Annotated in this window: 106 protein-coding genes (2 of these 106 only partly in view); 53 read left to right on the top strand and 53 right to left on the bottom strand. The window is 65.9% G+C overall.

What is annotated here, in order from left to right:
* The 6 genes from FSZ31_RS02860 to FSZ31_RS02835 form a co-directional block, all read right to left on the bottom strand.
* Positions 1 to 246 carry the beginning of a class I SAM-dependent methyltransferase gene (locus FSZ31_RS02860; protein WP_147121529.1) on the bottom strand. Its footprint begins 486 nt before the window's first position, so 246 of the gene's 732 nt are visible here — the first part of the coding sequence; its start codon is at positions 244 to 246; the stop codon falls past the left edge of the window.
* On the bottom strand, positions 246 to 1,373 hold the full coding sequence (gene prfB, locus FSZ31_RS02855) for a peptide chain release factor 2 (RefSeq protein ID WP_147121528.1): 1,128 nt from the start codon (positions 1,371 to 1,373) through the stop codon (positions 246 to 248). The genes FSZ31_RS02860 and prfB overlap by 1 nt, the downstream gene beginning before the upstream one ends.
* A 260-nt stretch (positions 1,374 to 1,633) precedes the next feature.
* Positions 1,634 to 3,190 (bottom strand): alanine/glycine:cation symporter family protein, encoded by a 1,557-nt coding sequence (locus tag FSZ31_RS02850; RefSeq protein ID WP_147121527.1) that lies wholly within the window; start codon positions 3,188 to 3,190, stop codon positions 1,634 to 1,636.
* A gap of 98 nt (positions 3,191 to 3,288) precedes the next feature.
* Positions 3,289 to 3,858, bottom strand: a complete 570-nt coding sequence (locus tag FSZ31_RS02845) for a peroxiredoxin (RefSeq protein ID WP_147121526.1) — start codon at positions 3,856 to 3,858, stop codon at positions 3,289 to 3,291.
* 64 nt (positions 3,859 to 3,922) lie between these two features.
* Entirely contained in the window at positions 3,923 to 6,463 is a 2,541-nt protein-coding gene (locus tag FSZ31_RS02840) for a penicillin-binding protein 1A (protein WP_147121525.1), read from the bottom strand.
* 81 nt (positions 6,464 to 6,544) lie between these two features.
* Positions 6,545 to 7,480: an N-acetylmuramoyl-L-alanine amidase family protein gene (locus tag FSZ31_RS02835; protein ID WP_408021638.1), complete on the bottom strand. Its 936-nt coding sequence runs from the start codon at positions 7,478 to 7,480 to the stop codon at positions 6,545 to 6,547.
* Between the two features lie 466 nt (positions 7,481 to 7,946).
* On the opposite strand from FSZ31_RS02835, the gene FSZ31_RS02830 reads away from it, so the two are divergent.
* The 3 genes from FSZ31_RS02830 (at position 7,947) to FSZ31_RS02820 (ending at position 14,129) form a co-directional block, all read left to right on the top strand.
* Positions 7,947 to 10,802 (top strand): Rne/Rng family ribonuclease, encoded by a 2,856-nt coding sequence (locus tag FSZ31_RS02830; protein WP_201739107.1) that lies wholly within the window; start codon positions 7,947 to 7,949, stop codon positions 10,800 to 10,802.
* A 165-nt stretch (positions 10,803 to 10,967) separates the two neighbouring features.
* A complete protein-coding gene (locus FSZ31_RS02825; protein ID WP_408021637.1) occupies positions 10,968 to 12,368 on the top strand; it encodes a M48 family metalloprotease in 1,401 nt (466 codons plus the stop codon).
* A 33-nt stretch (positions 12,369 to 12,401) separates the two neighbouring features.
* Positions 12,402 to 14,129 carry a DsbA family protein gene (locus FSZ31_RS02820; protein ID WP_147121523.1) on the top strand — a complete coding sequence of 576 codons (1,728 nt, stop codon included), beginning with the start codon at positions 12,402 to 12,404 and terminating at the stop codon, positions 14,127 to 14,129.
* Positions 14,130 to 14,132: 3 nt separating this feature from the next.
* On the opposite strand, the gene FSZ31_RS02815 is transcribed toward FSZ31_RS02820, so the two are convergent.
* Genes FSZ31_RS02815 through FSZ31_RS02805 form a run of 3 tightly spaced genes read right to left on the bottom strand, consistent with a single transcriptional unit; the run spans position 14,133 to position 16,521 of the window.
* The gene (locus FSZ31_RS02815) at positions 14,133 to 14,783 is read right to left on the bottom strand and encodes a histidine phosphatase family protein (protein WP_236643632.1); all 651 of its coding nucleotides are present in this window, start codon (positions 14,781 to 14,783) and stop codon (positions 14,133 to 14,135) included.
* Positions 14,780 to 15,439: an RlmE family RNA methyltransferase gene (locus FSZ31_RS02810; protein ID WP_147121521.1), complete on the bottom strand. Its 660-nt coding sequence runs from the start codon at positions 15,437 to 15,439 to the stop codon at positions 14,780 to 14,782. Before FSZ31_RS02810 ends, FSZ31_RS02815 begins: the two co-directional genes overlap by 4 nt.
* The gene (locus FSZ31_RS02805; RefSeq protein WP_147121520.1) at positions 15,436 to 16,521 is read right to left on the bottom strand and encodes a Ppx/GppA phosphatase family protein; all 1,086 of its coding nucleotides are present in this window, start codon (positions 16,519 to 16,521) and stop codon (positions 15,436 to 15,438) included. The genes FSZ31_RS02810 and FSZ31_RS02805 overlap by 4 nt, the downstream gene beginning before the upstream one ends.
* Before the next feature lie 421 nt (positions 16,522 to 16,942).
* Between FSZ31_RS02805 and FSZ31_RS02800 the strand changes: the two genes are divergently transcribed.
* A complete protein-coding gene (locus FSZ31_RS02800; RefSeq protein WP_161595927.1) occupies positions 16,943 to 17,950 on the top strand; it encodes an esterase-like activity of phytase family protein in 1,008 nt (335 codons plus the stop codon).
* Between the two features lie 33 nt (positions 17,951 to 17,983).
* Here the strand turns inward: FSZ31_RS02800 and rpmB are convergent, their stop codons facing one another.
* Positions 17,984 to 18,277 carry a 50S ribosomal protein L28 gene (gene rpmB, locus FSZ31_RS02795; protein WP_147121518.1) on the bottom strand — a complete coding sequence of 98 codons (294 nt, stop codon included), beginning with the start codon at positions 18,275 to 18,277 and terminating at the stop codon, positions 17,984 to 17,986.
* A 146-nt stretch (positions 18,278 to 18,423) separates the two neighbouring features.
* Between rpmB and tadA the strand changes: the two genes are divergently transcribed.
* The 3 genes from tadA (at position 18,424) to FSZ31_RS02780 (ending at position 20,280) form a co-directional block, all read left to right on the top strand.
* Entirely contained in the window at positions 18,424 to 18,909 is a 486-nt protein-coding gene (tadA, locus tag FSZ31_RS02790) for a tRNA adenosine(34) deaminase TadA (RefSeq protein WP_408021636.1), read from the top strand.
* A 63-nt stretch (positions 18,910 to 18,972) separates the two neighbouring features.
* Positions 18,973 to 19,710, top strand: a complete 738-nt coding sequence (locus tag FSZ31_RS02785; protein WP_147121517.1) for a TonB family protein — start codon at positions 18,973 to 18,975, stop codon at positions 19,708 to 19,710.
* Positions 19,711 to 19,773: 63 nt separating this feature from the next.
* A complete protein-coding gene (locus FSZ31_RS02780) occupies positions 19,774 to 20,280 on the top strand; it encodes an energy transducer TonB (protein ID WP_147121516.1) in 507 nt (168 codons plus the stop codon).
* A 280-nt stretch (positions 20,281 to 20,560) separates the two neighbouring features.
* Here the strand turns inward: FSZ31_RS02780 and FSZ31_RS02775 are convergent, their stop codons facing one another.
* The 4 genes from FSZ31_RS02775 to FSZ31_RS02760 all read right to left on the bottom strand — a co-directional run bounded on the left by FSZ31_RS02775 (position 20,561) and on the right by FSZ31_RS02760 (position 24,740).
* Positions 20,561 to 21,865 (bottom strand): acetyl-CoA hydrolase/transferase family protein, encoded by a 1,305-nt coding sequence (locus FSZ31_RS02775; RefSeq protein ID WP_147121515.1) that lies wholly within the window; start codon positions 21,863 to 21,865, stop codon positions 20,561 to 20,563.
* Between the two features lie 324 nt (positions 21,866 to 22,189).
* Entirely contained in the window at positions 22,190 to 22,990 is an 801-nt protein-coding gene (locus FSZ31_RS02770; RefSeq protein ID WP_147121514.1) for a LytR/AlgR family response regulator transcription factor, read from the bottom strand.
* Positions 22,987 to 24,117, bottom strand: a complete 1,131-nt coding sequence (locus FSZ31_RS02765) for a sensor histidine kinase (RefSeq protein WP_147122514.1) — start codon at positions 24,115 to 24,117, stop codon at positions 22,987 to 22,989. The genes FSZ31_RS02770 and FSZ31_RS02765 overlap by 4 nt, the downstream gene beginning before the upstream one ends.
* Positions 24,118 to 24,254: 137 nt before the next feature.
* Positions 24,255 to 24,740: a winged helix-turn-helix transcriptional regulator gene (locus tag FSZ31_RS02760; RefSeq protein WP_147121513.1), complete on the bottom strand. Its 486-nt coding sequence runs from the start codon at positions 24,738 to 24,740 to the stop codon at positions 24,255 to 24,257.
* 135 nt (positions 24,741 to 24,875) lie between these two features.
* Between FSZ31_RS02760 and FSZ31_RS02755 the strand changes: the two genes are divergently transcribed.
* The 6 genes from FSZ31_RS02755 (at position 24,876) to FSZ31_RS02730 (ending at position 30,492) form a co-directional block, all read left to right on the top strand.
* Positions 24,876 to 25,187, top strand: a complete 312-nt coding sequence (locus tag FSZ31_RS02755; protein WP_147121512.1) for a CC_3452 family protein — start codon at positions 24,876 to 24,878, stop codon at positions 25,185 to 25,187.
* A 136-nt stretch (positions 25,188 to 25,323) separates the two neighbouring features.
* Complete coding sequence (recQ, locus tag FSZ31_RS02750) at positions 25,324 to 27,099, top strand: DNA helicase RecQ (protein ID WP_147121511.1); 1,776 nt, start codon at positions 25,324 to 25,326, stop codon at positions 27,097 to 27,099.
* Between the two features lie 62 nt (positions 27,100 to 27,161).
* The gene (locus FSZ31_RS02745) at positions 27,162 to 27,593 is read left to right on the top strand and encodes a TIGR01244 family sulfur transferase (protein ID WP_147121510.1); all 432 of its coding nucleotides are present in this window, start codon (positions 27,162 to 27,164) and stop codon (positions 27,591 to 27,593) included.
* Between the two features lie 12 nt (positions 27,594 to 27,605).
* Positions 27,606 to 28,004: a hypothetical protein gene (locus FSZ31_RS02740; RefSeq protein ID WP_147121509.1), complete on the top strand. Its 399-nt coding sequence runs from the start codon at positions 27,606 to 27,608 to the stop codon at positions 28,002 to 28,004.
* On the top strand, positions 28,001 to 28,903 hold the full coding sequence (locus FSZ31_RS02735; RefSeq protein ID WP_147121508.1) for a sterol desaturase family protein: 903 nt from the start codon (positions 28,001 to 28,003) through the stop codon (positions 28,901 to 28,903). The genes FSZ31_RS02740 and FSZ31_RS02735 overlap by 4 nt, the downstream gene beginning before the upstream one ends.
* A complete protein-coding gene (locus FSZ31_RS02730; protein ID WP_147121507.1) occupies positions 28,900 to 30,492 on the top strand; it encodes a GMC family oxidoreductase in 1,593 nt (530 codons plus the stop codon). Before FSZ31_RS02735 ends, FSZ31_RS02730 begins: the two co-directional genes overlap by 4 nt.
* Here the strand turns inward: FSZ31_RS02730 and FSZ31_RS02725 are convergent.
* The 8 genes from FSZ31_RS02725 to FSZ31_RS02690 all read right to left on the bottom strand — a co-directional run bounded on the left by FSZ31_RS02725 (position 30,489) and on the right by FSZ31_RS02690 (position 36,193).
* Positions 30,489 to 31,790: an ammonium transporter gene (locus tag FSZ31_RS02725; protein ID WP_147121506.1), complete on the bottom strand. Its 1,302-nt coding sequence runs from the start codon at positions 31,788 to 31,790 to the stop codon at positions 30,489 to 30,491. The genes FSZ31_RS02730 and FSZ31_RS02725 overlap by 4 nt on opposite strands.
* Before the next feature lie 88 nt (positions 31,791 to 31,878).
* Positions 31,879 to 32,616, bottom strand: a complete 738-nt coding sequence (locus FSZ31_RS02720) for an endonuclease/exonuclease/phosphatase family protein (protein WP_147121505.1) — start codon at positions 32,614 to 32,616, stop codon at positions 31,879 to 31,881.
* Entirely contained in the window at positions 32,613 to 32,846 is a 234-nt protein-coding gene (locus FSZ31_RS02715) for a putative signal transducing protein (protein WP_147121504.1), read from the bottom strand. Before FSZ31_RS02715 ends, FSZ31_RS02720 begins: the two co-directional genes overlap by 4 nt.
* A gap of 10 nt (positions 32,847 to 32,856) precedes the next feature.
* The gene (locus tag FSZ31_RS02710; protein WP_147121503.1) at positions 32,857 to 33,420 is read right to left on the bottom strand and encodes a pyridoxamine 5'-phosphate oxidase family protein; all 564 of its coding nucleotides are present in this window, start codon (positions 33,418 to 33,420) and stop codon (positions 32,857 to 32,859) included.
* Positions 33,421 to 33,432: 12 nt separating this feature from the next.
* The gene (locus FSZ31_RS02705; RefSeq protein ID WP_147121502.1) at positions 33,433 to 33,960 is read right to left on the bottom strand and encodes a CPBP family glutamic-type intramembrane protease; all 528 of its coding nucleotides are present in this window, start codon (positions 33,958 to 33,960) and stop codon (positions 33,433 to 33,435) included.
* Positions 33,957 to 34,499: a DUF924 family protein gene (locus FSZ31_RS02700; RefSeq protein WP_147121501.1), complete on the bottom strand. Its 543-nt coding sequence runs from the start codon at positions 34,497 to 34,499 to the stop codon at positions 33,957 to 33,959. Before FSZ31_RS02700 ends, FSZ31_RS02705 begins: the two co-directional genes overlap by 4 nt.
* The gene (gene tldD, locus FSZ31_RS02695; RefSeq protein WP_147121500.1) at positions 34,496 to 35,926 is read right to left on the bottom strand and encodes a metalloprotease TldD; all 1,431 of its coding nucleotides are present in this window, start codon (positions 35,924 to 35,926) and stop codon (positions 34,496 to 34,498) included. The genes FSZ31_RS02700 and tldD overlap by 4 nt, the downstream gene beginning before the upstream one ends.
* An 18-nt stretch (positions 35,927 to 35,944) precedes the next feature.
* Positions 35,945 to 36,193 (bottom strand): zinc-finger domain-containing protein, encoded by a 249-nt coding sequence (locus FSZ31_RS02690; RefSeq protein WP_147121499.1) that lies wholly within the window; start codon positions 36,191 to 36,193, stop codon positions 35,945 to 35,947.
* A gap of 97 nt (positions 36,194 to 36,290) precedes the next feature.
* Between FSZ31_RS02690 and FSZ31_RS02685 the strand changes: the two genes are divergently transcribed.
* The 3 genes from FSZ31_RS02685 to FSZ31_RS02675 all read left to right on the top strand — a co-directional run bounded on the left by FSZ31_RS02685 (position 36,291) and on the right by FSZ31_RS02675 (position 39,644).
* Entirely contained in the window at positions 36,291 to 37,277 is a 987-nt protein-coding gene (locus FSZ31_RS02685) for an ABC transporter ATP-binding protein (RefSeq protein ID WP_147121498.1), read from the top strand.
* Positions 37,278 to 37,405: 128 nt separating this feature from the next.
* Positions 37,406 to 39,007, top strand: coding sequence for an L-aspartate oxidase (gene nadB / locus FSZ31_RS02680; RefSeq protein WP_147121497.1), 1,602 nt, complete (start codon positions 37,406 to 37,408; stop codon positions 39,005 to 39,007).
* Positions 38,997 to 39,644, top strand: coding sequence for a phosphatase PAP2 family protein (locus tag FSZ31_RS02675; RefSeq protein WP_147121496.1), 648 nt, complete (start codon positions 38,997 to 38,999; stop codon positions 39,642 to 39,644). Before nadB ends, FSZ31_RS02675 begins: the two co-directional genes overlap by 11 nt.
* Here FSZ31_RS02675 and FSZ31_RS02670 read toward each other — a convergent pair.
* Entirely contained in the window at positions 39,613 to 40,845 is a 1,233-nt protein-coding gene (locus tag FSZ31_RS02670) for a cation:proton antiporter (RefSeq protein ID WP_236643630.1), read from the bottom strand. The two genes, FSZ31_RS02675 and FSZ31_RS02670, sit on opposite strands and share 32 nt — an antisense overlap.
* 165 nt (positions 40,846 to 41,010) lie before the next feature.
* Between FSZ31_RS02670 and FSZ31_RS02665 the strand changes: the two genes are divergently transcribed.
* From FSZ31_RS02665 to FSZ31_RS02655, 3 genes are all read left to right on the top strand, one after another.
* On the top strand, positions 41,011 to 42,129 hold the full coding sequence (locus tag FSZ31_RS02665; protein ID WP_147121495.1) for a serine hydrolase: 1,119 nt from the start codon (positions 41,011 to 41,013) through the stop codon (positions 42,127 to 42,129).
* Positions 42,130 to 42,256: 127 nt separating this feature from the next.
* Positions 42,257 to 45,088, top strand: a complete 2,832-nt coding sequence (gene polA / locus FSZ31_RS02660) for a DNA polymerase I (protein ID WP_147121494.1) — start codon at positions 42,257 to 42,259, stop codon at positions 45,086 to 45,088.
* Between the two features lie 134 nt (positions 45,089 to 45,222).
* Positions 45,223 to 45,897 (top strand): c-type cytochrome, encoded by a 675-nt coding sequence (locus tag FSZ31_RS02655; RefSeq protein WP_147121493.1) that lies wholly within the window; start codon positions 45,223 to 45,225, stop codon positions 45,895 to 45,897.
* Between the two features lie 73 nt (positions 45,898 to 45,970).
* Here FSZ31_RS02655 and FSZ31_RS02650 read toward each other — a convergent pair whose 3' ends face one another.
* A complete protein-coding gene (locus tag FSZ31_RS02650; protein WP_147121492.1) occupies positions 45,971 to 46,852 on the bottom strand; it encodes an LOG family protein in 882 nt (293 codons plus the stop codon).
* Positions 46,853 to 46,910: 58 nt separating this feature from the next.
* Positions 46,911 to 47,603 carry an extensin-like domain-containing protein gene (locus FSZ31_RS02645; RefSeq protein ID WP_147121491.1) on the bottom strand — a complete coding sequence of 231 codons (693 nt, stop codon included), beginning with the start codon at positions 47,601 to 47,603 and terminating at the stop codon, positions 46,911 to 46,913.
* Positions 47,604 to 47,915: 312 nt separating this feature from the next.
* Here FSZ31_RS02645 and FSZ31_RS02640 point away from each other — a divergent pair, with 312 nt between their 5' ends.
* The 4 genes from FSZ31_RS02640 to FSZ31_RS02625 all read left to right on the top strand — a co-directional run bounded on the left by FSZ31_RS02640 (position 47,916) and on the right by FSZ31_RS02625 (position 53,920).
* Positions 47,916 to 49,055 carry a phosphoserine transaminase gene (locus tag FSZ31_RS02640; protein WP_236643629.1) on the top strand — a complete coding sequence of 380 codons (1,140 nt, stop codon included), beginning with the start codon at positions 47,916 to 47,918 and terminating at the stop codon, positions 49,053 to 49,055.
* Between the two features lie 38 nt (positions 49,056 to 49,093).
* On the top strand, positions 49,094 to 50,683 hold the full coding sequence (gene serA, locus FSZ31_RS02635; protein ID WP_147121489.1) for a phosphoglycerate dehydrogenase: 1,590 nt from the start codon (positions 49,094 to 49,096) through the stop codon (positions 50,681 to 50,683).
* A gap of 59 nt (positions 50,684 to 50,742) precedes the next feature.
* Positions 50,743 to 52,032 (top strand): adenylosuccinate synthase, encoded by a 1,290-nt coding sequence (locus FSZ31_RS02630; RefSeq protein WP_147121488.1) that lies wholly within the window; start codon positions 50,743 to 50,745, stop codon positions 52,030 to 52,032.
* A 229-nt stretch (positions 52,033 to 52,261) separates the two neighbouring features.
* Positions 52,262 to 53,920 carry an amidase gene (locus FSZ31_RS02625; RefSeq protein ID WP_147121487.1) on the top strand — a complete coding sequence of 553 codons (1,659 nt, stop codon included), beginning with the start codon at positions 52,262 to 52,264 and terminating at the stop codon, positions 53,918 to 53,920.
* On the opposite strand, the gene FSZ31_RS02620 is transcribed toward FSZ31_RS02625, so the two are convergent.
* The 4 genes from FSZ31_RS02620 to FSZ31_RS02605 are packed head-to-tail and all read right to left on the bottom strand — an operon-like array spanning position 53,907 to position 56,803.
* A complete protein-coding gene (locus FSZ31_RS02620) occupies positions 53,907 to 54,359 on the bottom strand; it encodes a DUF4345 domain-containing protein (RefSeq protein WP_147121486.1) in 453 nt (150 codons plus the stop codon). The two genes, FSZ31_RS02625 and FSZ31_RS02620, sit on opposite strands and share 14 nt — an antisense overlap.
* Positions 54,356 to 55,120: a class I SAM-dependent methyltransferase gene (locus FSZ31_RS02615; RefSeq protein WP_161595926.1), complete on the bottom strand. Its 765-nt coding sequence runs from the start codon at positions 55,118 to 55,120 to the stop codon at positions 54,356 to 54,358. Before FSZ31_RS02615 ends, FSZ31_RS02620 begins: the two co-directional genes overlap by 4 nt.
* 49 nt (positions 55,121 to 55,169) lie before the next feature.
* Complete coding sequence (locus FSZ31_RS02610) at positions 55,170 to 55,598, bottom strand: DUF2721 domain-containing protein (RefSeq protein WP_147121484.1); 429 nt, start codon at positions 55,596 to 55,598, stop codon at positions 55,170 to 55,172.
* Positions 55,595 to 56,803 carry an LL-diaminopimelate aminotransferase gene (locus tag FSZ31_RS02605; RefSeq protein WP_147121483.1) on the bottom strand — a complete coding sequence of 403 codons (1,209 nt, stop codon included), beginning with the start codon at positions 56,801 to 56,803 and terminating at the stop codon, positions 55,595 to 55,597. Before FSZ31_RS02605 ends, FSZ31_RS02610 begins: the two co-directional genes overlap by 4 nt.
* 138 nt (positions 56,804 to 56,941) lie before the next feature.
* Between FSZ31_RS02605 and FSZ31_RS02600 the strand changes: the two genes are divergently transcribed.
* The 3 genes from FSZ31_RS02600 (at position 56,942) to clpS (ending at position 60,319) form a co-directional block, all read left to right on the top strand.
* Positions 56,942 to 58,756, top strand: coding sequence for a PHA/PHB synthase family protein (locus FSZ31_RS02600; RefSeq protein ID WP_147122512.1), 1,815 nt, complete (start codon positions 56,942 to 56,944; stop codon positions 58,754 to 58,756).
* A 278-nt stretch (positions 58,757 to 59,034) separates the two neighbouring features.
* Positions 59,035 to 59,775, top strand: coding sequence for a phasin family protein (locus FSZ31_RS02595; RefSeq protein ID WP_147121482.1), 741 nt, complete (start codon positions 59,035 to 59,037; stop codon positions 59,773 to 59,775).
* 175 nt (positions 59,776 to 59,950) lie between these two features.
* Positions 59,951 to 60,319 carry an ATP-dependent Clp protease adapter ClpS gene (clpS, locus tag FSZ31_RS02590; protein ID WP_236643628.1) on the top strand — a complete coding sequence of 123 codons (369 nt, stop codon included), beginning with the start codon at positions 59,951 to 59,953 and terminating at the stop codon, positions 60,317 to 60,319.
* A gap of 75 nt (positions 60,320 to 60,394) precedes the next feature.
* Here the strand turns inward: clpS and FSZ31_RS02585 are convergent, their stop codons facing one another.
* Positions 60,395 to 61,132, bottom strand: a complete 738-nt coding sequence (locus tag FSZ31_RS02585) for a Crp/Fnr family transcriptional regulator (RefSeq protein WP_147121480.1) — start codon at positions 61,130 to 61,132, stop codon at positions 60,395 to 60,397.
* 158 nt (positions 61,133 to 61,290) lie between these two features.
* Here FSZ31_RS02585 and murA point away from each other — a divergent pair, with 158 nt between their 5' ends.
* Entirely contained in the window at positions 61,291 to 62,574 is a 1,284-nt protein-coding gene (gene murA / locus FSZ31_RS02580; RefSeq protein WP_147121479.1) for a UDP-N-acetylglucosamine 1-carboxyvinyltransferase, read from the top strand.
* A 40-nt stretch (positions 62,575 to 62,614) separates the two neighbouring features.
* Here murA and FSZ31_RS02575 read toward each other — a convergent pair whose 3' ends face one another.
* From FSZ31_RS02575 to FSZ31_RS02560, 4 genes are all read right to left on the bottom strand, one after another.
* Positions 62,615 to 63,613, bottom strand: coding sequence for a DMT family transporter (locus FSZ31_RS02575; RefSeq protein ID WP_236643627.1), 999 nt, complete (start codon positions 63,611 to 63,613; stop codon positions 62,615 to 62,617).
* Positions 63,610 to 64,620, bottom strand: coding sequence for a threonine aldolase family protein (locus FSZ31_RS02570; RefSeq protein ID WP_147121478.1), 1,011 nt, complete (start codon positions 64,618 to 64,620; stop codon positions 63,610 to 63,612). The genes FSZ31_RS02575 and FSZ31_RS02570 overlap by 4 nt, the downstream gene beginning before the upstream one ends.
* A 32-nt stretch (positions 64,621 to 64,652) precedes the next feature.
* The gene (locus FSZ31_RS02565; protein ID WP_236643697.1) at positions 64,653 to 65,243 is read right to left on the bottom strand and encodes a DUF1345 domain-containing protein; all 591 of its coding nucleotides are present in this window, start codon (positions 65,241 to 65,243) and stop codon (positions 64,653 to 64,655) included.
* Positions 65,244 to 65,377: 134 nt separating this feature from the next.
* Positions 65,378 to 66,652 carry an argininosuccinate synthase gene (locus FSZ31_RS02560; RefSeq protein WP_147121476.1) on the bottom strand — a complete coding sequence of 425 codons (1,275 nt, stop codon included), beginning with the start codon at positions 66,650 to 66,652 and terminating at the stop codon, positions 65,378 to 65,380.
* A 110-nt stretch (positions 66,653 to 66,762) separates the two neighbouring features.
* Here FSZ31_RS02560 and FSZ31_RS02555 point away from each other — a divergent pair, with 110 nt between their 5' ends.
* Entirely contained in the window at positions 66,763 to 66,957 is a 195-nt protein-coding gene (locus FSZ31_RS02555; protein WP_268934261.1) for a S46 family peptidase, read from the top strand.
* Positions 66,958 to 67,017: 60 nt separating this feature from the next.
* Here the strand turns inward: FSZ31_RS02555 and FSZ31_RS02550 are convergent, their stop codons facing one another.
* From FSZ31_RS02550 to FSZ31_RS02540, 3 genes are all read right to left on the bottom strand, one after another.
* A complete protein-coding gene (locus FSZ31_RS02550) occupies positions 67,018 to 68,244 on the bottom strand; it encodes an SAM-dependent methyltransferase (protein WP_147122510.1) in 1,227 nt (408 codons plus the stop codon).
* 133 nt (positions 68,245 to 68,377) lie between these two features.
* Entirely contained in the window at positions 68,378 to 69,250 is an 873-nt protein-coding gene (locus FSZ31_RS02545; protein ID WP_147121475.1) for a cytochrome b/b6 domain-containing protein, read from the bottom strand.
* Positions 69,251 to 69,312: 62 nt separating this feature from the next.
* Positions 69,313 to 70,998, bottom strand: coding sequence for a class I adenylate-forming enzyme family protein (locus tag FSZ31_RS02540; protein ID WP_147121474.1), 1,686 nt, complete (start codon positions 70,996 to 70,998; stop codon positions 69,313 to 69,315).
* A 64-nt stretch (positions 70,999 to 71,062) separates the two neighbouring features.
* On the opposite strand from FSZ31_RS02540, the gene lgt reads away from it, so the two are divergent.
* The 9 genes from lgt (at position 71,063) to FSZ31_RS02495 (ending at position 80,189) form a co-directional block, all read left to right on the top strand.
* Positions 71,063 to 71,926: a prolipoprotein diacylglyceryl transferase gene (lgt, locus tag FSZ31_RS02535; RefSeq protein WP_147121473.1), complete on the top strand. Its 864-nt coding sequence runs from the start codon at positions 71,063 to 71,065 to the stop codon at positions 71,924 to 71,926.
* On the top strand, positions 71,919 to 72,986 hold the full coding sequence (locus tag FSZ31_RS02530) for a class I SAM-dependent methyltransferase (RefSeq protein ID WP_236643626.1): 1,068 nt from the start codon (positions 71,919 to 71,921) through the stop codon (positions 72,984 to 72,986). The genes lgt and FSZ31_RS02530 overlap by 8 nt, the downstream gene beginning before the upstream one ends.
* A complete protein-coding gene (pgeF, locus tag FSZ31_RS02525) occupies positions 72,983 to 73,747 on the top strand; it encodes a peptidoglycan editing factor PgeF (protein ID WP_147121472.1) in 765 nt (254 codons plus the stop codon). Before FSZ31_RS02530 ends, pgeF begins: the two co-directional genes overlap by 4 nt.
* Complete coding sequence (locus FSZ31_RS02520) at positions 73,744 to 75,186, top strand: SLC13 family permease (protein ID WP_147121471.1); 1,443 nt, start codon at positions 73,744 to 73,746, stop codon at positions 75,184 to 75,186. The genes pgeF and FSZ31_RS02520 overlap by 4 nt, the downstream gene beginning before the upstream one ends.
* A gap of 83 nt (positions 75,187 to 75,269) precedes the next feature.
* A complete protein-coding gene (locus FSZ31_RS02515; protein WP_147121470.1) occupies positions 75,270 to 76,577 on the top strand; it encodes a cystathionine gamma-synthase family protein in 1,308 nt (435 codons plus the stop codon).
* Between the two features lie 82 nt (positions 76,578 to 76,659).
* Complete coding sequence (locus FSZ31_RS02510) at positions 76,660 to 77,811, top strand: MlaE family ABC transporter permease (RefSeq protein ID WP_147121469.1); 1,152 nt, start codon at positions 76,660 to 76,662, stop codon at positions 77,809 to 77,811.
* Entirely contained in the window at positions 77,808 to 78,614 is an 807-nt protein-coding gene (locus tag FSZ31_RS02505; RefSeq protein ID WP_147121468.1) for an ABC transporter ATP-binding protein, read from the top strand. Before FSZ31_RS02510 ends, FSZ31_RS02505 begins: the two co-directional genes overlap by 4 nt.
* A gap of 10 nt (positions 78,615 to 78,624) precedes the next feature.
* The gene (locus FSZ31_RS02500) at positions 78,625 to 79,572 is read left to right on the top strand and encodes an MlaD family protein (protein WP_147121467.1); all 948 of its coding nucleotides are present in this window, start codon (positions 78,625 to 78,627) and stop codon (positions 79,570 to 79,572) included.
* A gap of 11 nt (positions 79,573 to 79,583) precedes the next feature.
* Entirely contained in the window at positions 79,584 to 80,189 is a 606-nt protein-coding gene (locus FSZ31_RS02495) for an ABC-type transport auxiliary lipoprotein family protein (RefSeq protein WP_147121466.1), read from the top strand.
* A 5-nt stretch (positions 80,190 to 80,194) separates the two neighbouring features.
* Here the strand turns inward: FSZ31_RS02495 and pepN are convergent, their stop codons facing one another.
* Complete coding sequence (gene pepN / locus FSZ31_RS02490; RefSeq protein WP_147121465.1) at positions 80,195 to 82,816, bottom strand: aminopeptidase N; 2,622 nt, start codon at positions 82,814 to 82,816, stop codon at positions 80,195 to 80,197.
* Positions 82,817 to 82,893: 77 nt separating this feature from the next.
* Between pepN and FSZ31_RS02485 the strand changes: the two genes are divergently transcribed.
* Together FSZ31_RS02485 and FSZ31_RS02480 are read left to right on the top strand one after the other, a co-directional pair.
* Entirely contained in the window at positions 82,894 to 84,195 is a 1,302-nt protein-coding gene (locus FSZ31_RS02485) for a M48 family metallopeptidase (protein WP_147121464.1), read from the top strand.
* Positions 84,192 to 85,019: a Rossmann-fold NAD(P)-binding domain-containing protein gene (locus FSZ31_RS02480; RefSeq protein WP_147121463.1), complete on the top strand. Its 828-nt coding sequence runs from the start codon at positions 84,192 to 84,194 to the stop codon at positions 85,017 to 85,019. Before FSZ31_RS02485 ends, FSZ31_RS02480 begins: the two co-directional genes overlap by 4 nt.
* A gap of 59 nt (positions 85,020 to 85,078) precedes the next feature.
* On the opposite strand, the gene FSZ31_RS02475 is transcribed toward FSZ31_RS02480, so the two are convergent.
* The 6 genes from FSZ31_RS02475 to FSZ31_RS02450 form a co-directional block, all read right to left on the bottom strand.
* A complete protein-coding gene (locus FSZ31_RS02475) occupies positions 85,079 to 86,266 on the bottom strand; it encodes a DUF445 domain-containing protein (protein WP_147122508.1) in 1,188 nt (395 codons plus the stop codon).
* A 145-nt stretch (positions 86,267 to 86,411) separates the two neighbouring features.
* Complete coding sequence (locus tag FSZ31_RS02470) at positions 86,412 to 89,552, bottom strand: efflux RND transporter permease subunit (RefSeq protein ID WP_147121462.1); 3,141 nt, start codon at positions 89,550 to 89,552, stop codon at positions 86,412 to 86,414.
* A 27-nt stretch (positions 89,553 to 89,579) separates the two neighbouring features.
* Positions 89,580 to 90,803 (bottom strand): efflux RND transporter periplasmic adaptor subunit, encoded by a 1,224-nt coding sequence (locus FSZ31_RS02465; protein ID WP_147121461.1) that lies wholly within the window; start codon positions 90,801 to 90,803, stop codon positions 89,580 to 89,582.
* Positions 90,804 to 91,016: 213 nt separating this feature from the next.
* Positions 91,017 to 91,280: a GlsB/YeaQ/YmgE family stress response membrane protein gene (locus FSZ31_RS02460; RefSeq protein ID WP_147121460.1), complete on the bottom strand. Its 264-nt coding sequence runs from the start codon at positions 91,278 to 91,280 to the stop codon at positions 91,017 to 91,019.
* Between the two features lie 218 nt (positions 91,281 to 91,498).
* The gene (gene sciP, locus FSZ31_RS02455; protein WP_147121459.1) at positions 91,499 to 91,798 is read right to left on the bottom strand and encodes a CtrA inhibitor SciP; all 300 of its coding nucleotides are present in this window, start codon (positions 91,796 to 91,798) and stop codon (positions 91,499 to 91,501) included.
* Positions 91,795 to 92,169 carry a hypothetical protein gene (locus FSZ31_RS02450; RefSeq protein ID WP_147121458.1) on the bottom strand — a complete coding sequence of 125 codons (375 nt, stop codon included), beginning with the start codon at positions 92,167 to 92,169 and terminating at the stop codon, positions 91,795 to 91,797. The genes sciP and FSZ31_RS02450 overlap by 4 nt, the downstream gene beginning before the upstream one ends.
* 129 nt (positions 92,170 to 92,298) lie before the next feature.
* Here FSZ31_RS02450 and mnmA point away from each other — a divergent pair, with 129 nt between their 5' ends.
* Positions 92,299 to 93,408, top strand: a complete 1,110-nt coding sequence (gene mnmA / locus FSZ31_RS02445; RefSeq protein WP_147121457.1) for a tRNA 2-thiouridine(34) synthase MnmA — start codon at positions 92,299 to 92,301, stop codon at positions 93,406 to 93,408.
* Between the two features lie 15 nt (positions 93,409 to 93,423).
* On the opposite strand, the gene FSZ31_RS02440 is transcribed toward mnmA, so the two are convergent.
* Positions 93,424 to 93,777: a hypothetical protein gene (locus tag FSZ31_RS02440; RefSeq protein WP_236643625.1), complete on the bottom strand. Its 354-nt coding sequence runs from the start codon at positions 93,775 to 93,777 to the stop codon at positions 93,424 to 93,426.
* Between the two features lie 7 nt (positions 93,778 to 93,784).
* Between FSZ31_RS02440 and FSZ31_RS02435 the strand changes: the two genes are divergently transcribed.
* The 3 genes from FSZ31_RS02435 (at position 93,785) to FSZ31_RS02425 (ending at position 96,069) form a co-directional block, all read left to right on the top strand.
* Positions 93,785 to 94,936: a serine hydrolase domain-containing protein gene (locus FSZ31_RS02435; RefSeq protein ID WP_147121456.1), complete on the top strand. Its 1,152-nt coding sequence runs from the start codon at positions 93,785 to 93,787 to the stop codon at positions 94,934 to 94,936.
* A complete protein-coding gene (locus FSZ31_RS02430) occupies positions 94,933 to 95,238 on the top strand; it encodes a YdeI/OmpD-associated family protein (protein WP_147121455.1) in 306 nt (101 codons plus the stop codon). The genes FSZ31_RS02435 and FSZ31_RS02430 overlap by 4 nt, the downstream gene beginning before the upstream one ends.
* 156 nt (positions 95,239 to 95,394) lie before the next feature.
* Positions 95,395 to 96,069 carry a PilZ domain-containing protein gene (locus FSZ31_RS02425; RefSeq protein WP_161595925.1) on the top strand — a complete coding sequence of 225 codons (675 nt, stop codon included), beginning with the start codon at positions 95,395 to 95,397 and terminating at the stop codon, positions 96,067 to 96,069.
* Positions 96,070 to 96,293: 224 nt separating this feature from the next.
* Here the strand turns inward: FSZ31_RS02425 and FSZ31_RS02420 are convergent, their stop codons facing one another.
* The 4 genes from FSZ31_RS02420 to pdxH are packed head-to-tail and all read right to left on the bottom strand — an operon-like array spanning position 96,294 to position 99,251.
* The gene (locus FSZ31_RS02420; protein WP_147121453.1) at positions 96,294 to 96,875 is read right to left on the bottom strand and encodes a hypothetical protein; all 582 of its coding nucleotides are present in this window, start codon (positions 96,873 to 96,875) and stop codon (positions 96,294 to 96,296) included.
* A 26-nt stretch (positions 96,876 to 96,901) separates the two neighbouring features.
* On the bottom strand, positions 96,902 to 97,702 hold the full coding sequence (locus FSZ31_RS02415) for a PhzF family phenazine biosynthesis protein (RefSeq protein ID WP_147121452.1): 801 nt from the start codon (positions 97,700 to 97,702) through the stop codon (positions 96,902 to 96,904).
* Positions 97,699 to 98,664, bottom strand: a complete 966-nt coding sequence (locus FSZ31_RS02410; RefSeq protein ID WP_268934246.1) for a cation diffusion facilitator family transporter — start codon at positions 98,662 to 98,664, stop codon at positions 97,699 to 97,701. Before FSZ31_RS02410 ends, FSZ31_RS02415 begins: the two co-directional genes overlap by 4 nt.
* Positions 98,661 to 99,251, bottom strand: a complete 591-nt coding sequence (gene pdxH / locus FSZ31_RS02405) for a pyridoxamine 5'-phosphate oxidase (protein WP_147121451.1) — start codon at positions 99,249 to 99,251, stop codon at positions 98,661 to 98,663. The genes FSZ31_RS02410 and pdxH overlap by 4 nt, the downstream gene beginning before the upstream one ends.
* Before the next feature lie 163 nt (positions 99,252 to 99,414).
* On the opposite strand from pdxH, the gene FSZ31_RS02400 reads away from it, so the two are divergent.
* The 7 genes from FSZ31_RS02400 to FSZ31_RS02370 all read left to right on the top strand — a co-directional run bounded on the left by FSZ31_RS02400 (position 99,415) and on the right by FSZ31_RS02370 (position 107,063).
* Positions 99,415 to 100,359, top strand: a complete 945-nt coding sequence (locus tag FSZ31_RS02400; protein ID WP_147121450.1) for a DnaJ C-terminal domain-containing protein — start codon at positions 99,415 to 99,417, stop codon at positions 100,357 to 100,359.
* A gap of 178 nt (positions 100,360 to 100,537) precedes the next feature.
* Positions 100,538 to 101,461 carry a YihY/virulence factor BrkB family protein gene (locus FSZ31_RS02395; protein WP_147122505.1) on the top strand — a complete coding sequence of 308 codons (924 nt, stop codon included), beginning with the start codon at positions 100,538 to 100,540 and terminating at the stop codon, positions 101,459 to 101,461.
* On the top strand, positions 101,458 to 102,261 hold the full coding sequence (gene fabI / locus FSZ31_RS02390; protein WP_147121449.1) for an enoyl-ACP reductase FabI: 804 nt from the start codon (positions 101,458 to 101,460) through the stop codon (positions 102,259 to 102,261). Before FSZ31_RS02395 ends, fabI begins: the two co-directional genes overlap by 4 nt.
* A 13-nt stretch (positions 102,262 to 102,274) precedes the next feature.
* A complete protein-coding gene (gene aroC, locus FSZ31_RS02385; protein WP_147121448.1) occupies positions 102,275 to 103,342 on the top strand; it encodes a chorismate synthase in 1,068 nt (355 codons plus the stop codon).
* Positions 103,333 to 103,953 carry a hypothetical protein gene (locus FSZ31_RS02380; RefSeq protein WP_147121447.1) on the top strand — a complete coding sequence of 207 codons (621 nt, stop codon included), beginning with the start codon at positions 103,333 to 103,335 and terminating at the stop codon, positions 103,951 to 103,953. The genes aroC and FSZ31_RS02380 overlap by 10 nt, the downstream gene beginning before the upstream one ends.
* Positions 103,954 to 105,744: an SLC13 family permease gene (locus tag FSZ31_RS02375; protein ID WP_147121446.1), complete on the top strand. Its 1,791-nt coding sequence runs from the start codon at positions 103,954 to 103,956 to the stop codon at positions 105,742 to 105,744. It begins immediately after the preceding gene.
* An 80-nt stretch (positions 105,745 to 105,824) separates the two neighbouring features.
* Complete coding sequence (locus tag FSZ31_RS02370) at positions 105,825 to 107,063, top strand: dicarboxylate/amino acid:cation symporter (RefSeq protein WP_147122504.1); 1,239 nt, start codon at positions 105,825 to 105,827, stop codon at positions 107,061 to 107,063.
* Between the two features lie 41 nt (positions 107,064 to 107,104).
* Here the strand turns inward: FSZ31_RS02370 and FSZ31_RS02365 are convergent, their stop codons facing one another.
* On the bottom strand, positions 107,105 to 107,899 hold the full coding sequence (locus tag FSZ31_RS02365; RefSeq protein WP_147121445.1) for a hypothetical protein: 795 nt from the start codon (positions 107,897 to 107,899) through the stop codon (positions 107,105 to 107,107).
* Positions 107,900 to 108,093: 194 nt separating this feature from the next.
* Between FSZ31_RS02365 and FSZ31_RS02360 the strand changes: the two genes are divergently transcribed.
* The 3 genes from FSZ31_RS02360 to phhA all read left to right on the top strand — a co-directional run bounded on the left by FSZ31_RS02360 (position 108,094) and on the right by phhA (position 110,544).
* A complete protein-coding gene (locus FSZ31_RS02360) occupies positions 108,094 to 109,476 on the top strand; it encodes a cytochrome P450 (protein WP_147121444.1) in 1,383 nt (460 codons plus the stop codon).
* A 70-nt stretch (positions 109,477 to 109,546) separates the two neighbouring features.
* Positions 109,547 to 109,669: a hypothetical protein gene (locus FSZ31_RS13010; RefSeq protein ID WP_268934245.1), complete on the top strand. Its 123-nt coding sequence runs from the start codon at positions 109,547 to 109,549 to the stop codon at positions 109,667 to 109,669.
* An 86-nt stretch (positions 109,670 to 109,755) separates the two neighbouring features.
* A complete protein-coding gene (phhA, locus tag FSZ31_RS02355) occupies positions 109,756 to 110,544 on the top strand; it encodes a phenylalanine 4-monooxygenase (RefSeq protein ID WP_236643624.1) in 789 nt (262 codons plus the stop codon).
* On the opposite strand, the gene FSZ31_RS02350 is transcribed toward phhA, so the two are convergent.
* The 3 genes from FSZ31_RS02350 to FSZ31_RS02340 form a co-directional block, all read right to left on the bottom strand.
* Positions 110,541 to 110,915 carry a HesB/IscA family protein gene (locus FSZ31_RS02350; protein WP_147121443.1) on the bottom strand — a complete coding sequence of 125 codons (375 nt, stop codon included), beginning with the start codon at positions 110,913 to 110,915 and terminating at the stop codon, positions 110,541 to 110,543. The genes phhA and FSZ31_RS02350 overlap by 4 nt on opposite strands.
* Positions 110,916 to 111,026: 111 nt before the next feature.
* Positions 111,027 to 111,566, bottom strand: coding sequence for an SUF system Fe-S cluster assembly protein (locus FSZ31_RS02345; RefSeq protein ID WP_147121442.1), 540 nt, complete (start codon positions 111,564 to 111,566; stop codon positions 111,027 to 111,029).
* A protein-coding gene (locus FSZ31_RS02340) for an aminotransferase class V-fold PLP-dependent enzyme (protein ID WP_147121441.1) crosses the window boundary here: on the bottom strand, positions 111,563 to 112,612 show its 3' portion. It continues 288 nt past the right edge of the window; the window shows 1,050 of its 1,338 coding nt (coding positions 289-1,338); the start codon falls outside the window, past its right edge; it ends in the stop codon at positions 111,563 to 111,565. Before FSZ31_RS02340 ends, FSZ31_RS02345 begins: the two co-directional genes overlap by 4 nt.

The raw sequence follows: 112,612 nt of genomic DNA, 5'->3' as shown, positions 1-112,612 counted from the left end.
ATCGGCGACGGTCATCCCCGCGACGATGTTCGCCCGGTCCATCACCGCGACCGCCTCGCCGAGCCGGTCGCGATTGTTCTCGTCCGAATACTGGTTCGAGACGACGGGGGCGACGGGGCGGTCGGCGCGCGGAAATTCGCGCGCGGTTTCGGGCCGGTCGGCCTGCGGGTCGTGAATCCAGTCGCACCCCGGCAGCGCGAGCGCGAGCCCCGCCGCCGCGATCAGCAAGGCCCCCCGCCGGCGCATCAGTCGACGTCCTCGACTTCGACCTTTTCGCCGGTCACCTTCTGGCTCAATGCGGCGGCCATGAACGGATCGAGCGCGCCGTCGAGGACATCGTCGGGCGACGGCGAGGTAACGCCGGTGCGCAAATCCTTGACCATCTGGTAGGGCTGGAGGACGTAGCTGCGGATCTGGTGGCCCCAGCCGATTTCGGTCTTGGCCTGGTATTCGCCCGACGCCTCTGCCTCGCGCCGCGCCAGTTCGGCCTCGTACATCCGGGCTTTCAGCATGTTCATCGCGGTCGCGCGGTTCTTGTGCTGCGAGCGATCGTTCTGGCTGGCGACGATGATGCCGCTGGGGATGTGCGTGATGCGCACCGCGGAGTCGGTCGTGTTGACGTGCTGGCCGCCGGCACCCGAGGCGCGATAGGTATCGATCTTGAGGTCGCCCTCGTTGATCTCGATATCGATGTCGTCATCGATCACCGGATAGACCCAGACGCTCGAGAAGCTGGTGTGGCGTTTGGCCGCGCTGTCATAGGGCGAGATGCGCACGAGCCGGTGAACGCCGCTTTCGGTCTTGGCATAGCCATAAGCGTTCTCGCCCTTGACCTCGAGCGTGGCCGACTTGATCCCGGCCTGGTCGCCCGCCTGGTAATCTACCATGTCGACCTTGTAGCCGCGCTTGTCGGCCCAGCGCTGGTACATGCGCAGCAGCATCTCGGCCCAGTCCTGGCTCTCGGTCCCGCCGGCGCCGGCATGGATTTCGATATAGGTGTCGTAGCCGTCGGCCTCGCCCGCGAGCAGCGCCTTGATCTTGTCGGCATCGGCGCGTTCGGCGAGCTTGCCGAGCGCGGCGAGGCCTTCGTCGCCAAGGTCGGTGTCACCCTCGGCATCGGCCATCTCGATGAGTTCGGAAGTGTCGTCCATCTCTCGCTTGATCGCGGTGACCGCGTTGATCGCGTCGTCGAGCCGACCACGTTCGCGCATCACCTCCTGCGCGCCCTTGGGATTGTCCCACAAGGTCGGGTCCTCGACGCGCGCATTGAGCTCGTCGAGCCGCCGCTTTGCCTCGTCCCAGTTGAGGAAGCGACGGATGAGGTCGAGGGCGGCGGTAATACGGTCGATATGCGATTGCGCTTCGGCGCGCATGAACTATCTCCAACGGGGCGAGGGCAAGGAAAAGCGCCGACGCCAGCCTTGGCGTCAGCGCTTAGCGAATGCGAGGCGAAAACAAAAGCGGCGGTGCAAGAGTCATTTTCCGCCTTCCGGCGGGTACGGCACCGGCCCGCTCCCCCTCCCGACCACCCAACCAGTGTATCCTGTGGGAGGCCGCGAGGGGGAGCGGGCCGGTGCCGCGCGAGGGGCTGGATTTACTCCAGCCCCGATTCACGCATTCCTAAAGCCCGGGATCAATGCCCGGGGGCGCCGCCGATATCCTCGCTGAGTTCGGGCGGGGTTTCGCGCCCGTGATCGGTGCCCGCGGTGCGGTCGCCGCGCGACAGCGCGAAGATCACGCCCGACAGCGCAAGCAGCGCGATGACGTTGGGCACGAGCATCGTCGCATTGGCGATGTCGCCGAGCCGCCAGATCACCTCGAGCGGGACATCGGCGGCAACGAAGATGACGATGCACCACAGGACGCGCCACGACATGTGCAGCACCTTTTCGCCCTTCAGGCTCGACCCCGGGAACAGGTCGTAGAGCCAGGTGATCGCGCGTTCGCCGTAATAGCTCCACGTCAGCAGCGTCGTGAAGACGAACAGGATCAGCGCGACCGAGGCGATCAGCGTTCCGATCGGCACCCCGATGATCGGATAGGGGAAGGCCGCGCCGAACGCGCCCGAGGTCATGGCAAAGCCACTGAGATCGGACTGCCAGGCATGCTTCACCGCAACGCCGCCGGCCGAGAAGTCGCCCTCTACGGTGAGGATGACGAGCGCGGTCATCGTGCAGATGACGACGGTGTCGATAAAGGTGCCGAGCATCGCGAAGCGCCCTTGCGCGGCGGGATCGTTGGTCTGCGCAACGGCATGCGCGATCGGGGTCGAACCCTGGCCCGCCTCGTTCGAGAACAGGCCGCGCGCGACGCCGGCACGGATCGCGATGATGATCGCTGCACCGATAAAGCCGCCGCTGGCCGACTGGAAATTGAACGCGCCGTAGAAGATGCGTCCGAAGGTTTCGGGAATGTCGCGAATGTCGAGGATGATCGCGAGCAGCGCCATCGCGATATAGGCGATCGCCATGACGGGGACGATCTTTTCGGCGACGTTGCCGATCGACTTGATCCCGCCGATGATGACGATGAACACCGCAATCGCGGTGACGAGGCCGCCGACCCACGCTTCGACGCCGAAGATCTCGGTCATCGAATCGGCGATCGAATTGGCCTGGATGCCGTTGCCGGTGACGATCGCCGAGATCAGCGTGCCGATGCAGAACAGGATCGCGAGCCATTTCCATTTCGGCCCGAGGCCGATCATGATATAGCTCATCGGACCGCCGCGCCAGGTACCGTCCTCAGCGCGGTCGCGAAAGCGGATCGCAAGCGCGCCTTCACCGAATGCCAGCGCCATGCCGACCAAAGCGGTGATCCACATCCAGAAGATCGCGCCGGGTCCGCCAAGCGCGATCGCGGTCGCGACGCCGGCGAGGTTGCCGGTCCCGACCTGTCCCGAAAGCGCAGTCGACAGCGCAGCGAAGGGGGAGATTTCGCCCGCGCCCTGTTTGCCCGACTTGGTAAACAGCTTGCGAAAGGCGGGAATCAGGTTGGTCAGCGGGTAAAAGCGCAGGCCGACCATGATGTAGATGCCGGCACCAAGCAGCAGCACGACGAGCGGCGGGACGATCAGGACTTCCTGGCCGTTCCACGTCCCGCCCCAGAGCAGGTCGGAAAAGTTGGTGATCGGTTCGAGAAACCGTTCGAACGATTGCGAAAACGCGCTCTCGTGCGGTGCTGCAGACATGTTTTACCCCCAGAATTATCGACCAGCGGCATTTCGCCGTCTTGGTCTTGTACCGAGGGTTGTAACGCCGCGATGCGGCTTGGCAAGCCGACGGGGGGCTATCGCGCCTTCTTGAGCGCGCGGACTGCGGCGAGCGATTGCGTGACGTGATCCTTGTAATCCATGTCCGAATGGACGTGGACGATACGGCCATTGCGCGCGATGACGAAGCTGGTCCGCGTCGTCAGCCCGGTCGACACGCCGAGCTTCTTGAGGTCGACGCCATAGGCCTTGACGATCGCCGGCGTTGCGGTGGCGACCGCGAACTTGTCGCGGCACGCTTCGCGCGAGAATTTCTGGAGCGCCTCATAGCCGTCGGTCGACATGCCGATGACAGTCGCGCCGGCCTTTTTGAAATCGCCCGACGCCTCGGCAAAGGCGTGCGCTTCGAGCGTGCACCCCTCGGTGAACGCCTTGGGATAGAAATAGAGGACGACGGGGCCCTTTTTGAGTTGTTTGGCGAGGTCGAACGCGAACGGCTTGCCCGCCAGCGCGCCAGTCGTCCTGAACAGTGGCGCGCGCTTGCCCTCGGCGAGCTGGGCGCTGGTATCGATAGGCATGGCGAGCGCGGCGAGCGCGGCGATGACGGCGACGGCGATCACGGCGAAAACACTACGGCGACGGGTCATGGCAGGCTCCGATACGGCAAGGGGTTTACACTGTAGCACGGACCGCGCCGGGGGCAGCGCGGATTCAGTAGATGCCGCCCTGATCCTCGAGGAATTCCTGATCGTCGCGCTTCTGTTTCGGACGCGCGTCGGTCGTTACCGGCTTGACGGTTTCCTTCCTGGGCTCGGGAATCTCTTCCTTGCGGATCGTCCTTTTGGGTTCGGTCTCGGGCTTGAACGCCTCCCAGATCACCGCCGCCTTGGGATCGCCGTTCTCGCTGTCGGGAAAGACGCCATAGACGCGCTTGCCCGAATTGCGGTCGATGCGGACCATGCGGATGTCGGCCGGCGCGACGAACGGCACCTTGGGCGCGTCCTTGGGGATCACCTTCTGGAAGAAGTCGAGCGCGATCGGCGCCGAGATCCGGCCGCCCTGGGCCCAGCCACCGAGCGATTTGGGCGTGTCGTAGCCGACATAGACGCCGGTCACGAGATCGGGCGTGCCGCCGACGAACCAGACCTCTTTCGGACCGTTGGTCGTGCCGGTCTTGCCCATCATCGGCCGGTCGAGCACGCGCAGCCGCTGGGCGGTGCCGCGCGTCACGACGCCTTCGAGGATATGGACCATCTGATAGGCGGTCAGCGGGTCGAGCACCTGCCTGCCGGTCTGAACGAAGCGCGGCATCGGCTTGCCGTCCCAGTCGTCGGCGTTGCAGCCCTCGCACGCTTTCCACTTGGCCGGCCAGACGACCTTGCCGTGACGGTCCTGGACATAATCGATGACGCGCGGCTGCAGTTCGCGGCCCGCATTGGCGAGCATCGAAAAGGCGTTGGTCATCTTCATCACGGTGGTTTCGCCCGCGCCCAGCGCCATCGACAGATAGGGCTTGTAGTCGCCGATCCCCATCCGCTTGATCGTCGCCACGACCTTGTCCATGCCGGTCTGGTTCGCCGCCGCCACGGTCATCAGGTTGCGCGACTGTTCGATCGCCCAGCGCAGCGTCTTGGGTCCGGCATAGCCACCCGAATAGTTCTTGAAGCATTTTTCGCCGAGCCCGGCGCCCTGATAGACGCAGAACGGCTGATCGACGATGATCGTCGCGGGCGTCATGCCGTTGTCGAGCGCGGCCGAATAGACGAACGGCTTGATCGTCGAACCCGGCTGGCGTTCGGCCTGGGTGGCGCGGTTGAACGAGGAGATGCGGTTCGAAAAGCCGCCCTGCATCGCATAGATGCGGCCCGAATGCGGGTCTTCGACGACCATGCCGCCCGAAATCTTCGGGATGTTGCGCAACGCATATTCGTCGCCCGCCATCGGCTTGACCGCGATCAGGTCGCCGGGCTTGATCTGCCCCAGCACGCCGCGCGCATTGCCCGCGGTCATCCGCCCGGTCGTCCCGTTGGCGAAGCCGAGCCGCGCGACGCCGCCGTCATTGGCGAGCACCGCGGCGATCCGCCAGTCCTCGTAATCGATGCTGACATAGGAGGATTTGAGCCGGCTGAGCCACTGATCGTCGCGTTCGATCGTGCCGAGGTTGCCCGACCAGGCATGGCCTGAATCGAAGCGCAGCAGGCCGGCGCGCAAGGCGTTGGTCGTAGCCGCCTGCATCGCGGGATCGTAGGGCGTGCGCACCCACAGGCCGCCGGCGTAAACGCTCAAGGGGCCGTCCTCGGCATTCTCGCCGAACTTGTCGAGCAGCTCGCGGCGGACCTCTTCCATGTAATAGCCGCCGGCGTTCTTGAACGGCGAGCCGCGTTCGCTGACGAGGCCGAGCGGTTGCGATGCCGCCTGCGCGCGCTGGGCGGCGGTGATCCAGCCATTGTTTTCCATCTGGCCGAGGACGAAGTTGCGCCGGGCGAGCGCGGCGGCACGGTTTTGCGGGCGGCCGTATTTCTCGGGCGCCTTGGGCAGGATCGCAAGGAACGCGGCCTCGTTGAGGTCGAGATCGCCGACGTCCTTGTCGAAATAGGCGCGGCTTGCCGCCTGGACGCCGAACGACTGGCGCCCGAGCGGGATCTCGTTGAGATAGAGTTCGAGAATCTGCTGCTTGGTCAGCACGCCCTCGATGCGGCGCGCGAGGACCATTTCCTTCAGCTTGCGCGTGATCGAATAATCGTCGCCGATGAGGATGTTCTTGGCGACCTGCTGGGTGATCGTCGAGCCGCCCTTGGCGCGATCGCCCGAGCCGAGCTTCGAGACATAGTCGAACACCGCACCGGCAAAGCCGAGATAGTCGATCCCGCCATGGCTGAAGAAGGTCTTGTCCTCGGCCGCGAGATAGGCGTGGATCAGCTGCGGCGGAAATTCATTGTAGTCGAGCTGGACGCGCCGGTCGCGCGCGAAGCTGTGAACGGGTTCGCCGTTCGCGCCGCGCACCACGGTTGGCAGCGCGGGCTGATATTCGAGCAGCGTGCGCGCATCGGGCAGGCCGCGCGCGATCATCGTCCAGCCGATCATGAAGGCCAGCAGCCCGGTGACGACGGCATAGGTCAGCCAGCGGAAACGGCGGCGATGCCAGCGCGCGGCGAACCAGTCGCGCACGCCGCCCGCATCGCGGCGCAGCCGGTAGCGCGCATAGTCGCCGGTGCTCGTATTGGTGCCGGGGGAAGGGATGTCGTCGCTCATCGCCGCCATCCTCTAGGAAAAAGCCGCAGGCAAAGCCATACGCTTCCTGCAGTCATTCGTCGCGGAGTGCATCGGGCAGGCTCAGCGCCTGGCATTGAGGCGGGCGAAATGCACGACGACCGCCTTGCGCACGCCGCGGGCAAAGCGCCGCTGGCCCTCGCGCGAGGCGAGGAAACTGGCATCGCCCGCATTGCTGATATAGCCCGCCTCGATCAACGCCGAGGGCATGTCGGGCGCCTTCAGCACGATCAGCCCGGCGAGCCGGTGCGGGGTCGGGCGAAAGGCGAAATCGTCGTGCGCCTCGCGGACCAGCAGCCGCGCGAAATCGGCCGAGCTGCGCATCGCGTCGCGCTGGCTGAGATCGATCAGGATCGCGCCGACATCGCCGCCCTGCCGCCCGAGATCGACGCCGTTGATGATGTCGGAACGGTTTTCGCGCGCCGCCAGCCGCGCCGCCTCGCGGTCCGACGCGGTTTCGGACAAAGTGTAGATCGTCGCGCCCGACGCGGCCGGATTGCCCGCGGCATCGGCATGGATCGACAGGAACAGGTCGGCGCCGAGCCGCCGGGCGATGCCGAAGCGTTCCTCGAGAATCAGGAAGCGGTCGTCGCTGCGCGTCAGCGCGACGCGAACCCGCCCGCTGGCGAGCAGTTCGTCGCGCAGCGCCTTGGCGAGCGCGAGGGTGAGCGTCTTTTCCTCGACCTTGTCACCGAGCGCGCCGGGGTCATGGCCGCCATGGCCGGCGTCGATGACGACCAAAGGCAGCGTCTTGTCGTCGCCCTCGATCGGCGGCAGCGCAATTGCCGGGGCGGGTTTGCCGATATCGACCGAGACGCTGTAATGCTGTCGCGGCGGCTGCGCGAGCGCCAGCGCGGTGCCATGGGGAGAGCCTGTCGGCACACCCAGAAGGGCGACTGCGAGCGGCAGCAACGCGGGAACGAGGATCGCCATATACCCGCTATGCCGCCTCGATTCGGCGTCCGTCCAGTCCCAATCGGCCGCTGCGTGGTTGGCCAATCGGACTGTTGCCGTGGTGACACGGCGGTGCTAGCACGATCGACGGGTCCGTATCGCCCGAATGCCGCCACCCGACATGGGACGAACATTCTGTCAAAGCGGGCCTGCCCAACGGGGCTTGCCGCCTCGCCGTTCGATCGAACGGCGAATGTGACCGGCCTCCCCTTATCGAACCCAGGTTGACGCTGCATGAGGCAAGACTTCCCCCTCCGTAATCGTACCGCAGAGGCCCTCGCGGCCCCGCGCGCTGCGCATCGGAGCCGGACGTCGCTGAAGCCCCAGGCTACCGCGAGCGCGATTTGCGCCCGGCCTCGTGCCAGCAGACACAATATTTTTTCGTTTCACCGGATCACACCCGCCGCCGCGACATCGCGCCGAGGGCCTTCCACAATATACGGCGTCCCTTTGTTCATCCTGCCGGGGCTTGCCCCGCCCGGACCGCCGAGCGACGCCCGGAGTATAACACATGACCACGCGTATGCTGATCGACGCGCGGCACCGGGAAGAAACCCGGGTCGCCGTCCTCAATGGAAACCGCATCGAGGAATTTGACTTCGAGTCCGCCGAGCACAAGCAGCTTAAGGGCAATATCTATCTCGCCAAGGTTACCCGCGTTGAACCGTCGCTGCAGGCGGCGTTCATCGAATATGGCGGCAATCGCCACGGTTTCCTCGCGTTCAGCGAAATCCACCCCGATTACTACCAGATCCCGCAGGAAGACCGCGAGCAGCTGCTCCGCGAAGAAGCCGAGCACGCCGCCGAAGAAGCCGCGATGCGCGCCGAGGAAGACATCGACGAGCTCGAGGGCGAAGTCGAGGATGTCGTACCCCCTGCGCCGCTCGACGAAGACGGCAATGGCGATCACGACGACGACGACGATGCGCAGGACGACGACGCGCGCGACGAAGACGACGAGGACGACCAGCAGCGCGGCGGACGCCGTGCGCGCAACCGCGGTCGCGGCGGCAAGGGCAGCAAGCGCCGCCCGAGCGACGAGCTCAAGGACAAGCGGATGGCGTTGCGCCGCCGCTACAAGATCCAGGACGTCATCAAGCGTCGGCAGGTGATGCTGGTCCAGGTCGTCAAGGAAGAACGCGGCAACAAGGGCGCGGCGCTGACGACGTACCTGTCGCTCGCCGGGCGCTATTGCGTCCTGATGCCGAACACGTCGCATGGCGGCGGGATCAGCCGCAAGATTTCGAACAGCGGCGACCGCAAGCGGCTGAAGTCGATCATCGACGAGCTCAACCTGCCGCCGAGCGTCGGCTGCATCATCCGCACCGCCGGGCTGCAGCGGACCAAGCCCGAGATCAAGCGCGATTTCGACTATCTCGCCCGGCTGTGGGACGGGATTCGCGAGAACACGCTGGGGACCAGCGCGCCCGCGCTGATCCATTCGGACAGCGACCTGATCAAGCGTGCGATCCGCGACATCTATAACCGCGACATTTCCGAAGTGCTGGTCGAAGGCGAGGACGGCTATCGCGCCGCCAAGGACTTCATGAAGCTGCTGATGCCGAGCCACGCCAAGCGCGTGCAGCATTATGCCGACCCCGTGCCGTTGTTCCAGCGCTACGGCGCCGAGGACCAGCTGTCGGCGATGTACCAGCCCGTCGTGCAATTGAAATCGGGCGGTTACCTGGTGATCAACCCGACCGAGGCGCTCGTTTCGATCGACATCAACTCGGGCCGATCGACCAAGGAGCACGGCATCGAGGCGACCGCGGTCGGCACCAACATGGAAGCCGCGCGCGAGATCGCCCGCCAGCTGCGCCTGCGCGACATGGCCGGGCTCGTCGTGATCGATTTCATCGACATGGAATCGAACGGCAACGTCCGCAAGGTCGAGCGCGCAATGAAGGACGCGCTCAAGAACGACCGCGCACGCATCCAGGTCGGCCGCATTTCGGGCTTTGGCCTGATGGAAATGAGCCGCCAGCGCCTGCGCACCGGCGTGCTCGAAGCATCGACGCGCGAATGCCCGCATTGCGAAGGCACCGGCCTCGTCCGCACCGCCTCTTCGGCGGCATTGAGCGTGCTGCGCCTGCTCGAAGAGGAAGCCGCCAAGGGCAAGGGCACGCGCCTGTCGCTGCGCACCAGCCAGGAAGCGAGCTACTACGTCCTCAACACCAAGCGCGACGAGATCGCCGAGCTTGAGCATCGTTATGGCGTCAAGGTCGAGATCCTGCCCGACGGCGAAACCGAAGGCGCGCGGATGACGATCGACGTGTCGGGGCCGCGCCCCGAGCACATGCCGAGCTTTGAATCGCTGGTCGACGACGATGACGATGTGATCGAGGATGAGCCCGATTACGGCGACGACGAGGACGAGGACGGCGAGAGCGGTCGCAACGACTCCGATCGCGACTCGGGTGGACGCGATCGCGACCGTGACGAAGGTGGCCGCAACCGCAAGAGCCGCTCGCGGCGCGGTGGACGCAACCGCTCGCGCGGCGATCGCCCCGATGGCGACCGCGCCGAACGGCCCGAACGCATCGCCGAACCCTCGCCAGGCGAAGACGGCGAAGCGTCGGGTGACGACAATCGCGGTGAGCGCGCACCGCGCGCCGATCACGACGTCGACGGCGATGGCAACGCGCCCAAGAGGCGTCGTGGACGCCGCGGCGGACGTCGCCGGCGTGGCGGCGCACGTGACGAAGCGCGTGACGGTGGCAGCGAAAATGCGGGCGAAAATCGCGCTCCGCGCAGCGACGAAGCCGACGGCCATGCCTTCGGCAGCGACGCCAAGCCCGAGCGCAGCGATGCCAAGCCCGAGCGCAGCGAAGATAACCGCGCAGCCCCGGCCGCCAGCAATGACGACGCGGCAAGCAACGACGACGACAAGCCCAAGACGCGTCGTCGGCCCCGCGCCCGCAAGGCCGAGACGGCGGCGCCGGCAAAGGCCGCTGCCGCCACGGCTGATGCGCCCGCTGACGCCTCCGCCGAGGCACCCGCCGAGAAGCCGAAACGCGCACCGCGGACCCGCAAGCCCAAGGTCGCGGCCGAGACGGCGGGCGAAGGCGCAAGCGTCGCTGCCCAGCCGGTAGCCCCGGCCAAGGCGGAAACGCCTGCCAAGGCGACCAGGGCCAAGGCGCCCGCTGCCAAGGCCGCGGCCAAGTCAGCCGAACCGGCCAAGGCAGAGGCGACGACCGACGCCAAGGCAGACGCTCCGGCCAAGCCCGCGCGCAAGCCCGCGGCCAAGAGCAAGGCCAAGGCGCAGCCCGCAGCCAGCGCGAAGCCCGAGACCAAGACCGGTGACAGCGACGGCGGCGACGAGGACGGCAGCCGCCGCGGTTGGTGGCAGCGGACCTTCGGCACCTGATATGGCGTTCGCGTCGGACCTGTCGGTACTGCAGGCGTGTCGGACGCAGCCCTGGTTCAACGATCATGCGGGACGCTGCTTCGGCGGCGTCCCGTTTGCTTATGTGCGATCGGGCAATCGCGCCATTTCATCGCGGGTTCATGCACCGCGCGGCACATTCCCACGATGAGTTTTGCATCATCGATGAAGGTTCGCCGCGGCGGACCGTCGCTCGCCCGTCACCTCGCGCAATTGCTCGCGTTGCTCGCCTGCCTGTCGTTGATGGCGACTCCCGTCAGCGCCCAGTCGATCCTGCGCGACGCCGAGACCGAGGCGCTGCTCGCCGATATTTCCAAACCGCTGATCACCGCGGCGGGCCTCAGCCCGGCGAACGTCCAGATCATCCTGATCGACGATCCGTCGATCAACGCCTTCGTCGTGGCGGGGCAGAACGTCTATATCCATAGCGGACTGATCACCGCCGCCGACGACGTCAACGAGGTCCAGGGCGTCATCGCGCACGAGCTCGGCCATATCGCCGGCGGCCACGCGATCCGCTTCAACGAAGGCTATTCGCAGGCGACCAAGATCAGCCTGTTGTCGCTGCTCGCAGGAGTGGCACTTGCCGCCGCGGGCGCGGGCGAGGCCGCAGCGGGCGTCATGGCGATGGGCCAGCAGGCGGCGCTGGGTAATTTGCTCGCCTATTCGCGTGTCCAGGAATCATCCGCCGACCAGGCCGGGTCGAGCTATCTGCGCAATGCGGGAATCAGCGGCAAGGGGATGATCGATTTCTTCAAGACGCTGCAGAGCCAGGAGTTCCGCACCGGCGTCGACCGGACGATCGATTATGCCTACACCCACCCGCTGTCGGGCGACCGCATCTCGCGGTTGGAGACCGCGATCAAGGCCGACCCCGCCTATGACACGCCGATCGATTCCGCGCTCGAACAGCGTTTCGAACGGGTCAAGGCGAAGCTCGCGGGCTATGTCGAAGATCCGACGCGCACGCTCAAGAAATATCCCGAAAGCGATACCAGCGTTCCCGCGCGCTATGCCCGCGCGTTCGCCTGGCACAAGTCGAGCTATCCTGAAAAGGCGCTCGCCGAGACCAAGGCGCTGATCGCAGCGCAGCCCGACAATCCCTATTTCCTCGAGCTCGAGGGCCAGGTGCTGCTCGAATCGGGTCGCCCGGTCGAGGCGATCGCGCCGCTGCGCAAGGCGACCGCGCTGAGCGGATCGCAGCCGCTGATCGCATCGATGTTCGGCCATGCGCTGATCGAGACCGAAGATCCGCAATATTATGACGAGGCCGAACACGTCCTGCGCGCGGCGGTTTCGCGCGATCGCGAAAACCCGTTCGCCTGGTACCAGTTGGGCACGGTCTATGCGCGCGAAGGCGACGATTCGCGCGCCGCGCTCGCCAGCGCCGAACGCTTCGACCTGACGCAGCAGTGGCCGCTTGCGCTGCGCTATGCCGAAGTGGCAATGGCTGGTATCGATCCGAATGCGCCCGACTGGCTGCGCGCACAGGACATCGCCTATGTCGCGCGCGCCGCGATCGAGAAAACGGGCAAGAAACGCAGATAGGGCGGCAGCGTTGCCGCCGAGACGGGGGACCCGATGGCGGGCGGCAAAGACGATTATTACCGACCCTGGCTCGACGGGATCGACGACGAGCAGGGCGCAGGCCCCGCTCCCGGCAAGCCCGATGCGAGTCCCGCTGACGACAGCCCCGCGTCCGCGCGCGACGCAGACCGCAAAGCGTCTCCTTCATCGCGTTCGCACGGCGCAGCCGCGTCCGCCGCGCCACGCGCGCCCGTGGTCGCCCCGCTGGTTGCCAACGTCCTCGCCGGGCTGAAGCGCGGCTGGGCGGGCTTTGCCGCAACGACGATTCGCCTGGGCGAGCGCGCCGACATTCCCGCGCGCGTCGCGGCACTCGAGATCGGCGACAAGACGCGGACGCTGGCGGGCACGGTCTCGCGCGGAACACGCAAGGCCGGACAAAAGATCGCGCGGGCGAGCATCGCCACGGGCAAGGCGAGCGGCGCGGCGATCGGCAAGGCGGGATCGCAGGCTGGCGATGCCATCGGCAGCGCTGCGGCGCGAACGCGCGCGGCAACGCGCAAGGGCTTCGACAGCTCGGTCGCAGCGACGCGGACGCAGGGCGGCAAGATCGCCAGCGGGGCCAAGGACGCCGCGCGACCGATGATCGCGCGCGTCGCACCGCCCAAGCCCGCGGCGCCGGTCGTCGGCAGTGCGCTCGACCGGCTCGTCGCCGACGAAAATGCCAATAGCCCTGCCGGCGCGCCGAACCGCGCGGGCGACCTGCCGCTGTTCGGCGATTTCAGCGAGGCCGGCGCAGACGCGCCTGACGCACCGCGCGACGCCGAGCCCGCTGCGCCCTCACCCGTCGCAATGCCCGAGGCGAAGCCGCGCGGACGCAAACCGAAGAGCGCGGCAAGCGCAGCGGTGCCGCCGCCGAGCATCGACGAATCACCCGAGACGACGACAGCGGACGCGTCCGAGCTCGCCAGCGACGGCGCCGAACCGCCGACGCGGCGGATTGTGATCGGCCTGGCGATCATCGCGGTGCTGGTCGTCGCGATCCTCGCCGGTAGCGCTTTCTGGGGTCGCGACGGATCGAGCGGCAGCATCCTTGCGGGCACGCCCGGCGCCACGACCGCGCCCGACAGCGGCAGCCCGCTGGCGGCGATCGACGCGGGCCGCCGCGCCGAAATCGAGACCGTCGTCGAAGCGTATATCCTCGACCATCCAGAGATCATCCCGCAGGCGCTCGAACGCCTGCAGCAGCGCGAATCGGCGGCCGCGATCAGCAAGCTGCGCCCGGCGATCGAACAGCCGTTCGCCGGCGCCTGGGGCGGCAATCCCAAGGGCGACGTCGTCATCACCGAGTATAGCGATTTTGCCTGCACCTTCTGCCGCCGCAGCCTGCCCGATGTCGAACGGCTGCTCAAAGCCGATCCGGGGGTCAAGATCGTCTATCGCGAGCTGCCGATCCTGACCGCGCAGAGCGGGCCGGCGGCCAAGGTCGGCCTCGCCGCCGCGCGCAAGGGCCGCTATCGCGACTATCACCTCGCGCTGTTCGCGCTTGGCCAGCCGAGCGACGCCAATATCCTGACCGCCGCCGCCAAGGCGGGGATGACCCCCGAAGACGTAGCTGCGGCACGGTCCGATCCCGCGCTCGACCGCGAAATCGCATCGAACGTGTCGGTCGCGCAGCAATTGCGGTTCGAAGGCACGCCGAGCTTCGTCGTCGGCGACCAGATCCTGCACGGTGCGGTCGGTTACGATGCGCTCAAGGCCGCGGTCGCGACAGCGCGCAAATAGCCCCTAATGGGCGCGCGTCCCGCTGCCCGTATGGAGCACGGTCTCGCGGCCCTGCTCGACCAGCGACAGCGTCCCCTGCGGCAGCGATGGCGCGATCGGCACGCCATAGCCGTCAAGCGGGCCGAGACCCGTCAGCAGGCCCCTCAGCACCCGGCTCGACATGCCGTGCATGACGATCAGCCGGTCGCCGTCCTGCATCGCGGTATCGGCGAGCCAGTTCGCCAGCCGCGCCGCGACATCGGCATAATCCTCACCGCCGGGCGCGCCGCGCGCGAACAGGCCGGTGGCGGGATCGACGATCGCCCCGCCCTCGCGCGTGACATCGGCATAGGTGCGCCCGCCCCATTCACCGACATCGATCTCGTTGAGCCGCGCATCGACCTGCGCCTCATGCCAGTCGAGGCCGCACTGTTCGGCGATCACCGCGAGTGTCTGCAGCGCGCGGCTGGTATCCGACGACCATAAGGTGAGCGCAGGTGCCGCGCCGAGCCGGGCGGCGAGCGCGCTACCCATCGCGTCGGCCTGGGCAAAGCCAGTGCGCGTCAGCGGGGTGTGCGCCGCGTCGCCCTGCAGGCGCCGCGCGGCGTTGAACACGGTCTCGCCATGGCGACAGATATACCAGCGGCCACTGTGTCCCGCGTCGGCCAGGCTCAATCGCCGCGTCCCTTGAAGCCTTGTGCGACGACATACCATTCGGGCGAACCCTTGCGGCTGGCGGGGGGCTTGGCGTGTTTGACGGTGCGGAAGTTCGACTTGAGCAAAGCGAGCAGTTCGCGGTCGGTGCCGCCGGCGAACACCTTCGAGACAAAGGCGCCGCCCTCGACCAGCGTTTCGATCGCGAAATAGGCGCCCGCCTCGGCGAGGCCCATCGTGCGCAGATGGTCGGTCTGCTGGTGACCGACGGTGTTCGCCGCCATGTCCGATATGACGAGATCGGGTTCGCGGCCAAGCTCGGCGATCAGGCGTTCGGGCGCGTCATCGGCCATGAAGTCCATTTCGAGCAGCACCGCGCCCTCGATCGGGTCGGTCGGGAGGAGATCGATGCCGACGATGCTTGCGCGCGGCGCGAGCAAGCGTGCGACCTGCGTCCAGCCGCCCGGCGCAACGCCGAGATCGACGATTCCGCGCGCGCCCTTGAGCAGACCGAATTTCTCGTCGAGCTCGATCAGCTTGTACGCCGCACGGCTGCGATAGCCCTCGGCGCGGGCGCGCTTGACGTACGGGTCGTTGAGCTGGCGCTGGAGCCAGCGCGTCGAACTGGCGCGGCGGCCCTTGGCGGTCCGCAGGCGGGTTGAATCGGCTTTTTTCATGACGGGCGATGCCTTGAGTCGTTGGCCATCAGCGCGCGCAAGATGCCTTCACGGATGCCGCGATCGGCGACGCCGAGCCGTTCGGTCGGCCAGATGTCGAGGATCGATTCGAGGATCGCGCAGCCCGCAACGACAAGCTGGCCGCGCTCGCGCCCGATCGTCGGCAGTTCGGCGCGCTCGTCGGGCGACATATTGGCGAGCCGCGTGCTGATCGCCCGCATCGACGCCGACGGGACGATCAGCCCGTCGACCGCGCTGCGATCATAAGCGGGCAGTTCGAGGTGGAGGCTGGCGAGCGTGGTGACGGTGCCGCTGGTGCCGAGCAGGCGTGTTGTCGCCGGATCGACGCGCGGCAGGCGCTTGGCGAACGGCGCGAACGCCTCGCTGACGCGCGCGCGCATCTCGGCATAGCCTGCGGTCCGCGAGGCGGCATCGTCGGCGTCGATCGCGACCGTCTCGGTCAGCGAGACGACGCCCCAGGGGACGCTCATCCAGTCGAGGATCTCTGGCACCGGGCCGGTCGAATCGACGAGGACAAGCTCGGTCGAGCCGCCGCCGATATCGAACACCATCGCCGGGCCGTCGCCGGGTTCGAGCAGGATGTGACAGCCGAGCACGGCGAGCCGCGCCTCTTCCTCGGACGAGATGATCTCGAGCGCGATGCCGGTCTCGTTGTAGACGCGGTCGATGAACGCCTCGCCATTCTCGGCGCGGCGACAGGCCTCGGTCGCAACCGAGCGGGCGAGGGTGACGTGACGGCGGCGCAATTTGTCCGAACAGACCGACAGCGCGGCGATTGCGCGATCGATCGCGGCATCGGAAATGCGCCCGGTTGCGGCGAGGCCTTCGCCGAGCCGAACGATGCGCGAAAAGGCATCGATGACGATGAAGCCGTCGGCCGAGGGTCGCGCGATAAGGAGGCGGCAATTGTTGGTGCCGAGATCGATCGCGGCATAGCTCGACCGGCCGGGATAGCGTCCGCGCGCATGGGGAAGCGCACCACCGCGGGGGGGTCGCTTATCCGCCAACTTACCCGGACCCTGGCCCGGATGCCGCGGCGATGGTGCGGGATGATCCGCCATGCCAGCAACGCCTAACTTTTATATTCTCACCTCCGGGATGACCCCGGCGGCACTTGAGTGAGAACTTAGGGTTAGTGCGGCCTTATGGCAAGTTAAGGCGGCCAGAGCGCGCAAACGCAGACGGGCCGACGCGCCCGGGAAGCATTGGACGCGCCGACCCTATCAGCCCCCGACAGGGACCGAATCGGTGAGGTGTTTGCCATCGCGCGAACATTCGCAAAGGCGCGGCGCAGTCGTTGGCGTAAGACAGGGATTAGGCGGTGCGGGGTGATCCAATACTGAATGCGATTGTCGGCATTCGTTCAGTTATCCCCCGTTCATCAAGGCATTGCGATGCGCTGCACAGTCCCCGTCGTGGGAGCCGCGATGGCGCGCACGGTTGTCGCAGCGTGCGGCAATGCTATGCGCATACGACCAGCCCATGCGCATCCGATCGCTCCTTGCCGCCGCCGCGATCCTGATCGTCCTCGGCCCCCTGCCGCCGCGCGCGCTGCGCTTTCCCGTTGCCGATCACACGCTCGTGGCGACCGCGACGGCGATCCCGAACCATGCGGCGCAGCGGCGAATCGGTCGGCTCGAGGTGCTCGAGGCGTGGCGACTCACCAGCCCGCACAGCGGCTTCGGCGGCTGGTCGGCGCTCGCGCTGACCGCACCGCGCCGCTTCCTGCTGGTCAGCGACAGCGGCTGGACCGCGCGCTTCGCACTCGGCGCTACGGGGACGGTCGAGGCGCTGAGAATCGAACCGTTGCCGAGGACGCGCGGCATCACCAAGTCGCGGCGCGACGTCGAATCGGTCGCGATCGCACCCAATGGCGATGTCGTTGCGGGGTTCGAGAACACCAACAAGCTGCGCCGCTACGATGCCGCGCTGACCCGCGTCCTGGGCGCGGCCAAGCCAACCGCGATGGCGGACTGGCCGGGCAATGCCGGTCCCGAGGCGATGACGCGGCTGGCCGACGGGCGCTGGCTGGTAATCGCCGAGGGTCCGCGCTCGGGGAAAGGGCGCAGCCATGCGGTTGTGTTCGACCGCGTGCCGAGCGATCCCGCCGCGCACGAGACGCGCTTTGATTACGACAGCGAGGGCAAGGGCGCGGTGACCGACGTCGCGACGCTGCGCGACGGGCGCGTCGTCATCGTCCATCGCCGCTTTCGCCTGCCGTTCGGTTTTACCAGCACGATCGCGATCGCCGACCCGCGGCGCATTTCAACCCAACATGACTGGAGCTCGGAGACGATCGGGGTGATCGACCGGGCGCCGCTGTCGGACAATTTCGAAGGGATCGCGATCGACCCCGACCCGGCGTGCGGCTGCGTCTGGGTGATTTCGGACGATAACCAGTCGAGCTGGCAGAGCACGATCCTGCTCAAGCTGCGGCTGCCGCCGCTGAAGCCTGCCGGCGAATCGCAGGCACAAAAAAGGCGGCGCTGAACGCCGCCTCTTTTTTATCGCTGCGAAATCGAATCAGGCGGCTGCGGCGCCGTCCTTCTTCATGATTTCGCGCTTGAGCTTGCGGGCGCGATCGCTGAGCTTCGCGTCGCTGGTCTTGACGAGCCAGTTGTCGAGACCGCCATTATGTTCGACCGAGCGCAGGCCCGAGGTCGAAACGCGCAGTTTCACGCCGCGCTCGAGCTTGTCGCTGAGCAGCGTGACGTTCTGCAGATTGGGCAGGAACGTGCGCTTGGTCTTGTTGTTCGCGTGGCTGACATTGTTGCCGACCATGCGGCCCTTGCCGGTGAGTTCGCAGATGCGCGCCATCGTCTTGATAACCTTCTTGGGTGAATCGGGATTCCGGCACGCTGGACTCGCATGAGACCATGCCGGAAAGTCGGCGCACCTAACCAGCTCACACAGATTCGTCAAGCCAAGCTTGGCGCATAGGCCGCTGAGCGTTAGCAGGGGGGATGAACGACGATCGCTCCTCGCCCCTGCCATCAGCGCCCTTCCCCGCATCGCGCTTCATGGCGCGCGCGCTCGACCTGGCGCGGGCGGCGGGGCGTGCGGGCGAAGTGCCCGTCGGCGCGGTGGTCGTCAAGGAGGGCGCGATTATCGGCGAGGGCGCCAATGCACCGCGCGCGACGAACGATCCGACCGCGCACGCCGAGATCGTCGCACTACGCGCGGCGGCGCGGACGCTGGGCAATGACCGGCTCGAGGGCTGCGACCTGTGGGTCACGCTCGAACCGTGCGCGATGTGTGCCGGCGCCATTGCCCACGCGCGAATCGCACGCCTCTATTACGGGGCGAGCGATACCAAGGGCGGCGGCGTCGAGCATGGCGCCCGCGTCTTCGCCCACCCCACCTGCCACCACCGGCCCGAGGTTGCCGGCGGGATCGGCGCAGGCGAAGCGGGCGAGCTGTTGCGCGATTTCTTTGCCGCGCGGCGATAAACGCAGCGGGCTGGCGCAATCCCGTTCAGCAACCTTTAGCCGCGCGGTGAGTAATAGCGGGGTATGAGCTATCTCGACGCCAATCGTACGCCCGAGCGGATCAAGTCCGCGATCGGGGTCGCGCTGATCCTAGCAGTGGGCGGCTATGCCGCGCTGACGGTGCGCGGTTCGGAGGTGCTGTCGGCGGCTCAACAGACGCTCTCGACCTTCGACGTGCGGACCCCGCCGCCCCCGCCGCCGGCCCCCGAACCCAATCCGAGCAAGGCCAAGGAAGGCAAGGCAGCGCCCGAAAACGTCCGCGCCAAGCCGACGCAGGTCGTCGCGCGCAAACCGTTCACGCCGCCGATTCCCTTGCCGGTCAAGGCCGCCCCTGTCGCGGGCGAAGGCAATGCGTCGGCCGCGGGTGCGGGCGATCGGCCGGGACCCGGGACCGGCGCAGGCGGTGTCGGCGATGGCCTGGGCAGCGGGGGATCGGGCAACGGGACCGGTAGCGGCGGCATCGCGACCAACGCGCGCCGGATTCGCGGCGATATTTCGGATCGCGATTTTCGCAAGCTGCCCGCAAGCATCAAGATCGACGGGACGGTGACCGCGCTCGTCACCGTCGGGACCGACGGCAGGGCGAAGGCGTGCACGATCCAGCGATCATCGGGCAGCCCCGAGCTCGACGCGCGGACATGCGAGCTCATCAAGCAGCGCTTCGTCTACGAACCCGCGCGCGATGCCGCCGGCCGGGCGGTCGAATCGAAGATCTACCGGACGCAGCGTTACTGCCTCGTCGCCAGGGTGTGCACGATCTAGCGAACCGAATGCGGGTTCGTGCGTTGATGGGCGGGAAGCCGCGACCGAAAAGAGGATAGAGCAATGACAGGCACGACAGCTACGACACCGCGTGGATGGGCGCTGACAATCGCCGGCGCCGGGCTCGCGCTCGCCACCGCCGGGTGCATGACGACCGATCCCTATGGCAATGATCCGTACAATAACGACCCGTATAGCCAGGGGCCCTATGACCAGGGCGGCTACGACGCCAACCAGTATCCCGGTGCCGACGATTATTCGGGCGCCTACCAGGGCACCGCGTCGGTGGCCCCACGGCGGATCAGCGGGACGATCGAAACGCGCGATTTTCCCCGTAACGGCGCGCAGCAGCGCGACGGTCGCAGCGCGGTCTACCGGATCGATGTCGGTGCCAATGGCCGCGTCACCGGTTGCCGCGCGAGCGAGCCGAGCGGCATAGCCGAGCTCGACGCCTTCATGTGCCGGCTGATCAGCGACCGGTTCACCTACGAACCCGCGCGCGATGCCAGCGGACGGCCCGTCGCGAGCGTTGCCGGATGGCGCCAGAGCTGGAACCTGCCGGGTCGGTAAGGGACTAAGGCTGGATGATCACGTGGCCCCCGCCGCGAATGATCATCCAGCACATCGTCATTGTCCGGAATTGGGTGGGAAGCTGCCTGCCTGCTTTTGGAATGCCGATTGCCGGAATCACACCGTTTTAGACTTGGTCGATTACGGGAGGGACTCCGACGGATATCGGTGGATCGATGACTTCGACAGTTCACGCATTAAACGATAATTGCCTCACCGCGTAACTGCCCACTTGCGCGAGGCTGTGCTCCAGGCGTGGCACAGCGTGGATCGAATATATCTAGCGAAGGCCGTTGGCCAATTCGTCGCGGAACTTGGGGTGGGCCAAAGCTATCAGCGCATCGGCCCGCTCGTTCATCGACTTACCCCTCAGATCTGACCATCCAAATTCAGTGACCACGATTTGGGTGTCGTTGCGCGGGGTTGTGACGGGGCCGTCTAGGGTAGTAACAATTCGCGACACAGCGCCATCCCGCGCAGTGGACGGGCAGGCGATGATCGATTTACCGCCCTTCGATGCGGTCGCGCCCCTCACGAAGTCAAGCTGCCCTCCTGACCCGCTATATTGCCGGCCCATCAGGCTTTCGGAATTGCAGGCACCGCCGAGGTCGATCTGCAGAGTTCCGTTTACCGAAACGACATTGTCATTCTTGGAAATGTGCTGCGGATTGTTGACGATATGGACTGGCAGCGAATGAAATCCCGGATTGTCGTCAAGAAAATCGTAAAATGCCGCATCGCCCATCGCAAAGGTGAATACACTTCGCCACGGATAGGTCTCCTTCTCCTTGTTGGTGACCGCGCCGCACTGAATAAGCCGGACCAGAGCCGGCGTCAGTAACTCGGTATGTATGCCAAGATTCTTCCGATCCTCCAGAAGGGCACATACAGCGGCGGGAAGTGTGCCAATACCCATTTGCAGGCAGCTGCCATCATCGATCATAGTGGCGATTATGCGGGCGATTGCTTGCTCTTCCGCGCTTGGTGTACCGGACAAAACCTCCGGCAACGGGGCGCTGTGTTCTACAATCGCGTCCACTTCCGACACGTGAAGGAGAGAATCTCCGAATACACGGGGCATGGCCGGGTTAACTTCCACGATCAGCCTGCGGGCGCTTCGTGCCGCCGTTGATGTATAATCATTGCTGGTGCCAAAAGTGAAATAACCGTGGCGGTCCATCGGTGAGACGGTCGTCACACAAACATCAAGATCCACGCGCTCTGACAAAAGCTGCGGCGATCCGCTGAACGCCACTGGCACGAATGCAATGGGCCAATATGGATCAAGCGATGGGTCGCCTTTGATCAGGGCTCTCTCGTTACTGCTGAGGAACATGCAGTGCGGCCGAATCCGATGAAGCAGCTCCCGCCGCAGGACGGTTTTTTCAGCTGCCCCCAGGGAATGAAAATACCATAGCCGGAGATTGTTGAGCCCGGAAGTTTCAACCTTATTGGCCAGGGCTTCCAGCAAGGCGGGAGGCTCAGCGATAGCCATGCCCATCGCCACGTTCATGCCTGAGCCAACGCAAGCGATCGCTTCGTCGGCAGTGGTCAATTTTGCAAGAAAGTCGGCTTGTGGGGTCATGGACGGTTTCCTGGCTTTCGGATGCCGGGCATTCTCTGACGCATCCGAATGGCCGCAGCGCATTGCGCGCGATTGTTCATCGCTATCATGTTAGCGCCCGGTCGAGCTAGGCATGTTCGTCGATGAGTCGCGTCTACCGACGCAAGAAAACAGGCCGCGACCACGATATCCAGAATACAAGAAGGCAAGTTTCCCGGTCCATCGATCGAGGAACGCGTGTCGTGCATGCTTATTCGGTGATTAGCAGGCGCCTAGGCAGAATTTTTTCGTCAGCAATTGGGTCGTTATCGGCCACTCGACGATTTGGCGCAGCGCCGTTCCCGATCAGTGCACGAACCGCGCGACAACGTCGCGATACGAACGGCTGACCTTCACCTCGGCACCCGATTCGAGGACGAGGAAGCATTCGCCGTTGGTGTGCGGGCGGACCTGGCGGACGAGGCCGAGGTTGACGATCGTCGAGCGGTGGACGCGCTGGAAATTGCGCGGATCGAGGCGCTTTTCGAGGTCCTTCATCGTCTCGCGCAGGATCAGCGAATTGTCGGCGGTTTCGATCACCATGTAATCGCCCGCGGCGTCGATGCGTTCGATCGTGTCGACATCGACGCGGAAGATCTGCCCGCGATCCTTGATGTTGATGAGCTTTTCGAAGCGGTTGGCGGCGGGGACCTCTTCCTCGCTCTCGTAGCGTTCGGCGCTGTCGGGGGCGACCTCGGCGAGGACCTCCTTCAGGCGTTCGACCTCGGCCGCGCCGCGCTTTTCGGACAGGCGCAGGCGCACCCGGTCGAGCGCGTCGGCGAGCCGTTGCGGATCGACCGGTTTCATCAGGTAATCGGCGGCCTGCGCCTCGAACGCGCGGATCGCGTGGTCGCTATAGGCGGTGACGAAGACGAACAGAGGCGGTTCGATGTCCATCATTCCCTGAACGACCGAAAAGCCGTCAAAGCCCGGCATCTGGATATCGAGAAAGACGAGGTCGGGCTTGTGCGTCTTGATCTTGCGGATCGCCTCGCGGCCGTTCTGGCAGGTATCGATGATCTCGACGTCGTCGAACGGTTCGAGCCGCAGGCGCAGCCCCTCGATCGCCAGTTTCTCGTCGTCGACTAATATGGTGCGGATGGTCATGCGAAGGGTCGTACCTCTTGGTTCGGCGAATCTTCGGCGGAATACGGCAATTCGAGCGTGACCGAAAAGCCGCCGCCGGGAATCGACTTGGTCGTAAATCGCTGCTTGTCGCCATAGGCTTGCGCCAGACGGTCGCGAATGTTCGCCAAACCGACTCCGGTCGAAAGATTGGGTGCAGCAAATGTGGGCCGCGTGTCGCCGCTATTCAACCCGGGGCCGCTATCGGTCACCTCGATCCGCAGGACGCCATCGCGGCGTTGCGCGGCGACGAGGATGTCGGCGCCGTCCTCCTTGGGCGTCACCGCATACTTGATCGCGTTCTCGACCAGCGGCTGGAGGATCAGCGAGGGAACGCGCGCATCGGCGACCGACGGGTCGATGTCGAAATGGGGCCGCAGCCGCTCCTCGAAGCGCATCTTTTCGATGTCGAGATAGAGCTTCAATGTCTCGATTTCCTGCGCCAGCGTGACCTGCGCGGTCGGTTCGTTGGCGAGCGTGTAGCGCAGGAATGCCGACAGGCGCGACAGCATCGCGTTGGCCGGTTCGGTCTGGCGCAGCAGGACGAGCGTCGAGATGCTGTTGAGCGTGTTGAACAGGAAATGCGGGTTGAGCTGGTAGCGCAGCATCGCGAGTTGCGCCGAGGTCGCCTGCGCCTCGAGCACGATCAGCTGGTCGGCCTGTTCCTCGATGCGGAGGAAGTAATTGATCGCGAAATAGAGCGCCGACCACGCGCCGAGCAACGTCGCGTCGAGGAAGAAGGCGCCGATCGACAGGATCGAGAAATCGGTGTTGGTCGCGCGCAGGCTCTGGAATACCCAGCCGTCGATGAAGCTGTAGAGCGCACTGGCGGTGACGAGGACGGTGAGCGATGCGGTCCAGGTGATGAGCGGGCGGCGGTCGATCACGCTGTGGTAGAGCACCGACATGATCAGCGTCAGCGAGAAGCCGGTGATCGTCGAGATGATCGCGGGGACGAGGTAGGAGGCAGGCTGTCCGTTGGCGAGCGCGGTCGGCACGCGCAGGCCGAGTGCACCGATCCAGCCGGCGATCTGAAGATACCAGAAGGCGCGCACCTTGTTGGCGAAGAAACCGTCGACGCGCTTGGTTCCGTCGGCGGCGCGACCCAGCGGATCGGAGAAAAACGCGTTGCCGGTCGGCGCGGCGGCATGGGGGCTGTCGCTCGCGCTGCTCGTCGTGCCCGATGCCTGATCGGGGGGAAGGAAGCGGCGCAGCAGCGATTGCACGGTGACGAGGACGCGCGTGCTCAAGCCTCCTCCTCGCGGTGGCCGCCGAGTTCGGTCAGCTCGCCGGTCCGTTTCCAGCGCAGCTCCTCGAGCCGCAACGCGCGCCCGTCATGCGCGTGCAGCGCGACGGGGCGGATCGGCAGCTCGTCGCGATCGTCGACCAGCGTCGGCGAGGATTCGATCCTGCCCCAGGTTTCGCCCCATTGCCGCAGCGCGACCATCGCGGGGAGCAGGCTGGCGCCCTTTTCGGTCAGCGCATAAACGACCTTGCGGCGATCGGTGGGCAAAGCGGTGCGTTCGAGGATGCCGTGATCGACGAGCCGGGCGAGGCGACCGGCGAGGATATTGCGCGCGATCCCGAGCTCGGCCTGGAATTCCTCGAAATGGTGGAGCCCGTTGAACGCCGCGCGCAGGATCATGAACGACCAGCGCTCGCCCATCGCCTCGAGAGCCGAGGCAAGGCCGCAATTGTCGTAATCGCCCAGATTTTCACGCAGCTTGCCCATATAATTTCCAGTTCTAGCGCAACTTCACGCGATGATGGCAACAATTTTCGCGCGACGCAAAAAACAGTTGCACATCGCAACTAATAATATAAGTAGTGATTCGCAACCTACATCTATGACAGTAAGGAATTCCCCATGCGCACCCTCACCGCCTTCACCGCCGCGCTTTCACTCGCCGCCATGACGTTCGCCGTCCCCGCCACCGCAAGCGGCGGCGCATACTACCAGGCCAGCCTCGCCAGCCCGGCGGCCAAGGCGAAGCTCGTCGCCAAGGGCTTGCTCTGGAATTGCGACGACACCGCGTGCGCCGCGAGCCAGAAAAGCCCGTCGCGCGATGCCATCGTCTGTTCGGCGCTGGCCAAGCAGGTCGGCCCGCTGACGGGCTTTGCGGTCGCCGGCAAGGCGTTCGACGCCGCCGCGCTCGAAAGCTGCAACGCGGGCAAGTAACGCAGCCTCACCCCTCGTGCCGGTCCCCCTCTCCGCCGTGCACCTCCTGCGCCGTCCCCGTCGACCGGGGGCGGCGCCGTCTTTTGATCGCCAGCGCCCTTGCCGCGGGCGGCCCACGCGCTTAGCCACGCAGGCGATGACCCCCGAACTCACCGCAACGTTGAAAACCGTCTTCGGCCATGCCGCGCTGCGTGGTTCGCAGGAGCCCGTGCTCGACCGCGTCATGGCGGGCGAGAACACGCTCGCAGTGATGCCGACCGGCGCGGGCAAGTCGCTGTGCTACCAGTTGCCCGCAGTCGCGATCGCGGGGACGGTTATCGTCATCTCGCCGCTGATCGCGCTGATGCACGACCAGCTGCGCGGCGCCGAGGCAGTCGGCATTCGCGCCGCGACGCTGACCAGCGCCGACAATAACCGCGCCGAGACGGTCGAACGCTTTCGCGCCGGCGCGCTCGACCTGCTCTATGTCGCCCCCGAACGTGCGACGATGGCGGGCTTTACCGACCTGCTCAGCGCCACGCCGATTGCGCTGTTCGCGATCGACGAGGCACATTGCGTATCCGAATGGGGCCATGATTTCCGCCCCGATTACCGCGGCCTGCGCCCGCTGCTCGACCGCTTCGGCGACGTTCCCCGGCTCGCGCTGACCGCCACCGCCGACACGCGCACGCGCGCCGACATCGCGCACCAGCTCGGCATTCCCGACGACGGCATCATCGTCGCCGGCTTCGACCGGCCCAATATCCGCTATGCGATAGCCCCGCGCGACGGCCTCGCCCGCCAGCTCGGCGCGCTGGTTGCCGAACAGTCGGGCGCGGGGATCGTCTATGCGCCGACGCGCGCGGCAACCGAACGAATCGCCGCCCGCCTCGCCAAGCTGCCCGCGATGAAGGGGCGCGAGGCGCGCGCCTATCATGCCGGGCTACCGCCCGAGGTCCGCGCGAAGAACCAGGCCGATTTCGTCGCTAGCGAAGACATGGTGATGGTCGCGACGATCGCCTTCGGCATGGGCATCGACAAGCCCGACGTGCGCTTCGTCGCGCATGCCGGCCTGCCCAAGTCGATCGAAGCCTATTACCAGGAGACCGGCCGCGCGGGGCGCGACGGCGATCCGGCGCTGGCGCAGATGTTCTGGGGCGCCGAGGATTTCTCGCTCGCGCGCCAGCGGCTCGCCGAAGTGCCCGAGGAGCGCCGCGCGGGCGAGCGTGAGCGACTCAATGCGCTGGCCGGGGTGGTCGAGACGACCGCCTGTCGCCGCGCCGCCGTGCTGCGCCATTTCGACGAGGACCCGCCAGCAAAGTGCGGCAATTGCGACAATTGCATCGACCCGCCCAAGGGAATCGACGCGACGGTGATCGCGCGCAAGCTGCTCTCTGCGGTCTATCGCACCGGCCAGAGCTTCGGCATCGGCCATGTCGAGGCGGTGCTCGCGGGCAAGACCAACGACAAGGTCACCGCGCGCGGCCATGACAGCCTGTCGGTGTTCGGCATTGCCGAGCCCGACGAACTGAAACTCCTGCGCCCCGCAATGCGCGCGCTGACCGCGCGCGACGCGCTGCGCCAGACCGAACATGGCGGGATGATGCTCGGCCCCGCCGCGCGGCCGATATTGCGCGGCGAGGAAGACGTGACGGTGATCGAGCCGCCGGCCAAGCGATCGGGACGGCGCGATCGCGCGGGATCGCCCAACCCGGTCGGCGATCCGCTGTTCGAGGCGCTGCGCGACCTGCGCAAAGCCCTCGCGCAAGAACGCGGCGTGCCGCCCTATGTCGTCTTCCACGACAGCGTGCTGCGCGACATGACGGGCCTCAGGCCATCGAGCATTGCCGAACTCGGCGCGCTGCCCGGCATCGGCGCGGCCAAGCTCGACGCTTATGGCGAGGCATTCCTGCGCGTCATCGCCGACACTTGATCGCTCCGTCGCGCTGGACTTGAGCGGGGCGCAATTCCATAAAGGGCCAAAGGAACCGCAACATGATCCGCAAAATCGACGATAACTTTTACGCCAGTCCGCAGATCGGCCCCGAAGAGGTCGCCGAGGCGGCACGCCTTGGCATCGGGACGATCATCAACAACCGTCCCGACGGTGAGGATCCGGGCGCGCCGCAGGGCGCCGAGATCGAGGCCGCGGCCAAGGCGGCGGGGCTCGATTATGTCGCGATCCCGGTGACGCAGGCGGGATTTTCGCATCCCCAGATCGACCGCCTCGCCGAAGTCCTGGCGCAGGCCGACGCGCCCGTGCTCGGCTATTGCCGGTCGGGGACGCGATCGACCTTCCTGTGGACGCTGGCACAGGCCAAGGCGGGCCGGTCGCCCGACGATCTGGCGACATGTGCCGCAGAGGGTGGCTATGACATCACCCCGATCCGCGCGATGGCCGATGCGCTTGCCGCCGGCGGGGACTGACCGGACCGCGCGATGAACCTGCTGCAGATCATCGGATCGCTGGTCGCGGTTCTCGCGGTGATCGCCGCGGTCAAGCTGCTCGGCCTCGGCCGCGCGCAACTCGCTGGGCCAAGCGAAGCCTGCGAAAACGCCGAAGCGATGGTCCACGGCTTTACCGCGACCGACGCGATCGTCTGTGGTGAGGGCAATGGCGCGCTGGTCGCGGGCGACAAGGGCGATTTCGTCGTCCTGAAACGGCTCGGCAGTTATTATGCCGCGCGCAAGCTGCTGCCGCCGATCAGTACCGCCGAGCGCGACGACACTGTCCTCCATATCGAGAGCGGCGACCGCTATTTCGGGCGCGTCAACCTGACCTTTCCCGACGCGGCGAGCCGCACCGCGTGGCAGCAGCGGCTCGAGCACAGCGCATGAGCGAGCTACCCAATCCGGTCGATTTCGCGGTCCCCGCCTTCGTTGCGCTGATGCTCGTCGAGATCTGGCTGGTCCGGCGGCGCAAGCAGACCCGCGCCTATTCGCCCGGCGACACCGCGACATCGCTGTTCCTCGGCCTTGGCAGCACGGTTGCCGGGGTGCTGTCGGCGGGGCTGGTCTATGCGCTGGCGACCTGGGTCCACACTTTCGCGCTGTTCGACATCGGGCTGGATTTGCGCAGCTGGTGGTGGGCGTGGATCCTCTGCTTCGTGATCGACGATCTGGCCTACTACGTCTTCCACCGCTCGGCGCACCGCGTCCGCTGGTTCTGGGCGAGCCACGTCATCCACCATTCGAGCCAGCATTATAATCTGTCGACCGCACTCCGGCAGACGTGGACGGGCTTTCTCAGCATCGCCTTCATCTTTCGCCTGCCGCTGTTCCTGATCGGCTTTCCGCCCGCGATGGTGTTCTTCGTCGCCGGGCTCAACCTGATCTACCAGTTCTGGATCCATACCGAGGCGATCGACCGGCTGCCGCGCTGGTTCGAGGCGGTCATGAACACGCCGAGCCACCACCGCGTCCACCATGCGACCAACGCGCGCTATCTCGACCGCAATTATGCCGGGGTGTTCATCGTCTGGGACCGGATGTTCGGCACATTCGAACCCGAGACCGAAGCCGAGACGATCCGCTATGGCCTCGTCAACAATATCGGCAGCTTCAACGTCCTCTGGGCGGCGGTTCACGAGTGGGTCGGCATTGTTCGCGACGTGTGGCGCGCGCCGTGGCGGCACAAGCTCAATTACGTCATCCGCGAACCGGGCTGGAGCCACGACGGCTCGCGGGACACAAGCGACACCATCCGGGCCGCGTGGCTTGAAAAGGGGAAACAATGACCGACCAGTTCGACGTAATCGTGATCGGCGGGGGCAGCGCGGGGAGCGCGGTCGCGGCGCGGCTCAGCGAAGACCCCAAACTCCGCATATGCCTGCTCGAAGCAGGCGGCGACAATGACGACTGGCGGGTCAAGACGCCCGGCATGATGCCCTTCATCCCCGACGCATCGAACTATCGATACGAGACGGCGCCGCAGCCGGGCCTCAATGGCCGCACCGGATACCAGCCGCGTGGGCGCGGGCTCGGCGGGTCGAGCGCGATCAACGCAATGGTCTATATCCGCGGCAACGCGTGGGACTATGACAACTGGGCCGCATTGGGCTGCACCGGCTGGGCGTATGACGACGTCCTGCCGTGGTTCAAGGCGTCCGAAGGCAACGAGCGCGGCGGCGATCAATATCACGGCGGCGACGGCCCGCTCACCGTCAGCGACCAGCACTGGACCAATCCCGGCAGCCGCGCCTTCGTCGCGTCGGCGAGCGAGCTCCAATTGAAGACCACCGACGATTTCAACGGTGCCGATCAACGCGGATTCGGCATGTACCAGGTGACGCAGAAGGGCGGCGAACGCTGGTCGGCGGCGCGTGCCTATTTGGACCCCGCGCGCGGACGCGCCAATCTCGACAACCGCACCGGCGTGCTGGTCGAAAAAATCCTGGTCGAGGACGGCCGCGCAGTTGGTGTCGCGATCCGGCGCGGCAAGACGCGTGAGACGATCCGCGCAAGCGGTGCGGTCGTGTTGAGCGCAGGCGCGTTCAACAGCCCGCAGATCCTGATGTGTTCGGGGATCGGCCCGGGCGCGCAGCTGGCGCGCCACGGCATCGCGGTCGTCGCCGATCGCGGCGAAGTCGGCGCGAACCTGCACGATCATATCGATTACGTCGCGGGCTTTGCGACGCAGAGCCACGACTTCATGGGCCAGTCGCTCGCCGGGACGATCAAGGTCGTCAAGGCGATCTGGGAGCATCGCCGCCACCGCACGGGGACGATGACGACGCCCTATGCCGAGGCGGGCGGATTCTGGTCGGTGATGCCCGATGCCCCCGCGCCCGACGTGCAGTTTCACTTCGTCCCCGCGCTGCTCGAGGATCATGGCCGCGAGAAGGTCAAGGGCCACGGCTATTCGTGCCACGCCTGCGTCCTGCGCCCGGCGAGCCGCGGGACGGTCTCGCTCGCCAGCGGCGATGCCGCCGACGCCCCCGTGATCGATCCCGCCTTCCTGACCGACGACACCGACATCGCGGTTTTGCGCGAAGGCGTGCGCCTGATGTACAGGATCTTCGATGCCCCGCCGCTGTCGGGCTATGCCGGGGTCGATCGCCATCCGGTCAACATCGCCGACGACGCCGCGCTCGACGCGATGATCCGCAGCCGCGCCGACACCGTCTACCATCCCGTCGGGACGTGCCGCATGGGCAGCGATGCCGCCAGCGTCGTCGATCCGCGGCTCAAGCTGCGCGGGGTCGACGGGCTCTACGTCGCCGATGCCTCGATCATGCCGCAGATCGTGTCGGGCAACACCAACGCGCCGTCGATCATGATCGGCGAGCGCTGCGCTGCGTTCGTCAGAAGCGATCTCAGCGCCTAATAATTATACGCCCGCTCGCCATGTTCGCCGAGATCGAGGCCCTGGCGCTCGATATCGGGATCGACGCGCAGGCGCGTGAAGGGGCGGATCACGGTGAGCGCAATCCATGTGCCGATGCTCGCCCAGACGATCGTCGTGGCGACCGCCAGCAGCTGCTTGCCGAGCTGCGCCCAGAGGGCATAATCGGCCGCGCCGGGGCCGCCGAGCGCAGGCAGCATCGTGAACGCCGTGCCGAGCGCACCGACGATCCCGCCAAGCCCGTGAATACCGAAGGCATCGAGCGCATCGTCATAGCCGAGCCGGTTCTTGAACGCGGTGACCGCGAAGAAGCACGCGACCGAGGCGAGGCTACCGAGCAGGATCACTCCGAACGGCCCGGCATTGCCCGCCGCCGGGGTGACCGCGACGAGCCCCGCGATTATTCCCGAACAGAAGCCGAGCGCCGAGGGCTTGCGCCCGCCGACCCGCTCGACCAGCAGCCAGGCGATCGCCGCCGCGGCGCCCGCGACGAAGGTGTTGATCATCGCCAGCGCGGCCGAACCGTTGGCTTCGAGCGCGCTGCCCGCGTTGAAGCCGAACCAGCCGACCCACAACAGCCCGGTGCCGATGCCGGTCATGACGAGCGAGTGCGGCGCCATCACGTCCTTGCGAAAGCCGAGCCGCGGCCCGAGGACGAGGCAGGCGACGAGCGCCGACACGCCGGCGTTGATGTGGACGACGGTGCCGCCGGCGAAATCGAGCGCGCCCATTGCATAGAACAAGCCCCCCTCGGCCCACACCATGTGCGCGATCGGCAGGTAGACGATCGTCAGCCAGACGAGCCCGAAGAGCATCACTGCGGAAAACTTCATCCGCTCGACGGTCGAACCCAGGACGAGCGCGAGCGTGATCGCGGCAAAGGTCATCTGGAAGGCGATGAAGACATATTCGGGGATGACGACGCCGTCGCTGAAGGTCGCGACGGTCGATTTGGGGGTAACGCCGGCAAGGAACGCCTTGCCCAGTCCGGCGATGAACGGTGCCGCGCCTTCGAACGGCGCGCCGAGCGCGGGGCCGAAGGCGAGCGAATAGCCCCACATGACCCAGACGAGCATCGCGAGGCAGGCGGCCGAGCCGACCTGCGTCATCGTCGAGAGCATGTTCTTGGTCCGCGTCAGCCCGCCATAGAACAGCGCGAGACCGGGCAGGATCATCATCAGGACGAGGACCGTCGCGGTCATCATCCAGGCGGTATCGCCCTTGTCGGCGATCGGCAGCGCGGTCGTCGCCGCGGCAGCAAGGGTGGCGGTGAGCGTCATGCCACAGCGCTTTGCAATCGGCGTGCCATGTGATGCGGCGCAGCAAAGCGTCGACAGCCGCAAACCGGCCGACGTCGGTGCCTATATTTTAGGCAGGATCCTTGCGGCGAGCGGCGGGATTGGGCAGCCAGCCCTCGGCGGCAATGTCGGCCCAGATCGGCAGGTGGTCGGAGGCGCGCGTGGCGAGCGGGCTGTGGTGGACACCGCCATTGTTCATCGTCACGCCGCTGCTCAAGATGATCCGGTCGAGCTCGGCGACGGGCCGGCGGCTGTGAAAGCTGCGCCCGGTCGCGACGAGTTCGTAACCCGTGCCGATTTCGCGCAACGACCCGCCGCTGCGAGTCCATTCGTTCATGTCGCCCATCAGGACGGTCGGCAGCGTCTCTTCGCAGCCGTCGACCTGGTCGAGCAGCGCGCGGACTTGTCGCCGGCGCCACAGGCCGCTGAGGTCGAGGTGCATGCCGATAACGCGCAACCGCTTGCCCGCGCCGAAATCGATTTCGGCCATCACCGCGCCGCGCGGTTCGAGCGTCGGCAGGTCGAGCGGCCGGGCGTTTTCGATCCGGGCGTCCTCGCGGACGAGGATCGCGTTGCCGTGCCAGCCGATCGACGCGGCGCGGCCGCCGAGCTCGACCGAGCGATAGCCCATGCGCGCGATCTGTTCGGGCGGCAGCGCGCTGGGCCGCGCGCCGAAGCGGCGATCGGCCTCCTGCAGCGCGATGACGTCGGCATCGACTTCGGCGATCACGTCGAGCACGCGGCCCGGAACGCGGCGGCGGTCGGTGCCGATGCACTTGCGGATATTGTAGCTCGCGACGCGGATCATGCTGCGGCCTCGGGAGGGTCGAGCAGGCCGGTATCGACCAGGATTGCGCGCGCGTCGGCGAGGTCGTCGGGAATGACCATGACGCGCACCGGGATCAGCAGCCCTGCCCCGTCGGCGATGTTCATCCCGCCGTCGAAACAGAACGCCATGATGCCTTCTGACGCCAGCCGGGTGCGGACGATCTCCGCCTCCATGCCGTTGGGGAAGCGCGCGACTTCGACCAAACTCATGTGAGCGTCCTCATCGTCCGGGCGGCCCGAAATAGCGCTTGGTCGGCGTCGTCGGCAGGCCGTCGATGCTCCTGGTGAGCTTTTGAACCTTGGTGACCCATGCGTCGGGATCCTTTTGCGCGTGATATTTGGTCAGCGTCGCGCGGTCGCGCTTCAATTCCATCAGCGGCACGCCCCAGCCGCAGCTCGTCTGGACGCTGCCGACCTCGACATCGAAGATCTGGCGCGTGCCGGGCAGCATCTCGAAATGTGTCGCCAGCGCATCCCAGCCGTCGTCCTGCGGCAGCACGGGGGTGCCGGTGCCATAGATGCGCAGGATATTCGCAGGGTTGTGAAAATTGCAGAACATGATCGTGATACGTCCATCGGCAACGAGGTGGGCGTGGGTTTCGTTCCCCGAACCGCCAAGATCGAGCCAGGCGACGTGCGACGGGGAGAGGATACGGAAGGTGTCGAGCCCCTTGGGGCTGAGGTTGATCCGCGCGTCCTCGGCCGCGGTTGCGACGAAGAACACCGGCTGGTCGGCGATGAACGCGCTGTGCGCCTCGGTGAGCGTATCGGTGAAATCGGACATAATGCGCTCCCTTCAGAACGGGCCGGCGAAGAGCAGCTTCCACGCCGCCACGATCAGCCAGTGACCCAGTATAGCGGGCCACAGCGAACCGGTCACGATCCGCACATGCGTCAGGCCGATGGCAAGGACAAGGACGGCAGCGAGATAGGCGGGGGCGAGGAACAGCGCCGACCATGGCGGGCCGAAGGCGACCGCCTGGAGCGGGTGCCAGAGAACAAACAATGCGATCGACAGCCACATGCCGATCCGCATCGAGACGATGCCGGGCACGGGCATCAGCAGGCCGCGAAAGACGAACTCCTCGACCAATGCGGGCAGGATCAGCGCGATCGCGGCGATGCGCAGCCACTCGGCGCCAAAGGGCAGCGGCGCCCAGTGCGCAAAGCCGCCGATCATCGCGATGGCGAGGACGATCGCAGCGGTCGCGGCGAGCACGGGTGCAGCCTGCAGCCATTGGCGCGCATTTGGCCAGCGGCGCAGCGCGGCCCAGCTTCGTGCGAACGGATTGGCGAGTTCGAGACGCGGCTTGGCGGTGCTCACCAGTGCGCGCCCGCGGCGATCGCGGCGATTTCTTCGGGCGTGCTGTCGCGACCGAGGACCGCGTTGCGATGCGGGAAGCGGCCGAAGCGTTCGATCGTTTCGTAATGCTTGCGCGCGTAGTCGGTAATCTGGGGATCGCCGAGCCCCGAGAACAGCGCCAGGCTGCGCTGCTGGTCGCCGATATCTTCGCTATGCATCAACGGCATATAGAGGAACTGGCGTTCGTAAAGCGACAGCCCCTGCTCCCATCCCGCCTCGACCGCTGCCGTCGCGATGGCGCGCGCGAGCGGGTCGGTCGCAAAGGCGCGGGGATCGTCGCGGAACATGTTGCGCGGCACCTGGTCGAACAGCAGGACTGCGGCGCGCGCGGTTTCGGGATCGTTGAGGAAATCGACCACCGGATGGCTCCGCTGTGCCTCCCACAGGCCGCCGAAGCGTGCGCCAATCTCGGCATCGACGCCGTCATTGCCCGCGAACCAGTATTGGCGGTCGAGTTCATCGAACCAATAGGTCAGCAGCGTGGCAGGCCAGTCGCTCAAGCCGCCGTCCCGCCGACGGTCAACGCGCTGACCAGCAGCGTTGGTTGACCGACGCCTGCGGGGACCGATTGGCCGCCCTTGCCGCAAATGCCGACGCCCTCGTCCAAGGCGCTGTCGTTGCCGATGCCGGTGACCTTGGTCAGCACGGTCGGGCCATCGCCAATCAGCGTCGCGCCCTTGATCGGATCGCCCAGTTTGCCGTTCTCGATCTTGTACGCCTCGGTGCACGAGAAGACGAACTTGCCCGAGACGATGTCGACCTGGCCGCCGCCGAAGCTTTTCGCAAAAATGCCCTTCTTGACGCGGCGCAAAAGCTCGGCGGGATCGTCATTGCCCGATTTCATGAAGGTGTTGGTCATTCGCGGCATCGGCGCGTGCGCGTAATCCTGCCGCCGGCCATTGCCCGTCGGGGCGACGCCCATCAGCCGCGCATTGAGCCGGTCCTGCATGTATCCCTTGAGGATGCCGTCCTCGATCAGCGTCGTTTCCTGGGTCGGCGTGCCTTCGTCGTCGATGCTGAGCGAGCCGCGCCGGTCGGCCAGGCTGCCGTCGTCGACGATGGTGATGCCTGGCGCACCGACGCGTTCGCCGATACGGCCCGAAAAGGCGCTCGTGCCCTTGCGGTTGAAATCGCCCTCGAGACCGTGGCCGATCGCTTCGTGGAGCAGCACGCCGGGCCAGCCGGGGCCGAGCAACACGGTCATCTCGCCCGCCGGGGCAGCGACGCTGCGCAGATTGACCGTCGCCTGGGCAAGCGCCTCGTCGATCGCGCGGTTCCATGTCGCGGGTTCGAACAGGCGGTCGTAGAGATAGCGGCCGCCGATCCCGAAGGCGCCCATTTCGCGGCGGCCGTTCTCTTCGACGACGATGCCGACGTTGAGCCGGACGAGCGGGCGGACGTCGGTCGCGATGAAGCCGTCGGGGCGGACGATCTCGACGACGCTCCACGATCCCGACAGGCTGACGCTGACCTGCGCGACGCGCGGATCCCGCGCGCGCGCGGCGGCGTCGACTTCCTGGCACAGTGCCACCTTCCTCGCGAAGGGGACGAGGTCGAGCGGATTGCCGTCGGTATAGAGGTGGCGGTTGGTCCGCGCCGGTGCGGGCGCGGGGCCGACCTTTGACGGGTCGAGCAAAGCGAGCGTCTCTGCGGCGCGGCGGATACCCGCTTCGGAAATGTCGTTGGCGTGGGCGAAACCCGTCATCTCGCCCGAGACGCCGCGCAGGCCGAAGCCCGAATCGGTCGAATAGTCTGCGGTTTTCAGCCGGCCGTCGTCGAATCCGAAGCTCTCGCTCGCGCTATACTGGAGGTAGAGCTCGCCGTCGTCGCTCGCCTTCAAGGCCTCGCGGACGAGCCGCTGGGCGCCGTCGGGGTCGAGTTGGCCGGGGCGATAGAGAAAGCTGCGCGGGTCTGAAATATCGGTCATGCAACCGATATAGGGCCTTCAGAGGCTGGCGCCAGACGCGATGTCGGGCAGTTGCGACTGATCGGCACCATCGGCGGGTCCGCCGGCGAGGATGAAGCGGCGGTCGCAATAGCCGCAATCGACATAGCCTTTTTCGTCGATCTCGAGATAAACGCGCGGGTGGCCGAGCGCGGCGCCACCGGGCAACAGCCCAGCCTTGCCAAGCGGTACGCCATCGCAGGCGACGCGGCGGTGATCGACGGTGAGGGTTTCGGGAGGCGGGATCATGGCTGCGCCATTAGCAGCGCATATAAAGGCGTGCAATCGCGATGCGCGGGTGCAGTGCCCCTTTGCGCGGCGGCGAATTGATCGCTAATCGAACCTCATGACCGCCACCGCCCCCCTCGCCGCCAATCGTCCCGCCCAACCCGCGAGCGGCCAGCCGCCGGCGATCGCGATCCGCGAGCTGTCGAAGACGTATTCTGGCGGGAAACGCGCGCTCGATAATGTCACGCTCGACATCCCGCGCGGCAGCGTGTTCGGCCTGCTCGGCCCCAATGGCGCGGGCAAGTCGACGCTGATCAACATCCTCGCCGGGATGGTCAAGAAAACCAGCGGCAGCGCCGAAATCTGGGGCTTCGACATCGACCGCGACCCGCGCAACGCCAAAAGATCGATCGGCATCGTCCCGCAGGAGATCATGTTCGATCCGTTCTTCACCCCGCGCGAAACGCTCGAGAACCAGGCGGGATTTTACGGCGTGCCCAAGGACCAGCGGATCACCGAGGAACTGCTTCGCGCGGTGCGCCTCGAAGACAAGGCCGAAGCCTATGCGCGGACGCTGTCGGGGGGCATGAAGCGCCGTTTGATGGTGGCCAAGGCCATGGTCCATTCGCCGCCGATCATCGTCCTCGATGAGCCGACCGCGGGCGTCGATATCGAGCTACGGCAACAGCTTTGGGATTATGTCCGCAGTCTCAATGCCGAGGGCGTGACCGTCGTGCTGACGACGCACTATCTCGAGGAAGCCGAGGAACTGTGCGACCGCATCGCGATCATCAACCACGGCAAGCTGATCGCCGACAAGCCGACTCGCGAGCTCGTCGCGATGGGGCGCGAGAAGACCGTCGTCGTGACGCTTGGCCAGGATGTCGATGCGCTGCCGCAGGGGCGCAGCTTCGAAAAGGTCGAGGCGATCGGCGAACGCCAGATCGCGATCACCTTCGACATGGACAAGGCAACCGCGGGCGAGGTGATTACCGCGGTCCAGGCGGGGCATTACGACATCGTCGATGTGGTGACGCGCGAGGCCGACCTCGAGGACGTGTTCTTGAAGCTGACGCGCGAGAACAACGCGGACGCGGCGGCGTGAGCATGAGAATCTCGGCAGCCCTTACCCCTCCCCTTCAGGGGAGGGGTCGGGGGTGGGGGAGTGCCCAGGGCGCCGTACTTGGGGGACGCCCCCACCCCAACCCCTCCCCTGAAGGGGAGGGGCTTTAGATGCACGATGTCATCGTTATCGGATCGGGTGCCGCGGGGCTGACCGCGGCGATCACGCTCGCCGAGAGGTTCAAGGTACTGGTCATCGTCAAGGGCGCGATCGACGGGGGATCGACGACCTGGGCGCAGGGCGGGATCGCCGCGGTGCTCGACGCCGGCGACACATTCGAAAGCCATATCGCCGACACGATGGATGCGGGCGCGGGATTGAACGACATCGCCACGGTCAAGTTCGTTATCGAGAACGCGCCAAAGGCGATCGAGCGGCTCGCCGAGATGGGCGTGCCGTTCAACCGCGAAGAGGGAGACGACGCGGCCGACATGACGCTCGGCGAAAACTGGCACCTGACGCGCGAGGGCGGACACAGCCACCGCCGCATCGTCCATGTCGACGACGCCACGGGGCGATCGGTCCAGACCGCGCTCGAAAAGGCCGCCGCCGCCAACCCCAATATCACCGTGCGCGCCGACATGGTCGGGATCGACCTGATCACCGGGCGTCACGGCGTCGAATATTCAGGCGCGGGGCGCGTCTGGGGCGTCTATGCACTCGACAAATCGACCGGCAAGGTCGCCGCGCTGACCGCGCGCGCGACGGTGCTGGCAACCGGCGGCGCGGGGCGCGTCTACCAGTTTTCGACCGCACCGCGCGGTGCGACGGGCGACGGCATCGCGATGGCATGGCGCGCCGGCTGCCGCGTTTCAAACATGGAAATGATGCAGTTCCACCCGACCTGCCTGTATAACCTTGAGGTCAAGAATTTCCTGATCACCGAGGCGGTGCGCGGCGAAGGCGGGCTGCTCAAGCACCCCGTCACCGGCCACCGGTTCATGCCCGATTACGACGATCGCGCCGAGCTGGCCCCGCGCGATATCGTCGCACGCGCGATCGACGACCAGATCAAGCGTTTCGGCCTCGACTACGTCCATCTCGACATCAGCCACAAGCCCGCCGAGTTCGTCATCCACCACTTCCCGACGATCCACGAGAAACTGCTCGGGCTCGGCATCGACATGACCAAGGGGCCAATCCCGGTGGTACCCGCGCAGCATTACACCTGCGGCGGGGTGATCGTCGATCTCGACGGCAAGACCGACCTGCCCGGCCTGTACGCGGCGGGCGAGGTGACCGAGAGCGGCCTCCACGGCGCCAACCGGCTCGCGTCGAATTCGCTGCTCGAATGCTTCGTCTTCGGCGAGGCGGTCGCCAACCATATCCGTGCGCACTGGGATGATCTGTCCGCGCCGCCGCCGGTCAAGCCGTGGGACGAAAGCCGGGTTACCGACAGCGACGAAGAGGTCGTGATCAAGCAGAACTGGACCGAGATCCGCCGCTTCATGTGGAACTATGTCGGCATCGTGCGCACCACCAAGCGGCTCAATCGCGCGCTCAACCGGATCGAATTGCTACGCCACGAGATCGCCGATTTCTATGGCTCGTTTCGCGTCACGCAGGACCTCATCGAACTGCGCAACCTGCTCGCCACCGCCGAACTGATCGTGCGGTCTGCGCTCAAACGCCACGAGAGCCGCGGGCTGCATTATACGCTCGATTATCCCGAAACGCTGCCGATCGCCGAGGATACGGTGCTTGTTCCCTGACACGCTGCGCCTGCGCAACGCGCTGATTGCGGGCGGCATCGCCTGCCTGATCGCGAGCGCGCTGCTGATCCTTGCCTTCGATCCGGGCATCGAGCGCTGGCTCGAACCGCGCGTGCCGCTGCGCGCGGCGCTGGTCGACTGGCAGCACTATCTCGACTGGGCGACATTGAAGCCGGTCAGCGCGGTGGTCGGCCCCGTCGTGCTGCTCGGCGGCTGGCTGGCACTGCGGCGCGGCTGGGTCGCGACGCGTTTCGTCATGGCATGGGGCGCGCTGATGGCGACGACGCAGTACAGTATCGACCTGGTCAAATGGGTCGCGGGGCGCGAACGCCCGGTCCGCTGGTTGCCCGAAGGCGACGCCGCATCGCCGTGGCTGGTGCCCGGCCAGTACAGTTTCCCGAGCGGGCACACCGGCTATTACTGGGCGCTGGCGCTGGGTATCGCGCTGCGCTGGCCGCGTTTCGCGGTGCCCGCCTTGGCGGTCGCGGTCTACGTCACCGAGCAGCGCGTGCTCGTCCTCGCGCATCATGGCAGCGACGTGCTCGCCAGCATCGGCATCGCGCTGCTGTGGGCGGCGGCGCTGCTGCCGTGGCTGCGCGAACGCCCTAGTGCAGCGTCTTTTCCGCGTCCTCGCTGAGATCGCCCTTTTCGATCAGGCCCAGGCGCCGCATCAGCGGCTTCATCGTCAGCCCCTGGATGAATATCGAGAAGGCCACGACGGCAAAGGCGACGGTGATGATCTCGCCGCGCTCGGGGATGCTCGCGGGGAGCGCCAGCGCCAAGGCAAGCGCGAGCGCGCCCTTGAGCCCGCCCCAGGTCAGGACGTGCTTGTACTTCCACGGGATCGCGAAACGCGTGCCGAGGAAGATCGAGGCGACGGGATAGATCGCGATGGCGCGCGCGATCAGGCTGAGCGCGGTCGCCACCGCCGCAGCGCCGAGCACGGGCAGGAACGCCTGGCTCGCCTCGCGCCCGCCGATCAGGATGAAGATCAGCGAATTGACGAGGAACGCGGCATATTCCCAGAAATTGACCACCGCCGGACGGCCATCGTCCGAAATCGAACCCATGAAACCGTAATTGCCGACGATGATCCCCGCGGTCAGCGCGGCGAGCACGCCCGACATGTGGAAATGTTCGGCGAGACCGAAACTGCCATAAGCGATCAGCACCGTCAGCGTCGTTTCGACGAGCCGGTCCGAGGTCCGCCCGGCGATCAGGATCAGCGGCAGCGCGACGATCGCGCCCGCCGCGATGCCGCCGACGATTGTCACGAGCAGCTTGGTCGAGATCTCCGCGACGCCGAGATCCCCGCCGGCGGCGATGACGACGAGCACGGCAAAGCCGACCGCCGCGACGCCATCGTTGAGCAGGCTTTCCGATTCGACGAGCAGGTGGAGGCGCGGCGGCACGCGCACGCTCTTGAAAAGCGCGATGACGCTGACCGGATCGGTCGCCGCGATGAGTACACCGAACAGGGCCGCGCCGATCCAGCTCCAGCCGATGATAAAATGCATCCCCGCCGCGACCGTCGCCGCCGCAAGGACGACGCCGAGCGTCACCAATGCGAGCAGCAGCGGCAGTTCCCGGCGCAGCGGCTTCCACGGGATCTGGATCGCCGCCTCGAACACCAACGGCGGCAGGAATATCTGGAAGATGAGTTCGGGGGTCAGCGGCAGCGCGAGGCCGATCGGCAGCAGCGCGAGCGCAATGCCCGCCGACACCAGTCCGACCGAATAGGGCATGCCGATCCGCCGTGTCAGCATCGCGACGAGCGAAGCGACGAACATCAGCAGGCCGAGCGTGAAGAAATCGAACTGTTCCATCGAATCGGTCATGGCGCAGCCGGGCTTCGCGCTCAACCCGTCGTCGTTCGGTGTCGGTTAATCGTGCCTGTGGCACACAGGCGGTTGAATTCGACGGCAAAAAGGATTTCGAAGGGTTTTTGGGCGATAGTAAGGACGAGCGACCAGCCGAGCCGGAGTCGCGAGCGGGAACATGACATGAGTATTTTGCGCATCATTCGCGCCACGACTTTCCTGGCCCTGGCAGGCGGCGGACTTGCCGCGTGCGTCGCTCCCTCGCAGAGCGCACCGGCGCAGCGCCCGGTCGCGGTCACCTACCGACCGATAGCGGCACCGGCACCTTCGGTAGAACGCCAGTTCGCCGCGGTCGCCGATCCCGGTTTCAACCGCCCGCCCGCCGCGCTGACCGAGCGCATCGACCAGCTGTGGGCGAGCTTTCCCGGCAAGACCGGCATCGCGGTCCGCCGGATCGACGGCGACTGGAGCTACGCCAAGCGCGGCGACGAATATTTCCCGCAGCAAAGCGTGTCGAAACTGTGGGTGACGATGACCGTGCTCGACGCGATCGACAACGGCCGCCTGTCGCTTTCGACGCCGGTCGATATCGGCCCTGAAAACCTCACCGTGTTCCACCAGCCGATCGCCGCGCGTGTCGCGCGCGAAGGCGTCGTCCGCGAAACCGTCGGTAGCCTGATCGAACAGGCAATCACGCACAGCGACAATACCGCCAACGATTCGCTCCTGCGCACCGCGGGCGGACCAGATGTGGTGCGCGGCTTTATCGCCAAGAACGGTCTTGGCCCGATCCGCTTTGGCCCGGGCGAACGCCTGCTCCAGGCCGGGATTGCCGGGATGAACTGGAGCCAGGCGTACAGCAAGGATCGCACCTTCTATGTCGAGCGCGCCAAGGTGCCCGAATTCATTCGCAAGAAGGCGCTCGAATCCTATGTCGCCGACCCGGTCGACGGCGCCCAGCCCTCGGCGGTCGTCGCCGCGCTCGCCAAGCTGGCGCGCGGCGAACTGCTCAGCGCGCAATCGACCAAGCTGCTGACCGAGACTTTGTCGCGCACGCATTCTGGCCCGCAACGACTGAAAGGTGGCGTCCCCGCTGGCTGGCAGATCGGCCACAAGACGGGCACCGGGCAGGAATTCGGCGGCACATCGACGGGATATAACGATATCGGCATCCTCACCGCGCCCGACGGCACGCGCTATGCGATCGCGGTGATGCTCGCCGAAACGACCGCGAGCATCCCCGAACGGATGCGCCTGATGCAGAACGTCGTGCGCGCGGTGGTCGACACGCACGGACGCTGATCGAGGCTGGCGCGGCGCGATGATTTTCGTTTCGGCGCGTATGGACCCTGAAACGAGTTCAGGGTGACGACGGAGACGATAGAGGAGGTGTCTCGCCTAGCTGGTGAACCCCTGCTATCGCCGCCCGATGTCGCAGAATCACCTCTATCTCGTCGACGGATCGTCGTACATCTTTCGCGCCTATCATCGGCTGCCGCCGCTGACCAACAAGCATGGTGAGCCGGTCGGCGCGGTCTATGGCTATACGACGATGCTGTGGAAGCTCGTCGATGCGCTCGACAAGGCCGACGGGCCGAGCCACCTCGCAGTCATTCTCGACAAGGACTCGAAGAGCTTCCGCAACGAGATCTATGCCGAATACAAGGCGCACCGGCCCGAGCCGCCCGAAGACCTGCGCCCGCAATTCCCGATGATCCGCGATGCGACGCGCGCCTTCTCGCTGCCGTGCATCGAGGAAGCGGGCTACGAGGCCGACGACATTATCGCCTGCTATACCAAGGCGGCGGTCGCCGAGGGCTGGAAGGTGACGATCGTCAGTTCGGACAAGGACCTGATGCAGCTCATCGAGGAGCCTTCTCCCTCCGGGGGTGGGGGCGTCGACATGCTCGACACGATGAAGAACGTCCGCATGGGGCGTGAGCACGTGATCGAGAAATTCGGCGTCGGCCCCGAGCTGGTCGGCGATGCGCTGGCGCTGATGGGCGACAGCGCGGACAACATTCCCGGCGTTCCCGGGATCGGCCCCAAGACCGCGACCAAGCTGCTGGTCGAATATGGCGACCTTGAAAGCGTGCTGGCCGCCGCGCCCGAGATGAAGAAATCGGCGATGCGCGACCGCCTGATCGAACATGCCGACATGGCGCGCCTGTCGCGCGTGCTGGTCGAGCTTGACTGCGCCGTCGCGCTGCCGATGCCGCTCGACGACATGGCTCTCGACGGCATTCCCGAAGAACCGCTGCGCGCGTTCCTCGACCATCACGGGTTCAAGTCGCTGCTGCTCAAGATCGGCGGGCCGGCGGCATCGCCCAACGCGTCGAACCGCGATTTCGCCGCGGCGATCGCGGGCGACGGCAATGCGCCCAAGCCCGGCGAAGCATCGAAACCCGTCGCGGTCGTGCGCGAACACCAGCCGATCGACCGCTCGCAATACGAGACGGTAACGACCGAGGCGGCGCTCGACGCGTGGATCGCCGAGGCGCGGCACGCGGGCGCGGTCGCGATCGATACCGAGACCGACAGCCTCGATTGCATCACCGGGCGGCTCGTCGGGGTCAGCATGGCCACCGCGCCGGGCAAGGCGTGCTATATTCCGATCGGCCATGGCGGTAACGACCTCCTTTCCGAAAAACCCGAGCAGTTGTCGCTCGCGCTCGTCACTGCGAAGCTCGACAAGTTGCTGATCGACGAGGCGGTGCGCAAGATCGGCCACAACCTCAAATACGACATGTCGGTACTGGCGCAGCACGGCCTCGAGTTTCGCAATTTCGACGACACGATCGTGATGAGCTTCGCGCTCGACGGCGGCGCCGGCGGGCACGGCATGGACGAGCTCGCGCAGCGCCACCTCGACCATGCTTGCATCGCCTTCAAGCACGTTTGCGGCACTGGCGCGAAGCAGATCAGCTTTGCCGAGGTCGATCTCGGCACCGCGACCGAATATGCCGCCGAGGATGCCGATGTCACCTATCGGCTGTGGCAGGTTTTCACCGCGCGGATGGCGGCGGAGGGCGGCACGCGCGTCTACCAGATGGTCGATCGCCCGCTCGTCCCCGTGATCGCGGCGATGGAACAGCGCGGCATCATGGTCGATCGCGCCGAGCTGTCGCGGCTGAGCCAGGGGTTCGAGTCTGAAATCGCGCGGCTCGAGACAACGATCCACGAGGAAGCGGGCGCGCCCTTCACGATCGGCAGCCCCAAGCAGCTCGGCGAAGTGCTGTTCGACAAGATGGGCCTCAAGGGCGGGCGCAAGGGCAAGTCGGGCGTCTGGTCGACCGACATCAACGAGCTCGAAAGGCTCAAGAAGGACGGCGTGCCGATCGCGCAGAAGCTGGTCGACTGGCGCCAGCTGTCGAAACTGAAATCGACCTATACCGACGCGCTGCAGGAGCAGATCAACGCCAAGACCGGGCGCGTCCATACCAGCTACAGCCTGACCGGCGCGCAGACCGGGCGCCTTTCCTCGACCGATCCCAACCTGCAGAACATCCCGATTCGCACCGAGGTCGGGCGACAGATCCGTCACGCCTTCGTCGCCGCGCCGAGCCATGTCATCCTCGCCGCCGACTATAGCCAGATCGAGCTGCGCCTCGCCGCGCACATGGCCGACGTGCCCGAGCTCAAGGCCGCCTTCGCGCGCGGCGACGACGTCCATGCGACAACGGCGATGGAGCTGTTCGGCGAGGTCAACCGCGACACACGCGGACGCGCCAAGACAATCAACTTCGCGATTCTCTACGGCATATCGCGCTGGGGGCTTGCCGCACGGCTCGAGATCACGCCCGACGAGGCACAGGCGATGATCAGCAAATATTTCGAACGCTTCCCCGGCATCAGCAACTATATCTCCGAAACGCTCGAATTCGCGCGCGCGCACCGCTTCACCGAGACGTTGTTCGGACGCAAGACGCACTTCCCGCGAATCGATGCATCGAACCAGGCCGAGCGCCAGGGCAGCGAGCGCGCCGCGATCAACGCGCCGATCCAGGGAACCAGCGCCGACATCATCAAGCGCGCGATGGCGCGGATGGGCCCGGCACTGCGCGCGGCGGGGCTCGACGCGACCCGGATGCTGCTCCAGGTCCATGACGAGCTCGTCTTCGAACTGCCCGAGGCCGAGGTCGAGGCGGCGCGGCCGATCATCGAACATGTCATGGCAAACGCGGCCGAGCCCGCGGTCACCCTGTCGGTACCGCTCGGCATCGAAATCGGCACCGGTCCGAGCTGGGGCGCGGCGCACTGAATTTGGCGCCGTGTCCTCGGCGCGAGCATAATCTTGCGTCGCTCATCTTGCGGACGCCGCGCTCGGCGATTATGGGGTGCCACATTCCATTTCTGCGCTGAGCCCAGCGTGTTTCCTTCAGGGGTAGTTCCGACATGCACGATCGCACCAATACCATCGCCGGCTGGGTTTTGTTTGGCGGTATCGCGGCGCTGGGCCTGTCGATCGTCACCGGCAAGTATTTCCACGACGAAGAACCCGAAACGCCGGGCTTCGCGATCGAAGGCGGCGAAGAGGCCGGGGCTGCCGACAGCGGCCCGTCGTTCACCGCGCTGCTCGCTGCCGCCGACGTCGCCAAGGGCGAAGCGGTATTCAAGAAGTGCACCGCCTGTCACACGATCAACGCCGGCGGCGCCAATGGCATCGGCCCGAACCTCTATGCCACCGTTGGCGAGGCAATCGGCCAGGGCAAGGCCGGTTTCGGCTTTTCGAGCGCGCTGTCGGGCCATGGCGGAACGTGGACGTTCGACAATCTCGATGCCTGGCTGAAGAGCCCCAAGAAGTTCGCGCCGGGCACGCTGATGAGCTTTGCCGGCCTGTCGAGCGCCGAGGACCGCGCCAACCTCGTCGCCTATCTCAACAGCCAGGGCTCGAACCTGCCGCTGCCCGCTGCTCCGCCACCCGAAGCCGCGGCCCCCGCAGGCGGCGATGCCGCGACGGACAACGAGGCGGCTCCGGCCGCCGCTCCGGCGGCAGGCGATGCGACCAAGCCGATGCCCGAGGCGCCCGCCCCGGGCATGGTCACCACGCAGCCCGCGACCGCAAACTAATAACCGTGGCTGGCGCGCGAATGGCGCTCCATTCCATTAGGCCAACACGGGAATCGGGTTCGCCCCCCGCCCCCTATTCGCCCGCGTCTTCGTCGCGATCGGCGTAGAATTTGCGGATGACGTCCCAGGCTTCTTCGGCGGTCTCGACGAACTGGAACAGCGACAGATCGGCGGGGCTGATGACGCCCTCTTCGGCGAGCGCGTCGAAATCGATCACCCGCGTCCAGAATTCCTTGCCGAACAACAGCACCGGCATCGGCTTGATCTTGCCCGTCTGGATCAGCGTCAGCAGCTCGAACGTCTCGTCGAAGGTGCCGAAGCCGCCGGGGAAGGCAGCGACCGCGCGAGCCCGCAGCAGGAAGTGCATCTTGCGCAGCGCGAAATAGTGGAACTGGAAGCTCAAATCGGGGGTAACGTACTGGTTGGGCGCCTGTTCGTGCGGCAGGACGATGTTGAGCCCGACCGATTCGGCGCCCGCGTCGCACGCGCCGCGATTGGCCGCCTCCATGATCGACGGACCGCCGCCCGAACAGACGACGAAGTGGCGGTCGCCATTGGCCGCGACGGGCGTCTGCGAAGCCAGGCAGGCAAGCTTGCGCGCCTCGTCGTAATATTTCGCCTTGGCGACCAGCCGCTGCGCAACCCTGGTCTCGTATTCGCCGGTCGCCAGCTTGAGCCGTTCGGCCGCCATCGTCGGTTCGGGAATCCGCGCCGAGCCGTAGATGACGAGCATCGAGGCGATCTTCGCCTCGTTGAGCAGCAGCTCGGGCTTGAGCAGTTCGAGCTGGAAGCGGACCGGGCGGAGATCCTCGCGGAGGAGGAAATCGGTATCCTGGAAAGCGAGCGTATAGGCGCCGCTTTCGGTCTGCGGCGTATGGATGCCGCCCTTGGCGAATCCGGCGTCTTCGCGCGCTTTGTGAAAACGCGACTGTTCTAGTTTCTTGGGTTCGGTCATGAGCCGAGCGCTAGCGCCTCGGTCGCGCCGCGTCCATCGCTTTACCGCAGGGGCTCAATCAGCGGCAGTAGCCGTTACCCGACATGTCGAAATGGAAGTGATTATAGTGCGCGGCATTGTATTCGGGACCGAGCACGGTGCCGAAGCGGCGGCACGCCGAGGTGTGCAGCGCTTCGAGAAAGGCGCGCTCCTTGGCGCTGCCGTTCCAGTTCTTTTCGACGCTGATCCGGCGCCCGTCGGCCAGCACGAAGGCCGACACGTCGACGGCGTTGGCAAAGGCGTGCTGCGACAGCCGACCCGAGCGGCCGCCGTAGATGTTGCGACAGCTATAGCTGCCCATCGTCTCGATCTTGACGACCTTTTCGCCGAGATAGACTTGTGCCGCGGGGATCACTGCATAGCGCGCCCAGGCAGCGAAATTCTTTGCCAGCGGGCAGGTCATCGCGCCAAGATTGGTCGTCGGCGTCCCGAAATCGAGCAGCTTGATCGTATCGATCGTCCGGCAGCCGCCATCCTCGCTGCGATCGGCGAGCGGCGAGAAGCGCACATCGGCGGCCTTGAGCTCGGCAAAACACTGGTTGGGCGTCATTGGCGGCTGATAGGCCGGGCGCGCGGCAACGCGCGGTGCCGCCGAGCGCTGCTGCGGCGCTTCGACGCGCTGCTGCTCCCCGCCGGCGATACAGCTGGCCAGCGCCAGCGGGCCTAGCATGATCGCGAAACGAACGCGGTGGGTTACGGGGGAATTAGCCATATCCACACTATCGGTGATTCTAGTTAAAATCGTTGTGATAGCGATGGTTAGTGGATCGTTTACCTTGATTCGCGGGCGCATCGGGCGCTTTATCCGGCACCCGGCTATCTGCAGAAGGTGCCGTTCGACAAAGTCAGGGGAAAATTGATCCGGGCGGACTCCATCGGCCGAACCAGATAAAAACCGTTACAAATGAATTGATAACGTCGCCGCATTCGCGTTCGTCATTGACCGCCAGCGTCACGGCCCTATGTCCGTCGGTGGGCCACGCCGTCCCAACGCGGCGCGCGCTCTCTGTAAGGAGAGAATATTGTGACGAATGAACCTCTGCCGACGCCCGACGTGCGTCCGGCGCGCCCCTATTTCTCATCGGGCCCGTGTGCCAAGCCGCCCGGCTGGTCACCGCAAAACCTCGCTACCGAAAGCCTCGGCCGATCGCATCGGTCGAAGATCGGCAAGGCACGCCTTGCTTACTGTATCGACCTGATGCGCGAATTGCTCCGCCTGCCCGACACGCATCGCATCGGCATCGTCCCGGGCAGCGATACCGGCGCGTTCGAAATGGCGATGTGGACGATGCTCGGCGCGCGGGGCGTCACCACGCTCGCCTGGGAAAGCTTCGGCGAAGGCTGGGTGACCGACGCGGCCAAGCAGCTCAAGATCGATCCGACGGTGATCCGTGCCGATTACGGCGCGCTGCCCGATTTGGCGCAGGTCGACTGGTCGAACGATGTCCTGTTCACCTGGAACGGCACGACGAGCGGCGTGCGCGTCCCCGACGGCGACTGGATTGCCGACGATCGCGAGGGCCTGAGCTTCGCCGACGCGACCAGCGCGGTGTTCGCCTATGACCTGCCATGGGACAAGATCGACGTCGCGACCTTCAGCTGGCAAAAGGTGCTCGGCGGCGAGGGCGCGCACGGCGTGCTGATCCTCGGCCCGCGCGCGGTCGAGCGGCTCGAAAGCTACACGCCGCCCTGGCCGCTGCCCAAGCTGTTTCGCCTGATCGCCAAGGGCGCGCTCAACGAGGGCGTGTTCCGGGGCGAGACGATCAACACGCCGTCGATGCTCGCGGTCGAGGATGCGATCTGGGCGCTCGAATGGGCGCAGCGCATCGGCGGGGCCAATGGTTTGATCGCGCGCAGCGACGCCAATGCCGCCGCGCTCGACGCGATCGTTGCGACACGCGACTGGCTCGGCCACCTCGCGATCGACCCCGCGACGCGATCGCGGACCAGCGTCTGCCTGACCGTCGCCGGCGCCGACGAGGCGATGATCAAGGCGATGGCGGGCGCGCTCGACAAGGCCGGCGCGGCCCATGACATAGCGGGCTATCGCGATGCCCCGCCGGGCCTCAGGATCTGGTGCGGCGCGACGGTCGACACCGCCGATATCGTCGCGCTCGGCCCGTGGCTCGACTGGGCCTATGCGACCGCCAAATCCGCTGACTGACCAAGCCCGGCGCACGCCGGTGACCCAAGGAATTCCCTATGCCCAAAGTCCTGATTTCCGACAGCATGTCGCCCAAGGCGGCCGAGATTTTCCGCAGCCGCGGGGTCGAGGTTGACGAGATTACCGGCCAGACGCCCGATGAACTGAAAGCCATCATCGGCAATTATGACGGCCTCGCGATCCGGTCTTCGACCAAGGTCACCAAGGAGCTGCTCGCCGCCGCGACCAACCTCAAGGTCATCGGCCGCGCCGGGATCGGGGTCGACAATATCGACGTCCCCGCCGCCTCGGCCAAGGGCGTGATCGTCATGAACACGCCGTTCGGCAATTCGATCACCACCGCCGAACACGCGATCGCGATGATCTTTGCCCTCGCCCGGCAACTGCCCGAGGCCGACGCCTCGACGCAGGCGGGCAAATGGGAAAAGAACCGTTTCATGGGGGTCGAACTGACCGCCAAGACGCTTGGCCTGATCGGTGCGGGCAATATCGGCAGCATCGTCGCCGACCGCGCGCGCGGGCTCAGGATGAAGGTGGTCGCCTATGATCCCTTCCTGACGGCCGAACGCGCGATCGAAATGGGGGTCGAAAAGGTCGATCTCGATACGCTGCTCGCGCGCGCCGATTTCATCACGCTGCACACGCCGCTGACCGATGCGACGCGCGGGATACTGTCGCGCGATGCGCTGGCGAAGACCAAGAAAGGCGTGCGCATCGTCAACTGTGCGCGCGGCGGGCTGATCGACGAAGTCGCTCTGAAGGAGGCGCTCGACAGCGGCCAGGTCGCCGGCGCCGCGCTCGACGTGTTTGCGCAGGAGCCGGCCAAGGACAATCCATTGTTCGGCACGCCCAACCTTGTCTGCACGCCGCATCTCGGTGCCTCGACCGACGAGGCGCAGGTCAACGTCGCGATCCAGGTCGCCGAGCAGTTGAGCGATTTCCTCTGCGACGGCGGCATCACCAATGCATTGAACGTGCCGAGCATGTCGGCCGAGGAAGCGCCGCGGCTCAAACCCTATATGGCGCTCGCCGAAAAGCTCGGCAGCCTGGTCGGCCAGCTCGAAGGGTCGGACATCACCAGCCTGTCGGTCGAGGTCGAGGGTGCGGCAGCCGAACTCAACCAGAAACCGATTACCGCCGCCGTGCTCGCCGGGCTGATGCGCAGCTATTCGGACACGGTCAACATGGTCAACGCGCCGTATCTGGCGAAAGAGCGCGGCCTCGACGTGCGCGAAGTGCGCCACGAACGCGAGGGCGATTATCACACGCTGGTGCGCGTCACCGCGACCGGCCCCGAGCGGCGGCGTGAGGTCGCGGGCAGCCTGTTCGGCGACGCCGCGCCGCGGCTGGTCGAGATTGCCGGAACGCGAATAGAGACCGATCTGGATGGCGACATGATCTATATCGTCAACGAGGACACGCCGGGCTTCATCGGCCGGCTCGGCATGACATTGGGCGCAGCGGGGGTGAATATCGGCAACTTCCACCTCGGACGGCGGCTGGCCGACAAGAACAGGGGCGGCGATGCCGTGCTGATGCTGTCGGTCGATGCGCCGGTCGACGGCGCGGTGCTCGACCAGGTATGCGCGCTCGAAGGTGTCAAGAAGGTCAAGGCGCTTCGCTTTTGATCCGCTAGCGGCTAAGGCGCGCGCGGCTTTGGCATTCGTGACGAAATAGGACGACGGATATGGCAAACGTAGCAGTAATCGGCGCGCAATGGGGCGACGAGGGCAAGGGCAAGATCGTCGACTGGCTCGCCAGCCGCGCCGACGTCGTCGTCCGTTTCCAGGGCGGCCACAATGCCGGCCACACGCTCGTCGTCGGCGAGAAGGTCTATAAACTCTCGCTGCTGCCATCGGGCATCGTGCGCGGGACGCCGAGCGTCATCGGCAACGGCGTCGTGCTCGATCCGTGGGCATTGAAGGCCGAGGTCGAGAAATTGCGCGGCCAGGGCGTCGCGATTTCGCCCGAGACGCTGCACATTGCCGACAATTGCGCGCTGATCCTGCCCTTCCACCGCGATCTCGACGGACTGCGCGAAGCCGCCAGCGGCGCGGGCAAGATCGGCACGACGCTGCGCGGCATCGGTCCGGCGTACGAGGACAAGGTCGGGCGGCGCGCGATCCGCGTCTGTGACCTTGCCCATCTCGACCATCTCGAGCCGCAGCTCGACCGGCTGACCGCGCACCACGATGCGCTGCGCGCGGGCTTTGGCGAACCGCCGATCGATCGCCAGCGGCTGATCGACGACCTCACCGAAATCGCGGATTTCGTGCTGCAATTCGCCGGACCGGTGTGGAAGACGCTCGGCGAGGCGCGTGCGCGCGGCAAGCGCATATTGTTCGAAGGCGCGCAGGGCGTCCTGCTCGACATCGACCACGGCACCTATCCGTTCGTCACCAGTTCGAACACCGTTGCCGGCACCGCCGCGGCGGGATCGGGCCTGGGCCCCAATGCGGTCGGTTTCGTCCTCGGCATCGCCAAGGCCTATACGACGCGCGTCGGATCGGGCCCCTTCCCGACCGAGCTCGACGACGCCACCGGACAGAAGCTCGGCGAGCGCGGCCATGAATTCGGCACCGTCACCGGGCGCAAGCGCCGCTGCGGCTGGTTCGATGCGGTCCTCGTGCGGCAATCGGTCGCAGTATCGGGCGTCACCGGCATCGCACTGACCAAACTCGACGTGCTTGATGGTTTCGAGACGGTCAGCATCTGCACCGGCTATCGCCTCCACGGCGAGATCCTCGACCATTTCCCCGCGCACGCCGCCGACCAGGCCGCGGTCGAGCCGATCTACGAGGAGATGGCCGGCTGGGAAGGGTCGTGCGCCGGTGCGCGCAGCTGGAACGACCTGCCCGCGCGCGCGATCAAGTACGTGCGGCGCGTCGAGGAGCTGATCGGTTGCCCCGTCGCGCTGGTGTCGACCAGTCCCGAGCGCGAGGACACGATCCTGGTCCGCGATCCGTTCGCCGATTGAGGGCATGGCGTAGGAAATTCCCTCATTCTTCATTGCGAGCCTAGCGAAGCAATCTCTCGCGAGGATGGCAGCTCCCCCGATAACGACGGCGGCGGTTTGCGAAGGGCTCGCAGCTTCGCGGAGGTTGCCGCGTCGCCTGCGGCTCCTCGCAATGACGCAGTAAGTGCGTTTACCCACTCGCGCTTTGGTCCGCGGGCGTTATGGTCGCTCCCTAACCAGGGGGCTTGCCATGATCCGTTCCATCTTGACCGTTACCACCGCGATGCTGCTCGTCGGCTGTGCGAGTGCACCGATAAGCGTCGCAACAGCCGATGCGCCGCCACCTGTCGCCGCGGCAGCAGCCAGCACCGGTGCGGTCGAGACGCCGGGGATCGAGGTACTCAGCATCGCCGAGCTGTCGGCGGCAATGGCGCGCGGCGACACGACGAGCGAGGCGATCACCGCGGGCTATCTTGCGCGGATCGCCGCGATCGACGATGCCGGGCCGACATTGAACGCCGTGATCGCGACGATGCCCGACGCGCTCGACCAGGCGCGGGCGCGCGATGCCGAACGCGCCGCGGGCCAGGTTCGCGGGCCGCTCCACGGCATCCCGATCCTGATCAAGGACAATATCGAGGCGGCAGGCCCCCTGCCGACGACCGCCGGATCGATCGCGCTCGCCGACAATGTGACCAACCGCGACGCGCCGATGATTGCACGCCTCAAGGCCGCCGGTGCGATCATCCTCGGCAAGACCAACCTTAGCGAATGGGCCAATATCCGGTCGGGCAATTCGACCAGCGGCTGGAGCGCGGTCGGCGGGCTGACAAAGAACCCGCATGTCCTCGACCGCAACACCTGCGGATCGTCGGCGGGCAGCGGTGCGGCGATGGCGGCGGGACTGGCCGCGGGCACGATCGGCACCGAAACCGACGGATCGATCACCTGCCCCTCGGGGGTCAACGGCGTCGTCGGGTTCAAGCCGACCGTCGGCCTCGTCAGCCGGACCTATATCGTCCCGATCAGCCACAGCCAGGATACCGCCGGGCCGATGACGGGCAGCGTCCGCGACGCGGCGATGATGCTGACCGCGATGGCGGGCAGCGACCCCGCCGATCCGGCGACCGCCGAGGCCGACCTGCACAAGACCGATTTTGCCGCCGCGCTCGACCCCGACTGGCTCGCGGGCAAGCGCATCGGCGTGCTTATCGACCAGATCGGCGACGATCCGTCGATCCACTCGATCCTCGACGAGGCGCTGGCGACGCTGCGCGCCAAGGGCGCCGAGATCGTCGAGATTTCGGACAGCAATGCGGGGATGGACACGCTTGGCGATGACGAGCTCGAAATCCTGATGGTCGAACTCAAGGCCGATCTCGACGCCTATCTCGCCTCGACGCCCGCCGCAGTGAAGACGCGCACGCTCGCCGATCTCATCGCCTTTAACGAGGCGCATGCCGACACCGAAATGCGCTATTTCGGCCAAGAGCTGTTTACCCTCGCGCAAGGCAAGCCGGGGCTCGATGATGCGGGCTATATCAAGACGCGCGATGCGGCGCGCACGCTGGCCGGACCCGACGGGATCGACCGGCTGATGCGGACGTACAAGGTCGATGTCCTGATGGGCGTGACCAACGGTCCGGCCTGGCTCAGCACGCTCGGCAAGGGCGACGCCTATTCGGGGCCAAGCGTCAGCCAGCTGCCCGCGGTGGCAGGCTATCCGCACCTGACCGTGCCCGGCGGGACAATCGGCGACCTGCCAGTGGGGATCAGCTTCATTGGCGGCAAATGGCAGGACGCCAAGGTGCTGAGCGCTGGCTATGCCTTTGAACAGGCGCGCCCGCGGATCGTGACGCCAAGCTTCATTGCAACGACGGGGGAAAGCCCGGAGGCTACGGCGCAATAGCCGCGCGCCGTTCGGCACGGGCGTGGCGCCAGGCGAAGTTCGCCTGCCACGCCATCAGCAGCGGGACGACGCCGATCTCCATCGCGAGGCCGAACATTTGCCCGCCCGAGGGCACGCCCATCACGGTCATGCCGTAAGCGCGCGCGAGGCCGCCGACGATGACGACGATGCCGAGCGTCTGGAAGCGCCCGGTCGCGGTCTCGATCCGGGGAATGCAGCTGGCGAACATCACGCCGATGCCGAGCAGCAGCCCGCTGAGATAACGGAAATGGCTGTCGAGATCCTGCGAGACGATATTGGCGCCGTGGATGAAATCCGCGCCCCACACCACGCCCGATCCGCCGGCGTAGAACGGGACGATGCAGGCGAGCGCGACGATGATCTGGAGCACGCGACGCTCGCGCAGAGGACTACGCGCCGGGGCCGGGTCACCCGTCATTCGGGTTTCTTGAAGCGATAGGCGAATCGACTGGTCTTTCCGCGCACCGCCGGGTCGAAGACGCTTTTGGTCATATCGTCGCTCGTATTGATCAACACGTCGCTTTCCCCGTCGAAGACGAAGCCCGCCGCTTCCAGCGCGGACCGTGCCGTTTGCGGATCGATCCGGTGGAATTTTTCGACCACGTCGCGCGTATCGCCCGCCGGTCCGACATGATCGACAACGACAACCGTCCCGCCCGGGCGCACCGCGCGATAGAAATTGGCGAGCACCGCGGCAACGTCGAGCCGCGGGAATTTATACTGTTCGCTTTGCCAATAGAGATCGTGAAACACCATGTGCAGCATCATGCCGTCAACACTGTCGGGCGCGAGCGCAAGGCCGCGAAAATCGATGGGCATCAGCTGGACGTTCGGATAGTCCGCGACCAGCCGTTGCCATGCCGCCCTGGCCTTGTCGTTATCGTAAGAGGGCGCAGGTTCGACCGCCAGGATCGTGCCCTTGGGTCCGACGACGCGCGACAGGAGTTCCGAATAATATCCCGTGCCCGGCATCAGATCGACGATCGTGTCGCCCTTGGCAAAATCGGCGAAGGCAAGAATTTCCGAAGGTTTGCGGAGATCGTCAAGCTTAACGTGCTCGGCGGCGCGGCCCTTGGTCGCGGTGATGGCGGGCGAAACCTGACTGGGGCCTGCCAAGGCGGGTGATGCCGATAGCAGCAGGGCGAGCGCGGCGGCGAGACCGGCAAGTGACGTCTTCATGACCATCTCTCCTATAATGGGTGCGCCGCGCAGCATAGTCGATCGGCGGCTATTTCTCCAGCAGCTCCATCGGTACGTGGATTGTCCGGATCGCCAGCCTGACCTCGATCAGGAACAACAGCAAGGATCCGAGCAGCAGCGTCATCGCGATGATGAACAGCGCCGAGACGGGCATGCCGAGATCGATATGCCCCGCGCCAACGAAGAACAGCATCGCGACCATCAGGCAGACGGTGATGCCGCAGGCGACGGCAAGGCCGACCGACCAGTTAATGATCACCATCCTCCGGTCGAGCAGGCGCAGTTCAGCGACGACGCGGGCATGTTCTATACCGCGCGTATCGCCATGCTGTTCGATCAGCTTGCGCGCGCGGTCGACGACGCGCGCGAGCCGCCCGGTGACGACGTTGAGGATACCGCTCGTCGCCACCAGCAGGAAGGCGGGCGCGAGGCTGAGCTGGATCGTTTCGCCGATCACGTGACCGGCTCAGCGGGGATCGCGACGCCGCGTGCGGCGAGATAGCGTTTGAGCCCGCGTGCCGCCTGGCGGATGCGCTGTTCGTTCTCGACCAGCGCGAGGCGGACGAACCCCTCGCCCTCCTCGCCGAAGCCCGCACCGGGTGCGACCGCGACGCCGGCGTGCGTCAGCAGGTCCTTGGCAAAGGCGACCGAGCCCATCTCGGCGAGCGCGGGCGGGATCGGTGCCCAGGCGAACATCGACGCCTCGGGCACGGGGATGTCCCAGCCGGCGCGGCCGAAGCTGTCAACGAGCACGTCGCGGCGTTTCTTGTACAATGCGCGGTTGGCTGCGACGATGTCCTGCGGGCCATTCAAGGCGGCTGTGGCCGCGGCCTGGATCGGCGTGAAGGCGCCGTAATCGAGATAGGATTTCACGCGAGCGAGGGCATCGATCAGCCGCGCATTGCCGACCGCGAAGCCGATCCGCCAGCCCGCCATCGAATAGGTCTTCGACAGCGAGGTGAACTCGACCGCGACATCCTTGCCGCCCGGAACCTGGAGGATCGAGGGGGTCGGCGTGTCGCCGAAATAGATCTCGGCGTAGGCCAGATCGGAGATGACGATGAGGTCGTGCCGCTTGGCGAAGGCGACGACCTCACGATAGAAATCGAGGCTGGCGACATAGGCGGTCGGGTTCGACGGATAGCCGATCACGAGCACCTTGGGCGCGGGCACGGTATAGCGCATCGCGTAATCGAGCCGGCGGAAGAAATCCTCGCCCGGTGCGGCGGGGATCGAGCGGATCGACGCGCCGGCGATGATGAAGCCGAAGGCGTGGATCGGGTAGCTCGGGTTGGGCGCGAGAACGACATCGCCCGGCGCGGTGATCGCCTGCGCGAGGTTGGCGAGCCCTTCCTTCGAACCCAGCGTGACGATCACCTCGGTCTCGGGATCGAGATCGACGTTGAAGCGGCGCGCGTAATAATCGGCCTGCGCCTTTCTCAGGCCCTTGATTCCCTTCGATGCCGAATAGCCGTGCGCGTGCGGATTGCGCGCGACCTCGGCGAGCTTTTCGATGACATGGGCGGGCGGCGCACCGTCGGGATTGCCCATGCCGAGATCGACAATGTCCTCGCCGCGGGCGCGCGCCGCGGCCTTCATCGCGTTGACCTCGGCAAAGACATAAGGCGGCAGGCGGCGGATGCGGTAGAATTCGTCGGACATAATCGGTCATGCCATGGTTGTTGCTTTGACCGCCGTGCTAGCTGACACGGCCCGCGAGCGCTATAGCGCGAACGACGCCCGGCCCCCGCCTGATTATCGGCCGACCAACAGGACAGACGCATGACCGACAGCGAGACGATGAGCGACACGATGGGCGACCCGATGGGCGACCCGATGGCACCGGGCGCGCTGCCGAGCCTCGAGGACATGCAGCACTGGACCGGGGTGATCGGCCGCGCGCAGCAGATGCTGATGACGCACGCGCTCAAGAGCTGGGACCCGGCCAAGGCGCAGGCGATGATCGCCCGCATGCCCTCGCCGTTCGCCGAACTGCCCGTGGCACCAGCGGGCGGCGACGTGATCGCGCAGTCGATGGCCCAGGGCATGGCGGTCTGGCAGCAGGGGCTCGATTTCTGGGCGCAGATGAGCGGCCTCGACAGCACCGCGAGCGACAAGGATGCCGAAGAGACCAAGGCGCCGCCCGCCGATCGCCGCTTCACCGACCCCGCCTGGACCGAGCAGCCCGCCTTTGCCTTCATCCGCCAGAGCTACGAAGCGATCGCCAGCCAGCTCGAAACGATGGTCGACGCGATCGATGGCATCGATCCCGAGCAGAAGGCGCAGATGCGTTTTACCACGCGCGGCTTCCTCGACGCGATGAGCCCGACCAATTTCGCCGCGACCAATCCCGCGGTGCTGCGCCGGACGATCGAGACGCGCGGCGAGAATTTGATCACGGGCCTTGCCAACATGCTCGCCGACCTCGACCGCGGGCAGTTGCGGCACACCGACAGCGGCGCGTTCGAGATCGGCCGCAACATCGCCGCGACGCCGGGCAAGGTGATCCACGAGACGCGGCTCTACCAGCTGATCCAGTACGCTCCGACGACCGAGACGGTGCTCGAAGTGCCGCTGGTCATCTTCCCGCCGTGGATCAACCGCTTCTATATCCTCGACCTCAACCCGAAGAAGAGCTTCATCGCCTGGGCGGTGGCGCAGGGGCTGAGCGTGTTCGTCGTGTCGTGGAAATCGGCCGATGCCAGCCTCGCCGATATCGAATGGGACGATTATGTCGCGGCGCAGGTCGATGCGGTCGACACGATCCGCGACGTGCTCGACGTCGATGCGGTCCATGCCATCGGCTATTGCGTGTCGGGCACGACGCTGGCGGCAACGCTCGCGATGCTCACCGCGCGCGGCGAGGCCGAGCGGATCAAGTCGGCGACCTTCTTTACCGCGCAGGTCGATTTCGAGCGCGCCGGCGATCTCAAGCTGATGACCGGCGACGAGCACCTCAAACTGATCGAGAGCCTCGAGACCGACGGCTATTACGACGGGCGCTACATGGCCGCGACGTTCAACGCGCTGCGCGGGCGCGACCTCATCTGGAACTATGTCGTCAACAACTATTTGATGGGCGAGCCCTATCCGGCGTTCGACATGCTCCACTGGAACGGCGACACGACCAACCTGCCCGCCAAATGGCATCGCGGCTATCTCAAGGACCTGTATCGCGACAACAAGCTCGTCGTGCCGGGCGCGATGGTCGTCGACGGCACGCCGATCGATCTCACGAAAATCAAGACGCCGGCCTATATCCAGGCGGGGCGCGAGGACCATATCGCGCCGGCCGAAAGCGTCTGGCGGATGATGGACCATCTGGCGGGGCCGAAGCAGTTCACGCTCGCCGGATCGGGCCATATCGCGGGCGTGATCAACCATCCCGACGCGAAGAAATACGGCTATTGGACCAACGACAATCCCGACGTGGCGGGTTTCGAGGACTTTGTCGCGGGCGCGACGCAGCACGAGGGCAGCTGGTGGACCGACTGGATCGGCTGGATCCGCGAGCAGGATTATGGCGAGGTCGCCGCCAAGGGTGCGCGCATTCCCGGCAAGGGCAAGAGCAAGGCGATCGAGGATGCGCCGGGGCGCTACGTGAAGACGCGTTGATCGCTTGGCTCTCTCCCCACCGGGGAGAGAAAGACTTGGCTTGTCGCGTCAGCGCCGTAGCAAGTCTTGAGAGGGGCAGCGGCTAGACGCGGACCTGGCGCGTTACGCCCCCCTCTCCGCTGCGACCAGGCGGCACAGCCGCAAAGTCTCGCTGCCTCTCCCCGGTGGGGGAGAGGGCCGTCCTGCCCGGCTCCCGCTCTTTGTTGCACTGCACAAAAATACCTTGAAATCGGCCGCGCGATGGTCTATGTTGCACTGCAGCAAAGGATGACATCGATATGGCCGACGTGAAAAACACCGACACCGCCGAACAGGCGTTCGCCCAGGCATCGAGCGATGCCGGCACCAAGGCGCCCGCTGCCAAGGCCGCCGAGGCTGCACCCGCGCCGAAAAGCGCGGCCAAGCCCAAGGCCCAAAAGGCCGCTCCGGCCAAGGCCAAGCCCGCTCCGCGTCGCCGCGCCGCGGCCAAGAAGACAGCCACCAAGTCAACGACCAAAACCAGCCGGACGACCGCCACGCGCTCGCCCGCCCAGAAAGGACCCACCACCATGAACGATACCGTCAAGACCATGACCAAGACCGCCAAGAAGGTCACCGAAGACACCAAGGCACGCGTCGAGACGCTCGTCGCCGACGCCAGCGCCAAGACGCGCGAAACGATGGAAAAGACCGCCAAGGCCGCCGAGGAAGTCACCGCTTTCTCGAAGGGCAATGTCGAAGCGATCGTCGAGAGCACGAAGATCACCGCCAAGGGCCTGAAGTCGATCGGCGAAGACACGATGGAATTCTCGCGCAAGTCGCTCGAGGATGCATCGAGCGTCGCCAAGAAGTTCGCTGCGGTCAAGACGCCCGCCGAGCTGTTCAAGCTGCACGGCGACTATGTCCGTTCGAGCTTCGACACGCTCGTCGCCCAGGCGTCGAAGAACAGCGAAGCGATGGTCAAGCTGGCCGGCGAAAGCTTCCAGCCGATCTCGAACCGCTTCGCCGAAGCCGCTGCGAAGATCAAGACCGCCGCCTGATAGGCGCGGAACCGGTGCGGCATCGCTGCACCGACGCGAACGGGCCGCTCCGCCATCTGGCTGGGGCGGCCTTTTTGCGTCATGCGCGCGAGAGCGATGCAACACGCTCTTGTTTCATCGCCCCCGCGTGCCATATTCTGAGGCAATGACGACCCTTATGCGATTATCCTTCCCGATGCTCCGTCCTGCCACCGGCGCGCCCGTGCGCGCGGCGAGCAAACCGCCGCGCATCGACGATGGCGACGGCGACGATTCGACCGGCGTGGCAACGCGCACGCGGACGAAAACCAAGCAGCCGTCGATGTACAAGGTGCTGATGCTCAACGACGATTATACGCCGATGGAGTTCGTCGTCCTCGTCCTGCAGCGCTTTTTCAAGATGGACATGGAGGAAGCGACGCAGGTCATGCTCCACGTCCACCAGCGCGGCGTCGGCGTCTGCGGCACGTTCAGTTATGAAGTCGCCGAGATGAAGGCGACGCAGGTGATGGACTGCGCGCGCGAAAACCAGCACCCGCTGCAGTGCACCGTCGAAAAGGCGTAGTTTCCGGCTTCCGCCTGAGACGGCACCGGCCCGCGCATAGGGACAGGCGCGCTGTCCCGCCCCAATGCATAAACCTCAGCTCCGTGCGGCGGGCAGCCAGCTGAAATCGAGGTCGGCAAACCGGTCCTGGTAATGCGCCAGATCGCACAGGCCCGGCTCATCGATGACCGTGATCGTCGATCCGTCGCGCTTGATCAGGCCATCCTCGTCGAGTTCCCGCATCATGCGGTTGACGTGGACCGAGGTCAGCCCGGTGGCATCGCCCATTTCTTCCTGCGTCATGCGCGGGTCGAACTCGGTGATCTTCTGATTCTTCATCAGCCTGAGGCGGAACAATACGTCGAGCAGGATCGCGGCGATGCGCGCCTTTGCCGGGGTCCGCCCGATCGAGGCGAGCCGGTCGGTCAGCGTCACGCGCTCGGCCTGGTTGAGCGCGAACAACACCGCAGCGACGCGCGGATGCTCTTCGAGCAGCCCGCGCACGCCGTCCTTGTCGATCGGACAGACGACGGCATCGTCGATCGCGACGATCGTCTCGCACGCGTTGCGATAGATCGTGTTGCTCGCCGCCAGCGTATCGCCGGCGTAATAATGGCGCAGGATCTGGCGGCTGCCGCCGTCGAGGACGACATAGCCCATCAGGCGGCCGTGCTTGACGATATAGGTTTCCTCGACCTCGTCGCCTTCGCGCTGGAGGAACTCGCCGCGCTTCATCGCGCGTTCGCGCTCCTCGAGCCGCGCCAGCGAAGTCCGCTCCGATTCGCTCAGAGCGACAAAATGGCTGAGATGCTCAGCGAAACAACTTCCCGACACTGTTCACCCTCCGAGGCGTCATGATGCTCTTATTGCCCGATGAATCGGCGCGTTGGCGCAGCGATCCGGCCGCCGCGAGGATCGGCATAGTCGCACATGCGCTGCCTGTCCAACGTCGGACGGCTTGCGTCGAAAAGCCGAGCCAGTATGACGCTTGGATGGATCAAATTGTCATTCGCGGCGGAAACCCGCTCAAGGGGCGCATCCCGATTTCGGGCGCCAAGAACAGCGCGCTTACCCTGTTGCCGTGCGCACTCCTCACCGACGAACCGCTGACGCTGCGCAACCTGCCGCGGCTGGCCGACGTCGACAGCTTCGGCCACCTGCTCAACCAGCTTGGCGCGACAACGATGATCGAGGGATCGCATCCGCAAGATTTCGGCCGGGTCATGACGATCCGCGCGAGCCGCATCACCGCGACGATGGCGCCGTACGACATCGTCCGCAAGATGCGCGCCTCGATCCTCGTGCTCGGCCCGTTGCTCGCGCGCACCGGCGAGGCGACGGTGTCGTTGCCCGGCGGCTGCGCAATCGGCAACCGCCCGATCGACCTCCATTTGAAAGCGCTCGAGGCGTTCGGCGCCGAGATCGAGATCGCCGCGGGCTATGTCAAAGCGGTCGCCCCGGGCGGGCGGCTGGCGGGCGGCACCTATCGCTTCCCCGTCGTTTCGGTCGGTGCGACCGAGAACGCGCTGATGGCCGCCGCGCTCGCCAAGGGCACCTGCGTCATCGAGAATGCGGCGCGCGAGCCAGAGATCGTCGATTTGTGCAAATGCCTCGTCGCGATGGGCGCGAGCATCGACGGGATCGGCGGCGCGACGCTGACGATCGAGGGGCGCGACCGGCTTCACGGCGCGACCTACAACGTCATGCCCGACCGCATCGAGGCGGGCAGCTATGCCTGCGCCGCGCTGATCACCGGCGGCGAGATCGACCTGGTTGGCGCGCGGATCGACGAGATGCAGGCGACGGTCGATGCGCTGATCGATGCTGGCGCGACGGTCGAACAGCGCGGCGATGCGGTCCATGTCGGATCGAACGGCAAGCTGCGCGGCATCAACCTGACCACCGCGCCCTATCCCGGCTTTGCCACCGACATGCAGGCGCAGTTCATGGCGATGCTGACGCTCGCCGAGGGCGCGAGCGTGCTGACCGAGACGATCTTCGAGAACCGCTACATGCACGTTCCCGAGCTTGCCCGCATGGGTGCCGACATCCGGGTCGACGGCCACACCGCGATCGTTCGCGGCGTCGACGGCCTGAAGGGCGCGCCGGTCATGGCGACCGACCTGCGCGCATCGATGAGCCTGATAATCGCCGGCCTCGCCGCCGAAGGTGAAACGCAGGTCAGCCGCATCTATCACCTCGATCGCGGTTACGAGCGGCTCGAAGAAAAGCTCCAGGCGGTCGGCGCCGATATCGAGCGCATCGACGGGGGGTAAACGTCTAGCCCCTCCTCTGAAGAGGAGGGGAGAGATCGCATCAGGCTTTGGGCGGCTCGACCGCCACCGGCGTCATGTTGCCGCTGACGACGGGGCGCGCAGGGCGGGCCTTGAGCGCGATCGCGAGGCCGATGAAGGCGAGCACACCGCCGATGATCGCGTTGGGCGTCCAGTGATAGCCCTCCATCACCGTCGAGATCAGCATCGCGATGATCGGGACGAGCATGCTCGACCACGCCGCCTGGCCGGGGCCTACTTCGCGGATGATGCCGAAATAGAGCGGAAAGGCGACCGCGCTGGCAAAGATGCCGAGATAGACGATCCCGCCGAGATAGGCGGCATTGGTCGCGATCACCGGCGGGCCCGCGGTGATCCAGGCGTAAGCGGCATCGCCAAGTGCGCCATAGAGCATCGCCCAGGCGAGCATCACCGCCATGTCTTGCGCGCGGGCGAGGCGGCTGCCCTGCGTGACGTTGGCGATCGAGGCGGCGAATACGCCCGCCAGCGTCAGCCCGATGCCGAGCAACACCGCGTCGCCGCCGGCATCGCCCCCGGCGAGCGCCATCGCGCGATATTCGCGCACGATCATCAGCGCGACGCCACAGATCGCGATGCCCGCGCCAAGGAGAAAGCGCCGCGACAGGCCGCTGCCGAGGAATATCCGCGACAAGACGGTGTTGGGCACCATCAGCAGCGCGAACAGCACCGCGACGAGCCCCGAGGTGACATATTGTTCGGCGCGATAGACGAAGTTGAAATTGCCGACGAACTGGGTCAGGCCGATCAGCATCGCGAGCGCGTGGCCACCGCGCGTCAGGCCGAGCGGCTTGCGCTTCCACAGCGCGAAGGCGAACATTGCGGACGAGGCGACGAAGAAGCGATAGGCGACGCTCCACGTCACCGGCACTTCGCCCAATTGCCCGCGAATGACGATCCAGGTCGATCCCCAGATCAGCGTGCAGATGATGAACGGGATCAGGACGCGCGGGGTGAGCAGCGTGGGGGCGTCGTGGCCCGGTTCGCCGCGCACTTCGCTCACAGCGCGCGCAACGCGTCGGCGAGCGGGGCGACGGCTGCGGCGTCCTGATCCCAGCTGGTTACCAAGCGCGCGGCGCCGCTTCCCCAGTCGTAGAAATCGAAGCCTTGCGCGCGCAGGCTCGCCGCCTCGTCGGCCGACAGCCGGACGAACAGTTCGTTGGCCTCTACCGGGTGCATCAGGCGTTCACCCGCGGCCTGGGCGATCAACGCGGCGCCCGCATTGGCGGCGCGCGCATTGGCGAGCCACAGCTCGTCCTCGAGCATCGCGAGCAACTGCGCTGCGGCGAAGCGGCCTTTCGACATCAGATGCCCGCCGCGCTTGCGCAGTTCGCGCACGCCCGACAGGTCCTGATCGCCGAAGAAGACGAGCGCCTCGGCATTCATGCCGCCGTTCTTGACGAAGCCGAAGCTGAGCGCAGCGACGCCCGCGCGCCAGGTGACGTCGGCGGGCGACGCGTCGGTAAAGGCGACCGCATTGGCAAAGCGCGCGCCGTCCATGTGGAGTTTGAGCCGGTGCGCGCGGCACGCCTCGCCGGCCGCGGCGACCTCGGCCGGGCGCCAGGCGAGGCCGTATTCGGACGCGTTGGTGATCGACACCACGCTGGGCTGGACCTGGTGGACGTCGGCGCGGATCTGGCCGCATTTTTCAGTGATCGTCTCAGGCGAAAGCTTGGCCCCTTCGCCCCCCGCGAGGATCAGCTTGGCACCGCCCGAATACATCGCCGGGGCGCCGCATTCGTCGACCTCGATATGCGCTTCCTCGTGACAGATCACACCCTGCCAAGGGCGCGCATAATGCGCGAGCGCGATCGAATTGGCCGCCGTACCGGTGGTGATCCACAATGCGGTGCAGCGCGTTTCGAACAGGTCGGAAAACGCATCGTCGAGCTTTGCCGACAGCGCGTCGCCATCATAGGCGGTGTCGGGATGGTTGGCGGCGGCGATCGCCTCCATCACGCGGGGATGGACGCGCGCGGCGTTGTCGGAAAAGAAGCGCTGAATGGTCATCGCCGTCATGTGCCGCGTGGTCCGCTCGCTGTCTAGCCGCCCGACAGGACGTTGATCGAAAACGCCAGCACGCCGAGGTTGAAAACGAAGGCGGCAAGGCAGTGGAAGGTCACCACCTTGCGCCAGTGGACCAGCGTGATCTCTACGTCCGAGGTCTGGAAGGTCATGCCGAGCGTGTAGGCGAAATAGACGAAATCCCAGTATTGGGGCTCGCTGGTCAGCGGGAAATCGACCCCGCCGCAATCCCTGGCTTCCTTCGCCCCCGCCTTGTTGCCATGCTTGTCGGCGACATAGAACAGGTGCGCATAGTGCAATGCGAAGACGGTGTTCGAAAACAGCCAGGCGGCGGCCAGCGTGGTGACGATGAAGGCGATGTCGATCGGCGATTCGCCGCCCTTGCCCGCGAGGATCGTCGCAACCGAGACGAGCACCGCGAGCATCACGATCGTCGTGACGATCAGCGCGACGAGGCGGTTGGCCTCGTTCTCCTTGCTGTGCTTGCGCATCATCGCGCTGTCGGACCGGAACAGCGGTGGCAGCGTGATGAAAAAGCCGAAAGCGGCAACGTCGAAGCCCGCCATCAGCGCCTGCTGCCACGGCAGGATCAGCGCGAAGCCCGCCATGCTCGCCAGCAGCACCAGGAACAGGCCGAAGCGCCACGGGAGGAACGACGATTTGACGGGCGCTTCGTCCTTGGCGGCCTTGGCGGCGCTACCGGCCTTGGCCGCAGTCTTGCGCGGCGCCTTGCCGGCGACCATCAGGTCCGGCCCTGCGGCGTGCCCTTGCGGATCTTCTCGCGGTTGCGGCGACCGAGCAGCTGGAGGCGCAGCGCATTGAGCTTGATGAAGCCGTGCGCGTCCTTCTGGTCGTAGCTGCCGGCGTCGTCCTCGAAGGTGACGACGTCCTTCGAATAGAGGTTGAAATCGACATCGGCGCGGCGGCCGACGACCTGGACGCTGCCCTTGTAGAGCTTCAGGCGCACGTCGCCGGTGACATCGGCCTGGCTCCGGTCGATCAGCGCCTGGAGCATCTCGCGCTCGGGGCTGAACCACAGGCCGTTGTAGATGAGCTCGGCATAGCGCGGCATCAGCTCGTCCTTGAGATGCATTGCGCCGCGATCGAGCGTCAGCTGCTCGATTCCGCGATGCGCGGCGAGCATGATCGTGCCGCCGGGCGTTTCGTACATGCCGCGCGATTTCATCCCGACGAAGCGGTTTTCGACGAGGTCGAGCCGGCCGATGCCGTGGCGCTTGCCATGCGCGTTGAGCGCGGTGAGCAGGGTCGCCGGGCTCATCGCCTCGCCGTCGATCGAAACCGGATCGCCGCGCTCGAACCCGACGACGATATATTCGGGCGTGTCGGGCGCGTCCTCGGGATTGTCGGTGCGCGAATAGACGTGATCGGGGACCTCGTCCCACGGATCCTCGAGCACCTTGCCCTCCGACGAGGTGTGGAGCAGGTTCGCATCGGTCGAGAACGGCGCTTCGCCGCGCTTGTCCCTGGCGACGGGGATATCGTGCGCTTCGGCGAACTCGATCAGCCGGGTGCGGCTGGTGAGGTCCCATTCGCGCCACGGCGCGATCACCGCGATGTCGGGATCGAGCGCATAATAACCCAGTTCGAAGCGGACCTGGTCATTGCCCTTGCCAGTGGCGCCGTGGGCGACCGCATCGGCACCGACTTCGCGCGCGATCTCGATCTGGCGCTTCGAGATCAGCGGCCGCGCGATCGCGGTGCCGAGCAGATACTGGCCCTCGTAAACGGTGTTGGCGCGGAACATCGGGAAGACGTAATCGCGGACGAACTCCTCGCGCAGGTCCTCGATGAAGATATGCTCTTCGGCGACGCCGGCGGCGCGCGCCTTGCCGCGGACAGGCTCAAGCTCTTCGCCCTGGCCAAGGTCGGCGGTGAAGGTGACGACCTCGCAGCCATATTCTTCCTGCAGCCATTTCAGGATGACGCTGGTGTCGAGTCCGCCCGAATAGGCGAGGACGACCTTCTTGATTCCGGCATGTTTGAGAGGCGTTTTCATCGGGGCGAATCCTGCTGAAATTGACGATCGTGCGCGTATCAAGCTGGACAGGTGGGCGCAAACCAATAACTTGTCCGGCAAATCCGGCGATTCGACGAGCCAAGGTCTAAATCGGTCGCGCAGAGGCACTCGGCGATCCGGCAGTCTCGACCAAGCTCGACGGCAACATCCACGCGCTCGGCGGCAATTACGGTTATGACGGCAGCCTCAACCGCACCGTCGTCGTGTCGACCGCGGCGGTCCAGGAAGCGCTCGAGACGATCTATCCGGCGCCCGCGCTGGTCAAGGAGCCCGCCGCCAAATAAGCGCGTCCGCGACCCGTCATGCCGCCGCTTTCAATCGCGGCGTGACGGATCGGGGCGGCGCTAGCCGCGCAGGCTGGTCTCGCCCTCGGCCATATAGTCGCGCGTCAGCGGCAGCGTGTGGCGATCGCGGACGTACTGCAGCTGGAAATTGACCATGCCGCCATATTCGAACGCGGCGGTCGCGCCCGACAAATAGAAGGTCCACAGGCGGTAGAATTTCTCGTCGTACATCGCGACGATCGCGTCCTTGTTGGCGACGCAATTGGCGTACCATGCGCGCAGCGTCCTGGCATAATGAACGCGCAGTATCTCGACGTCGGACAGCATCAGCCGCGCCGGTTCGCTCGCCGCGACGGTCTCGCTCAGGGCGGGGATATAGCCGCCCGGGAAGATGTATTTCTGAGTAAAGGTATCGGTCGCGCCGGGTCCGCCGGTCCGCCCGATCGTGTGTAGCAGCATGACCCCGTCGGGCGCGAGCAGATTGTGGCAGGTGCGAAAGAATTCGCCGAAATTGGGGGCGCCGACATGTTCGAACATGCCGACCGAGACGATCCGGTCGAAGCTGCCTTCGACATCGCGGTAATCGCGCAGTTCGAAGCGCACCCTGTCGGCGACGCCGTCGGCCTCTGCGCGCGCCTTGGCATAGGCGATCTGTTCCTCGCTCAGCGTCACGCCGAGCACTTCGACACCCGCCTTGTCGTGGAGGTAACGCGCCATGCCGCCCCAGCCGCAGCCGATGTCGAGCACGCGCATGCCCGGTTCGAGCTTCAGCTTGGCGGCGATGTGGGCAAGCTTGGCCTCCTGCGCCTCGGCCAGGTCGGTCACGCCATCGTCCCAATAGGCGCAGCTGTACTGCCAGTGCTCGTCGAGGAACAGGCGGTAGAAATCGTTGCCGAGGTCGTAATGGTGCGCGACGTTGCGTTTCGACGCGGCGCGCTGGTTGAGCTGCTGCAGCCGGTTCGACGCCCGCTTGACGAGGCGCCCGGTGCGCGACGGCCGGTCGAGATCGCGGCCCTGTTCCCATGGATTGTTGCGCCGGACGAAGGCGATGAAGTCCATGATATCGCCGCCCTCGACGACGACGCGGCCGTCGATATAGGCTTCGGCCATGCCGAGCCGCGGGTGGCGCGCGATATATCCCGCCACCTTGTCGTCAGTCAGCCGCATGACGAGATCGGGCCAGCCGGGTTCGGCGCGGCCGTAGACGGTGCGCTCGCCCTTGGCGGTTACGAGGGTCAGCGTTCCCTGTTTGATGAGGCGCGAAAGCGCCTTGTCGAGCAACCACATCATGTCGGAATCTCTTCGTAGCGGGACAGTCAGATACCCGCATACCATTCGTAATTCGACACGTCTTCCCAATATCCGCCGAGCCCGGTGACGCCAATCCGCCAGTCGACGAAGCGGCTGGCCTGACGACGCGTCATGGGGGCGGGCGTGATCGTGCGGCGTCCTCGCGGTCGCGCGGCAGCCGATAGCGGCCGGTGATCATCGACCGGACCTCGTTGATCGGTCCCGCGGCGATGACCATGGCAATATGGACGATAAAGAAGCCGATCAGCAGCCCCATGCCGATGAAATGGATCGAGCGCGCCGACTGGCGCCCGCCGAACAGGTCGACATAGGGCGACAGCACCGCGTCGAAGCCCGGCGACAGCGCGAGGCCGGTGAAGATCATCAGCGGCAACAGGACGAAGATCACGCCGATATAGCTGAATTTCTGCAGGCTGTTGTAGCGCGTCGCGGCCGCACCGGTGGCAAAGCGGAGCCGCGCATGGTCCCTGATCTCATGCCACAGATGGCGCGGCGACCAGTCGCGCCGGTCGGTGGCGAGGTCGCGGTGGACATGACCGTTGAACAGGCTGCGGATCATGTACGCCAGCAGCGACAGCGCGAGGATCCAGGCGAAGAACAGGTGCCACAACCGCCCGTCGGCGAGGCTGTAGTGCGACGGGATCGTCGCCCAGCCGGGAAAGGCGCGTTTGCGCACGATGCCGTCGCCATCGCGCCAGCGACCGAGCACGCCGGTCGTCGTAACCGCGACACTGCCGACGCGCAGATAACCCGATTCGCCGCGCGCGCCGATTTCGAGCCAGGCGGGATCGGCATTGGCACCGTACTGGCCCCAATAGAGGCGCGGGTGCGCGTTGAAGATCATCATCCCGCTCATCACCATGACGAGCAGGGTCAGCGCGTTGACCCAATGCCAGATTCGCGTCGAGAGACGGTGGCGCGCGACGACACGCGGCGCGGCGCGGTTACCGCCGTCGATTGCCTGCTCTTCGCCTTCGCTCATCTGCCGCCTTTCGAATAGGACGGATTTACGCCCGGCCCTTGCGAACGGACGCAGCGGCGATGCTAGGCCTCCTGCGCATAGCGGTCGCGCAGCGCCTTCTTGTCGATCTTCTCGGTCCCGCCGCGCGGCAGCGGTTCGTCCCACAGCCAGATCCGGTCGGGCACCTTGAACGCGGCCAGCCGCTCGCCGAGAAACGCCTTGAGTTCCTCGTCGTCGATCGCCTTGCCGTCATGGCAGTGGACGACCGCGCCGGGGACTTCGCCGAAGCGATCGTGCGGCAGCGCGAAGACCGAGCATTCGGCGACCGCGGGATGTTCGTAGATCGCCGATTCGACCTCGATCCCGCTGATATTCTCGCCGCCGCGGATGATGATGTCCTTCTTGCGGTCGACGATGAAGAGATAGTCGTCCTCGTCGAGATAGCCGAGGTCGCCGGTGCGGAAATAGCCATCGGCGGTGAACGCCGCGTCGGTCGCATCGGGATTGTCCCAATAGCCTTCGAAATTGGCGATCGAGCGGATGCACACTTCGCCGACCTTGCCCTGCGCGAGATGCGTTCCGGCATCGTCGAGGATCGCCATGTCGACGAGCGGTTTCGACGGCGCGCCGGTGCTGTCGGGCTTGGCGAGATAGTTGGTCGACAGGTTGCCGCAGCCGACCGCGTTGGTTTCGGTGAGGCCATAGCCGAGCACCGGCTGGCCGCCGCCCATGCCTTCGGACAGGCGCTTGACGTGTTCGGGCGGACGCGGCGCGCCGCCCGCGGCGAACAGCGAACAGCTCGACATGTCGTACTGGGCGCGGCGCGGGTGGACGAGCATCTCGTAGCTCATCAGCGGCACGCCGACGAAATAGGTAACGCGCTCGGCCTCGATCAGCCGCATCGCCTCTTCGGCGTCCCATTTGCGCATCATGACGAGCTTGCGCCCCATGCCGAAGCTCTGGAGGAACACCGGCACCTCGGCGGTGACGTGGAACAGCGGCGTGTTGACGATCGTCGCCGGCTGGCCCGATGGCGGGGTCCCGTCCTCGCTCAGGATACGCAGGATCGAGCTCGTCTGGACGAGATAGTTGAAGGTCGCCTGGACGACCGAGCGATGGCGCGACCAGGCGCCTTTCGACTTGCCCGTCGAGCCCGAGGTGAACAGGATCGTCGCACCGTCGTCGCCGGTCAGCACTGGTAGCTCGGCAGATCCATCGTCGTCGCCGACGATATCCGCCAGCGCCTGTTCGATCGGCGCGTCGACGTCGATCGTCAGCACCGTCGCGGCGTGCAGTCCGCCCGCGAGCCGCTCGGCGCGCGGGATATCGGCCAGGACGAGGCGTGTTCCGGTATCGACAACGCCGTCGGTCAGCTCGCCCGCCTGCCACCAGCCGTTGAGCAAGGTGGCGACACCGCCCGCCATGTGGATCGCCATATAGGCAACGATCCACGACGCCGCGTTGCGCATCGCGAGGCCGACGCGGTCGCCGCGCTCGACGCCGTGACGCGCGACGAGCGCGCGCGCCAGCATCGTTGCAAGGCGGTGCGTTTCGATGAAGCTCAGCCGGTGATCGCCATCGACGAGGAAGGTCGCATCGCCGTGCGCGGCACAGAAATGCGCGTAATAATCGGGCAATGTCGCCGGGGCGGTCGCGATGATCGGGAGCGTGACGCCATCGCGGTCAAAACTGCCGACGCGAAACGGCCCGTCGTCCGAGGTTAGCGCTGCGTTGGCCTCACGCAGGCGAAGGTCCAAATCGGACGGCATGGCATCTCCTCTTTGACTTGTTTTGTTCAGCCCTTATGGAGACAAAAATCCTAAGGGGGAAGCCTTGCTCCAGACGATCGCCAGCGCGCCAGCCTATCTCAATTTCGACGATCTCGGGCTCAGCCGGGTCGCGCTATCAATCGGTCCGTTCGACCTGCGCTGGTACGCGCTTGCCTATATCGCGGGCGTCCTGCTCGGCTATTGGTACCTGCTCAAGCTGATCGACCAGCCGGGTGCGCCAATGGCGCGGCGCCACGCCGACGATACCGTGTTCTACGCGATGCTCGGCATCATCTTCGGCGGGCGGCTGGGCTATGTCCTGTTCTACCGACCCGAATATTATTTCGACAATCCGCTGACGATCTTCAAGCTGTGGGACGGCGGCATGTCGCTCCACGGCGGCGTCCTGGGCGTGCTGCTCGCGATCTACTTCATCACCCGGCGCAACCAGCTCAGCTTCCTGCGCTTCTGCGATTATATCGCCTGCTCCATCCCGTTCGGCCTCGGCCTCGGGCGGCTCGCCAATTTCGTCAATGGCGAGCTGTGGGGCCGGCCGACCGACGTCCCGTGGGCGATCATCTTTCCGCAGTCGGGGACGATGGACCCGCGCCATCCCAGCCAGCTCTACGAAGCGGGACTCGAGGGCATCGTCCTGTTCGCGGTCCTGTGGTTCATGTTCTGGAAGACTCAGGCGCGCTACAAGCCCGGCCTGCTCGTCGGCACCGCCGCGCTGATCTACGGCGCCAGCCGCTTTTCGCTCGAGCTGGTCCGCCAGCCCGATGCGGGGCTCGAGCATCTTTCCTGGGGCCTGACGATGGGCCAGACGCTGACGATCCCGATGCTGCTGATCGGCCTCTATCTCGTTATCACTGCCAAGAAGCGCAGGGTGCGCGTCGAACCGGTCGCCGGACCGTCGAGCGTTGCCTGACGAGGCTCCGCTGCACGAGGCGCTGAGCCGGACGATCGAGCGCGACGGGCCGATCCCGATCGCCGCCTTCATGGCGCAGGCCAACACGCATTATTACGCGACGCGCGATCCGCTCGGCGCGCCCAATGGGACGCGTGGCGGCGATTTCGTCACCGCACCCGAGGTCAGCCAGATGTTCGGCGAGATGATCGGCCTGTGGTGCGCCGACCTGGCGATGCGCGCCGAGGATGGCGGCGATTTCGCCTATGTCGAGCTGGGGCCGGGACGCGGCACGCTCGCCGCCGACGCGCTGCGCTCGATGGCACGCTTCGGCCTCGCCCCCGACGTCCACCTCGTCGAGACCAGTCCCGTGCTGAGGCGCGCGCAGGCCGAGCGGCTGCCCGCCGCGCAGTTCCACGATTCGATCGCGACGCTGCCCGACGACCGCCCGCTGATCATCATCGCCAACGAATTTTTCGATGCGCTGCCCGTCGCGCAGTTCATCTCGACCGCCAAGGGCTGGCGCGAACGCGTCGTCGGGCGACACGAGGACCGGCTGATTGCGATGCCCGGCGCCGACCCCGCCGACGATGCGGTGCCCGAGGCGCTGCGCCGCCAGCCGCCCGGCATGATCGTCGAACACTGTCCCGACGCGGTGGCGATCGCCGCCGATCTTTCCGCGCGCATCGCCGCGCAGGGCGGTGCGGTGCTGATCGTCGATTACGGCTATCAGGGGCCCAAGGTCGGCGACACGCTGCAATCGGTCCGCCGCCACAAGATCGCCGATCCGTTCAACGACCCCGGCGAGCAGGACCTTAGCGCGCATGTCGATTTCACTGCGATCGCGGCGCCCGCGAATGATCGGGGCCTGCGCATCACCGGGCCGATCGAACAGGGCAAGTTCCTCCACACGCTCGGCCTCGGCCACCGCGCCGAAGCGCTGCGCCGCAAGAACCCCGAGCGCGAGACCGAGATCATCTCGCAATATCATCGCCTGACCGACGCCTATGAAATGGGCTCGCTGTTCAAGGCGATGGCGATGACCGCGCCGCACTGGCCCGCGCCCGAAGGCTTTGCATGAATGCCGCCCCGCCCTTTGCCCGCGCAGGCGCGCTCGAGGATGTGCGCCACGGCTTTTTCGGGCGGCGCGGCGGGGTTTCGCCGCCGCCATACGACAGCCTCAACACCGGCAGCGGGTCGGGCGAGGACGAGGCGGTGCTGGCCGAGAATCGTGCGCGGATCGTCGCGGCGGTCGCGCCGGGCGCACAATTGCTCAACGTCTACCAGGTCCACGGCCGCGACTGCGTCATCGCCGAGCAAGGCTGGCCGCATAACGACCGCCCGCAGGCCGACGCCATGGCGACCGCGACGCCGGGGCTGCTGCTCGGCATATTGACCGCCGATTGCGCGCCGGTGCTGTTCGCCGACCGCGACGCAGGCGTCGTCGGCGCGGCGCATGCCGGATGGCACGGCGCGCTGGCAGGCGTCACCGATGCGACGATCGCCGCGATGGAGACGCTCGGCGCGGCGCGGGCGAATATCGTCGCCGCGATCGGCCCGACGATCGCGCGCGCCAGCTATGAAGTCGATGCGGCATTCCGCGCGCGCTTTGCCGATGCCGACCCGGCCAACGATCGCTTCTTTGCCGAAGGTGCGTCGGGCCATGCCCAGTTCGACCTGCCCGGCTATGTCGCGCACCGCCTCGCCGCCGCGGGCATCGGCCGGATCGAGATCATCGATCACGATACCTATGCGATGGACGGCGCCTATTACAGCTATCGCCGCGCGACGCACCGCGGCGAACCTGGCTATGGCCGCCAGCTGTCGGTGATCGGGCTATGAGCGATACGGCCACCGCAGCCGCGCCGCCGCGGCCACCGGTACGCGATATCGGCCTGGTTGCCGGGGTCGCGATTTTCACCATCATGGCGCTGATCCCGCCGCTCGGCGGCATGCCGCAGGCGGCGTGGATCGTCGCCGCGCTGACATTGTGGATGGCCGCCTGGTGGATGACCGAAGCGGTGCCGCTGAGCGTCACCGCGCTGCTCCCCTTCCTCGTCGTCCCGCTGACCGGGGCGATGGATGCAGATGCGGTCGCGGGCGAATATTACGATTCGATCATCCTGCTCATCCTCGGCGGCGCGTTCCTCGCGCTGGCGATCGAGCGGACCGGGCTGCACGGACGCCTCGCGCTCGCGATCCTGGCGCGCGCAAGCAGCGGCGCACGGGGCCTGTTGTTTGCCTTCATGGTGTCGACCGCTTTGCTGTCGATGTTCATATCGAACACCTCGACGACGCTGATCATGGTGCCGATTGCAGCTGCCGTATTGCGCGCGGGCGGGATCAGGGAAGGCGAAACCGACGGGATCTCCGGCGCGCTGATGATGGGCATCGCCTTTGCCGCGTCGATCGGCGGATTGGGCACGCTCGTCGGGTCGCCGACCAACGCGATCGCCGCCGGGCTGATCAACGAAATGGCCGGGACCAACATCACCTTTTTGAGCTGGGCGATGGTCGGCCTGCCCGTCGTCATCATCGGCATCCCGCTCGCCATGGCGATCCTGATGCGCGTCCAGAAGATCGGCGCCGACGGCTTCGACAGCGGCGCCGCGCGCCGCGCGATCGGCGATCCCGGCCCGTGGAGCGTTGCCGAGAAACGCCTCGTCCCGCTGCTCGCTCTCGTCGTTGCGGGCTGGATGCTGCTGCCGCTGCTCCAGCCTTATGTTCCCGAGGGCGCATTGAAGGACGGCAGTATCGCGATCGCCGGCGCGATGCTGCTATTCGTCATCCCCGACGGCAAGGGCGCCCGGCTGCTCGAATGGCGCGAGGCCAATCGCGCGCCCTGGGGCGTGATCCTGATGTTCGGCGGCGGCCTGGCGCTCGCCGGGGCGATCGGCGCGTCGGGCCTGGCCGCATGGCTCGGCGAGGCGCTCGTTCCCTTGCGCGTCGTGCCCGTGCTGCTGATCGCGCTGACGGTGACCGCGATGGTCGTTATCATCACCGAATTCGCCTCGAACGTCGCGACCGCGAGCGCGATCATCCCCGTCGTCGCCGCGCTGATCGCGGCGACCGGCGCCGACCCGATGCTGCTCGCAATGCCCGCCGCGATGGCCGCCAGCTGGGGCTTCATGCTGCCGTCGGGCACCGGGCCGAATGCGATCGCCTGGGCGAGCGGGCATATTGCACTGCCTCGCCAGCTGCTCGCCGGATTGCTGCTCGATCTGGCCGGCGTGCCGCTGATGATCGCCTCGGCCTTCGCGGTCGCATTGCTCTTCGCCTGAGCTTGCCCAAAGCGCCGCGTGGAGCTAGGCAGCCGCACAATCGAGCGCTGCCTCGCGCGGCCCGCCAGCCAAGGAATCTGATCATGGAAAACGAAGCCGACATCACCGGAACCACGCCGCGCCGCCGTCCCAAGCCGCACGTCCTCGAAATCGGCGGGCGCAAGCTCAAGCCGTCGACGCTGATGATGGGCCACGGCTTCGATCCCGCGCTGAGCGAAAACTCCTTGAAGGCGCCGATCTTCCTGACCTCGACCTTCGTGTTCGAGAACGCCGCGGCGGGCAAGCGCCACTTCGAAGGCGTCACCGGCAAGCGTCCGGGCGGTGCCGACGGCCTCGTCTATTCGCGCTTCAACGGACCCAACCAGGAAATCCTCGAAGACCGCCTTGCGGTTTGGGAAGACGCCGAAGAAGCGCTGACCTTTTCGAGCGGCATGTCGGCGATCGCGACATTGTTCCTCGCGATGGTCAAACCCGGCGACGTCATCGTCCATTCGGGGCCGCTTTATGCCGCGACCGAATCGCTGATCGCGCGCATCCTCGGCAAGTTCGGCGTGACCTATATCGACTTTCCCGCCGGCGCGACGCGTGAAGAGATCGACGCGGTGCTGGTCAAGGCCAAGGCGCAGGGCAACGTCTCGCTGATCTACCTCGAAAGCCCGGCCAACCCGACCAACGCGCTGGTCGATGTCGAGGCGGTGCGCGACGCGCGCGACGCCGCTTTCTCGGGCGACGATGTCCCGCCGATCGCGATCGACAACACCTTCCTCGGCCCCTTGTGGTCGAAACCGTGCGAGCATGGCGCCGATCTCAGCGTCTATAGCCTGACCAAATATGCCGGCGGGCACAGCGATCTCGTCGCCGGCGGCATCGTCGGCAAGAAGGCGCTGCTCGATCAGGTCCGCATGATGCGCAACACGATCGGCACGATCACCGACCCCAACACCGCGTGGATGCTGCTGCGCAGCCTCGAGACGCTCGAATTGCGCATGAGCCGCGCGGGCGAGAATGCGGAAAAGGTCTGCGCCTATCTCAACGGCCACCCCAAGGTCGAGACGGTCGGCTATCTCGGCTTTCTCGAGCCCGGTTCGCGCCAGCGCGACATCTATGACCGCCACTGCACCGGCGCGGGTTCGACCTTCTCGCTCTACCTCAAGGGCGGCGAGAAAGAGGCGTTCGCCTTCCTCGACGCGCTCAAGATCGCCAAGCTGGCGGTGTCGCTCGGCGGGACCGAGACGCTCGCCAGCGCGCCGGCGGCAATGACGCATCTGTCGGTGCCCGACGATCGCAAGCAGGCACTCGGCATCACCGACAACCTGGTGCGGATTTCGATCGGCGTCGAGGACGCCGACGACCTGATCGCCGATTTCACCCAGGCGCTCGACGCGATCTGATCGTGCGCCAACGCCAGCCTATTAGCGGCTGACGATCGATAACGGCTTGTCGCAAGGCGGGAATTGACGCACTGTCGCGGCAATGAACCGCGGGGCCGACTTCACTTACGAACCAGGCGACGGAAAGGCGATCATTCGCTTTTCCGGTCGCCTGACCCTGGCCCGGATGGGCGACCTGCCGCAACGTCTCGCCTCGCTCGGCGGATACGACCACGAAGGCGACGCGCACGACGACGAAAAGATCGCCAGCGTCAGCGTCATCGACCTCAACGAGGTCGAGCGCGTCGATACCGTCGGGGCGTGGATCATCCACCGGATCAAGCGCGATTACGGCGCGCGGATCGAGGGCGGCAAGCCCGACGTCGTCAAGCTGCTCAACGAGATCGAGAAGGCCGACCAGAAGGTCCAGATCCACCCCGACACGAACAACACCTTCACCGAAATGCTGGCAACCGCAGGCCACGCGACGCGCGCCGCGGGCGCGTCGGTGATCGGCATGGTCGGCTTTTTCGGCGCGATGATGGTCGGCATTGGCGGCATCATTCGCAATCCGCGCCGCTTTCGCCTCAACGCCGTTGTCCAGCGCTTCGAAGTCGTCGGCATCAATGCGCTGGCGATCATCGGGTTGATGAGCTTCCTGATCGGCATCGTCATCGCCCAACAGGGCGCGACCCAGCTCGAACAGTTCGGCATGGAGGTCTTCACGATCAACCTTGTCGGGCGATCGTCGATGCGCGAACTCGGCGTGCTGATGACCGCGATCATGGTCGCCGGCCGTTCGGGCAGTGCCTTTGCCGCGCAGCTCGGCACGATGAAGCTGACCGAGGAAATCGACGCGATGCGCACGATCGGCGTATCCCCGATCGAGGCGCTCGTCCTGCCGCGCGTCCTCGCCACGACGATCATGATGCCGCTGCTCGGCTTTTACGCGGGCGTCATGGCAGTGATCGGCGGCATGATCTTCGTCTGGGCCGGTCTCGACATCCCGCCGATCACCTATCTCCAGCGGATCCGCGAAGTGGTGCCGATGACCGACGTCATGATCGGCCTGATCAAGGCCCCGGTGTTCGGCTTCATCATCGGCCTGACCGGCTGCTACCAGGGCATGCAGGTCGAAGCGAACGCCGAGGAGGTCGGCCTTCGGACGACATCGGCGGTCGTCCAGGGCATTTTCATGGTGATCGTCCTCGACGCCATCTTCGCGGTGTTCTTCACCGGGCTGGGCTGGAAATGATCATTCCCGAGGAACACGACATCGCGATCAGGATTCGCGGGCTGGTCAACGCATTCGGCGACCAGGTGGTCCACGACGGCATCGATCTCGACGTCAAGCGCGGCGAGATCCTCGGCGTCGTCGGCGGATCGGGCACCGGCAAGTCGGTCCTGATGCGATCGATCATCGGGCTGCAGAAACCCGTTTCGGGCGATATCGAGGTGTTCGGCCAGGACATGACCGGGGGGTCGGAAAACGACGCCGAAGCGCTCGACATTCGTCGCCGCTGGGGCGTGCTGTTCCAGGCCGGGGCGCTGTTTTCGACATTGACCGTGGCCGAGAATATCCAGGTGCCGCTGCGCGAATTCTATCCCGGGCTCGACCCCGCGCTGCGCGACGAGATCGCTTCGTACAAGGTGACACTGGTCGGCCTGCCCGCCGAGGCAGGGCCCAAATATCCCGCCGAACTGTCGGGCGGCATGCGCAAGCGCGCCGGCCTCGCCCGCGCGCTGTCGCTCGATCCTGCATTGCTGTTCCTCGACGAACCGACCGCCGGGCTCGACCCGATCGGTGCCGCTGCGTTCGACGAGCTGATCCTCGACCTGCGCGACACGCTCGGCCTGACGGTGTTCCTGATCACCCACGATCTCGATACACTGCACGCGATCTGCGACCGGATCGCGGTGCTTGCCGACAAGAAGATCGTCGCGGTCGGCACGATCGACGAACTGACCCATCTCGACCAGCCCTGGATCCAGGAATATTTCAACGGGCCGCGCGGGCGCGCGGCTATCGACTCAGCCGCCCGCAGCGGGCAAGACTAGGCGCAACGACATGGAAACACGGTCAAACAACGTATTGGTCGGCGCGGTGACGCTGGCAATGATCGCGCTCGTCGCGTTCTTCATCCTGTGGCTTGCCCAGGCGGGCCAGGGCGACCGCAACGAATACGACATTTTCTTCAAGCAGTCGGTCGCGGGGCTCAACAAGGGGTCGGGCGTATCGTTCGCCGGTGTCCCCTCGGGCCAGGTCAAGGAAATCGCGCTGTGGAAGCCCGATCCCGAGTTCGTCCGCGTCCGCATCGAGGTCAATTCCGAAGTGCCCATCCTGCAAGGCACGACCGCGCAGATCAACGGCGTCGGCTTTACCGGCGTCAGCGAAATCCAGCTCGACGGCGCGATGAAGGGCGCCCCGCCGATCACCGAAAAAGGACCGGCGGGCAAGCCCATCATCCCGACCAAGCCCGGCGCGCTGGGCGAGCTGCTCAATTCGGCGCCGCAGCTGCTCGAGCGCATCTCGACGCTGACCGAGCGGCTGACCGAATTGCTCAGCGACCGCAACCAGGCGTCGATCGCGGGCATCCTTGCCAACATGGAGCAATTGAGCGGCGAACTGTCGAAACAGGGTCCCGAGATTTCGGCTACGCTGCAACAGACGCGCGTCGCGATCGCGCAGGCGGGCAATGCCGCCGAGCAGATCGGCAACCTTGCCGACACGACCAACGGCGTGCTGAGCGAGGACGCCAAGCCGCTGATCGCCGACCTGCGCGCGACGGTCCAGTCGGCCAAGACGAGCATGGACGCGCTGCAGGCGACGATCGAGGATGCCCAGCCGGGCGTTCAGGCGTTCTCCAAGACGACGATCCCGCAGGCCAACGCACTGATCCGCGACTTGAGGAAAACCTCGCAATCGCTCGCCGACGTGTCCGAACGGCTCAACAACGGCGGCGCGACCTCAATCCTCGGGGCGCCCAAGCTGCCCGACTACAAGCCCAAGAAATGAGGCCCACAGACATGACGCGCATGATGTTCCGATCGACCCTTCGCCCGCTGCTCGTGGCCGCACTGCCGCTGGCGCTTGCCGGGTGCATCAGCTTCGGTGCCAAGCCGCCGCCCTATCTGCTCAGCCTGACGCCCGATGCGCAGCTCGACGCGGGCGCCACCGCGAGCGGCCCGGCGGTGGGCGCGATCACCGTGCTGACGCCTGAAATCCCGCAAAAGCTGTCGACGCCGCGCGTTCCCGTTCGCGCCAACGCGACCGAGATCGCCTATGTCGAGGGCGCGCAGTGGGTCGATACGCCGCACCGCCTGTTCCGCCGCCTGCTCAGCGAGACGATCGCGGCAAAGACTGGGCGGCTGGTCCTCGACGAAGGCCAGGGCGTGGCCGATCCGGGCACGCGGCTCGCGGGTGACCTCGTTGATTTCGACGTCGACGCGACCGCGATGCAGGCGGTCGTCACCTATGACGCCACGCTCGTCATCGGCGACAATGTCAGCAAGCGCCGCTTCCAGTCGCGCGTGCCGATCGCCGCGGTCGAGCCGCAAGGCGTCGGCATCGCGTTGAACACCGCCGCCAACGCGGTTGCGGGCGAAGTCGCCGCATGGATCGGCGGGCGCTGAGCCCCTTAGCCCGACAGGCTCTTGCCTGCCTGTTCGGCGACATCCTTCGATAGCCCCGGCGTTTCCAGGATGCGGCGCAGTTCGGCCTGCATCAGGCGCTGGCGTGCATCATCGAAGCGGCGCCAGCGACCGAGCGGCGGGACGAGCCGCGCGGCGGTCTGCGGGTTCTTTGCATCGAGCGCGATGACAAGGTCGGCGATGAGGCGATAGCCCGCCCCGTCGGCGCGGTGGAAGCTCGCCTGGTTGCCGGCAAAGGCGCCGTAGAGCGCGCGCACGCGGTTGGGATTGGCGAGCGTGAAGTCGCGATGCCCGGCGAGCTCGGCGACGCGTTCGGGGGTATCGTCGCGCATCGCCCAGGCCTGGATCTGGAACCATTTGTCGAGCACCAGCGGATTGCCGTGGAAGCGGTCGTAGAACGCGTCGAGTGCGCGCTGGCGCAGCGGCGAATCGCCGTGCGCGAGCGCGAGCAGCGCCGACTGGCGGTCGGTCATCCCGCCTGCCGCCTCGAACTGGGCAAAGGCGATATCGGCAGCATCGGCCTCGCCGCTGGCCATCAGATAGGCGAGCGCGGCGCCGCGCAGGCGGCGCTGGCCCTTGGCGAGCGGCGATACGTCGGCATGGTCGGTCGCGGTGCCCGACTGGATCGCGCGCCAGCGCGGGGCGAGCTTCTGCCCGACCAGGCGCTGGACATCGCGGCGGACGTCGCGGATCGCCTGTGGATCGACGACGAGCATCTGGTCGCCGAGATAGGCCTCGCTCGGCAGCATGACCGCCTCTGCGACGAATGCGGGATCGGCGTCGGCGCCCTTGAGCGTCTCGGTGATTGCCGCGACGAGCGCGTCGATATCGCCCGCCTCGCCGCCGATCCGCGCGACCAAAGTCTCGACCATCAGCTGCTGCAGCGCCTCGTAGCGGGCAAAGCCATCATCGTCGTTCGCCGCGAGCCAGGCGAGCTCGCCCGGCGCGCGCTCGATCTCCATCGTCACCGGCGCCGAAAACCCGCGATTGATCGACAAAGCGGGCGGGCGGGAAAAGCGGCCGAGCGCGACGCTCTGGCTCCCGGTGTCGAGATCGACGAGCTGTTCCTCGGCGGCCCCCTCGGCGCTGTTGGCGGCGATATCGAACGCCTTTACTCTCAACGGGATCGCCATCGGCTTTTTGTCGGGCTGGCCGGGGGTCGGCGGCACGCTCTGGTCGAGGTGGAGCACCGCCTCGCCGCTCGTCGCGTCGTGCGCGAGCCGGGCCTTGACCCGCGGCGTCCCCGCCTGGCTGTACCACAGGCGGAAATGGTCGAGGTCGACCTTGCCGCCGTCTTCGATCGCGCGGACGAAATCCTCGCAGGTTGCGGCCTCGCCGTCGTGGCGGTCGAAATAGAGGTCGGTCGCGGCACGAAAGCGCTCGGGGCCGGTCAGCGTTGCCATCATGCGGATGAGTTCGGCGCCCTTGTTGTACACGGTCGCGGTGTAGAAGTTCGAGATTTCCTGGTAGCTATCGGGCCGGACGGGATGCGCCAGCGGCCCCGAATCCTCGGGGAATTGTGCGGCGCGCAGGATGCGGACATCCTCGATCCGCTTGACCGTTGCCGATCCCATGTCGGCCGAAAAGCTCTGGTCGCGATAGACGGTAAAGCCTTCCTTGAGGCTCAACTGGAACCAGTCGCGGCAGGTCACGCGGTTGCCCGACCAGTTGTGGAAATATTCGTGCGCGACGACGCCTTCGACGCCGTCGTAATCGAGGTCGGTCGCGGTGTCGCTGTCGGCCAATATGTACTTGGTGTTGAAGATGTTGAGGCCCTTGTTCTCCATCGCCCCCATGTTGAAATCGTCGACCGCGACGATGTTGAACACGGGCAGGTCGTATTCGCGGCCATAGGTCTCCTCGTCCCAGCGCATCGCGCGCTTCAGCGAATCCATCGCGTGGCCGGTCCGATCGAGATCGCCGTCGCGGACATAGATGGCGAGATCGACCGTTTTGCCCGACATCGTTTTGAAGCTGTCGCGATTGGCGACGAGATTGCCCGCGACGAGCGCGAACAGATAGCTCGGCTTGGGCCAGGGATCGTGCCAGATGGCGAAATGCCGCCCGTCTTCGGCATCGCCGGTCTCGACGCACTCGCCATTGGCGAGCAGCACGGGAAACGCGCTGCGGTCGCCGGTCATGCGGACGCTATAGACCGCGAGGTTGTCGGGCCGATCGACGAACGGGACGATCCGGCGGAAGCCCTCGGCCTCGCACTGGGTGCACAGCAGGCCGCCCGAGGCATAGAGCCCCATCAGCTGGCTGTTCTGGTCGGGCGTAAGGCGCGTTTCGATGACGAGTTCGGCGCTCGCGTTGGGCACCGCGACGATCAGCGCCTCGTCGCCTTCGCCGTCCTTGCGCCACGGCGTGGCGATGCCGTCGACGCGCAGCGCGGTCGGCCAGCTGCCGTCGGCATCGAGCCTCACCGGGCGATCATGCGTGCCGTTGCGCTGCAATGCCATCATCGCGACGACGCGCGTTTCGGTGATGCCAAGATCGAAATCGAGATGGACGGTATCGATCAGCCAGTCGGGCGGGCGATAGTCCTCGCGGCGGATCGTGCGCGGTTCGGGTGGCGGCGCGGCATCGGCGCGGTTGGTTTCGGTCATGCCGAGGCGATAAATCTTGTGCTCGCCCCGCGCAATCGGCATTCCTAAGCGCACAGGCGACGAGGGGGGAGCATGTCATGATACGCAAAACGACGAAACTGGCGGCGATCGGGGGAGCGGCGGCACTGTTCGCCCTGCTGCCCGCCATCGCGCACGCCGCCGCACCCGCGCACGGGTTCGACGTGGAGGCCGCGACGCGCGCCTATCTCGATACGCTGCAAGGACCCGCGCGCGCGCAGTCCGACGCCTATTTCGAGGGCGGCTACTGGTTGATCCTGTGGGGCGCGCTGGTCGCCGTCATCGTCGACGGGCTGTTGCTCAGGTTCCGCTTCGCCGCGAAGATCCGCGACGTCGTCATGGCCAAGACACAGCGATTATGGATCGTCACCTGGGCGGTCGCGCTCGCCTATACGATCGCGAGCTTCGTCCTGACCTTGCCGTGGAGCATCTACACCGGCTTTTTCCGCGAGCGGCAATATGATCTGCTCAACCAGGGGTTCGTCGCGTGGTTCGGCGAACAGCTGACCAGCCTCGCCATCTCGCTCGTCGTCGTGCCGCTGATTATCGTCGCGATCTATGCGGTGATCCGCCGCGCGCCGCGCAGCTGGTGGCTGTGGGGCACGGGGCTCGTCGCGCTGTTCGCGATTTTCGGGGCAGTCGTCGCGCCGGTCTATGTCTCGCCGCTGTTCAACACCTATAGCGAGATGCAGGCCGGACCGCTGCGCGACCGGATCGTTGCGATGGCCGCAGCCAACGATATCCCGAGCGAGCATATCTACGTGTTCGACGCGTCGAAGCAGACCAAGCGCATCTCGGCCAACGTCTCGGGCCTCGGGCCGACGATCCGGATCAGTCTCAACGACAACCTGTTGAATCGCACGACTCCGGCCGAGGTTGCCGCGGTGATGGGCCACGAAATGGGCCATTACGTCCTCAACCATGTGTGGATTTCGGTGTTCTTCATCTCGCTGATCTTCGGGCTCGGCCTGTTCCTGATCGCCCGCATCGCACCGCGGGTGATTGCGCGCCATGGCGATCGCTGGGGGATATCGTCGATCGGCGATCCCGCCTCGCTGCCGCTGCTCAGCCTGATGCTCGGCGTCTATTTCTTCCTCGCCACCCCGGCGCTCAACACGCTCATACGCGTCGACGAGGAACAGGCCGACGTCTTCGGCCTGAACGCGGCGCGTGAACCCGACGCGTTTGCGCGCGTGGCGATGCGATTGAGCGAATATCGCAAGATCGAACCCGGCAGGCTCGAGGAGTTCCTGTTCTTCGATCACCCCTCGGGCGCGACACGCGTTCGCGGCGCGATGGAGTGGAAGGCGAAAAACGTACCCAACCCGCAGATCGTCATCCCGCCGCCGCTCACCGAATGACCGCGCAGCCGCGCCTGCTGGTCTTCGGCCTTGGCTATACCGCCACGCGCCTCGCATCGCGGCTCGAAGCGCGCGGCTGGGATATCACGGCGACGACGCGCGAAGGGCGCGGCGACACGATCGTGTTCGACGACAAACCGGCGGTGCTCGGCGCGCTGCGCGAAGCGACGCACATCGTATCGAGTGTCCCGCCGAGCGGTGCGGGCGGTCGCGACCCGGTGCTCGATGCCTATGGCGAGGCGATCGCGCTGTCGGGCGCGCAATGGGTCGGCTATCTTTCCTCGACTGGCGTTTACGGCAATCGCGACGGGCGCTGGGTCGACGAGGACAGCGAGCTAGCCCCCTCGCCGCGCGCCGCTTCGCGCGCGACCGCCGATCTCGCGTGGCAGGCACTGCGCGGCGATGTCCGTGTCTTTCGCCTTGCGGGCATCTATGGTCCGGGGCGCAGCGTGTTCGACCGGATTCGCGCCGGGACCGCAACGCGCGTCGAGGTTCCGGGGCAGATCACCAACCGCATCCATGTCGACGACATCGTCTCCGCGATCATCGCGTCGTTCACCGCTCCGCCGGGCGTCTACAATCTCGCCGACGACGACCCGACCTGCCAGCGTGCGGTGGTCGAATATGGCTGCCGCCTGATCGGGGTCGAGCCGCCGCCACTGGTCGGGATCGACGATCCGTCGCTGTCGGCAATGGCGCGTTCGTTCCTCGCCGACAGCAAGCGCGTCGCGAATACGCGCGCGAAGGACGTGTTGGGCTGGGCGCCGGCCTATCCCGATTATCGCAGCGGACTGAAGGCGATCCTTGCTACGGAACGCGATTAGCCCCTTCGATACGGACCTGCAGTCCTATTCAGGGTGAACGGGCAGAGAGTTTCCACGTTTCACAGCAGCAGCACGTCGATCGTGTGCAGCGCGACGCCGACGAGCCCGCCGACCAGCGTGCCGTTGATGCGGATATACTGGAGATCGCGTCCGACCGCGCTTTCGAGCCGGTCGGTAATCGTCTGCGCATCCCAGCCGCGGACCGTTTCGGAGACGAGCTTGACCGCGCTGTCGCCATAGCTCGCCGCCGCCCCCGCGACCGCGCGCCGGGCAAAGCGGTTGACGGTGTGCTTGAGCGCGGCATCCTCGCCGAGTGTCGTGCCGAGTGCACGCATCGCTTCGCCGAGCCGGCCGGCAAGCGCGGTATCGGGATTGCGCGCAGCGCGCAGCAGTCCGGCACGCGTCTGTTCCCACAGGCCGTCGAGCCAGCGCACGATCGCCGGATTGTCGAGCAACTGGTCGCGCACGCCGGCGACCTTTGCCTGCATCTCGGGGTCGTATTGCAGGTCCCAGGCGAGGTTGGCGAGCGCCTCTTCGGCGCGGACACGCATGGGATGCTCGGGATTGGTCGACATTTCGGCGAGCATCTTGTTGAGGCCGTTGACGATCGAATTGGCGATCGTCTCGTCGAGCCCGGTAAAGCGCAGCAGCGCGTTGGCGCGCTCGTGGACCATGTCGCGGATCAGGTGCGCATTGTCGTCGAGCGCCTCGGCCGACCAGGCGACGAAGGCGTCGATCACCGGCTTGTGCCGCCCTTCGGCCATCGCGGCGTCGAGCGCCTGGCCGAGCAGCGGCGAAATCTGCAGCGCGCGCATCCTGTCGTAGAACGCATCGCGGACCATGCCGCCGAGGCGTTCGGGATCGAGCGCGCCGAGGACGTCGGCGATCAGGCGCGAGGCACCGCCGCGCATCCGCCCCGCCTCGCCCGAGGGGTTGGCAAGGAAGCGGCCGGCCGCCCCGGCAAGGTCGAAATGCCGCATGCGGTGCGCGATCACGCGCGGGATGAGGAAATTGTCGCGGATGAACTGGGCCAGCGTGTCGCCGATCCGGTCCTTGTTGCGCGGGATGATCGCGGTGTGCGGGATCGGCAGGCCCATCGGGTGGCGGAACAATGCGGTGACCGCGAACCAGTCGGCGAGGCCACCGACCATCGCCGCCTCGGCAAAGGCACCGACAAAGCCGACCACCGGGTGGACGTCGGCGAACCAGCGCGCGGCGGCATAGGTCGCCGCCATGACGAGCAACATGCCTGTTGCGACGATCCGTACGTCATGCCCGCCGGTGGGAATCCGCGCCCCGAGATCGGGGATCGTCAGGCCGGCTTTGCGGCCAAGGGCGGGATCGGTTGCGCTCACACCTATTGGAATGTCCGAGGTCGGCGGAGGTTGCAAGTCACTCCGCCGGCTGGACCGCGCCGGGATCACCCGAGCCGCGATAGCCCGGCTGGTCGGGATAGCGCACACCGTCGGCATCGCCCGGCTTGAAGGTCAGCAGCTTGCCGAACTTGGGGCCGAGCCATTTCTCGAACCCGTCGGCGAGGCTGAACGAGGCGGGGACGATGAGCAGCGTCAGCACCGTCGAGACGATGAGACCGCCGATCACGACTGTACCCATCGGCGCGCGCCACGAACCGTCGCCCGACAGCGACAGCGCGGTCGGCACCATGCCCGACGCCATCGCGACGGTCGTCATGACGATCGGCTGCGCGCGCTTGTGCCCCGCGTCGAGGATCGCGGTGAGCTTGTCGACGCCCTTGTCCATTTCCTCGAGCGCGAAATCGATCAGCAGGATCGAGTTCTTGCCGACGATGCCGAGCAGCATCAATATGCCGATATAGACGGGCAGCGAGATCGGCTGGCCGGCGATCCACAAGGCAACGAGGCCGCCGAGCGGGGCGAGCAGCAGCGAACCCATGTTCACCAGCGGCGACATCACGCGCTTGTAGAGCAGGATCAGCACCGCAAGCACGAGCAGCAGCGCAGCGAACACGGCGATGATGAAGTTGAGGATCAGCTCCTGCTGCCACTTGTCCGAACCGGCAGCTTCGTTGCTGATTCCCTGCGGCAGGTTCTGCATGATCGGCAGGTCCTTGATCGCGGTATCGGCGGTGCTCTTGATCACGTCGGGCGCAAGGTCGGCGCCGACGAAGATACGCCGCTGCTGGTCGGTCCGCTGGATCGAGGTCGGCCCCGAACCGAACGAGATTTCGGCGACGCGGCTCAGTGGCACGGTGCCGCCGCTCGCGGTCGGCACGGGCAGGTTCTCGATCGTCGAGAAATCGCGGCGCGATTCCTGCGGCAGCATCACGCGGATCGGGATCTGCCGGTCAGACAGCGAGAACTTGGCGCTGTTCTGGTCGATATCGCCCAAGGTGGCGATGCGGATCGCCTGGCTGAGCGAGGCGGTCGTGACCCCGAGCGAGGCAGCGAGGTCGAGGCGCGGGGTCACGATCAGCTCGGGACGCCGCATGTCCGACGCGACGCGCGGCGCAACGACGAGGTTGTTCAGTGTCTTCATCTGCTCGACGAGCGTCGCCGAGGTCTTTTCGAGCAGCGCCGGGTTCGACCCGGTCAGCATGATCGATATGTCGCGGCCCGACCCGCCGCCGCCGCCGCCATTGTTCTGCGAGGCGAAGCTGACGCGTGCATCGGCGATCTGGGCGAGACGCGGGGCGAGCGAACGCTCCCACTCGACGCTCGTCATCGCGCGATCCTTCTTGAGCGTGATGTAGATATTGGCGCTGCCCTCGCGGATCGATTCGAGCGCGATTTCGACCTCGGGCTGCGCCGACAGGATCGCGCCGACGCGGTCGGCCAGCGCCTCGGTCTGCTGGATCGTCGTGCCGGGGACCATCTCGATCTTGACCTGGCTGTCGTTGCTGTTGACCGTCGGCTGGAACTGCTGCGGGATGATCGCGAACATCGCGACCGTCAGCAGCAAGGCGGTCGTTCCCGCGACCACCGATGACCAGCGATGCTTCAGCGTCCATTTGAGGATGCCCATATAGCGGTCCATCAGCCAGCCTTCGCCATGCGACTGCTGGCCCTTGGCTTTAAGGAAATAGGCCGCGATCATCGGCGTGATCATCCGCGCGACGGCGAGACTCATCAGCACCGCAGCAACAACGGTAAAGCCGAAGCTCTTGAAGAACTGGCCCGATATGCCGGGCATCAGCGCGACCGGCAGGAACACCGCGACGATCGACATCGTCGTCGCAACAACTGCAAGGCCGATCTCGTCGGCGGCGTCGATCGATGCCTGATAGGCGGATTTGCCCATCCGCATGTGGCGCACGATATTCTCGATCTCGACGATCGCGTCATCGACCAGCACGCCCGCAACGAGGCCGAGCGCGAGCAGGCTGAGCCCGTTCAGCGAAAAGCCCATCAGGTCCATGAACCAGAAGGTCGGGATGGCCGACAGCGGAATCGCGATCGCCGAAATGATCGTCGAACGCCAGTCGCGCAGGAACAGGAAGACGACGATGACGGCAAGGACGGCGCCTTCGATCATCGCCTCGATCGAACTGTGATATTGCGAGCGCGTGTAATCGACGCTGGTCCCGAGCGAGCGGAAGGTGACGCCCGGATTCTCCGTCTCGATCTTCTTGAGCGTTTCGACCGCGGCGTCGTAAACCGTGACGTCGGACGATCCCTTGGCGCGCTCCATGCTGAAGATGACGACCTGCTTGCCGTCGACCTTGGCGATCGAACGTTGCTCGCCATAGCTGTCGGTAACATCGGCGACGTCCTGCAGCGCGATCGTCCGGTTGCCACCAATGCCGATGCGCGTCTGTGCCAGGGCCAGCGCGGTGCCGGCATTGCCGAGCACGCGGACCGACTGACGCGAGCCGGCGATTTCGGCCTGGCCGCCGGCGGCGTTGAAATTGACCGATCGCAGCGCGTTATTGATCTGCGATGCGGTCACGCCGAGCGCCTGCATCCGCGCGGGGTTCAGGATAACGCGAATCTCGCGGTCGACGCCGCCGCTGCGGCCCACATTGGCCATGCCCTCGACGCCTAGCAAGCGCTTCGACACGGTGTCGTCGACGAACCACGACAGCTGCTCGAGCGTCATGTCCGACGCCTCGACCGCATAATATCCGATCGGCTGGCCGGCGATATCGACCTTCGATACCTGCGGTTCGAGAATGCCGTCGGGCAGTTCGCTGCGCGTCTGGTCGACCGCGTTCTTGACCTCGCTGACCGCGTCGTTGACGTCGATGCCGGTCCCGATCTGGAACTGGACGAAGACACTCGCGCGGCCCTCGGACGAGGTCGAATTGATCGAATCGACACCGTTGATCGATCGGATCGCGGCCTCGACCCGCTGGGTGATCTGCGTCTCGATTTCGGTCGGGGCGGCGCCCGGCTGGACGATCGTCACCTGCACCGCGGGAAAATCGATGTCGGGGTTGTTGTTGACGTCGAGCCGGGCAAAGCTGACGAGACCCGCGAGCAATAGCCCGGCGAACAACACCAAAGGCACCACCGGATTGCGGATCGACCAGGCCGAGATATTGCGAAAATTCATGTGTCGGTCCCGCTGGGCATGGTTGCGTTATCTGGCCGGAGTCGCGGACGTAGCCGCCGACTGCGCCATCGGCTTGGGTTTGACGATCTCGCCGGGGTTGAGGAAGCCGCCGGCAAAGGCAACGACGCGTTCATCGCCGTTCAATCCGGATGCAATCGTCAGGCCGGCCGGGGTCACCGTCCCCGTCGTCACCGCGCGGCGGACGACCTTGTTATCCTTGTCGACGATATAGACGTAATTGCCCTTGGTGTCGTTCATCACCGCCGATTCCGGCAGCACCGGGGAGCTGGTCGCGCCCGCCTTAATCGTCGCGCTGGCAAAGCCGCCGGGGCGGATGCCACGATCATAGGGAACCGAAATCCGCGCGGTGCCCTGACGGTTCTGCGCATCGATCACGGGCGAAATCTGCCAGACATTGCCGGTAATCTCGCGGTTCGAGCCGACCGGCACGACGGTTGCCGGAACGCCGACCGAAACCTGCGCCAGATCGTCCTCGCTGAGTTGTGCGAGAAGTTCCATTTCGCCGCCCTTGGCGATGGTGAAGAGCGCGCCCGAACCGGCGCTGACGACCTGTCCCGGTTCGACATTGCGCGTGAGCACGAGGCCCGCGGCGGGCGCCCGGATGGCGAGGCGGCGATTGCTCGCCTGTGCCTGGCCGAGTTGCGCCTGGGCGACCGACACGCGCGCATTGGCGGCATCGCGCGTCGCCGTCTTCCTGTCGATGTCGGCCTGAGAGATGAAACCGCGTTCGACCAGCTTGCGAGCGCGATCGAGCTCTGCCTGGGCGAGGTTGGCATCGGCCTGGGCAACGCGGACCTGCGCGGCGAGCGCCCTGGCATTCTGCGTCTGGACCGAAGCGTCGATCGTCGCGAGCGTCTGGCCGGCGCCGACCCACTGGCCCGGTTCGACCAGCACGCGCGACACCTGGCCGCCCTCGCCGGGGATGCCGACGGGCATTTCGCGGCGCGCAGCAAGGCTGCCGGTCGCGGTAATTTCCCGCGTCACGATCTGGTTGCCGGGCACGATGATCGACACCACCGCGGCACCCTTGCCGTCGGCGCCGTCGGCTGCAGCCGCAGTTGCGGCCGGCGCCGACTCGTCGCCGCCACGCGTCATCGCAAAGGCGATTCCAGCGATCGCGATCAACGCGATGACGACTGCGATGATGATGTTGCGCCGCCGCCGCGAGGGCGCCTCGGACGTGACATCATGCCATTCGGTGTCGCCGGCAATCGGGCTTTCGAGGTTCATCGCTTTCACTTCCGCATATCCAAGGCTGGTTCAGACCGTCGGTGTATTATCTAAATAGGTCACCCGATGCAAGCCTGTATTTGGTCGCTTGCCACCGACACTTGTCGGAAATGTGTCGGGATCGGCAGCTTATAGAGCGATTTTTCCGATGAGCACAAAGAAAAGGCCCGGCAAAAGCCGGGCCAATCCTTAGTCGAGTTGTTTCGCGCGGGTTTAGCGAACGCTGCCGCGACGAACGAGATTGACGATCGCCAGCAGGACGACGGCGCCGATCAGCGACCACAGCAGGCCAATCGGGCTGAAGACCGAAAGCGACGCGCCCGAACCGAACATGCCACCGATCCAGGTGCCGATGAACGAACCGACGACGCCGACGATGACGTTGAGCAGGATGCCCTGCTGTGCGTCGGTGCGCATAATAATGCTGGCCAGCCAGCCAATGATGCCGCCGACGATGATTGCGATAATGATACCCATGTTATCCTCCTGTTGAACCTGTACTTACGGCAATGAACCCGTATTGGCCGTTGAGAGAGAAACCGCCGAGGCGAAAGATTGTTCCGTTACCGAAAGGTCATTCATCACAGCGTCGTTCGCAGTCGGACAGCGAAACAAAAAGGGCCGCCCAAAGGCGACCCTATTGTGATCTTGTTACGCTGTCAAAACGATCTCTTGATCGCTGGCGGACCCGACCGTCAGTATTTCTGCTGGCGTTCGTAAAGGTCGCGATAATGCTGGATTCGGGTGACGCGAAGACCGGGCATGCCCGAGCGATCGATCGCCCGCTGCCAGCCGGCGAATTCCTCGGTCGTCAGGCCATAACGGTCGCACACGTCGTCGACGCTGAGCAACCCGCCGTTGACCGCAGCGACGACCTCTGCCTTGCGCCGCACGACCCAGCGGGTCGTTTCGGGCGGCGGCAGCGAATCGACGGTCAGCGGTTCCCCGAGGGGACCGACGACCTGCGCGGGCCTGATTTTCTGATTCTCTATCATTTGTCTTCAAAAACTTCCGTAAGTTCGGGCCGGTCAGTTGCGTTTAGGACGAGGGACTGAACATAGGTTGAAATCCCAAGGTTAACGGCGCGTTCAGACCTCGGAAGCGGCCAGCCGTCGTTCGCCGCGAGATGCGACAGGTCATAGAACGACGCGGTTCCATCGCGGTTAAGCGATCTGGCCAGGCCGGCAAGAATCGTCAGCGCGCAGATCGTGTCGTCGGCACCCCCATGCGTCCCCGCCATCGCCAGCCGCGCAGTCGGCGAATTGACCTGACGCAATGAGGCGAGCGTCATCATCACCTCGAAATCGGGTCTGGCGAGTGGCCGTGCGCTATCGAAGGCGCCATGGGTGAAGAGGGATTCGTTCATCGCCTCCCCGCTCTACGCGCCAAGGGTGTAGAGGGAGTAAATGCGCTCTTCACATCTGGTTAGCGCAGGTTAACCGCAGGCTTCGCGACGCTGGAAATCGCCGCAATTCCCAGCTATGGGGCGACAATCATGGAAAATCCGTTCGACCTTCCCGCCCGCACCGGGCGCAACCGTATCGTCGTCGCGATGTCGGGCGGCGTCGATTCGAGCGTCGTTGCCGGCCTTGCCGCGCGCACCGACGCCGAAGTCATCGGCATCACGCTGCAGCTCTACGACCATGGCGAAGCGGTCGGCCGGACGGGCAGCTGTTGCGCCGGGCAGGACATCCGCGACGCGCGCGCGGTCGCCGAACGGCTCGGCATCGCGCATTACGTGATCGACAAGGAAAGCGATTTCCGCGCGTCGGTGATCGACGATTTCGCCGACGAATATCTCGCCGGACGCACGCCGATCCCGTGTGTGAAGTGCAACATGGGGGTCAAGTTCACCGACCTGCTCGCCTTTGCCCGCTCGATGGATGCCGATTGCCTCGCCACCGGACATTATGTCCAGCGGATCGTCGGCGAACAGGGCGCCGAACTCCACCGCGCGATCGACCCGGCGCGCGACCAGAGCTATTTCCTCTTCGCGACGACCGACGACCAGCTGGATTACCTGCGCTTTCCCTTGGGCGGCCTGCCCAAGTCGCGCGTGCGTGAGCTCGCCGCCGAAATGGGCCTCGCGGTCGCGGCCAAGCCCGACAGCCAGGACATCTGCTTCGTACCGAACGGCGACTATGCCAGCATCGTCAAGAAGGTCCGGCCCGAAGCGGCCGAGGGCGGCGACATCGTCGCGCTCGACGGGCGCGTGCTCGGACAGCATCGCGGCATCGTCCATTTCACCGTCGGCCAGCGCAAGGGACTCGACATCGGCGGCCAGGCCGAACCGCTCTATGTCGTGCGGATCGAGGCGGAAAGCCGCCGCGTCGTCGTCGGGCCGAAGCGCGCGCTTGCGGTCGTCGCCGCGCAGATCGCCGACATCAACTGGATCGGCGCCGCGCCGACCGGGCCGATTACCGCCAAGGTGCGCTCGCTCGCCAAGCCGGTGCCCGCGCAGCTGGTCGGCGACCGGCTGGTGTTCGAATCGTCCGAATACGGCGTTTCGCCCGGACAGGCGGCGGTGATCTACGATGGCACGCGCGTCTGCGGCGGCGGCTGGATCGTCGCGACCCAGGCCGCCGAGCTGGCCGTAGCGGCTTAGGCGAAGCCCTTCCGCTCAGTCCTCGCGGTCGAGGATGCAGCCCGACAGGCCGGCATAATGCGCGCTGGCGCTGCCGAGCAACGGCACCGAAGCGGTGACGGTGCGTGTCTCGGGATCGTCCGAGAGGCTGACCATCGCCATGCCCGGCTCGAAATCGCTCTCGCAATTGCCGAGTTCGCGATTCTCGACATAGCGGCACGAACAGCCGACGCGCGCGCCATAGGCACTGCCCGCCTCGGCCTGCGCCTTCAGGCCGGGATATTGCCACACGATCAGCGCGATCAGCAGCGCGAGAATCGCGAGCGTGACGATTTTCCAGCGGGGAATCGGTTTCGTACCTGTTGCGGCGGGCGGTTGCTTGCTATCCATCACCCCCATGAAGAACAAATCGATCGCGCTGGCAAGCCTCGGCCTTGCCGCAATCGCCGCCACGCTCGCCACCACGGCGCTCGCGGTGCCCCGCTCCGTCACCAGCGTCGAGGCGCCGACATCGACACAGACCGCGCCGCTGATGGCGATTCCCGCCGATCGCGACCGCGCGGCGGTAACGCGCACCGTCGATGCGCTGTTTGCCGGCGACGACATGGGCGAGACGCGCGCGCTGCTCGTCCTGCAGGACGGCAAGCCGATCATCGAACGCTATGCGCCCGGCTTCGGCCCCGACAGCAAGCTGATCAGCTGGTCGATGGCCAAGACGGTCACCGCGATCCTGGCGGGCATGATGGTCGCCGACGGCAAATTGTCGCTCGATGCCCCGGTGCCGATCCCCGCCTGGCAACGTCCGGGCGACCCGCGCGGTGCGATCACGCTGCGCAACCTGCTCCACATGTCGTCGGGCATCCAGCATGTCGAGGAGGGCGACCCGGTTTACGACAGCGATACCGTGCGGATGCTGTTCCTCGGCGGGTCGGCCGACATGGCGGCCTATGCCGAGGGGCAGCCGCTCGCCGCGCAGCCCGACGAAGTGTACAATTATTCGAGCGCGACGAGCGTCATCGTCGCCGACATATTGGCGCGTGCACTGACCCCGAGCCGCGACCCGACCGCACGGCGCGACGCGATGCTGCGCTATCTTAACGGGCGACTGATGCAGCCCGCCGGGATCGCCAGCCTGACCCCCGAATTCGACGCCGCCGGCACGATGATCGGCGGATCGATCATGCACGCCACCGCGCGCGATTTTGCCCGCATCGGCGAGCTGCTGCGCAACGACGGCTTTACCGGCGCCGATGGCAAGGGCACGCGCCTGCTGCCGCACAGCTGGGTCGATTTCATGCAGACGAGCGCGCCGACCGACGCCGGCTATGGCGGGCATCTGTGGCTCAACAAGCCGCGCCCGCCGGGATCGGGCAAGGCGCTGTGGCCCGGCGAAGGCCCGTCGGACATTTTCGCGATGCTCGGCCACCAGGGGCAATATGTCGTGGTTTCCCCCTCGCGGCGGCTGACGATCGTTCGGCTCGGCATCTCGACCAAGGATCAGATCCCGCACGTCCGCGACGCGATCCGCGACCTCACCAACACGCTGTGACCGACGGGTTCCTGCACGGAACCGTCCACACGGCGGGCGCCGACATGCAAGCGGCGGTTTCGGCAGATCGCGACACGCTTGCGCTGTGGCAAGGCCTGACCCCGCTCGGCCGCAACGAGTTCATCTGCTGGGTCGACGATGCCAAGCAGGACAAAACGCGCGCGCGGCGGATCGCGCGAACGTGCGACGAACTGCACGAGGGCAAGAAGCGCCCATGCTGCTGGGCGGGCTGCATCCACCGCACCGACAAACCGCCGAGCGCGTGGCAACAGGCGGTGCTGATCGACAAGAAAGCGACATAGGCCGTCCGATTTCCCTTAATAAAAACCGGACCCTAACCGTCCACAGAGGGGAAGCAGGAGGCCCGACACATTACCATCACCCCAGACATGACGTGGCCCGGATCGCCGCCGGACGCAGGGGGGGATGCCGGGCGCCCTATCCTGGACGGCACCGGCTTGCCCGGCATCGGCAACAAAGCGGGCCATGACCGGCGTGCGGCCGAACGCCACGACGCCGACATTGTCTCGCGGCTGCGGCTGCCGGCGTCGGAGCACGATTGTCAGATCCTCGATCTGTCGGCGACCGGCATGCGGGTGGTTTCGCCCGGCGCGCTCGTCAATACCGGCGAGCAGGTCGCGATCGAGACGCAGGGCTTCCCGCTATTCCTGGGCACAGTAAGCTGGCGGCGGAACGATGCGTTCGGTGTTCGGTTCGCCCGGCCGCTCTCGGAAGACATCCTCCAGGGCCTGATCAGCTTCAGCCGCCGCGTGCGCACCCAGCGCGCCCCGCGGATGGCGCTCAACCGAGCGGCGATCTCCTATTTCGACCACAACCGGATCGATGTGACCGTCGGCAACATCGCGGTCGGCGGGCTGATGATGGCGACGCACGAGCATCTGCGCAAAGGCCATCGCAACCTGATCCAGACCGGCCAGGCGCTGATGATCGAATTTCCCGACCTGCTGCCGATCGGTGGCCATGTCCGCTGGACCTGCGGGCTACAGTGCGGCGTCATGTTCTCCAAGCCGTTGAAGCTGTCGGTCGCCGAAGACATTGTCGGAGAGGCCAACCTGGCATCCGCCTTCATCGCAGACGTGCGCCGCGCGCAACGCGCCAGGGGCGAATTATGACGGCAGCGCCAGCGGGAGGGCAGGATCCGCGGGCAAGCCAATTGGCGATATCGACGCCCCGCGCTGCACGTCGCCCCCGCCCGGCTTGCCGCGTGCGGCGATGAAATAGAACGCCGAGCGGACCAGGCCGCTCGGCGCGGTCATTTGGGTACCGCAACTGCCCAGCCAGCAACCGACTGCGCCGCTCGGCGCTAACCGGGAGATTGAGGCCAATTTGCGACCGATTAGGAGAAAGTCGTCTGAACCCAATCAGGTGGCAGTTGGTGCCAGGGAGCCTCGGGAAACCGCCGGGCGTATTCCTCTCTAACCCGGCGCTCGCGCCAAACGGGCCCGCCAATCTGCCAGGCCGCTTCCTCTTTCCCGAAGTCGGCGGTCAGCCTTGCGGGGATGTCTTGCTCGGCGTCCCAGATCGCGGCGATTTCCATATTTTGGATGGCCGGGTCTTCGATCCGCGTATCGTATTGCGCGTCACTATCTGACACGCTCACGATCAGCGTTCCCACGGGCCATTGAACCATCGGCCAAGGTTCTTTGAGGGAACGGATCAGCTCAAACCGACCGAGTTTCGACCAGGATCCCGAGCGCATCGCTCGCGTGATCGACGAGTAACCGACACCTATGACGGCCATCGGTGGTGTCGACAGAATATCTGTCGTCGAGGCTACATCCCGATCGCGGCGTCGAAAGAAACCGACGCGCTTATCGGTGGTCACCTGCCCATAATAAATCCACTGTGCCTCACCAGCGACAGCGTAAAGCGTTCCGGATTTCAAATCGGCGCGGGAAGACGCTTTGCCTTCAAACATGCCCGTCGCGAGATGTGCTCAACACGTCAAAGCCGCATCACGCCTTCGATCACGGTAACGCAGCGGCCACCGAGGATCGCGCGGTCGCCGGCCAACCGACACGTCATGCGGCCGCCGCGCGCGCTCGCCTGGACCGCGGCGAAACTGTCGCGGCCGAGCCGTTCGGCCCAGAAGGGCGTCAGCGTGGCGTGCGCCGATCCGGTGACGGGGTCTTCATCGATGCCCCAGGCGGGGACGAAGACGCGGCTGGCGATGTCGCTCGCCTCGCCCGGCGCAGTGACGATCGCCATCAGCTCGATCGCGCCCAGCGCGCGCATGTCGGGGGTGAGCGCGCGCAGTGCCGCCTCGCTGTCGATGAGGACGATCGCGGTTTCTTCGGCGCCGCTGATTGATTCGTAGACTTCGCCGTCGCAGCCCAGCGCGGCGAGCAGCGCGGCATTATCGCGCCGTTCGACGCGCGTCACCGGCAGGTCGAGCGCATAGCCGTCACCATTGCGCGTAACATGGAGCACGCCCGCCTTGCGCGTGCGAAAGCTCACCGCGTCGGCGTCGCTCTGGCCCAGCACGACATGGCCGGTGGCGAGCGTCGCGTGGCCGCACATCGCGGCCTCGGCCGTCGGGGTGAACCAGCGCAGCTCGAAATCGGCCTCGCCGGTCGCGTCGGGCAGGTAGAAAGCGGTTTCGCTGAGGTTGTTCTCCGCCGCGATGGCCTGCAGCAGATCGTCGTCGAGCCACGCGTCGAGCGGCATGACCGCGGCGGGATTTCCGCCGAACGGCGCGTCGGCAAAGGCATCGACCTGGACGATCGGGATGATGGTCTGGCTCATGGTGCGTCCTCGAGTTTTTCGATTTCGTCGGCTTCGGCGAGCGGATTGTCGGGTTCATCGACATGGCCCGCCGGATCGATGTGGATCAGCACCTCGGTGCCGGGGAATTCGTGCGCGAGCTCGTCTTCGAGCCGTTCGATGATGTCGTGCGACTGCTGGACGGTGAGGTCGGGGTCCATCCAGACGTGGAACTGGACGAAATCGCGATGGCCGCTGGTGCGCGTGCGCAGGTCGTGGAGGTTCTCAAGCTCGGAAAAGCGGCTTGCAACCTCGACGAACTTGCGGCGGCGCTCCTCGGGCCACTCCTTGTCCATCAACTGATCGATCGCGCGGCTCGATGCGCGCCACGCGCCGAACGCCAGCCACAGCGCGATGACGATGCCGATCGCCGGGTCGGCGCCGCGCAGCCCGACGAGCTGTTCGAGCACCAAGGCGACGATAACCCCGGCGTTGAGCAGCAGGTCGCTCTGGTAATGGACATGGTCGGCCTCGATCGCGATCGAGCCGGTGCGGCGGATGACGACGCGCTGATAGGCGAGCAGGGCGACCGTCGCGACGATCGCGACGACCGATACGCCGATGCCGAGCTCGGCCTGCGCGGTCGCCTCGCCCGAAATCAGCCGGTCGATCGCGCGCCAGCCGATGCCGATTGCCGACAGCGAGATGAGGACGACCTGGAACAATGCGCCGAGCGCTTCGGCCTTGCCGTGGCCGAAGCGGTGATCCTCGTCGGCGGGCATGCCGGCAAGCCGGACGGCATAGAGCGTGACGAGCGAGGCGAACAGGTCGAGCCCGGTATCGGCGAGGCTGCCGAGCATGGCGACCGACCCGGTCTGCCACGAGGCCCACGACTTGAGCACGAGCAACATCAGCGCAACCGACACGCTGGCGAGCGCGGCGCGCTGGTTCAGGCCCGAATGACCCTTGGTATGCGCGTGCGCATGGGCGTGTGCGCCGCTCACGGATAGAGCATCCCGGCGGTCCAGCCATCGCCCGCGCGGCGATAGAGCCAGCGTTCGTGCAGCCGGTGCGGCCGGTCGGCCCAGAACTCGATGCGCTCGGGCGTCACGCGAAAGCCCGACCAGCCCGGCGGACGCGGCACGTCGCCGCCGGCAAAACGCGTCTCCATCTCGGCAAAGCGCGCTTCGAAGGTCGCGCGGTCGGCGAGCGGGCGCGACTGCTCCGACGCCCAGGCGCCAAGCTGCGAATCGCGGCTGCGCGATGCGAAATAGGCGTCGGCCTCGGCATCGGCGACGCGGCCGACCGGCCCTTCGATACGGATCTGGCGGCGCAGCGATTTCCAGTGGAACAGCAGCGCGGCCTGGGCATTTTGGGCGAGATCGCCCGCCTTGCGGCTGCCCAGGTTGGTATAAAAGACGAAACCGTCGCGGTCATGGCCCTTGAGCAGCACCATGCGAAGCGACGGTCGCCCGTCGGCATCGGCGGTCGCCAGCGCCATGGCATTGGCGTCGTTGGGTTCGTGTGCGCGCGCCTCTGCGTACCAGTCGGCGAACAGGGCGAAGGGGTCTGAAGCGGGGGCTGCGGTCATGATGTGCGCCTTCTAGGATGTCATTGCGCCAGCGTCGAGGCCGCGCTGCGCCACACTCGGCGATGATCAACGCGCTTGACCTTTGCCGCCGCTCCCCCACATGCTGGGCCACATACTGGCGCGCCAGGCGCCGCGACCGAAGCGACAGGCAAACAGGAATTTCATGGCCGATCCCTATTCGACGCTGGGCGTGGCCCGCACCGCGAGCGAGGCCGAGATCAAGAAGGCCTATCGCACGCTCGCCAAGGAGCTGCATCCCGACAAGAACAAGGGCAACGACAAGGCGTCGGAGCGGTTTTCCGACGTCACCAAGGCGTATGACCTGCTCACCGACAAGGACAAGCGTGCGCGCTTCGACCGCGGCGAGATCGACGGCGAAGGCAATCCGACCTCGCCCTTCGGTGGCGGCTTCGGCGGCGGCGGTGGCGGCGGGTTTCGCGGCCAGCCGGGCGGGCAAGGCGCGGGTCCCGGCGGCTTTTCACAGGAGAATATCGATCTCGGCGACCTGTTCGAGGGCCTGTTCGGCGGCGGCGGTGGCCGCTCGCGCGGCGGCTTCGGCCAGCAGCAGCAGCGCAACGTCCCGCCGCCCAAGGGCGCCAACGTTGCCTATCGCCTCGCGGTCGATTTCATCGATGCGGCGACACTCAGCGCGCAGCGCATCACGCTCGCCGACGGCAAGACGATCGATTTGAAGCTGCCCGCAGGGATCGAAACCGGCACGCAGATGCGCCTGTCGGGCAAGGGCCAGGCGGGCCCCGGCGGCAATGGCGACGCGATCGTCACGCTCGAGGTCAAGGGCCACCGTTTCTTCCGCCGCGACGGCGACGACATCCGCCTCGACGTGCCGATCACGCTCGGCGAGGCGGTGCGCGGCGACAAGATCAAGGTACCGACGGTCGATAATCCGGTGTTCGTCACCGTGCCGGCGGGCACCTCGAGCGGCAAGACGCTGCGCCTCAAGGGCAAGGGTTTCAGCAAGAAGGGCGGCGGTCGCGGCGACCAGCTCGTGACGCTCAACGTCGACCTCCCCGCCGACGACGCCGAACTCAAGGACTTCGCCAAGCACTGGAAAGATACCCGCAACGTCCGCCAAGAGCTGGGCGTATAGGCCTATGAACCCCGGCCCGGTCGATCAACAAGGCGACGCTCCGCCGCCACTCGGGCCCAAGGCGGATTCGGACGACGTCGAAACGATCGACCGCGTCGACCATGCGATCGCCCACGAAATCGCCGCGCAGGGCCATTCACCCGAAACCCCCGAAGCGCGAGCCGAACGCGACAAGCGGATGCGCCTCATCATGCGCCAGGGGTACCGGAAGGTCGCGCCGGGCAGCCGCTTTTTCACCGTCACCAAGCGCGTCCTCGTCGGGACCTATTTCGACGGCTTCATCCACGCCGGCAACCTTGCCTATATGGCGCTGATCGCGCTGTTCCCGTTCTTCATCCTCGCCACCGCATTGCTCAGCGCGTTCGGTCAGACGACGGGCGGGAGCGACGCGATCAACGCGGTGTTTTCGACGATGCCGCCATCGGTCGCCGAAACGCTCGCCGGGCCGGTCAAGGAAGTGCTCGCGGCGCGGACCGGCGCCTTGTTATGGCTCGGCGCGCTCGTCGCCTTGTGGACCGTCGGCAGCCTGATCGAGACGATCCGCGACATATTGCGGCGTGCTTATGGGACCAAATTCTCGAAAACCTTCTGGCATTACCGGCTCTATTCGATCGGCATCATGGTCGCCGCGGTATTCCTCCTGATGCTGTCGTTCGCGGCACAGGTGCTGCTGACCGGTATCGACCAGTTCTTTTCGCTGGTGCTGCCCGACCGGGTCGATGCCTATTTCCAGATCCTGCTGTCGCGCGGCGTGTCGGCGCTCGGCCTGTTCGTCGCGCTCTATCTGCTGTTCTATTCGCTGACGCCGAAGAAATATCGCATCCGCGGCTGTCCCAAATGGCCCGGCGCGCTGGCGACGACCATATGGTGGGTGGCGGTCACGCTGGCGCTGCCGCCGCTGCTGCGCGGGCTGTTGGCCTATGATCTGACCTATGGCAGCCTCGCCGGGGTGATGGTCGCGCTGTTTTTCTTCTACCTCGTCGGGCTCGGGGTGGTTATCGGGGCAGAACTCAACGCCGCGCTCGCGGAATCGCCCGAAGAGCGCGAAGACCGTGTCGGCCAAGACGACAACAGAACCAGAAAGACCGGGGAAACAGAATGAGCGGATTGATGCAGGGGAAACGCGGGCTGATCATGGGCCTCGCCAACGACAAGTCGCTTGCCTGGGGGATTGCCAAGAAACTCTCCGAAGCGGGCGCCGAGCTGGCCTTTTCCTATCAGGGCGAAGCGCTCGGCAAGCGCGTCAAGCCGCTCGCCGAGAGTCTGGGGAGCGATTTCTGCCTCGAATGCGATGTGTCAGACATGGCCGCGCTCGATACGACCTTCGCCGAACTCAAGAGCCGCTGGGAGACGATCGACTTCATCGTCCACGCGATCGGATTTTCCGACAAGAACGAGCTGCGCGGCAAATATCTCGACACCAGCCTCGACAATTTCCTGATGACGATGAACATCAGCGCCTACAGCCTCGTCGCGGTGGCGCAGCGCGCGGCGGCGATGATGCGGCCGGGCGGCAGCATCGTCACGCTGAGCTATTACGGCGCCGAAAAGGTCATCCCGCACTACAACGTCATGGGCGTGGCCAAGGCGGCGCTCGAGACCAGCGTCAAATATCTCGCCAACGACCTTGGTCCCGACGGCATCCGGGTCAACGCGATTTCGGCCGGCCCGATCAAGACGCTCGCCGCGTCGGGGATCGGCGATTTCCGCTACATCCTCAAATGGAACGAATATAACGCGCCGCTGCGCCGCAACGTGACGATCGAGGATGTCGGCGGCGCCGGCCTGTACCTGCTCAGCGACCTCGCCTCGGGCGTCACCGGCGAAGTCCATCATGTCGATGCGGGCTATCACACCGTCGGCATGAAACAGGAAGACGCGCCCGACATTTCGGGGTCGTGATGCGCGCCGCGCGATGAGCATAAACACCTTCGGGCGGATGTTTCGCGTGACGACGTGGGGCGAGAGTCACGGGCCGGAGATCGGCGCGGTCATCGACGGCTGCCCGCCGGGGATCGCACTGTTGGAAAGCGACATCCAGCCGTGGCTCGACAAGCGCAAGCCCGGCCAGTCGCGCCACACGACGCAACGGCGCGAAAGCGACGCGGTGCAGATCATGTCGGGCGTATTCGAAGGGAAGACCACGGGCACGCCGATCAGCCTCGTCATCGCCAACGAGGACCAGCGCTCGAAGGATTATGGCGAGGTCGCGCGCGCCTATCGCCCCGGCCATGCCGATTACGTCTATGACGCCAAATATGGCATCCGCGACTGGCGCGGCGGCGGCCGGTCGAGCGCGCGCGAAACCGCGATGCGCGTCGCCGCCGGCGCGATCGCGCGGAAGGTCATCGGCGCCGTCGGCATTCGCGCGCATCTCGTCGAGCTCGGCGGCGATCGCGCGACGCGCTTTGCCGCGCAGCATCTCGATACCAGCGCGCTCAATTGCGCCGATCCCGACGCCGAGGAGCGCTGGGCCGCCATGCTCGACAAGGCGCGCCGCGCGGGGTCGTCATTGGGCGCGGTGGTCGAAGTCATCGCCAGCGGCGCCCCCGCCGGCTGGGGCGCGCCGGTCTATGGCAAGATCGACGCCGATATCGCCGCCGCGATGATGGGGATCAACGCCGCCAAGGGGGTCGAGATCGGCGACGGCTTTGAAGCCGCGCGGCTGACCGGCGAGGAAAACGCCGATGCGATGCGCCCTGGTGCCGACGACGGCCCGCCCGACTTTACGAGCAACCATGCCGGCGGCACCGCGGGCGGCATCACCACCGGCCAGGACCTGATCGCGCGCGTCGCGTTCAAGCCGACGAGCTCGATCCGCACGCCGGTCGACACGGTCGCGCCCGACGGCAGCGCAACGACGATCGCGACAACCGGCCGCCACGACCCGTGCGTCGGCATCCGCGCTGTGCCCGTCGTCGAGGCGATGATGGCGCTCGTCCTCGCCGACCATATGCTGCTACATCGCGCACAATGCGGGTAATCGTCTCCCTTGCCCTGGGCCTCTATGCGCTAACTGCTTGCGACGGCGCGCCCGCGCCCGATCAGTCGGCGGCACAGCAGGATAACAGTGCGCACTCCGATGCGCAGGTCGCCGACAACAACGCCGTGGCCCCCGCTGTCGAGGCGATGGTTGGCCCCTATGTGCTAAGCTCTCAAGGCCCCCGCGATGTGCACACGTTGATGACTATCGACGAGGTCCGCTCACTTGGCCACCATTCCACCATTACGCAAAGGCCGTTCGATGAGGGCGCGACCTGCGCCTACGGAAAGATCGCCGGGTTCGAAGGCCTCGATGTCATGCTCGACGACAACCGCCTCGTGCGCTTCGATGTCGGCGACGATGGGGCTTCGCTCCGCTGGACGACCCCCGAAGGCGCGCGCACCGGAACCAGCGAAAAAGAGCTGCGAAATATCTATGGCGACCGACTGACGGTCCGCCCGCATCCCTATACAGGACCGGCCGGACATTATGCCGAGGTCCATATTCCTGGTGATGCTTATGGCACGATATTCGAAACTGACGGCAACAAGGTCATTAACTGGCGCACCGGCCACTGGGACGAAGTCGGTTATATCGAAGGCTGCGCGTAAATGATCGACATCATCCGCATCTTTATCGAAGAGCATCAGGCCGCGATCGGCCTGATCATCCTCGCCGCGATGCTCGTCGGCTTCGTCCTCGAACGCTTCCCCGCGACCGTCGTCGCGATCATCGGTGCGTGCACCTTCCTGTTTCTCGGGATCCTCGATTCAAAGGGCCTGTTCTCGGTCTTTTCGAACGAGGCGCCGATCACGATCGCGGCGATGTTCATCCTGTCGGGCGCATTGCTGCGCACCGGCACGGTCGACGCGATCGCCAACGCGATCATCAAGCGCGCGGGCAAACATCCCCGGCTTGCCGTCGTCGAGATGTTCGTCGGCATCTATGTCGCCTCGGCATTCATGAACAACACGCCGGTCGTTGTCGTGATGATCCCGATCATCATCCGGCTTGCCGGGGCGATCAATGTCAGCCCCAAGAAGCTGCTGATCCCGCTGTCGTACGTCTGCGTCCTCGGCGGCACGACGACATTGATCGGCACGTCGACCAACCTGCTCGTCGATTCGGTCGCGCGCGGCGCCGGGATGGACGGGTTCGGCATCTTCTCGATCACGCCTTACGGGCTCGTCGCGGGCGTATCGGGTATGCTCGCGCTGATCTTCATCAGTCGCTGGCTGCTGCCCGGAGACAAGGATTCGGGACCGGTCGTCGCCGACGAGAGCGCGGGCTTCCTCACCGAAGTGACGCTGACCAAGGACAGCGAACTGGCGGGCCGCAAGATCGCCGAGCTGCCGCTGTTCAAGCGATCGAAAATCCAGGTCATCGCGCTCAAACGCGGCGGGCGTTTCCAACGGACGGCGATCGGTTTCGAAACGCTTGGCATGGGCGACCGCCTGGTGCTGCGCCTCGACGCGGCAGAATTGCTGACGTTACGCCAGAACGAGGATTACGAGGTCGGGCTGACCGCTGGCGACTCGGACGTCGCGACCAACGCGGTCGGTCTTGTCGAAGCGACGATCGCGCCGTCGCATCCGAGCATTGGCCAGCGGTTGATCGACATTCCCTTTTTGAGCACGTTGCGCGTCCGCATCCTCGGCGTATCGCGCTTTCGCAAGGTGCCCGGGCCCGATCTGCCCAATGCGCGCATCCATGCGGTCGACCGGCTGCTGATCACCGGGGCCGAGCGCGACGTGCGCCAGCTCTACGGCAATCCCTACCTCTATTCGGTCGGCGAGACGCTGGTACGCGAATTCCGCCGCGACCGTGCGCCGATCGCCATCGGTGCGCTTGCCGCGGTCGTCATCTTGTCGGCGCTCGGCATGCTGTCGATCGGCATCGCCGCGATCATCGCGGTCGGCGTCATCCTGCTGACGCGCTGCATCGATGCCGAGGAGGCGTGGACTTCGATCGAGGGCAATGTCCTCGTCCTCATCTTTGCGATGCTCGCGGTCGGACTGGCGCTTGAGAAGGCGGGCAGCGTCTCGCTGATCGTCGAGGCGCTGACCCCGATACTAAGCGACATGCCCGCCTGGGCGCTGGTCGCATCGGTCTATATCCTGTCGGTCTTGCTGACCGAGATCGTCACCAACAACGCAGTCGCGATCGTCGTTACGCCGATCGTCATCAAGCTCGCCAACGATCTCGGCATCGATCCCAAGCCGCTCGTCATTGCGGTGATGTTCGCCGCTTCGGCGAGCTTTGCGACGCCGATCGGCTATCAGACCAACACGCTGGTCTATGCCGCCGGCGGCTATCGCTTCGTCGATTTCTTCAAGGCCGGCGTCCCGCTGACATTGTGCGTCGGCCTGGCGACGGTGATCGCAATTTCGCTGCTGGGATAGACGCGCTTGCACGCGGCTGGACGCTTGGCTAGCGTGCCGCGTCGGCCGCATGGCGCCGCGAATTTCTGGGGGACGTGACGATGCTAGGCTGGTGGTTCCGGATTCCCCTGTGGCAACGCGTCGTCGCCGCGCTGATCCTCGGCATTAGCGCAGGATTGTGGTGGGGACCGGGCGCCGAACAGATCAAATGGATCGGCGATTTCTTCATCCGCTCGATCAAGATGCTCGTCGTGCCGCTGATCTTCTTCAGCCTCGTCTCGGGTGTCGCGGCAATCGGCGACGTCAAGAAACTCGGCAAGATCGGTGGCCGCGCGCTGCTGCTGTTCGTCGTTACCGGCCAGATCGCGGTGTGGCTCGGGCTGCTGCTCGGCACGGTCTTCAAACCCGGCCTCGGCATCGATACGTCGAAGGTCGTGATGGGCGAAACGCCCGCGCCGACGGTAACCAGCTGGACCGACATGATCCTGTCGATCATTCCGCAAAGCCCCGTCCAGACAATGGCCGACGTCAATGTCCTGCCGCTGATCGTCTTTGCGCTGTTGATCGGCATCGGCATCCTGATGGCCAAGGAAGAGGGCGAGCCCGTCGCCAAGATCTTCGATTCGGGTTCGGTCATCATGCAGAAGGTGACGATGATCGTCATGGAGCTGACCCCGTTCGGCGTCTTCGCGCTGATGGCATGGGTTTCGGGCAGTTTCGGCACCGATGCACTGCTCAGCCTCGCGCAGGTCGTCGGGCTCAACTATCTCGGCTGTCTGCTGATCATTTTCGTGATGTATTCGGCGATGATCAAGTTCCTCGCCAAGCTGCCGGTGATCGACTTTTTCCGCGGCATCGTCGACGCGATGGCGGTCAGTTATTCGACCGCATCGTCGAACGCGACCCTGCCCGTGACGATGCGCTGCACCCAGCGCAACCTCGGCGTGTCGAAGAGCGTGTCGAGCTTTGTCGTCTCGCTTGGCGCGACGATCAACATGAACGGCACCGCGATGTATCTCGGCCTCGCCACACTGTTCGGCGCGCAGCTGTTCGGCGTCGACCTGTCGTGGGGCGATTATTTCATGATCTCGATCACCGCCACGCTGGGCGCGATCGGTGCGGCGGGGATTCCTGGCGCGGGCCTGATCATGATGGCGCTGGTCTTTGGCAGCGTCGGCGTTCCGCTTGAGACGATCGCCTTCATTGCCGGCATCGACCGGATCATGGACATGATGCGCACGACGACCAACGTCAGCGGCGATGCCGCGGTCGCGGTCACCGTCGCGGCGATGACCGGCGAAATCGATATCGAGGAAATGAAATCGGCCGACGACGTCTGAGCGTCGCCGGCCGAAATTCCGCTTAGCCCAAACGAATCCGCTTAGTCGGGACGGACCCGCTCGTTCTCCTGGCGATCGCGCCGTGATGACGCGCGCGCCGGCCGGGCCCGCTCGACTGGCGCGGCTACCGGCGCCTGCTCGACGCGCGCCGGACGTTCGGGTGCGCGGGATTGCGGAACGACGGCGGGTGCGCGCCGGTTGGCCCGATCAATACGGTCGACGATCTGGCGCGAAGGCCGACCCGTCTCGGGGGCGCTGCGGTCGATAGCCGCGGGCGCTGATGCACGCGGATCGCCGCGACCACGGTTCGGCCGGTCATTGGCGCGGTCGACGCGGTCGATGATCTGACCGCCGACGCCGCTGCGATCGCGGCGTTCGCTCCGGTCGCGGCCATCATGGGGTCCATCACGGTCCCGATCGCGGCGGTAATCGTCGCGATGGCCACCATGACGGTGCCAGTTGTAGCCGGCCCGCCGCCCGCCCCAATAGCGCGCATAATTGCCGTAAAGCTGGCGCCGGGCGCCATAGCGATCGAACATGTAATAGCCGTAGCCGGGATAATAGAAGTCGTTCCACCAGCCGCCGCCAAAGCCGATATTGACCGAAAACTGGTTGTTGTAATCGTTACGATCATAGCAGTCGTACTGGCTGTAATAATCGTCATAGCCGTCATAGGCATCGTAGCAGCGATCGTTATAGGCATAGTCGTTCGCGCCGTAGCCGTCGCTATAATAGCCGTCGCCGTAACCCGCGCCATAGCCACCCAACGACATGCAGCCCGATGCGCCGATCGCAAGGAGGCCGGCAAGCGTCGCTTTCAATCCCGTATTGGCCATTGTCTGTCTTCCTCTCGTCCGGACATGCGCCCGATTGCGCCCACCTCTTGCCGCCGTTGCGCGGCGAAATTCCAAGGCGATTCCGGCAGTTCGTCGCTACTCTTGCACGCTTCCACTTGAATTGGGGGTGAATAAACCTCTTACTTGCATTGGTGTCAGTAGAGGATTAGGCTCGACGCAGGGAGAATGCCATTATGAATGCCCATGCCGCGCTGATCCGGGAAAACCCGCACTGGAAGCCATGGCCCGCTGGCAGCACGCTCGATCACATTCCCGGTGAGGACGGCCTGCCCGTCGTCGGCGTGACGCTAGAGCAGCTCAAGGACCCCGCCGATTTCACCGAGCGGATGGTCGCGAAACACGGCAAGGTCTATCGCGTCAACAGCTTCGGCGGACGCCAGGTCGCGCTGATCGGCCCCGAGGCCAATGAGCTCGTCCTGATGGACCGCAACAAGATCTTCAGCTCCGAACAGGGCTGGGGTCCGGTCCTGTGGCGCGTCTTCCCGCGCGGGCTGATGCTGATGGATTTCGATCATCACCGGATGGACCGCAAGACGCTGTCGGTCGCGTTCAAGCCCGAGCCGATGCGCGCCTATGCCGACAGCCTGAACGACGGCATCGCCGAGCGGATCGAAAGCTGGAGCGGAACCACCTTCCAGTTCTACCCGGCGATCAAGCAGCTGACGCTCGACCTTGCCGCGACGAGCTTTCTCGGCATTCCGCTCGGTCCCGAGGCGAAGAAACTCAACCAGGCGTTTTTCGACATGGTCCGCGCCTCGATCGGCGTCGTGCGCAAGCCGTGGCCATTCACCGCGATGGGCCGCGGGGTCAAGGGCCGCAAATACGTCATCGACTATCTGGCGCGGATGGTTCCCGACCGCCGCGAGGGCGGCAAGCACTCCAACGGCGACGACATGTTCACCAAGATCTGCCAGGCGCGCGACGAGAACGACGAACTGCTCAGCGTCGAGGCGATCGTCGATCACATGAACTTCATGCTGCTCGCGGCGCACGACACGATAACCAGCAGCATCACCAGCCTCGTCTGGCAGCTCGGCAAGAATCCCGAGTGGCAGGACCGGCTGCGCGAAGAAATGCTGTCGGTCGCGGGCGCCGGTGAACGCATCAGCCACAATGCGCTCGGCGAGCTCAAGCTGACCGAATATGCCTTCAAGGAAGCGCTGCGGATGGTGCCGCCGGTGCCGGGCATCCCGCGCCGCGCGCTCGCCGATTTCGAATTCGGCGGCTATCATATCCCGGCGGGCACGCAGATCGGCATCAATCCGTCGTACACGCACCACATGGCCGAATACTGGCCCGAGCCAGAGAAGTTCGATCCGATGCGCTTCGAACCCGAACAGGTGCGTGAGCGGCACAAATACGCCTGGGTCCCGTTCAGCGGTGGCGCACACATGTGCCTCGGCCTGCATTTTGCCTATATGCAGGCGAAGATATTCTTCCATCACCTGCTGACGACGCACCGTATCGAGGTCGCCGAAGGATATGAGCCCGACTGGCAGCTATGGCCGATCCCGCGCCCCAAGGACGGGCTGACGATCACGCTCAAGCCGCTGTGAGCGACCGACGACCAAACTCGTTACATTTGTAAATGTTGACAGGCGGGCGGTGAAAGGCTCGATGGGGGCAATGACGCGGCACGCGCCTTCGGCCCAGGATGGCATCACGCTCCCGGCAACCGCCGTGCGTACCGCTGCGTCGAACGCCTCTTCATATTATTATTATTATCGCCGCCGGGCGGTTTTCGACTAGCGCGCGTCGCCCACGACACGCGGTCTTTCGAAACCCCGCCCGGACATCCCGGCGGGGTTTTTCTTTGTGCAAAAGGAATTCCCGACATGGATATGCAAACAACGATCATCAAAGAGCTGCACGGCCTCGCCGCGTCGCCGGTGCCGCCGCCCGAGGCCGCGCTCGACTGGACGGTGCCGCAGCATTGGGAGCGATTTACCGGGGCCGACCACGCGGTCTGGGACCTGCTGTTCGCACGCCAGGAAACGCTGCTTCAGGGGCGCGCGGTGTCGGCCTTTCACGATTGCCTCGACGTGCTCAGCCTGTCGCGTCCCGGCGTGCCCGATTTCGCCGAACTCAACGCGGCGCTGATCGCGCGGACCGGCTGGAAAGTGGTGGCGGTGCCGGGGCTGATCCCCGACGACATATTCTACGCGCACCTCGCGAAACGCCAGTTTCCGGCTGGCAATTTCATTCGCAGTGCCGACGAGCTCGATTATCTCGAGGAGCCCGACGTGTTCCACGACGTCTTCGGCCACGTCCCGCTGCTCGCCGATCCCGCTTTTGCCGATTTCATGGAGACGCTGGGGCATATCGGCCTCGCCGCGCTCGCCAGGGGCGATCTCGCCCGCGTCGCGCATCTCTACTGGCGCACCGTCGAGTTCGGCCTGGCGCGTGAGGACGGCGAATTGCGCATCTTTGGCGCAGGCATATTGTCGAGCTTTGGCGAGACGCGCTTCGCGCTCGAAAGCGACGAGCCGCAGCGGATCGATTTCGACCTCGAAGCGGCGATGACGAAGCCGTACCGGTCGGACCGCTTCCAGGATCGCTATTTCGTCCTCGATCGCTTCGCCGATGTTCTCACGCTGGCGGATCGAAAACGGTGGGGCGACTAGACGGTAAAACTTTCCCCACACCCACACGCGCCCGTGGCGTTGGGATTGGCGAAGGTGAAACCGGCGGCGAAATCGTCTTCGACCCAGTCCATCACCGATCCGATCAGGTAGAGCACCGAGCCGCCATCGACGTAGAATGTGCCGCCGGGGGTTTCGATCTTCTCGTCGAACTTGGTCTCTTCGCTGACGTAATCGACCGAGTAAGCGAGCCCCGAACAGCCGCGCCGCGGGGTCGAGAGCTTGACCCCGATCGCATCGTCGGGCGCGCGCGCCATCAGGTCGGCGATGCGTGCCTCGGCCGCGGGCGTCAGCGTGATCGCCGCGGGGCGCGCGGGGGCCGTCGCCTTGGCCTGGGGGTCTGCTTCACTCATAATTCAAAATCCGTTCGGGCTGAGCCTGTCGAAGCCCTGCCCTTCCTCTTAAAAAACCCGACCCTTCGACAAGCTCAGGGTGAGCGGAATTAAATGTCAGTCTTCAAACCATCATAACATACCCAGTTCGAGCTTGGCTTCGTCGCTCATCTTCTGCGGGTCCCATGGCGGGTCCCAGACGAGTTCGACATCGGCGATGCCGACGCCGGGCACCGCGCCGACGCGCAGTTCGACCTCGGCGGGCATCGATTCGGCGACGGGGCAATGCGGCGTCGTCAGCGTCATCTTGACCGTCGCATGGCCGCTGTCGGTCACCGAGACATCGTAGATCAGGCCGAGATCGTAGATGTTGACCGGGATTTCGGGATCATAGATTTCCTTGATCGCCTCGACGATCGCTGCCTGCAGGTCGCTGCCGGGTTCAGCCGCCGAAGGCTCGGGCGGCTTGGCCGAGAGAAAGCCTTCGAGATAGTCGCGCTTGCGCTCGAACGTCTCGCGGACATTGCCCTCGCCCAGTTCCTCGGCCTCATGCGGCGACGGCGCCATGATCGGCGTGCGCGCGGGTGCGACGCTCGCGTCCTCGACCTTCGCGCGCTGAGGCTTGGCGACCGCATCGACGGTCTCGGTTTCGATCTTGCGTTCGTGGTTCATCCGAAAATCTTCCTGACGCGTTCGACGCCGCGCACCAGCGCGGCGACATCGCTTTCGTCGTTATATACCCCGAAGCTGGCGCGGACGGTCGACGGGATATCGAGATAGTCCATCAATGGCTGGGCGCAATGGTGTCCGGCGCGCACCGCGACCCCCTCTTCGTCGATGATCGTCGCGACGTCGTGCGGATGGACGCCTTCCATCAAAAAGCTGACGATGCCCGCGCTGTCGGCGGGGCCAAGCAGGCGGACCGAGTTGATCTGCCCCAGCGCATCGCGTGCCTTGGTGGTGAGGTCGCATTCGTGCGCGTGGATCGCGTCGAGGCCGATGGCATCGACATAATCGATCGCGGCATGCAGCCCGAGCGCCTCGACAATGGCAGGCGTGCCCGCTTCGAAACGCCCCGGCGGCGGCATGTACGTTGCGCCTTCGAACGTCACGCGGTCGATCATCGACCCGCCGCCCTGCCATGGCGGCATCGCGTCGAGCGTGTCGTAGGCCGCCCACAGCGCGCCGATGCCCGTCGGGCCGTAGAGCTTGTGGCTCGACATGACGTAGAAATCGCAGCCGATATCCTGGACGTCGACCGCAACGCGCGGCACCGCCTGGCAGCCATCGAGGAGGAACCTGGCGCCGACCTTGTGAGCGATGCTCGCGGCGCGCTTGGCGTCGAGAACACCGCCGAGGACGTTCGAGACATGCGCGAAGGCGACGAGCTTGTGCCGTTCGGTCAGCATCTTTTCGGCGGCGTCGAGGTCGATCTTGCCGTCGTCGGTCAGCGGGCAGACGTCGATCGTCGCGCCGACATGGCTCGCGAGCATCTGCCACGGCACGATGTTGGCGTGGTGTTCGAGCGCCGAGATGAGGATGCGGTCGCCTTCGCGGATGTTCACCCCGCCCCACGTATTGGCGACGAGGTTGATCGCCTCGGTCGCGCCACGCACGAAGACGATCTCGCGGTCGTCGTCCGAGCCGAGGAAGCTCGCGACGCGCTTGCGTGCCGCTTCGAAGCGCCGCGTCATTTCGGCCGAGCGCTGATAGACGCC

Origin of the sequence: Flavisphingopyxis soli (assembly GCF_007995095.1) — a bacterium.
GTDB classification, from domain to species: Bacteria; Pseudomonadota; Alphaproteobacteria; order Sphingomonadales; family Sphingomonadaceae; genus Flavisphingopyxis; species Flavisphingopyxis soli.
The sequence above is the reverse complement of the archived record's forward strand: the minus strand, read 5'-3'. Positions and strand labels throughout refer to the sequence as shown.

Coding starts and splice junctions, on each gene's coding strand:
- prfB (WP_147121528.1), bottom strand. CDS start 1,373: ATGCGCGCCGAAGCGCAATCGCATATCGACCGTATTACCGCCGCCCTC.
- FSZ31_RS02850 (WP_147121527.1), bottom strand. CDS start 3,190: ATGTCTGCAGCACCGCACGAGAGCGCGTTTTCGCAATCGTTCGAACGG.
- FSZ31_RS02845 (WP_147121526.1), bottom strand. CDS start 3,858: ATGACCCGTCGCCGTAGTGTTTTCGCCGTGATCGCCGTCGCCGTCATC.
- FSZ31_RS02840 (WP_147121525.1), bottom strand. CDS start 6,463: ATGAGCGACGACATCCCTTCCCCCGGCACCAATACGAGCACCGGCGAC.
- FSZ31_RS02830 (WP_201739107.1), top strand. CDS start 7,947: ATGACCACGCGTATGCTGATCGACGCGCGGCACCGGGAAGAAACCCGG.
- FSZ31_RS02825 (WP_408021637.1), top strand. CDS start 10,968: ATGAGTTTTGCATCATCGATGAAGGTTCGCCGCGGCGGACCGTCGCTC.
- FSZ31_RS02820 (WP_147121523.1), top strand. CDS start 12,402: ATGGCGGGCGGCAAAGACGATTATTACCGACCCTGGCTCGACGGGATC.
- FSZ31_RS02810 (WP_147121521.1), bottom strand. CDS start 15,439: ATGAAAAAAGCCGATTCAACCCGCCTGCGGACCGCCAAGGGCCGCCGC.
- FSZ31_RS02805 (WP_147121520.1), bottom strand. CDS start 16,521: ATGGCGGATCATCCCGCACCATCGCCGCGGCATCCGGGCCAGGGTCCG.
- FSZ31_RS02800 (WP_161595927.1), top strand. CDS start 16,943: ATGCGCATCCGATCGCTCCTTGCCGCCGCCGCGATCCTGATCGTCCTC.
- rpmB (WP_147121518.1), bottom strand. CDS start 18,277: ATGGCGCGCATCTGCGAACTCACCGGCAAGGGCCGCATGGTCGGCAAC.
- tadA (WP_408021636.1), top strand. CDS start 18,424: ATGAACGACGATCGCTCCTCGCCCCTGCCATCAGCGCCCTTCCCCGCA.
- FSZ31_RS02785 (WP_147121517.1), top strand. CDS start 18,973: ATGAGCTATCTCGACGCCAATCGTACGCCCGAGCGGATCAAGTCCGCG.
- FSZ31_RS02780 (WP_147121516.1), top strand. CDS start 19,774: ATGACAGGCACGACAGCTACGACACCGCGTGGATGGGCGCTGACAATC.
- FSZ31_RS02775 (WP_147121515.1), bottom strand. CDS start 21,865: ATGACCCCACAAGCCGACTTTCTTGCAAAATTGACCACTGCCGACGAA.
- FSZ31_RS02770 (WP_147121514.1), bottom strand. CDS start 22,990: ATGACCATCCGCACCATATTAGTCGACGACGAGAAACTGGCGATCGAG.
- FSZ31_RS02760 (WP_147121513.1), bottom strand. CDS start 24,740: ATGGGCAAGCTGCGTGAAAATCTGGGCGATTACGACAATTGCGGCCTT.
- FSZ31_RS02755 (WP_147121512.1), top strand. CDS start 24,876: ATGCGCACCCTCACCGCCTTCACCGCCGCGCTTTCACTCGCCGCCATG.
- recQ (WP_147121511.1), top strand. CDS start 25,324: ATGACCCCCGAACTCACCGCAACGTTGAAAACCGTCTTCGGCCATGCC.
- FSZ31_RS02745 (WP_147121510.1), top strand. CDS start 27,162: ATGATCCGCAAAATCGACGATAACTTTTACGCCAGTCCGCAGATCGGC.
- FSZ31_RS02740 (WP_147121509.1), top strand. CDS start 27,606: ATGAACCTGCTGCAGATCATCGGATCGCTGGTCGCGGTTCTCGCGGTG.
- FSZ31_RS02735 (WP_147121508.1), top strand. CDS start 28,001: ATGAGCGAGCTACCCAATCCGGTCGATTTCGCGGTCCCCGCCTTCGTT.
- FSZ31_RS02730 (WP_147121507.1), top strand. CDS start 28,900: ATGACCGACCAGTTCGACGTAATCGTGATCGGCGGGGGCAGCGCGGGG.
- FSZ31_RS02725 (WP_147121506.1), bottom strand. CDS start 31,790: ATGACGCTCACCGCCACCCTTGCTGCCGCGGCGACGACCGCGCTGCCG.
- FSZ31_RS02720 (WP_147121505.1), bottom strand. CDS start 32,616: ATGATCCGCGTCGCGAGCTACAATATCCGCAAGTGCATCGGCACCGAC.
- FSZ31_RS02715 (WP_147121504.1), bottom strand. CDS start 32,846: ATGAGTTTGGTCGAAGTCGCGCGCTTCCCCAACGGCATGGAGGCGGAG.
- FSZ31_RS02710 (WP_147121503.1), bottom strand. CDS start 33,420: ATGTCCGATTTCACCGATACGCTCACCGAGGCGCACAGCGCGTTCATC.
- tldD (WP_147121500.1), bottom strand. CDS start 35,926: ATGACCGATATTTCAGACCCGCGCAGCTTTCTCTATCGCCCCGGCCAA.
- FSZ31_RS02690 (WP_147121499.1), bottom strand. CDS start 36,193: ATGATCCCGCCTCCCGAAACCCTCACCGTCGATCACCGCCGCGTCGCC.
- FSZ31_RS02685 (WP_147121498.1), top strand. CDS start 36,291: ATGACCGCCACCGCCCCCCTCGCCGCCAATCGTCCCGCCCAACCCGCG.
- nadB (WP_147121497.1), top strand. CDS start 37,406: ATGCACGATGTCATCGTTATCGGATCGGGTGCCGCGGGGCTGACCGCG.
- FSZ31_RS02670 (WP_236643630.1), bottom strand. CDS start 40,845: ATGACCGATTCGATGGAACAGTTCGATTTCTTCACGCTCGGCCTGCTG.
- FSZ31_RS02665 (WP_147121495.1), top strand. CDS start 41,011: ATGAGTATTTTGCGCATCATTCGCGCCACGACTTTCCTGGCCCTGGCA.
- polA (WP_147121494.1), top strand. CDS start 42,257: ATGTCGCAGAATCACCTCTATCTCGTCGACGGATCGTCGTACATCTTT.
- FSZ31_RS02655 (WP_147121493.1), top strand. CDS start 45,223: ATGCACGATCGCACCAATACCATCGCCGGCTGGGTTTTGTTTGGCGGT.
- FSZ31_RS02650 (WP_147121492.1), bottom strand. CDS start 46,852: ATGACCGAACCCAAGAAACTAGAACAGTCGCGTTTTCACAAAGCGCGC.
- FSZ31_RS02645 (WP_147121491.1), bottom strand. CDS start 47,603: ATGGCTAATTCCCCCGTAACCCACCGCGTTCGTTTCGCGATCATGCTA.
- serA (WP_147121489.1), top strand. CDS start 49,094: ATGCCCAAAGTCCTGATTTCCGACAGCATGTCGCCCAAGGCGGCCGAG.
- FSZ31_RS02630 (WP_147121488.1), top strand. CDS start 50,743: ATGGCAAACGTAGCAGTAATCGGCGCGCAATGGGGCGACGAGGGCAAG.
- FSZ31_RS02625 (WP_147121487.1), top strand. CDS start 52,262: ATGATCCGTTCCATCTTGACCGTTACCACCGCGATGCTGCTCGTCGGC.
- FSZ31_RS02620 (WP_147121486.1), bottom strand. CDS start 54,359: ATGACGGGTGACCCGGCCCCGGCGCGTAGTCCTCTGCGCGAGCGTCGC.
- FSZ31_RS02615 (WP_161595926.1), bottom strand. CDS start 55,120: ATGAAGACGTCACTTGCCGGTCTCGCCGCCGCGCTCGCCCTGCTGCTA.
- FSZ31_RS02605 (WP_147121483.1), bottom strand. CDS start 56,803: ATGTCCGACGAATTCTACCGCATCCGCCGCCTGCCGCCTTATGTCTTT.
- FSZ31_RS02600 (WP_147122512.1), top strand. CDS start 56,942: ATGAGCGACACGATGGGCGACCCGATGGGCGACCCGATGGCACCGGGC.
- FSZ31_RS02595 (WP_147121482.1), top strand. CDS start 59,035: ATGGCCGACGTGAAAAACACCGACACCGCCGAACAGGCGTTCGCCCAG.
- clpS (WP_236643628.1), top strand. CDS start 59,951: ATGCTCCGTCCTGCCACCGGCGCGCCCGTGCGCGCGGCGAGCAAACCG.
- murA (WP_147121479.1), top strand. CDS start 61,291: ATGGATCAAATTGTCATTCGCGGCGGAAACCCGCTCAAGGGGCGCATC.
- FSZ31_RS02570 (WP_147121478.1), bottom strand. CDS start 64,620: ATGACCATTCAGCGCTTCTTTTCCGACAACGCCGCGCGCGTCCATCCC.
- FSZ31_RS02565 (WP_236643697.1), bottom strand. CDS start 65,243: ATGGCGGGCTTCGCGCTGATCCTGCCGTGGCAGCAGGCGCTGATGGCG.
- FSZ31_RS02560 (WP_147121476.1), bottom strand. CDS start 66,652: ATGAAAACGCCTCTCAAACATGCCGGAATCAAGAAGGTCGTCCTCGCC.
- FSZ31_RS02550 (WP_147122510.1), bottom strand. CDS start 68,244: ATGTGGTTGCTCGACAAGGCGCTTTCGCGCCTCATCAAACAGGGAACG.
- FSZ31_RS02545 (WP_147121475.1), bottom strand. CDS start 69,250: ATGAGCGAAGGCGAAGAGCAGGCAATCGACGGCGGTAACCGCGCCGCG.
- FSZ31_RS02540 (WP_147121474.1), bottom strand. CDS start 70,998: ATGCCGTCCGATTTGGACCTTCGCCTGCGTGAGGCCAACGCAGCGCTA.
- pgeF (WP_147121472.1), top strand. CDS start 72,983: ATGAATGCCGCCCCGCCCTTTGCCCGCGCAGGCGCGCTCGAGGATGTG.
- FSZ31_RS02520 (WP_147121471.1), top strand. CDS start 73,744: ATGAGCGATACGGCCACCGCAGCCGCGCCGCCGCGGCCACCGGTACGC.
- FSZ31_RS02515 (WP_147121470.1), top strand. CDS start 75,270: ATGGAAAACGAAGCCGACATCACCGGAACCACGCCGCGCCGCCGTCCC.
- FSZ31_RS02510 (WP_147121469.1), top strand. CDS start 76,660: ATGAACCGCGGGGCCGACTTCACTTACGAACCAGGCGACGGAAAGGCG.
- FSZ31_RS02505 (WP_147121468.1), top strand. CDS start 77,808: ATGATCATTCCCGAGGAACACGACATCGCGATCAGGATTCGCGGGCTG.
- FSZ31_RS02500 (WP_147121467.1), top strand. CDS start 78,625: ATGGAAACACGGTCAAACAACGTATTGGTCGGCGCGGTGACGCTGGCA.
- FSZ31_RS02495 (WP_147121466.1), top strand. CDS start 79,584: ATGACGCGCATGATGTTCCGATCGACCCTTCGCCCGCTGCTCGTGGCC.
- pepN (WP_147121465.1), bottom strand. CDS start 82,816: ATGACCGAAACCAACCGCGCCGATGCCGCGCCGCCACCCGAACCGCGC.
- FSZ31_RS02485 (WP_147121464.1), top strand. CDS start 82,894: ATGATACGCAAAACGACGAAACTGGCGGCGATCGGGGGAGCGGCGGCA.
- FSZ31_RS02480 (WP_147121463.1), top strand. CDS start 84,192: ATGACCGCGCAGCCGCGCCTGCTGGTCTTCGGCCTTGGCTATACCGCC.
- FSZ31_RS02475 (WP_147122508.1), bottom strand. CDS start 86,266: ATGTTGCTCGTCATGGCGGCGACCTATGCCGCCGCGCGCTGGTTCGCC.
- FSZ31_RS02470 (WP_147121462.1), bottom strand. CDS start 89,552: ATGAATTTTCGCAATATCTCGGCCTGGTCGATCCGCAATCCGGTGGTG.
- FSZ31_RS02465 (WP_147121461.1), bottom strand. CDS start 90,803: ATGAACCTCGAAAGCCCGATTGCCGGCGACACCGAATGGCATGATGTC.
- FSZ31_RS02460 (WP_147121460.1), bottom strand. CDS start 91,280: ATGGGTATCATTATCGCAATCATCGTCGGCGGCATCATTGGCTGGCTG.
- sciP (WP_147121459.1), bottom strand. CDS start 91,798: ATGATAGAGAATCAGAAAATCAGGCCCGCGCAGGTCGTCGGTCCCCTC.
- FSZ31_RS02450 (WP_147121458.1), bottom strand. CDS start 92,169: ATGAACGAATCCCTCTTCACCCATGGCGCCTTCGATAGCGCACGGCCA.
- mnmA (WP_147121457.1), top strand. CDS start 92,299: ATGGAAAATCCGTTCGACCTTCCCGCCCGCACCGGGCGCAACCGTATC.
- FSZ31_RS02440 (WP_236643625.1), bottom strand. CDS start 93,777: ATGGATAGCAAGCAACCGCCCGCCGCAACAGGTACGAAACCGATTCCC.
- FSZ31_RS02435 (WP_147121456.1), top strand. CDS start 93,785: ATGAAGAACAAATCGATCGCGCTGGCAAGCCTCGGCCTTGCCGCAATC.
- FSZ31_RS02420 (WP_147121453.1), bottom strand. CDS start 96,875: ATGTTTGAAGGCAAAGCGTCTTCCCGCGCCGATTTGAAATCCGGAACG.
- FSZ31_RS02415 (WP_147121452.1), bottom strand. CDS start 97,702: ATGAGCCAGACCATCATCCCGATCGTCCAGGTCGATGCCTTTGCCGAC.
- pdxH (WP_147121451.1), bottom strand. CDS start 99,251: ATGACCGCAGCCCCCGCTTCAGACCCCTTCGCCCTGTTCGCCGACTGG.
- FSZ31_RS02400 (WP_147121450.1), top strand. CDS start 99,415: ATGGCCGATCCCTATTCGACGCTGGGCGTGGCCCGCACCGCGAGCGAG.
- FSZ31_RS02395 (WP_147122505.1), top strand. CDS start 100,538: ATGCGCCTCATCATGCGCCAGGGGTACCGGAAGGTCGCGCCGGGCAGC.
- fabI (WP_147121449.1), top strand. CDS start 101,458: ATGAGCGGATTGATGCAGGGGAAACGCGGGCTGATCATGGGCCTCGCC.
- aroC (WP_147121448.1), top strand. CDS start 102,275: ATGAGCATAAACACCTTCGGGCGGATGTTTCGCGTGACGACGTGGGGC.
- FSZ31_RS02380 (WP_147121447.1), top strand. CDS start 103,333: ATGCGGGTAATCGTCTCCCTTGCCCTGGGCCTCTATGCGCTAACTGCT.
- FSZ31_RS02375 (WP_147121446.1), top strand. CDS start 103,954: ATGATCGACATCATCCGCATCTTTATCGAAGAGCATCAGGCCGCGATC.
- FSZ31_RS02370 (WP_147122504.1), top strand. CDS start 105,825: ATGCTAGGCTGGTGGTTCCGGATTCCCCTGTGGCAACGCGTCGTCGCC.
- FSZ31_RS02365 (WP_147121445.1), bottom strand. CDS start 107,899: ATGGCCAATACGGGATTGAAAGCGACGCTTGCCGGCCTCCTTGCGATC.
- FSZ31_RS02360 (WP_147121444.1), top strand. CDS start 108,094: ATGAATGCCCATGCCGCGCTGATCCGGGAAAACCCGCACTGGAAGCCA.
- FSZ31_RS13010 (WP_268934245.1), top strand. CDS start 109,547: ATGACGCGGCACGCGCCTTCGGCCCAGGATGGCATCACGCTCCCGGCA.
- phhA (WP_236643624.1), top strand. CDS start 109,756: ATGGATATGCAAACAACGATCATCAAAGAGCTGCACGGCCTCGCCGCG.
- FSZ31_RS02350 (WP_147121443.1), bottom strand. CDS start 110,915: ATGAGTGAAGCAGACCCCCAGGCCAAGGCGACGGCCCCCGCGCGCCCC.
- FSZ31_RS02345 (WP_147121442.1), bottom strand. CDS start 111,566: ATGAACCACGAACGCAAGATCGAAACCGAGACCGTCGATGCGGTCGCC.